At 72.4% G+C, this 113,128-nt stretch carries 96 protein-coding genes, 2 pseudogenes and 2 riboswitches (2 of these 100 only partly in view); of the genes and pseudogenes, 34 read left to right on the plus strand and 64 right to left on the minus strand.

All coding sequences use genetic code 11. From position 1 onward, the window contains the following. Positions 1-623 carry the 3' end of a S1 family peptidase gene (locus tag ACLVWQ_RS04120; protein ID WP_414106756.1) on the plus strand. 721 nt of this gene lie to the left of the window's left edge, so only the last 623 of its 1,344 coding nucleotides appear in the window; its start codon lies beyond the left edge, outside the window; the stop codon is at positions 621-623. Positions 624-816: 193 nt separating this feature from the next. Here ACLVWQ_RS04120 and ACLVWQ_RS04125 read toward each other — a convergent pair whose 3' ends face one another. Then, the gene (locus ACLVWQ_RS04125; protein WP_414106757.1) at positions 817-2,958 is read right to left on the minus strand and encodes a SpoIIE family protein phosphatase; all 2,142 of its coding nucleotides are present in this window, start codon (positions 2,956-2,958) and stop codon (positions 817-819) included. Here ACLVWQ_RS04125 and ACLVWQ_RS04130 point away from each other — a divergent pair. Further along, a pseudogene (locus ACLVWQ_RS04130) lies at positions 2,867-3,799 on the plus strand (LuxR C-terminal-related transcriptional regulator); the annotation flags it as partial. The gene ACLVWQ_RS04125 and the pseudogene ACLVWQ_RS04130 sit on opposite strands and share 92 nt — an antisense overlap. On the opposite strand, the gene ACLVWQ_RS04135 reads toward ACLVWQ_RS04130, so the two are convergent. The 4 genes from ACLVWQ_RS04135 to lanKC all read right to left on the minus strand — a co-directional run bounded on the left by ACLVWQ_RS04135 (position 3,725) and on the right by lanKC (position 10,400). Beyond that, a complete protein-coding gene (locus ACLVWQ_RS04135; protein WP_414106758.1) occupies positions 3,725-5,629 on the minus strand; it encodes an ATP-binding cassette domain-containing protein in 1,905 nt (634 codons plus the stop codon). The pseudogene ACLVWQ_RS04130 and the gene ACLVWQ_RS04135 overlap by 75 nt on opposite strands. Next, positions 5,626-7,371, minus strand: coding sequence for an ABC transporter ATP-binding protein (locus ACLVWQ_RS04140; protein ID WP_414107388.1), 1,746 nt, complete (start codon positions 7,369-7,371; stop codon positions 5,626-5,628). Before ACLVWQ_RS04140 ends, ACLVWQ_RS04135 begins: the two co-directional genes overlap by 4 nt. 159 nt (positions 7,372-7,530) lie before the next feature. After that, on the minus strand, positions 7,531-7,647 hold the full coding sequence (locus tag ACLVWQ_RS04145) for a SapB/AmfS family lanthipeptide (protein WP_414106759.1): 117 nt from the start codon (positions 7,645-7,647) through the stop codon (positions 7,531-7,533). Positions 7,648-7,742: 95 nt separating this feature from the next. Beyond that, positions 7,743-10,400 carry a class III lanthionine synthetase LanKC gene (lanKC, locus tag ACLVWQ_RS04150; protein ID WP_414106760.1) on the minus strand — a complete coding sequence of 886 codons (2,658 nt, stop codon included), beginning with the start codon at positions 10,398-10,400 and terminating at the stop codon, positions 7,743-7,745. Between the two features lie 282 nt (positions 10,401-10,682). Between lanKC and ACLVWQ_RS04155 the strand changes: the two genes are divergently transcribed. Further along, positions 10,683-13,151 (plus strand): SpoIIE family protein phosphatase, encoded by a 2,469-nt coding sequence (locus tag ACLVWQ_RS04155; RefSeq protein ID WP_414106761.1) that lies wholly within the window; start codon positions 10,683-10,685, stop codon positions 13,149-13,151. A gap of 5 nt (positions 13,152-13,156) precedes the next feature. Then, positions 13,157-13,660, plus strand: coding sequence for a metallophosphoesterase family protein (locus ACLVWQ_RS04160; protein WP_414106762.1), 504 nt, complete (start codon positions 13,157-13,159; stop codon positions 13,658-13,660). On the opposite strand, the gene ACLVWQ_RS04165 is transcribed toward ACLVWQ_RS04160, so the two are convergent. Next, positions 13,657-14,778, minus strand: a complete 1,122-nt coding sequence (locus ACLVWQ_RS04165; RefSeq protein ID WP_414106763.1) for an XdhC family protein — start codon at positions 14,776-14,778, stop codon at positions 13,657-13,659. The two genes, ACLVWQ_RS04160 and ACLVWQ_RS04165, sit on opposite strands and share 4 nt — an antisense overlap. Before the next feature lie 223 nt (positions 14,779-15,001). Here ACLVWQ_RS04165 and ACLVWQ_RS04170 point away from each other — a divergent pair, with 223 nt between their 5' ends. Together ACLVWQ_RS04170 and ACLVWQ_RS04175 are read left to right on the plus strand one after the other, a co-directional pair. Continuing rightward, the gene (locus ACLVWQ_RS04170) at positions 15,002-16,864 is read left to right on the plus strand and encodes an endoglycosylceramidase (RefSeq protein WP_414106764.1); all 1,863 of its coding nucleotides are present in this window, start codon (positions 15,002-15,004) and stop codon (positions 16,862-16,864) included. A gap of 163 nt (positions 16,865-17,027) precedes the next feature. Continuing rightward, complete coding sequence (locus ACLVWQ_RS04175) at positions 17,028-18,467, plus strand: M6 family metalloprotease domain-containing protein (RefSeq protein WP_414106765.1); 1,440 nt, start codon at positions 17,028-17,030, stop codon at positions 18,465-18,467. A gap of 33 nt (positions 18,468-18,500) precedes the next feature. On the opposite strand, the gene ACLVWQ_RS04180 is transcribed toward ACLVWQ_RS04175, so the two are convergent. Then, on the minus strand, positions 18,501-19,355 hold the full coding sequence (locus tag ACLVWQ_RS04180) for a bifunctional 5,10-methylenetetrahydrofolate dehydrogenase/5,10-methenyltetrahydrofolate cyclohydrolase (RefSeq protein ID WP_414106766.1): 855 nt from the start codon (positions 19,353-19,355) through the stop codon (positions 18,501-18,503). Between the two features lie 20 nt (positions 19,356-19,375). After that, positions 19,376-19,462: riboswitch (ZMP/ZTP riboswitch) on the minus strand. A gap of 95 nt (positions 19,463-19,557) precedes the next feature. Between ACLVWQ_RS04180 and ACLVWQ_RS04185 the strand changes: the two genes are divergently transcribed. Together ACLVWQ_RS04185 and ACLVWQ_RS04190 are read left to right on the plus strand one after the other, a co-directional pair. After that, entirely contained in the window at positions 19,558-19,857 is a 300-nt protein-coding gene (locus tag ACLVWQ_RS04185; protein ID WP_414106767.1) for a hypothetical protein, read from the plus strand. Between the two features lie 75 nt (positions 19,858-19,932). Then, a complete protein-coding gene (locus ACLVWQ_RS04190) occupies positions 19,933-20,157 on the plus strand; it encodes a hypothetical protein (RefSeq protein ID WP_414106768.1) in 225 nt (74 codons plus the stop codon). A 57-nt stretch (positions 20,158-20,214) separates the two neighbouring features. Here the strand turns inward: ACLVWQ_RS04190 and ACLVWQ_RS04195 are convergent. From ACLVWQ_RS04195 to ACLVWQ_RS04225, 7 genes and pseudogenes are all read right to left on the minus strand, one after another. Then, a pseudogene (locus ACLVWQ_RS04195) lies at positions 20,215-21,293 on the minus strand (polyprenyl synthetase family protein). Positions 21,294-21,298: 5 nt separating this feature from the next. Beyond that, a complete protein-coding gene (locus ACLVWQ_RS04200; RefSeq protein WP_414106769.1) occupies positions 21,299-22,546 on the minus strand; it encodes a tetratricopeptide repeat protein in 1,248 nt (415 codons plus the stop codon). A 237-nt stretch (positions 22,547-22,783) separates the two neighbouring features. Continuing rightward, positions 22,784-23,293 carry a mycothiol transferase gene (locus ACLVWQ_RS04205; RefSeq protein WP_414107389.1) on the minus strand — a complete coding sequence of 170 codons (510 nt, stop codon included), beginning with the start codon at positions 23,291-23,293 and terminating at the stop codon, positions 22,784-22,786. A 70-nt stretch (positions 23,294-23,363) separates the two neighbouring features. Then, positions 23,364-23,789, minus strand: a complete 426-nt coding sequence (locus ACLVWQ_RS04210; RefSeq protein WP_414106770.1) for a Zn-ribbon domain-containing OB-fold protein — start codon at positions 23,787-23,789, stop codon at positions 23,364-23,366. 120 nt (positions 23,790-23,909) lie between these two features. Continuing rightward, positions 23,910-24,638 (minus strand): TetR family transcriptional regulator, encoded by a 729-nt coding sequence (locus ACLVWQ_RS04215; RefSeq protein WP_414107390.1) that lies wholly within the window; start codon positions 24,636-24,638, stop codon positions 23,910-23,912. A gap of 153 nt (positions 24,639-24,791) precedes the next feature. Further along, a complete protein-coding gene (locus ACLVWQ_RS04220; RefSeq protein ID WP_414106771.1) occupies positions 24,792-25,175 on the minus strand; it encodes a hypothetical protein in 384 nt (127 codons plus the stop codon). A 221-nt stretch (positions 25,176-25,396) separates the two neighbouring features. Then, positions 25,397-26,320, minus strand: a complete 924-nt coding sequence (locus ACLVWQ_RS04225; RefSeq protein ID WP_414106772.1) for a MurR/RpiR family transcriptional regulator — start codon at positions 26,318-26,320, stop codon at positions 25,397-25,399. 170 nt (positions 26,321-26,490) lie between these two features. Between ACLVWQ_RS04225 and ACLVWQ_RS04230 the strand changes: the two genes are divergently transcribed. The 3 genes from ACLVWQ_RS04230 to ACLVWQ_RS04240 all read left to right on the plus strand — a co-directional run bounded on the left by ACLVWQ_RS04230 (position 26,491) and on the right by ACLVWQ_RS04240 (position 28,140). After that, positions 26,491-27,039, plus strand: a complete 549-nt coding sequence (locus ACLVWQ_RS04230) for a GNAT family N-acetyltransferase (RefSeq protein ID WP_414106773.1) — start codon at positions 26,491-26,493, stop codon at positions 27,037-27,039. 86 nt (positions 27,040-27,125) lie between these two features. Continuing rightward, entirely contained in the window at positions 27,126-27,848 is a 723-nt protein-coding gene (locus ACLVWQ_RS04235) for a ribonuclease H family protein (protein ID WP_414106774.1), read from the plus strand. Positions 27,849-27,948: 100 nt separating this feature from the next. Then, positions 27,949-28,140 carry an antitoxin gene (locus tag ACLVWQ_RS04240; RefSeq protein WP_414106775.1) on the plus strand — a complete coding sequence of 64 codons (192 nt, stop codon included), beginning with the start codon at positions 27,949-27,951 and terminating at the stop codon, positions 28,138-28,140. Between the two features lie 72 nt (positions 28,141-28,212). On the opposite strand, the gene ACLVWQ_RS04245 is transcribed toward ACLVWQ_RS04240, so the two are convergent. The 5 genes from ACLVWQ_RS04245 to ACLVWQ_RS04265 all read right to left on the minus strand — a co-directional run bounded on the left by ACLVWQ_RS04245 (position 28,213) and on the right by ACLVWQ_RS04265 (position 33,264). Beyond that, complete coding sequence (locus tag ACLVWQ_RS04245; protein WP_414106776.1) at positions 28,213-29,118, minus strand: hypothetical protein; 906 nt, start codon at positions 29,116-29,118, stop codon at positions 28,213-28,215. A 168-nt stretch (positions 29,119-29,286) separates the two neighbouring features. Further along, the gene (locus ACLVWQ_RS04250) at positions 29,287-29,943 is read right to left on the minus strand and encodes a DUF3105 domain-containing protein (RefSeq protein WP_414106777.1); all 657 of its coding nucleotides are present in this window, start codon (positions 29,941-29,943) and stop codon (positions 29,287-29,289) included. Positions 29,944-30,033: 90 nt separating this feature from the next. Continuing rightward, on the minus strand, positions 30,034-30,414 hold the full coding sequence (locus ACLVWQ_RS04255) for a hypothetical protein (RefSeq protein WP_414106778.1): 381 nt from the start codon (positions 30,412-30,414) through the stop codon (positions 30,034-30,036). Positions 30,415-30,538: 124 nt separating this feature from the next. Further along, positions 30,539-31,780 (minus strand): damage-control phosphatase ARMT1 family protein, encoded by a 1,242-nt coding sequence (locus ACLVWQ_RS04260; RefSeq protein WP_414106779.1) that lies wholly within the window; start codon positions 31,778-31,780, stop codon positions 30,539-30,541. A gap of 68 nt (positions 31,781-31,848) precedes the next feature. Beyond that, a complete protein-coding gene (locus ACLVWQ_RS04265) occupies positions 31,849-33,264 on the minus strand; it encodes a S1 family peptidase (protein WP_414106780.1) in 1,416 nt (471 codons plus the stop codon). A 296-nt stretch (positions 33,265-33,560) separates the two neighbouring features. Here ACLVWQ_RS04265 and ACLVWQ_RS04270 point away from each other — a divergent pair, with 296 nt between their 5' ends. Continuing rightward, positions 33,561-34,559 (plus strand): alpha/beta fold hydrolase, encoded by a 999-nt coding sequence (locus ACLVWQ_RS04270; protein WP_414106781.1) that lies wholly within the window; start codon positions 33,561-33,563, stop codon positions 34,557-34,559. A gap of 53 nt (positions 34,560-34,612) precedes the next feature. Here ACLVWQ_RS04270 and ACLVWQ_RS04275 read toward each other — a convergent pair whose 3' ends face one another. Continuing rightward, entirely contained in the window at positions 34,613-35,395 is a 783-nt protein-coding gene (locus ACLVWQ_RS04275; RefSeq protein ID WP_414106782.1) for a class F sortase, read from the minus strand. After that, on the minus strand, positions 35,385-35,978 hold the full coding sequence (locus ACLVWQ_RS04280) for a hypothetical protein (protein WP_414106783.1): 594 nt from the start codon (positions 35,976-35,978) through the stop codon (positions 35,385-35,387). The genes ACLVWQ_RS04275 and ACLVWQ_RS04280 overlap by 11 nt, the downstream gene beginning before the upstream one ends. A gap of 548 nt (positions 35,979-36,526) precedes the next feature. On the opposite strand from ACLVWQ_RS04280, the gene ACLVWQ_RS04285 reads away from it, so the two are divergent. Both ACLVWQ_RS04285 and ACLVWQ_RS04290 read left to right on the plus strand, forming a co-directional pair. Beyond that, the gene (locus ACLVWQ_RS04285) at positions 36,527-38,746 is read left to right on the plus strand and encodes a hypothetical protein (RefSeq protein WP_414106784.1); all 2,220 of its coding nucleotides are present in this window, start codon (positions 36,527-36,529) and stop codon (positions 38,744-38,746) included. A gap of 164 nt (positions 38,747-38,910) precedes the next feature. Further along, entirely contained in the window at positions 38,911-39,441 is a 531-nt protein-coding gene (locus ACLVWQ_RS04290; protein ID WP_414106785.1) for a hypothetical protein, read from the plus strand. A 22-nt stretch (positions 39,442-39,463) separates the two neighbouring features. On the opposite strand, the gene ACLVWQ_RS04295 is transcribed toward ACLVWQ_RS04290, so the two are convergent. The 10 genes from ACLVWQ_RS04295 to ACLVWQ_RS04340 all read right to left on the minus strand — a co-directional run bounded on the left by ACLVWQ_RS04295 (position 39,464) and on the right by ACLVWQ_RS04340 (position 50,865). Next, on the minus strand, positions 39,464-40,999 hold the full coding sequence (locus ACLVWQ_RS04295) for an ABC transporter ATP-binding protein (protein ID WP_414106786.1): 1,536 nt from the start codon (positions 40,997-40,999) through the stop codon (positions 39,464-39,466). Continuing rightward, positions 40,996-41,784 carry an ABC transporter permease gene (locus tag ACLVWQ_RS04300; RefSeq protein WP_414107391.1) on the minus strand — a complete coding sequence of 263 codons (789 nt, stop codon included), beginning with the start codon at positions 41,782-41,784 and terminating at the stop codon, positions 40,996-40,998. The genes ACLVWQ_RS04295 and ACLVWQ_RS04300 overlap by 4 nt, the downstream gene beginning before the upstream one ends. A 71-nt stretch (positions 41,785-41,855) precedes the next feature. Then, complete coding sequence (locus tag ACLVWQ_RS04305) at positions 41,856-42,809, minus strand: ABC transporter permease (RefSeq protein ID WP_414106787.1); 954 nt, start codon at positions 42,807-42,809, stop codon at positions 41,856-41,858. Further along, positions 42,806-44,392, minus strand: a complete 1,587-nt coding sequence (locus ACLVWQ_RS04310) for an ABC transporter substrate-binding protein (RefSeq protein WP_414106788.1) — start codon at positions 44,390-44,392, stop codon at positions 42,806-42,808. Before ACLVWQ_RS04310 ends, ACLVWQ_RS04305 begins: the two co-directional genes overlap by 4 nt. A gap of 86 nt (positions 44,393-44,478) precedes the next feature. Further along, the gene (locus ACLVWQ_RS04315) at positions 44,479-45,276 is read right to left on the minus strand and encodes a class I SAM-dependent DNA methyltransferase (RefSeq protein ID WP_414106789.1); all 798 of its coding nucleotides are present in this window, start codon (positions 45,274-45,276) and stop codon (positions 44,479-44,481) included. Next, a complete protein-coding gene (locus ACLVWQ_RS04320) occupies positions 45,273-46,511 on the minus strand; it encodes an MFS transporter (RefSeq protein ID WP_414106790.1) in 1,239 nt (412 codons plus the stop codon). The genes ACLVWQ_RS04315 and ACLVWQ_RS04320 overlap by 4 nt, the downstream gene beginning before the upstream one ends. Further along, positions 46,495-47,601, minus strand: coding sequence for an enolase C-terminal domain-like protein (locus ACLVWQ_RS04325; protein ID WP_414106791.1), 1,107 nt, complete (start codon positions 47,599-47,601; stop codon positions 46,495-46,497). Before ACLVWQ_RS04325 ends, ACLVWQ_RS04320 begins: the two co-directional genes overlap by 17 nt. After that, positions 47,598-48,698 carry a PLP-dependent cysteine synthase family protein gene (locus ACLVWQ_RS04330; protein WP_414106792.1) on the minus strand — a complete coding sequence of 367 codons (1,101 nt, stop codon included), beginning with the start codon at positions 48,696-48,698 and terminating at the stop codon, positions 47,598-47,600. The genes ACLVWQ_RS04325 and ACLVWQ_RS04330 overlap by 4 nt, the downstream gene beginning before the upstream one ends. Beyond that, positions 48,695-49,579, minus strand: a complete 885-nt coding sequence (locus ACLVWQ_RS04335) for a Rossmann-like domain-containing protein (protein ID WP_414106793.1) — start codon at positions 49,577-49,579, stop codon at positions 48,695-48,697. The genes ACLVWQ_RS04330 and ACLVWQ_RS04335 overlap by 4 nt, the downstream gene beginning before the upstream one ends. 29 nt (positions 49,580-49,608) lie before the next feature. Continuing rightward, positions 49,609-50,865 carry an ATP-grasp domain-containing protein gene (locus ACLVWQ_RS04340; RefSeq protein WP_414106794.1) on the minus strand — a complete coding sequence of 419 codons (1,257 nt, stop codon included), beginning with the start codon at positions 50,863-50,865 and terminating at the stop codon, positions 49,609-49,611. A 227-nt stretch (positions 50,866-51,092) separates the two neighbouring features. Between ACLVWQ_RS04340 and ACLVWQ_RS04345 the strand changes: the two genes are divergently transcribed. Then, positions 51,093-51,824 carry a peptidoglycan-binding domain-containing protein gene (locus tag ACLVWQ_RS04345; protein ID WP_414106795.1) on the plus strand — a complete coding sequence of 244 codons (732 nt, stop codon included), beginning with the start codon at positions 51,093-51,095 and terminating at the stop codon, positions 51,822-51,824. Between the two features lie 85 nt (positions 51,825-51,909). Here ACLVWQ_RS04345 and ACLVWQ_RS04350 read toward each other — a convergent pair whose 3' ends face one another. The 5 genes from ACLVWQ_RS04350 to ACLVWQ_RS04370 all read right to left on the minus strand — a co-directional run bounded on the left by ACLVWQ_RS04350 (position 51,910) and on the right by ACLVWQ_RS04370 (position 58,723). Further along, complete coding sequence (locus tag ACLVWQ_RS04350) at positions 51,910-55,194, minus strand: family 78 glycoside hydrolase catalytic domain (protein ID WP_414106796.1); 3,285 nt, start codon at positions 55,192-55,194, stop codon at positions 51,910-51,912. Between the two features lie 722 nt (positions 55,195-55,916). Next, positions 55,917-56,726: an SAM-dependent methyltransferase gene (locus ACLVWQ_RS04355; protein ID WP_414106797.1), complete on the minus strand. Its 810-nt coding sequence runs from the start codon at positions 56,724-56,726 to the stop codon at positions 55,917-55,919. A 45-nt stretch (positions 56,727-56,771) separates the two neighbouring features. Further along, the gene (locus ACLVWQ_RS04360) at positions 56,772-57,299 is read right to left on the minus strand and encodes a hypothetical protein (RefSeq protein ID WP_414106798.1); all 528 of its coding nucleotides are present in this window, start codon (positions 57,297-57,299) and stop codon (positions 56,772-56,774) included. Between the two features lie 308 nt (positions 57,300-57,607). Beyond that, the gene (locus tag ACLVWQ_RS04365; RefSeq protein WP_414106799.1) at positions 57,608-57,853 is read right to left on the minus strand and encodes a DUF397 domain-containing protein; all 246 of its coding nucleotides are present in this window, start codon (positions 57,851-57,853) and stop codon (positions 57,608-57,610) included. 3 nt (positions 57,854-57,856) lie between these two features. Beyond that, a complete protein-coding gene (locus tag ACLVWQ_RS04370) occupies positions 57,857-58,723 on the minus strand; it encodes a helix-turn-helix domain-containing protein (RefSeq protein ID WP_414106800.1) in 867 nt (288 codons plus the stop codon). A gap of 246 nt (positions 58,724-58,969) precedes the next feature. On the opposite strand from ACLVWQ_RS04370, the gene ACLVWQ_RS04375 reads away from it, so the two are divergent. Then, positions 58,970-60,382, plus strand: coding sequence for a hypothetical protein (locus tag ACLVWQ_RS04375; RefSeq protein ID WP_414106801.1), 1,413 nt, complete (start codon positions 58,970-58,972; stop codon positions 60,380-60,382). A 110-nt stretch (positions 60,383-60,492) separates the two neighbouring features. Here ACLVWQ_RS04375 and ACLVWQ_RS04380 read toward each other — a convergent pair whose 3' ends face one another. Beyond that, complete coding sequence (locus ACLVWQ_RS04380) at positions 60,493-61,326, minus strand: SDR family NAD(P)-dependent oxidoreductase (protein ID WP_414106802.1); 834 nt, start codon at positions 61,324-61,326, stop codon at positions 60,493-60,495. 144 nt (positions 61,327-61,470) lie between these two features. Between ACLVWQ_RS04380 and ACLVWQ_RS04385 the strand changes: the two genes are divergently transcribed. Then, complete coding sequence (locus ACLVWQ_RS04385; protein WP_414106803.1) at positions 61,471-62,139, plus strand: ATP-binding protein; 669 nt, start codon at positions 61,471-61,473, stop codon at positions 62,137-62,139. Continuing rightward, on the plus strand, positions 62,087-62,800 hold the full coding sequence (locus tag ACLVWQ_RS04390) for a DUF6624 domain-containing protein (protein WP_414106804.1): 714 nt from the start codon (positions 62,087-62,089) through the stop codon (positions 62,798-62,800). The genes ACLVWQ_RS04385 and ACLVWQ_RS04390 overlap by 53 nt, the downstream gene beginning before the upstream one ends. Before the next feature lie 37 nt (positions 62,801-62,837). Here ACLVWQ_RS04390 and ACLVWQ_RS04395 read toward each other — a convergent pair whose 3' ends face one another. The 4 genes from ACLVWQ_RS04395 to ACLVWQ_RS04410 all read right to left on the minus strand — a co-directional run bounded on the left by ACLVWQ_RS04395 (position 62,838) and on the right by ACLVWQ_RS04410 (position 66,850). Further along, positions 62,838-63,191, minus strand: coding sequence for a hypothetical protein (locus ACLVWQ_RS04395; RefSeq protein ID WP_414106805.1), 354 nt, complete (start codon positions 63,189-63,191; stop codon positions 62,838-62,840). Positions 63,192-63,324: 133 nt separating this feature from the next. Continuing rightward, entirely contained in the window at positions 63,325-63,711 is a 387-nt protein-coding gene (locus tag ACLVWQ_RS04400; protein WP_414106806.1) for a UBP-type zinc finger domain-containing protein, read from the minus strand. Then, entirely contained in the window at positions 63,708-65,174 is a 1,467-nt protein-coding gene (locus tag ACLVWQ_RS04405; protein ID WP_414106807.1) for an ATP-binding protein, read from the minus strand. The genes ACLVWQ_RS04400 and ACLVWQ_RS04405 overlap by 4 nt, the downstream gene beginning before the upstream one ends. Then, complete coding sequence (locus ACLVWQ_RS04410; RefSeq protein WP_414106808.1) at positions 65,171-66,850, minus strand: FAD-dependent oxidoreductase; 1,680 nt, start codon at positions 66,848-66,850, stop codon at positions 65,171-65,173. The genes ACLVWQ_RS04405 and ACLVWQ_RS04410 overlap by 4 nt, the downstream gene beginning before the upstream one ends. 199 nt (positions 66,851-67,049) lie before the next feature. Here ACLVWQ_RS04410 and ACLVWQ_RS04415 point away from each other — a divergent pair, with 199 nt between their 5' ends. Continuing rightward, the gene (locus ACLVWQ_RS04415) at positions 67,050-67,877 is read left to right on the plus strand and encodes a DUF1206 domain-containing protein (RefSeq protein ID WP_414106809.1); all 828 of its coding nucleotides are present in this window, start codon (positions 67,050-67,052) and stop codon (positions 67,875-67,877) included. 63 nt (positions 67,878-67,940) lie between these two features. Here the strand turns inward: ACLVWQ_RS04415 and ACLVWQ_RS04420 are convergent, their stop codons facing one another. From ACLVWQ_RS04420 to ACLVWQ_RS04445, 6 genes are all read right to left on the minus strand, one after another. Beyond that, positions 67,941-70,388: a GH92 family glycosyl hydrolase gene (locus tag ACLVWQ_RS04420; protein ID WP_414106810.1), complete on the minus strand. Its 2,448-nt coding sequence runs from the start codon at positions 70,386-70,388 to the stop codon at positions 67,941-67,943. Positions 70,389-71,071: 683 nt separating this feature from the next. Next, positions 71,072-72,238, minus strand: a complete 1,167-nt coding sequence (locus ACLVWQ_RS04425; protein WP_414106811.1) for a S1 family peptidase — start codon at positions 72,236-72,238, stop codon at positions 71,072-71,074. Between the two features lie 229 nt (positions 72,239-72,467). Further along, positions 72,468-72,908 carry a PPOX class F420-dependent oxidoreductase gene (locus ACLVWQ_RS04430; protein WP_414106812.1) on the minus strand — a complete coding sequence of 147 codons (441 nt, stop codon included), beginning with the start codon at positions 72,906-72,908 and terminating at the stop codon, positions 72,468-72,470. A gap of 127 nt (positions 72,909-73,035) precedes the next feature. Further along, on the minus strand, positions 73,036-74,337 hold the full coding sequence (locus ACLVWQ_RS04435) for an endo-1,4-beta-xylanase (RefSeq protein WP_414107392.1): 1,302 nt from the start codon (positions 74,335-74,337) through the stop codon (positions 73,036-73,038). Between the two features lie 428 nt (positions 74,338-74,765). Further along, complete coding sequence (locus ACLVWQ_RS04440; RefSeq protein ID WP_414106813.1) at positions 74,766-75,575, minus strand: SAM-dependent methyltransferase; 810 nt, start codon at positions 75,573-75,575, stop codon at positions 74,766-74,768. Between the two features lie 187 nt (positions 75,576-75,762). Beyond that, positions 75,763-76,161 (minus strand): DUF5997 family protein, encoded by a 399-nt coding sequence (locus ACLVWQ_RS04445; RefSeq protein WP_414106814.1) that lies wholly within the window; start codon positions 76,159-76,161, stop codon positions 75,763-75,765. Between the two features lie 37 nt (positions 76,162-76,198). Here ACLVWQ_RS04445 and ACLVWQ_RS04450 point away from each other — a divergent pair, with 37 nt between their 5' ends. Continuing rightward, positions 76,199-77,002 carry a LysR family transcriptional regulator substrate-binding protein gene (locus tag ACLVWQ_RS04450; RefSeq protein WP_414106815.1) on the plus strand — a complete coding sequence of 268 codons (804 nt, stop codon included), beginning with the start codon at positions 76,199-76,201 and terminating at the stop codon, positions 77,000-77,002. A 141-nt stretch (positions 77,003-77,143) separates the two neighbouring features. Then, on the plus strand, positions 77,144-77,806 hold the full coding sequence (locus ACLVWQ_RS04455; protein WP_414106816.1) for an NUDIX domain-containing protein: 663 nt from the start codon (positions 77,144-77,146) through the stop codon (positions 77,804-77,806). Between the two features lie 54 nt (positions 77,807-77,860). Here the strand turns inward: ACLVWQ_RS04455 and ACLVWQ_RS04460 are convergent, their stop codons facing one another. The 5 genes from ACLVWQ_RS04460 to ACLVWQ_RS04480 form a co-directional block, all read right to left on the minus strand. After that, the gene (locus tag ACLVWQ_RS04460; RefSeq protein ID WP_414106817.1) at positions 77,861-78,682 is read right to left on the minus strand and encodes a sulfite exporter TauE/SafE family protein; all 822 of its coding nucleotides are present in this window, start codon (positions 78,680-78,682) and stop codon (positions 77,861-77,863) included. Positions 78,683-78,827: 145 nt separating this feature from the next. Then, on the minus strand, positions 78,828-79,448 hold the full coding sequence (locus ACLVWQ_RS04465) for an L-threonylcarbamoyladenylate synthase (protein ID WP_414106818.1): 621 nt from the start codon (positions 79,446-79,448) through the stop codon (positions 78,828-78,830). A gap of 108 nt (positions 79,449-79,556) precedes the next feature. Next, complete coding sequence (sthA, locus tag ACLVWQ_RS04470) at positions 79,557-80,960, minus strand: Si-specific NAD(P)(+) transhydrogenase (protein WP_414106819.1); 1,404 nt, start codon at positions 80,958-80,960, stop codon at positions 79,557-79,559. Between the two features lie 736 nt (positions 80,961-81,696). Further along, the gene (locus ACLVWQ_RS04475; protein ID WP_414106820.1) at positions 81,697-82,371 is read right to left on the minus strand and encodes a formylglycine-generating enzyme family protein; all 675 of its coding nucleotides are present in this window, start codon (positions 82,369-82,371) and stop codon (positions 81,697-81,699) included. 73 nt (positions 82,372-82,444) lie between these two features. Beyond that, positions 82,445-83,602 (minus strand): Gfo/Idh/MocA family protein, encoded by a 1,158-nt coding sequence (locus ACLVWQ_RS04480; protein WP_414106821.1) that lies wholly within the window; start codon positions 83,600-83,602, stop codon positions 82,445-82,447. 187 nt (positions 83,603-83,789) lie between these two features. Between ACLVWQ_RS04480 and ACLVWQ_RS04485 the strand changes: the two genes are divergently transcribed. Together ACLVWQ_RS04485 and ACLVWQ_RS04490 are read left to right on the plus strand one after the other, a co-directional pair. Next, the gene (locus tag ACLVWQ_RS04485; protein ID WP_414106822.1) at positions 83,790-84,854 is read left to right on the plus strand and encodes a LacI family DNA-binding transcriptional regulator; all 1,065 of its coding nucleotides are present in this window, start codon (positions 83,790-83,792) and stop codon (positions 84,852-84,854) included. 93 nt (positions 84,855-84,947) lie between these two features. After that, complete coding sequence (locus tag ACLVWQ_RS04490; RefSeq protein WP_414106823.1) at positions 84,948-86,432, plus strand: FAD-binding protein; 1,485 nt, start codon at positions 84,948-84,950, stop codon at positions 86,430-86,432. A gap of 12 nt (positions 86,433-86,444) precedes the next feature. Here the strand turns inward: ACLVWQ_RS04490 and ACLVWQ_RS04495 are convergent, their stop codons facing one another. From ACLVWQ_RS04495 to ACLVWQ_RS04510, 4 genes are all read right to left on the minus strand, one after another. Further along, a complete protein-coding gene (locus tag ACLVWQ_RS04495; RefSeq protein WP_414106824.1) occupies positions 86,445-87,278 on the minus strand; it encodes a hypothetical protein in 834 nt (277 codons plus the stop codon). A gap of 85 nt (positions 87,279-87,363) precedes the next feature. Then, the gene (locus ACLVWQ_RS04500) at positions 87,364-87,777 is read right to left on the minus strand and encodes a hypothetical protein (RefSeq protein ID WP_414106825.1); all 414 of its coding nucleotides are present in this window, start codon (positions 87,775-87,777) and stop codon (positions 87,364-87,366) included. Continuing rightward, positions 87,774-89,627 (minus strand): hypothetical protein, encoded by a 1,854-nt coding sequence (locus ACLVWQ_RS04505; protein WP_414106826.1) that lies wholly within the window; start codon positions 89,625-89,627, stop codon positions 87,774-87,776. Before ACLVWQ_RS04505 ends, ACLVWQ_RS04500 begins: the two co-directional genes overlap by 4 nt. Before the next feature lie 138 nt (positions 89,628-89,765). Next, entirely contained in the window at positions 89,766-89,975 is a 210-nt protein-coding gene (locus ACLVWQ_RS04510) for a heavy-metal-associated domain-containing protein (RefSeq protein ID WP_414106827.1), read from the minus strand. Positions 89,976-90,204: 229 nt separating this feature from the next. On the opposite strand from ACLVWQ_RS04510, the gene ACLVWQ_RS04515 reads away from it, so the two are divergent. After that, the gene (locus ACLVWQ_RS04515) at positions 90,205-91,830 is read left to right on the plus strand and encodes an MFS transporter (RefSeq protein ID WP_414106828.1); all 1,626 of its coding nucleotides are present in this window, start codon (positions 90,205-90,207) and stop codon (positions 91,828-91,830) included. Between the two features lie 32 nt (positions 91,831-91,862). Here the strand turns inward: ACLVWQ_RS04515 and ACLVWQ_RS04520 are convergent, their stop codons facing one another. Further along, on the minus strand, positions 91,863-94,664 hold the full coding sequence (locus ACLVWQ_RS04520) for a SpoIIE family protein phosphatase (protein WP_414106829.1): 2,802 nt from the start codon (positions 94,662-94,664) through the stop codon (positions 91,863-91,865). A gap of 305 nt (positions 94,665-94,969) precedes the next feature. Between ACLVWQ_RS04520 and ACLVWQ_RS04525 the strand changes: the two genes are divergently transcribed. From ACLVWQ_RS04525 to ACLVWQ_RS04555, 7 genes are all read left to right on the plus strand, one after another. Then, entirely contained in the window at positions 94,970-95,218 is a 249-nt protein-coding gene (locus ACLVWQ_RS04525) for a DUF6296 family protein (protein ID WP_414106830.1), read from the plus strand. A 138-nt stretch (positions 95,219-95,356) separates the two neighbouring features. Continuing rightward, positions 95,357-96,559 (plus strand): cytochrome P450 family protein, encoded by a 1,203-nt coding sequence (locus ACLVWQ_RS04530; RefSeq protein WP_414106831.1) that lies wholly within the window; start codon positions 95,357-95,359, stop codon positions 96,557-96,559. 321 nt (positions 96,560-96,880) lie between these two features. Beyond that, positions 96,881-98,890 (plus strand): DUF1996 domain-containing protein, encoded by a 2,010-nt coding sequence (locus ACLVWQ_RS04535; protein ID WP_414106832.1) that lies wholly within the window; start codon positions 96,881-96,883, stop codon positions 98,888-98,890. A 650-nt stretch (positions 98,891-99,540) separates the two neighbouring features. Beyond that, positions 99,541-100,080 carry a toxin-antitoxin system, toxin component gene (locus ACLVWQ_RS04540; RefSeq protein WP_414106833.1) on the plus strand — a complete coding sequence of 180 codons (540 nt, stop codon included), beginning with the start codon at positions 99,541-99,543 and terminating at the stop codon, positions 100,078-100,080. 3 nt (positions 100,081-100,083) lie between these two features. Further along, positions 100,084-101,280 (plus strand): MAB_1171c family putative transporter, encoded by a 1,197-nt coding sequence (locus ACLVWQ_RS04545; protein ID WP_414106834.1) that lies wholly within the window; start codon positions 100,084-100,086, stop codon positions 101,278-101,280. 105 nt (positions 101,281-101,385) lie between these two features. Further along, complete coding sequence (locus ACLVWQ_RS04550) at positions 101,386-102,699, plus strand: hypothetical protein (RefSeq protein WP_414106835.1); 1,314 nt, start codon at positions 101,386-101,388, stop codon at positions 102,697-102,699. Between the two features lie 282 nt (positions 102,700-102,981). After that, on the plus strand, positions 102,982-104,451 hold the full coding sequence (locus ACLVWQ_RS04555; RefSeq protein ID WP_414106836.1) for an FAD-dependent oxidoreductase: 1,470 nt from the start codon (positions 102,982-102,984) through the stop codon (positions 104,449-104,451). A gap of 96 nt (positions 104,452-104,547) precedes the next feature. On the opposite strand, the gene ACLVWQ_RS04560 is transcribed toward ACLVWQ_RS04555, so the two are convergent. After that, the gene (locus tag ACLVWQ_RS04560) at positions 104,548-105,051 is read right to left on the minus strand and encodes a lamin tail domain-containing protein (RefSeq protein WP_414106837.1); all 504 of its coding nucleotides are present in this window, start codon (positions 105,049-105,051) and stop codon (positions 104,548-104,550) included. Between the two features lie 213 nt (positions 105,052-105,264). On the opposite strand from ACLVWQ_RS04560, the gene ACLVWQ_RS04565 reads away from it, so the two are divergent. Then, positions 105,265-105,894: a GNAT family N-acetyltransferase gene (locus tag ACLVWQ_RS04565; RefSeq protein WP_414106838.1), complete on the plus strand. Its 630-nt coding sequence runs from the start codon at positions 105,265-105,267 to the stop codon at positions 105,892-105,894. Between the two features lie 24 nt (positions 105,895-105,918). Here ACLVWQ_RS04565 and ACLVWQ_RS04570 read toward each other — a convergent pair whose 3' ends face one another. Genes ACLVWQ_RS04570 through ACLVWQ_RS04585 form a run of 4 tightly spaced genes read right to left on the minus strand, consistent with a single transcriptional unit; the run spans position 105,919 to position 108,733 of the window. Beyond that, positions 105,919-106,782 (minus strand): energy-coupling factor ABC transporter ATP-binding protein, encoded by an 864-nt coding sequence (locus tag ACLVWQ_RS04570; protein WP_414106839.1) that lies wholly within the window; start codon positions 106,780-106,782, stop codon positions 105,919-105,921. Continuing rightward, on the minus strand, positions 106,779-107,528 hold the full coding sequence (cbiQ, locus tag ACLVWQ_RS04575; protein ID WP_414106840.1) for a cobalt ECF transporter T component CbiQ: 750 nt from the start codon (positions 107,526-107,528) through the stop codon (positions 106,779-106,781). The genes ACLVWQ_RS04570 and cbiQ overlap by 4 nt, the downstream gene beginning before the upstream one ends. 6 nt (positions 107,529-107,534) lie before the next feature. Continuing rightward, positions 107,535-108,005 (minus strand): energy-coupling factor ABC transporter substrate-binding protein, encoded by a 471-nt coding sequence (locus ACLVWQ_RS04580; RefSeq protein ID WP_414106841.1) that lies wholly within the window; start codon positions 108,003-108,005, stop codon positions 107,535-107,537. Next, complete coding sequence (locus tag ACLVWQ_RS04585) at positions 108,002-108,733, minus strand: energy-coupling factor ABC transporter permease (protein ID WP_414106842.1); 732 nt, start codon at positions 108,731-108,733, stop codon at positions 108,002-108,004. Before ACLVWQ_RS04585 ends, ACLVWQ_RS04580 begins: the two co-directional genes overlap by 4 nt. Positions 108,734-108,762: 29 nt before the next feature. Next, a riboswitch (cobalamin riboswitch) is annotated at positions 108,763-108,945 on the minus strand. Positions 108,946-109,176: 231 nt separating this feature from the next. Here ACLVWQ_RS04585 and ACLVWQ_RS04590 point away from each other — a divergent pair. Beyond that, the gene (locus ACLVWQ_RS04590; RefSeq protein WP_414106843.1) at positions 109,177-110,853 is read left to right on the plus strand and encodes a cellulase family glycosylhydrolase; all 1,677 of its coding nucleotides are present in this window, start codon (positions 109,177-109,179) and stop codon (positions 110,851-110,853) included. Between the two features lie 52 nt (positions 110,854-110,905). Here ACLVWQ_RS04590 and ACLVWQ_RS04595 read toward each other — a convergent pair whose 3' ends face one another. Both ACLVWQ_RS04595 and ACLVWQ_RS04600 read right to left on the minus strand, forming a co-directional pair. Beyond that, entirely contained in the window at positions 110,906-111,658 is a 753-nt protein-coding gene (locus ACLVWQ_RS04595; protein ID WP_414106844.1) for a hypothetical protein, read from the minus strand. A gap of 245 nt (positions 111,659-111,903) precedes the next feature. After that, positions 111,904-112,380 carry a hypothetical protein gene (locus tag ACLVWQ_RS04600; protein ID WP_414106845.1) on the minus strand — a complete coding sequence of 159 codons (477 nt, stop codon included), beginning with the start codon at positions 112,378-112,380 and terminating at the stop codon, positions 111,904-111,906. Between the two features lie 223 nt (positions 112,381-112,603). On the opposite strand from ACLVWQ_RS04600, the gene ACLVWQ_RS04605 reads away from it, so the two are divergent. After that, a protein-coding gene (locus tag ACLVWQ_RS04605; protein ID WP_414106846.1) for a phospholipase D-like domain-containing protein crosses the window boundary here: on the plus strand, positions 112,604-113,128 show its beginning. It continues 705 nt past the right edge of the window; only the first 525 of its 1,230 coding nucleotides appear in the window; its start codon is at positions 112,604-112,606; its stop codon lies beyond the right edge, outside the window.

Below are 113,128 nucleotides of genomic sequence, written 5' to 3' on the forward strand. Positions count from 1 at the left end.
ACTTCGCCCTCGTCAAGTACGACGACCCGGCGACCGAGGCGCCCAGCACGGTGAACACCGGCGAGCAGGCCGTGGAGATCACGCAGGCCGCGGAGGCCGCGGTCGGCGAGACCGTGATCCGGATGGGCAGCACCACCGGTCTCAACGACGGTCAGGTCACCGGCCTCGACGCCACCGTGAACTACCCGGAGGGCACGGTCACGGGCCTCATCCAGACCGATGTGTGCGCCGAGCCCGGCGACAGCGGCGGCTCCCTGTTCACCGCGGACGGCAGCGCGATCGGCCTCACCTCGGGCGGCAGCGGTGACTGCACCGTCGGCGGCGAGACCTTCTTCCAGCCGGTGACCACCGCACTGACCGCGGTGGGCGCGACCCTCGGCGCGGGCGACGCCGCCGGAGCCGGCGGCGCCGGTGACGAGGCAGGCGCGGGCGACGAAGCGGGCGCGGACGACGAGGCCGGAGCAGGTCAGGAGGCCGGCGCCGGTGACGAGGCCGGCGCCGGTGGTGACGCGGTCGGCGGCGAAGAGGCCGGCGCCGAGGAGCAGACCGGTGGCGCGGCTGACCAGACCGGCGAGGCCGGCAATGGACACGGTGACGCCGCGGACGACGGCTCGTCCTGGTAACCGACCAGTGACCTGACCGTACGTCAGTGGCGGCGCCGTCCGGAAGCGGACCGGTTTTCTCCGGCGGGAGGACCGGGCCGCTCCGGCCGGAGAGCGGGTGGGGGGACCGGTTGGGGCCGGTTCCCACTCGCAGGGCCGAACCGCACGCGGTACCGGCCTCGTACACATCCATCCGTACCGAGTCCGGGGCCCGTCAGTCGGCCCGCGCGCGGAGCAGCAACAGGGCCACGTCGTCCACCCGCTGCTCCGCCGTTCCGCTGTGCCGTACGAGGCTGTCCGCCACCTCGTCCAACGGACGGTCGCCGATCTCCGCCAGGCGCTCCGCGACCCCCGCCAGCGCGTCCTCGATGTCGACGCCCGGGGATTCGACCAGCCCGTCGGTGTAGAGGACGAGCAGCGAGCCGGGCGGCAGCGCCACCTCGGTCGTGGGATAGTCGGCCGCCGCGTCGATGCCCAGCAGCGGCCCGCCTGCCAGGTCGAGCACCCGTACCCTGCCGTCCGGCGTTCTCAGCAGCGGCGGCGGATGGCCGGCGCGGGCCGTCACCACTCGTCCGCGCGCCGGGTCGAGACGCAGATAGACACAGCTCGCGAAGAGTTCACTGCCCAGGTCGATCAGCAGCCGGTTGGTGCTGCCCATGACATCTCCCGGCGACTGGCCGACGGTCGTGTAGGCGCGTACGGCGGTGCGCAGCTGGCCCATCAGCCCGGCCGCGGCGACGTTGTGGCCCTGCACGTCCCCGATCACCGCCGCGGTCCGCCCACCCGTCGGAATCAGGTCGTAGAAGTCCCCGCCGATGTCCATGCCCCGGGTGGCCGGCAGATAGCGGGCGGCGGCCTCGATCCCGGGCAGCGCGGGCAGCGAGGGAGGCAGCAGCGCCGCTTGCAGGCCCTGTGCCAGCCGGTGCTTCGCGTCGTAGAGGCGGGCCCGGTCGAGGGCCTGTGCGACGAGTCCGCTGAGGCTGGTCAGCACGGCACGCTCGTCGGCGGGGAAGGGATGCGGCGCGGCGTACGCGAGCACACAGGTGCCGACCGGCCGGCCGGACGCGATGAGCGGCAGGAACGCCCAGGCCTCCATGTCGTCGGCCGCCAGGTCCAGCTCCGGATAGAGGTCTCCCAGCTCCCGGCGGGACGCGAAGAAGGCCGGGACGCCGCTGAGCAGGGCGTGCGTGCCGGGTGTCCGCTCGGTCAGCGGTATCCCGTCGAACCGCTCCACGACCCGCGGATCCGGGTAGCCGTGGTGCCCCAGGACATGCATCCGGCCCGCCTCGGAACCGAGCATCACCAGCCCCCGGCTGCCGACGGCGGGCGCGATCTCGTCGGCGACCAGCTGCACCACGTCCCGCACGCCCACCGCCTCCGTGAGCGCCCCGGCCAGGCTCAGCACCTGGGAGATGGTGACGAGGCGGGTGTAGGTCTCCCCGTGCTGGAAGGCCGCGTGGCCCTCCCGGGCCACCGCCCGTGCCCGGGTGATGCGCAGACTCAGCCCGTCCGTGCCGGGGTGCAGCCGGAACGACAGCCAGTCCGCGGGCGGGCGCATCGCCACGAACGACGTCGCCCGCTGACTGACCAGCGCGGCGCGGTAGCGGTCCTCGTAGACCGGGTCGTCCAGCCAGGGCACCGACGCCCACAGCCGGTTGCCCAGCAGCGCGCTGACCGGCAGACCCAGCAGTTCGGCCGCCGCCGCGTTGGCGAACACGACGCTCCCCTGCAGATCGAGCGCGCACAGCCCGTACGGCAGGCGCGCCACCATCCGTGCGGCCTCCACCGGACCGAGCGCCCCCGCCACGCTCGCCATCGGCGCCGGGGCGAGCAGATCGGGTTCCGGCCGTACCTCGTGACCCTTCTCGTACGCGCGCTCCAGCCGCATCGCGAGCCGGTCGCAGGCCGCGGTGAGCCGGTCCCGCTCCCCGTCGGACAGCTCCGCGGGACGCGTGCTGGGCCAGGTCAGGAAGACCGCCCCGTACAGGGTGCAGTCGGTCGCCACCGGCATCGCGGCCAGGGCGAACGGGTACGGCAGGACCATCGCGATCCGCGGGTAGCGGAGCGCCATGTCCTCCTCGCCGCTCACCCACACGAGCCGCCGGTCACGCGCGGCCTGTGCCACCGGGATCGGCGCGGCCAGACCCACCCGTTCCCAGGGGGCCGCGAACGCCCTGGGCAGCCCGGCCATCACCGCCATCTCCAGCACCGGCTCACCGGGAGTCAGCAGATACACCGCGCCCGCGTGGGCGTGCACGTCGTCCATGAGCGCGGCCAGGGCCAGCGACAGCAGCGGCCGGCCGGCCGGCTCCGGCGCGGTCCGGGGAGGGTGCCCGGACGCCTGCCCGTCGGACACGCCGTCCACCTCCTCCCTCGGACACGTCGAAGGAGTCCAGAGGGTCTCCAGAGATCAAGGCTCTCTCGTGCGGGCGGTTCCCGCACGGCGGGGGAGCCCGCGTGTGCTGTGGCGGGCGCCCCGCGTGTGCGCCGGGCGCGCCCCGGTGGCCGGTTCTTCTCGCCCGGGAGAACGAATAGGTGGGGTCGCGCCGGTCAGTGGGCACGCGCAGGAAGCAGCGCGAGGGGTGGGGGCGCGGCACGACAGAACAGCGGGACGCGACGGCCACGCAGAACAGCCAGGCCCAATCCCATTGGGCGGAGGGGATACAGGAGGGGCGGATGTGATCCGGGTGCTGCTGGTGCACGACGTGTGTCTGGTGAGATCGGTGCTGGCGGACTGGCTCCGCCGGGAATCCGATCTGTCGGTGTTCGAGGCTCCGTGGGGCGGTGCGCCCAGGAGTGTTCGGTCGGTCCAGCCGGACATCTGCGCGGCCGATCTGGCACGGACCGACTCGTACGGAGTGCCTCCGCTGGCCGAGCTCCGCGGAGGCAACGGCAAGGCCCCCCGGCTGCTGGTGCTGGCGACGGCGCGCAAGCCCGGTCTCCTGCGGCGCGCGTTCGACGCCGGGGCGCGCGGGTTCGTGGACCAGGAGAGTCCGCCGCAGCGGCTCGTCTCCGCGATCCGGCGGGTGGCCGCGGGGGAGCGCTTCGTCGACGATTCGCTCGGCTTCGGCTTCCTGCAGGCCGCGCGGATGCCACTGACCCGCAGAGAGCTGAGTGTGCTCTCACTCGCCGCCGACGGTGCCTCCGTCGCGGAGATCGCCGGCAGCCTCCATCTGTCCCACGGGACGGTGCGCAACTACATGGCGGCCATCACGCGCAAGACCGGTGCCCGCAACCGCGTCGACGCCATCAGGATCTCGCAGGGCGAGGGGTGGCTGTAGGGCGAGGGCTGGTCGTGAGGGCCCGGACCACGCCCCGACCAGATCCCGGTACAGAGCGGAACGCTCCAGCAGTTCCGTGTGGCCGCCGTACAGGGTGCGACGGCCGTCCATGAGCAGCACCCGGTCGGCGCGCAGCGCCGAACTGACCCGGTGCGCCACCACCACGAGGGTGCCGTCCCGTCGGGCGAAGGCCCGCTCGGCGCGTGCCTCCGCCGCGGGGTCGAGGTGGCAGGCCGCCTCGTCGAGCAGGACCAGGGGCGCGTACGCGAGGTAGGCGCGGGTCAGGGCGATGAGCTGGCGCTCTCCTGCCGACAGGGTGGCCGGGGCGACCTCGGCGGACGGGCCGCCCAGCCGGTCGAGCAGCGCGGTGAGACCGATGTCCGCCGCCGCGGCCAGCAGTTCCGCCTCGGGCACGGCCGCTGACCGCAGATGGCCGAGGTTCTCGGCGAGCGTCCCGGTGTAGACGTACGCCTCCTGCGGGATCAGCACGTGACGCCGCTCCACGGGACGGCCGCCGGCCGGGTGCCGTACGTCCACGGAACCACCGGTCGGTTCCAGGAGCCCGGCGATGAGCGCGGTGAGCGTGGACTTGCCGATGCCGCTGGGGCCCACGACCGCCAGGTGGGTGCCGTGCGGGACCGACAGGTCGAGGTCCTCGATCACGGGCTCGCTGGCGGGACCGTAGGCGAAGGTGAGCCGGGAGAGGGTGACGGCCGCGGGCGGGGCGGAGCCGCCGGCCGAGGTGGCGGGCTGCGGAGCGGCCGGCGCGACGACGGGCCTCGCAGTGGCCGGAGGGGGCGGGTCGCCCGGTGAGAGGCGGCGCAGGACCACCGCCAGTCTTGAGCCGCTCGTGCCCAGGCCGTGGACGAGGTTCTGCAGGGCGGGGAGCAGCGACTGGCCGACGTACGAGAGGGCGCCCACCAGGGCTCCCGCGGTGACGCCGTGCGCCAGGAGCCAGGGCGCGGTGGCGAGCAGCAGCACGATCGGGAGCTGCCCGCCGATCGTCAGGGCCGCCACGCGCAGCACACCCCAGCGGGCCAGCGAGCGCGCGGCCCGCTGCTCGGCCCCGATCCGGGCCCCCACGTCCGCGGCGGTCTGCTCCTCGCCGCCGGCCGCCGTGACGTCCCGCAACCCCGGGCAGACCGCGCCGAGTCGGGTGGCGAGCGCCTCGTCGGCGACGAGGAACGCCTCCTGGCGGCGGGTCAGCGGCCGCAGGGTCAGCGTGAACAGGGCCACCGAGGCGGCGAGCGGAGGCAGCACCACGAGCAGCAGCAGCGGAGCCAGCGAGAACAGGCCCACCAGGGCGCCCACCGCGGTGAACACGAAGGAACGCGACACCATCACGATCCCGGCGAAGGTGTCACGGGCGATCTCCACCTGCTGGGTGAGCCGGGACAGCGAGCCGCGGTCCGCGTCCCGCACCCCCCGGACGACCACGTCCCGTACGAGCCGGTCCCGCAACGGCTCGACCAGCGCCGCCACCGCCGCGTAGACCCGTCCCGTGCCGAACGCCCCGGCGAGGACGGCGAGCGCGGCGGCCCCGAGCCAGCCGAGTCCCACCCCCGCCCGTCCGGCCAGGAACCCCGCGTCGAGGGCCCGCGCCAGCGCGTACCCGCTGAGGAAGGTCTGCCCGGACTCCAGGACGGACCAGCCGGCGAGCCGCGCGACCACCCGCCACCTGACGAGCAGGAAACGGAGCCCACGCCGGTGCATCGGGCGCGTCCGGTGCGTACGGTCGCCGCTCATCGGCCGCCCCGGCCCTCGACCGGGTCGTCGACGGGAGCGTCGGCCGAGGGCTCGTCGGCCCCGAACACCCGCCGGTACGCGGCCGACGCCCACAGCGCGTCGTGCCGTCCCACCGCCCGCACCCGCCCCCCGTCCAGCCAGGCCACGGCGTCCGCGCGCGCCGCCGTCGACGCCCGGTGCGCGACGATCAGCCGGCTGCGTCCGGGCATGTCCCCGAACAGCGCCTCGGCGACGTGGTGTTCGGTCACGGTGTCGAGGCTCGACAGCGCGTCGTCCAGGATCAGCAGCCGCCCGCCCCGTGCGAACGCCCGTGCCAGACCCAGCCGTTGGACCTCACCGCCGGACAGCGGGACATCGGCGCACGGGGTCGCGTAACCGTGCGGCAGCCGGCGGACGAACGCGTCGGCGCGGGCCGTGCGGGCGGCGGCCCTGATCCGGTCCGCGGGGGGCGCGGGACGGCCGAAGCCGATCGTGGCCCCGACACTGTCGCCGAGCAGGGCGGGTCGCTCGAAGGCGTAGCCGATCTCGCGACGCAGCGTGTGCCGGTCCAGTTCGCGCAGCGGCACTCCGTCGAGGAGCACGTCACCGCCGTCCGGGTCGGCCAGCCGTCCGGCGAGGGCGGCGAGCAGCGACTTGCCCGTGCCGGAGCGTCCGACGACGGCCAGGGTCGTCCCGCCGGGCACCACGAGGTCCACACCGTCCAGCACGGTCCGCCCGTCGCGCCGCACGGTGACGCCCCGCAGCTCCAGGCGGCCCTGACCGGGCGGGAGCGAGCGGCTCCCGTACGGCGGCACGGGCACGTCCAGCAGGTCACCGAGGCGGCGGGCCGAGGCGCGTGCCTCGACCAGTCCGCCGAGCCGGCCGACCAGGACACCGACGCCGGATGCCAGGACCGCGTACCGGGAGGCGGCGAGCAGCTCGCCGACGCTGAGCGCGTGCCGGGTGAGCAGCAGACCCGCCGTGGCCAGCACCGCGATCTGCAGCAGGGGCGCCACCGCGACGGCCTGCGCGGCGGCGCGCCCCTGGACCCGCCACATGCGGTGGCCCTCGCGGGAGAGCTCGGGGAGCGGCCGCAGGACGCGTGCCACCTCCTTGTCGGCGGTCCCGGCCGCCGCGACGGTCCGCGCCCCGTCGACGGCCTCCGTGAGGGAGCCGGCGATCCGGCCCTGCGCCTCCTGGTAACGCGCCACGCACCGCGAGGAGTCGCGCGCGAAACGCTTGAGCAGCAGCACGACGACGGGCGCTCCGCACAGGAAGACCAGCGCCGGCCGGTAGTCGATCAGCCAGAGCGCCACGATCGCCCCGAGCGGCGCGGCCAGGGCGGCGAGCACCCCGGCGAGGGTCGCGGGCGCGGCTCCCGCCTGGCCGGCGTTGCCGACCAGGCGCGCGACGAGTTCGCCCGCGCCGAAACGCCGGCCGGCCCGCGGGCCGGCGTCCAGCACGTGCCCGGTCAGCCGCTCGCGCAGCCAGGCGGTGGCCCGCGCGTTCGTGGTGGCGCCCAGCACCGTCTCGCAGGCGTCGAGCAGGGCGAGCACGACCACCAGGACCGTGCAGCAGAGCACCCAGCGCGTGGCCCGGGAGGGGTCGGAGGGGGAGCCGAGCAGGACGTCGAGGGTCCGGCCGAGCGCGGCCGGCAGCAGCAGGTTCGCCGCCGTCGCGGCCAGGGCCGTCAGCGCCAGGGCCACGCAGCGGGCACCGCTGTGGCGGGTCGCCGCGCGCAGCAGCGCGTCGCCTGTCGACACCGGCGGGCGGTGCGCGGGGCCGTCGGGTCGGTCGGGGCGGGGCGAGGTGGCGGGACCAGCGGGAACGGTCACCGTGCGGCCTCCCGGCACGAGGGCGGACCCCGGACGGCCCCGTCGCGCGAGAGGCGGGAGCCGTCCGGAGCCGTGGGGACGGTGCCGTCAGAGACAGAGCGTGATGCTGGCGGCGCTGACACACGAGAGAAGGCTCAGCGTGCTGGGGGTGCCGCCGCCGTCGGTGTCGTCGGATTCCATCGTCTGCAGGTCGAGAAGGGCCATGATTGTCTTCCTTTCGGGTGTTCCCTGCGCCCCGGTGTGGTCTGTGTGGGGACGGGGGGTGGGTGCACGGCTCCGCCGGGCGGCGGAGCCGGGTATCAGGGCCGCCGTGGTGGCGGCGGCAGGAACGGCAGCCCGGCGGTGACCTCGCTGTCGAGGGCGGCGCCGAGCGCGAGCAGGCACCCGGCCGTTCCGGTGCCCAGGTCCATGGACAGGCGCATCATCTGGTGGCCGGGGAAGGCCAGTTGGCCCTGGTAGGGCATCGCGAACCAGCCGAGTCCCGCGACCTGCTCGGCGATCCGGCCGGGCGCCGCGCCGGTGCGGCTCAGGTGCAGCACCATGCCGGCCCTGCCCTGGAACAGCCCGGGTTGCGCGTAGAAGCGCGAGGTGGCGGCGGTCAGGATCCCCGCGCGGGCCCCCTCGAAGTCGCCCTGCCCGGACTCGTCCTGCCCGGTCGTGCCTCGGCCGGACGTGCTCCGGTCGTCCCCGGCGTGTGCGAGGCGGAGGTAGTCGTCGAGCACCATGCCGATCCCGGCGCTGCCGTCACCGAGGTAGGGCAGCGTGCGCCAGCCCTCGTCCACCTCCAGGCTGCCGCCCGGGTGCACGACACAGCACGCCAGGTCCCGGCGCAGCGCCTCGGCGGCCGACGCGAGCAGCGCCGGATCACCGGTCGACTCGTACCGGCGCAGCAGGAACAGCGCGGGACCGCTCGCGCCGCGCAGGAGACCCGCGCGGCGCTTCCTCGGGTCGGCGGGCGGCTCGGTCAGGCGTTCCTGGAGGATCGCCGCCACCTCCGCCGCCCGCGCCGCCGGCTCCGGCTCGCCGGTGCTGCGTCCCAGCGCGTCGAGGACCAGGCCGAGTCCGGCGAGACCGCCCTGGAGGTCGGACGACAGCTTGTGCCACTTCTCGTGGAGGACGGTGTCGACGAGGTCGAGCGCCCGCTCCCGGTGCCCGAGCAGGCCGAGGACGTGGGCGACCCCGGCGAGCCCGTCGTACAGGCCGAGCGGGGTGCCGGGCGGCACCGGGTCCGTGTGGTCGAGCAGCCAGCGCTCGCCCTCCTCGTACCGGCCCGCACCGGTCCGGTACAGGGCGTACAGGACACCCGCCGCGCCGTGCGCGATCCCCAGCCCGCCGCCGTCGGAGAACTGCGCGATGTCGCCGGGGAAGAGCCGGTCGTCGCGCTCCGGGGTGGCCGAGGCGAGGATCGCCTTGACCATCGAGTCACGGCTGTACGGCCAGTCGCCGGGCTCGGCGAGAGCGGCGTACGGCGAGGCGGACCCGGCGGCGGGCCCGGTCCTGCCGGCGGGCGGGGCCGCCGGTGTCCGGGTGATCTCGGCGACCGCCTCCGCCAGGAACGCCCTCGGAACGCCGGGGAACTGCCCGAGGACGACCTCGGCCAGATGCGCCGCCTTGGCACGGTCGACCACGAACAGCGTGGTGACCGGCATGAACAGGGCCAGCCGCAGACACGCCAGCGCGTACCGGTCCACGTCGGCGCCCCTGCGGTCGGGCGGCGCGAAGAACCCGGGGTGGGCGACGACCTGACGACCGCCCTCCTCGATCGGCGCCGCCGCCTCGAAGTCGAGGAGCGAGACGGACCGTTCGTCGGGGGCGACCATGATGTTGAAGACATGCAGGTCGTTGAAGGCGATCCCGCGCCCGTGCACGGCCTCCACCGCCTCCTCGACCAGGCGGTGCATACGCAGCGCCCAGTCCGTGTAGCCGGCGACGGCCTCCGGGTCGGGGTCGGGGGAGAGCAGCGGATGCCGCTCGGCGAAGAAGGAGTTGAGGGGCCGGCCCTCCAGGAAGCTCATGACGAGGAAGCGGTGGTCGCCGAGGGTGAACCAGTCACGCACCTCGGGCACCACACCGAGACCGGACACCTGTTCGAGGGCGTACTTCTCGCGGGCCAGCCGGGTGACCGCGTCCGCCCCGTCGGCGGCGAGCCCCGCGTGCGGCCGCCCCTCCTTGAGGACGACCCGCTGTCCGTCCCGGGTGTCGACGCCCGCGTACACCCCGCCCCCGTTGGAGAAGTGCAGCGCCTTCTCGATGCGGTACGGCAGATCGCCGACCGTCGTGGTGTTGCGCGCCGCGAGCTGCGGTTCCAGGAACGCGGGCAGGGTCACCCACTCGGGCACCTGGAAGGAGGGCGCGCGCCGGTCCGGGACCAGCCGGCCCTCGCCGTCCGTCACCGCGGGCACCAGCGTGCCCCGGTCGTCCACGACGAAGGACCGCGCGAAGGCGCCGTGGCGCACGTACAGCGGCCCCTCGTTCCAGCGCAGATCCGTGAGGATGTACGGGCCCTCGAAGCCCTCGAGCAACGCGCCGAGCTCCTCCAGGACGACCTGGAGCTGCCGCTCGTCCGCCGGGTAGACGGTGACGAACTTGCCGCTCCCGTCGCGGGCCGCGTACTTCACGTTCCGCAGATGCAGCAGATGCGGTCCGGGGACGAACTTGAACGGGACGGCCCTCGGCACGCAGTAGTCCCACACGATCCGCGCGATCCGCTCCGCGTTGTCGCTCGTGGCCGACGCGTGGATCTTCCACCCCTGAGCCGGCCCGGACCGCGGCCTGCCCCGCGGGTCGAGAGGGGTCAGCGCCAGCCAGTCGCCGATCCGCGCGGCCCGCCATCCCGCGGGCACCGCCCGCCGGGCCGTCTCGTAGGAGGGTGCGGCGCCGCGCCCCGCGGCCGGCCGGTCGGGCGTCTCGTAGAAGTGCCGGTCCGCCAGTGCGTAGACCTCGTACCGCGTGTCCATCGAAACCCCCTCCGGCTCCCGCCAGAGGCTTCCACCTCGCTCAGGGCGCGGACAGTCACGTCTGTCACGAGGTCACCGTGAGAAATACACGGCTCTTCGAACCGCCGTGCCGTTGTTACACGCAGCGTGACCCCCCTGTCGGCGGTATCCCCGACGGCTCCCGGGAACTCCCCGTGACGCCGCCGGCGGGCGCGCGGTCACGGTCCCGGCGGTGTCCGGCCGCCGCCGCACCCGGCCCCGGAACGGTCACAGGGGCTGCGCCCGCGCCCCGGACGCGCTGTAATGACGGACGTGGTGAGTGAGGGAGACACGGGGCGCGGAACGAGAACGCCGCGCGCCGAACTTGCCCTCAGGACGCTCCACACGGACCTCGGCTCCCCGGAACGACTGCGGAGCGTGCTCGAACAGACACTTGTCTACGGCGGCGCGACCCTCGCCCTCGTGTACGCGCCGGGGGACCGTGGTGACCAGCTGTGTCTGATCGGGTCCGCGGGCGTGCCCCGGGCCCTGTACGGCGTACGCGACAGCTACTCCCTCTCGGGCGCCTCGCCCGTGGCCGACGCCCACCGGGCCGGACAGCCCCGGTGGCTCGGACCGGAGGAGCTCGCCGCGGTCCCCGGCGCCCGGCAGACCCCGGCGGGCGACTTCTGGCTGGCGGTCCTGCCGCTGCCGCCCGGCGCGCCCGGCGGCGGCTGCCTGGTGGCCGTGAGCGAGAACCGGGGCGGCTTCGACACCGAGGACCGCAAGTGCCTCGAACTGTTCGCCGAGGCGGTCTCCTTCCCGGTGCCGTCCGGGACCGGTGACGCCGAGGTGCTGACCAGCAGTTCGTTCAGCCTGGCCATGGACTCGGGGCGGGTCGAGGTCGACGACGAGATGCTGGAGCTGTTCGGACTGGACCCCGGCGACTTCGACGGCAAGATCGAGACCCTGCTGAGCATGACCGTGCCGGAGGACACGCCCACCCTGATGTCCGTGGTGGAGGCCGACCACATGTCCATCGGCGAGCGGGAGCTGGAGTTCCGCATCCTCCAGCCGTCCGGCGAGCAGAAGTGGCTCAGGCTGCGGGCCCGGCTGCAGCCCGCCGCCGACGGGCGCCCCTCCCGCCTGGTGGGCACCATCGGCGACGCCTCGAACCTGCGGTCCGGCGGCAACGAGGTCACCCGGGTCCAGCGGCTCGCCGCCGCCCTCGCCACCGCGGGCACCGTCCACGACGTCGGCCAGGCGGTCGTCACCGCCCTGCGCAGGCCACTGGCGGCCGACCGCATCGCGCTGGCCGAACTGGAGGGCGACCGTCTCGTCGTCACCGTCCTGGACCCGCCGGAACCGGAGGCCTGGCCCGAGGTGTGGCGGGCCGACTGGCGCTCGGAGTGGCCCGACGCGCCGGTGCGCTCCATGCCGACCCTGGAGGCGGCCCTGCGCGAGGGGCGCGCGGTGATCTGGCCCGCCGGAACCCCGCTGGAGCCCGCGCTCGCCGGGGTCGGTCCCGGCGGTCTCGCCGTCCTGCCGCTGCCGGCCGGCGGCCGGATGGCCGGCGCCTGCTTCATCGGCTGGGACACCCCGCACGACTTCGGGCCCGACGAGCGCGCCCTGCTCACCGCCTCGGCGGGCCTCGCGGGACAGGCGCTGATGCGCGCCCACGCCTTCGACGCCGAACACGAACTGGTCGGCATGCTCCAGCGCACCCTCCTGCCCCGCAGGCTGCCGCCGCTGCCCGGCGCCGAGGCCGTCGCCCGCTATCTGCCCACCACGGCGGGCCTGGAGGTCGGCGGCGACTGGTACGACGTGATCCCGCTGCCCGACAACCACGTCGCCCTCGTCATCGGCGACGTCCAGGGGCACAACGCCCAGGCCGCCACCCTGATGGGCCAGATGCGTACCGCACTGCGCGCGTACGCCGTCGAGGGCCACCCTCCCGACGTGGTCGTCTCGCACGCCAACCGGCTCCTCATGGGCATGGAGACCGACCTCTTCGCGACCTGCTGCTACGTCGACGTGGACATGGCCGAGGGCACGGCCTGGTGCGTACGGGCCGGGCATCTGCCGCCGGTCCTGCGTCACCCGGACGGCAGCACCGACATCGTCGTCACGGAGGGCGGTCCGCCCCTCGGCGTCATCACCCAGGCCGACTTCCCGATGAGCCCGCTGCCGCTCCAGCCCGGCACCGTGGTCGCCCTCACCACGGACGGCCTCGTCGAGTCCGCCGAACTCGCCCTGGAGGACGGCCTGGACCGGCTGGCCGGACAACTGGCCGCGGCCGACCCCGCACACCTGGGGCTCGTCGCGGACGCCCTGCTCGCGGACGCCAACCGCGGCGACGACGTCGCCCTGCTCCTCATGCGCTACGACGGCCTGGCCCTGAGACCGCTGCGCGAGAGCTGGACGGTGTGGCGCGTCCCCGAGGCGGTCCGCCACGCCCGCCGCTTCACCCGGCGCGCCCTGCGGGCCTGGGGCGTCACGGACGAGCCCGACGCCGTCCTCCTGATCGTCTCCGAACTCGTCACCAACGCCCTCGTGCACACCGAGGGGCAGGTCCGCCTCGACCTCACCCTCATCGACAGCAGGCTGCGGGTCGCCGTCGCCGACGCCTCACCGCGTTCGCCCATCAAGCCCACGAGCATCGGCTGGGAGGCCACCGGAGGCCGCGGCATCCTCCTCGTCGAGGCCCTCTCCGGCACCTGGGGAACGGTTCCGGTCAGCGGCGGCAAGCAGGTGTGGGCCGAGGTGCCCCTGACCGGACCCGTCGGAGGCTGACCCGCGTGCGCCTCCTGCTGATGTCCGACACCCACCTGCCCGAGCGCGCGAAGGAACTGCCCGCGCGGCTCCTCGCCGAACTCCCGCACGCCGACGTGGTCATCCACGCGGGGGACTGGGTCGACACCGAGACCCTCGACCTCCTCCAGGACCGCTCGCGCCGGCTCATCGGCGTGTACGGGAACAACGACGGCCCCGCGCTGCGGGCCCGCCTCCCCGAGGTCGCCCACGCCGACCTCGACGGCCTGCGGCTCGCGGTCGTCCACGAGACCGGCGCCGCGCGGGGCCGCGAACGGCGGTGCGCGGAACGCTTCCCCGACACCGACGTACTGGTCTTCGGCCACAGCCACATCCCCTGGGACACCACGGCCGCCACCGGCCTGCGCCTTCTCAACCCGGGCTCGCCCACCGACCGCAGACGCCGACCGCACCACACGTACATGACGGCCACGGTGACGGACGGCGCGCTCGACACCGTCCGGCTCCACCGCCTGCCCCCACGCGTCTAAGGAGCGCCGGGCGCCGCCTCGGCACGCGGGTGGATCTCCCCGTCCGTCGCCGTCAGCGGGGCGCAGCTGCCGCCCCAGCGCAGCGCGACGATCTCGGCGGCGACGGACACGGCCACCTCCTCCGGCGTACGGGCCCCGAGGTCCAGGCCGACCGGGGAGCGCAGCCGGGCCAGCGTGGCCTCGTCGAGCCCGCCGTCCCGCAGCCGCCTCAGCCGGTCGTCGTGCGTACGCCGGCTGCCCATCGCCCCGATGTACGCGGCCGGGCGGCGCAGCGCCTCCTCCAGGAGCGGCACGTCGAACTTGGGGTCGTGGGTGAGGACGCAGACCACGGTGCGGTCGTCGGTGTCCGTCTTCGCCAGGAAGCGGTGCGGCCACTCGGCGACGACCTCGACGCCGCCCGGGAAGCGTTTCGGGGTGGCGAAGACGGGCCGCGCGTCGCACACCGTGACCCGGTAGCCGAGGAAGGAGCCGATGCGGGCCACCGCCGCCGCGTAGTCGATCGCCCCGAAGACCAGCATGCGCGGCGGCGGGGCGAACGAGTGCAGGAAGACCGTCACCGCGTCCTCGCGCCGCTCGCCGCGCGGTCCGTAGTGCCGCCTGCCGGTCGAGCCCAGGGCCAGTTCGCCCCGCGCGTCGGCGGTCACGGCCACGTCCAGGCCCGTCGTGCCGAGCGTGCCGGACACCTCGTCCGCCCAGACGGCGAGGCTCGCGCCGCGCCGCGCCGGGCCGTCGGTCACCGTGGCCACCGTGACCGGGCGGCCCGCGGCCACCGACGCGGCGACCGCCCCGAAGGACGGATCGAGGGCGGCCGTCACCGGGCGTACGAGGAGGGTGATCTCCCCGCCGCAGGTCAGCCCGACCGCGAACGCGTCCTCGTCGCTGTACCCGAAGGTCTCCAGGCGGGCCTCGCCCGAGGCGACCACCTCCTGGGCCAGCTCGAAGACCGCGCCCTCCACGCAGCCGCCCGACACACTGCCCACGACCTCGTCACCAGGACCGACGGCCATGGCGGCGCCGGGATCCCGGGGCGTGCTCCGGCTGACGGCGACGACCGTGGCGAGACCGAAGGGGGAGCCGTCCGCGTACCACCTGTCGAGCGCCGGGAGGATCTCACGCATCGTCCGCTCCTCTCACCACCGCCACCGGACGTGATGCGCGTCACTCTATCCGGGGTGATGTCCGGACAGGGGTGACCGGCCGCGGTGGGGCGTCGCCGGGCGTCGATCCGTCGCCGCCGTCCCACAGCGGCCGCGCATCGATCAACAGCCGTGCGGCAAAGGTGACTTACTCTCAAGTCAGGATTCTTGACGGGGTCCTGGTGCGCACGGGATTGTTGTGGACATGTCGAAGTTGCGTGTGCATCTGCTCGGCGTCCTCGTGCTTCTGACCGGTCTCCTGTCGACCGCGGGAGCCCCGTCCGCCGCCGCCCTCCCCGACGAGCTGTGGTTCGACCAGGCCGCCGCCGCGACCCTCACGGTCCAGGGCGGCCGGTTCACCGACGGCCTCGGCCGCGAGGTCGTGCTGCGCGGGTACAACGTCTCGGGTGAGACGAAGCTCGGCGAGAACCACGGCCTGCCCTTCGCCTCGGTCGCCGACGCCAGGAAGTCGGCCACCGCGCTGCGCGCCCTGGGCGGCGGCAACTCGGTGCGCTTCCTGCTCTCCTGGGCGTACGCCGAACCGGTGCGCGGCCAGGTGGACACCGGGTACCTGGCCGCGGCCACCGAGCAGATGCGGGCCTTCCTGGACGCCGGGATCCGGATCTACCCCGACTTCCACCAGGACCTCTACTCGCGCCACCTCTTCGACTCCGACAGTTGGTACACGGGCGACGGCGCGCCTGAGTGGGCCGTCGACGCCGGTGACTACCCGGACGAGTACTGCGGCATCTGCCCCTTCTGGGGCCAGAACATCACCTCGAACGCGGCGGTGACCGAGGCGTCGTACGACTTCTGGCACAACGCGTACGGCCTCCAGGACGCCTTCCTCACCACGGCCCAGGCCACCATGGCGTACGTCCGGCAGCACCTGACGGACGCCCAGTTCGCGGGCGTCGTCGGCTTCGACCCCTACAACGAGCCGCACGCGGGCGTCTACGACTCGGGCCAGACGAGCCGGGCGTGGGAGAAGGACGTGCTCCAGCCGTTCTACGCGAAGTTCCGGGCGCGGATGGACGCCGCGGGCTGGCAGGCCAAGCCCGCCTTCGTGGAGCCGAACCTCTTCTGGAACGCCAACCTCGACTTCCAGAAGCAGGAAGGCGGCCTCCTCGACTCCGGCACACTCGGCCCGCGCTACGTCTTCAACACGCACTTCTACGACCAGAAGGCGATCTCGGGCATCTTCATGTGGGGCAAGGCCGAGGACGGGCAGTACGTCACCGACTTCGGCACCGTGCGCGACCGGGCCGCCGCCACCGGCACCGCGGCGGTCGTCAGCGAGTTCGGCCACCCCCTCTCCGGCACCGTCGCCGACAAGGCGCCCACCGTCCTCAAGGCCATGTACCAGGCCCTCGACTCCCGGGTGAAGGGCGGCAACTGGTGGACCGGGCCCACCCGGTCGGGCCCCGTCCTGTCCGGCTCGCAGTGGCAGTGGGACATCTACAACGGCCGTCACCACGAGCTGATGAACGACAACCCCGACAAGGTGCTCACCACCGGCGACGCCTGGAACGACGAAGACCTCTCCGCCGTCCGCCTCGACGACTCCGGCGCGGCCGTACTGCGCCAGGACGCCCGGCTCCTCGACCGGGTCTACCCGAGCGCGACGGCGGGCAGCACGGTCGCCTTCACCTACGAGGACCGGTCCAGGGACGGCTCCACCACCCTGACCTGGAACCCGGTCCCCAGTTCGCTGCCGCGCGTGGCCGAACTGGTCGGCTCGGGCCAGTACGCCCTCCAGGTGTGGCGCTCGGACGGCAGCGAGGAGCCCACCGAACTGCACCTGCCGGCGTCCTTCCCGACCGCCTCCACGACGGTGGTCTCGGACCTCGGTGTCACGGCGGCCCCGCCCGCCTACACCAGGACCACACCGATCGCCGCCGCGCGCGAACCGGGCGGCACGGGCAGCCGTCGTCTCCTGCTGACCGCCCCCGACTCGGGCACCCTGCACTACGCCCTGGTCACCAACGGCGCGACGGCCCCGTCCGCAGCACTGCTGAGCGCGGCGCGCGCCGAACTGACGAACTGGGCCGCCACGACGGTGGGTTGACGGACCCGTTCCGCTTCGACACCCCAACGGCCCTGCCACGGACGGACATTGACAGCTGAGGCACCCCCCGGCTATGAGAAGGCTTACGACCTTCGCATGGTCCGATTTTTCTGGATCCTCCGTGTCCGGCAAAGAGGGGTTCGTCCCCTGAAGGGGGTGCCTGATGCGCGTGACGCTCAGCCCCGTACGGCCCGCCCACCACTGTGCCGACGCCTGCCCCGTACCGCTGTCGCCGCAGGCCCTGGCACAGCTGTACGCCCGCTACCTCGAACTGGTCAAAGAGCGCCGCCTGCCCAAGAACATGACCTTCGAGGAGTACTACTCCGTCTGGCGCGCGGGCCGCAGGGGCGAGAACCTCGTCGGCCTCGACGACGGAGCGGTCGACCCGGGCCCCAGCACCGACAAGCAGCTGATCACCCGGCCCGAGACCCAGCTCCGGGGAACCGTACGGACGCTGGTGCTGCTCGTCGACTTCCCCGACCAGCCGCACGAGGCCGACCACGGCCCCGGCCACTACGACAGCATGCTCTTCGGCCTTGAGGAGTTCCTGAGCGGCAGCATGCGCTCCTTCTACCGTCAGGTCAGCGGCTTCGACAGCTCGCCCGGCACCGGGATCGACATCCAGGGCGCGGTGCACGGCTGGTTCCGTATGCCGCAGCCGATGTCCTTCTACGCCGACGGCAACTCGGGCATGAACTCCACCTTCCCGCGCAACGCCCAGGGACTGGCCCGCGACGCCGTACTGGCGGCCCGTGCGGCGGGGGTCGACTTCACCCCCTTCGACGCGCTCGACGAGGGAGCCGTCACCGCCCTGTTCGTCATCCACGCCGGACGCGGCGCCGAGCAGACGACCCAGCGCGGCGACCTGTGGAGCCTCAAGTGGACGATCCCCGGCGGCGTCGAGGTCGCGCCGGGCCTGTCGGTGCGCACCTTCCTGACCGTGCCCGAGGACTGCGCCGTCGGCGTCTGCGCCCACGAGTGGGGCCACCTCGCGGCACGCTGGGCCGACTACTACGACACCGGGCAGCAGCAGCTGACCCGGTCGGCCGGACTCGGCAACTACTGCCTCATGGCGGGCGGTTCATGGGGCAACGGCGGCCTGACCCCGGTGTTCCCGACCGCCATGCTGCGGATGTTCCACGGCTGGATCGAGCCCCGGGTGGTGAGCGAGACCACGGGGGACATCGGGCTGCGGCCCGCCGCGGAGGGCGGCGAGGCCCTGTTCGTACGGAACCCCGAGACGATGTCCGAACACCAGTACATCCTCGTCGAGTACCGGCGCCGCCGCGGGCAGGACGCCTTCCTGCCCGACGAGGGCATCGCCGTGTACGTCGTCGACGAGTCGATCGACAACGTCAACGACGAACAGAACCTCGCCATCGAACTCCTCCAGGCCGACGGCCGCGGCGACCTCTCACGGATGTTCGGCCGGGGCAACCGGGGCGACAGCGACGACCTCTACCCGTTCGGGGACAGGAACACGGTCGGCGAGAAGACCGACCCGGCGCTGAACCTGCCCGACGGCACCTGGACGGGGATCACCGTCGAGACCGTGGGCACCCCGGGTGCCGACGAGATGAGGGTGAACATCACGGTGACCTGACACCGACCCTGACACCCCGTCGGCCCGGGGGCTTCAGACCCCGGCCCCCGTCTGCAGCGCGGCCGCCTCGACGGTCTGCGCCAGCAGCGTGGCGATCGTCATCGGACCGACCCCGCCGGGTACCGGAGTGATCAGCGAGGCCTGCTCACGGGCGCCGTCGAAGTCGACGTCACCGACGTTGCCGGGGTTGTAACCGGCGTCGACGACGACCGCGCCCGGCTTGATGTCCTCGCCGCGGACCAGCCGCGGCCGGCCCACCGCGGCCACCACGATGTCCGCCTCCCGCACGGCCGACGCCAGGTCGGCGGTACGCGAGTGGCAGTACGTCACCGTGGCGTCGCGGCCGAGCAGCAGCATGCCCACCGGCTTGCCGAGGATCGCGCTGCGGCCCACCACCACGGCCCGCCTGCCGGCCGGGTCGACGTCGTACTCGTCCAGCAGGCGCATGATCCCGCCCGGGGTGCACGACGCGAAGCCGGGCAGTCCGAAGCTCGTCGCGGAGAAGGAGGCGAGGGTGACCCCGTCGACGTCCTTCTCCGGAGCGATCGCCTCGAAAGCCGCCCGCTCGTCGATGTGCGGCCCCGTCGGGTGCTGCAGCAGGATGCCGTGCACGGCGGGGTCGGCGGACAGCCCGGCGAGCGTGCCGACCAGTTCGGCCGTCGTGGTCGCGGCGGGCAGCGACACGTGCCGTGACGTGATCCCGGCCTTGCGGGAGCGGTTCTGCTTCATCCGTACGTAGGTGACGGAGGCGGGGTCCTCGCCGACCAGCACGGTGGCGAGACAGGGCGCCACGCCGGTGCGTCCGGTGAGCTCGGCCGCACGCTGCGCCGTCTCCTCGATGATCCGCCGGGCGGGACCGGTGCCGTCCATGAGACGGGCCTGGGACATGAGCCACTCCTGAGCGTCGTGGAAGATGCCCAGGCGCGCGGCGAAGACGGTGTCGTCGGGCCGCTCCCCGGTGGTACTCCACCTCAGCGCCAGTCACGGCCTGCTGCCAGCGTACGCGGTGCCTCGCCGGAATGCTGAGCCTCACGGGTGAGGGGGCGGCCCGAGCCGTGTCCGTGAGCCGCTTTCCACCGTTGCTGAAAGCATGATCTCAACACGACGTATTGTCGCCACCGTCGGCCTCGCCCTCAGCGTCACCGGTTTCGCCGTCTCCTCCGCGGGCGCCGCCACGGTCCCCGAGACGGGAAAGCTGGACCCGATCGCGGAACTCGACTCGATCGCCGTGAGCGACCTCCCCGCCGAGCACCGGGACAAGATCCCGAAGATCTCCGACGGGATCCAGAGCCTCAACGAGCTGAACGGCCTCTACCAGCTGGAGCAGCTGCACCAGGTGACCGACCTCGCCGCCCCGGTCACCGGACTGCTCCCCGCCGTCGAGTACTGAGCCGCCGCGTACCCCGCTCTGTTCCGGACGCCGCGTCCGGATGCGGGTGCGGGCGGTCCGGGTGAGGCTGAGGGCATGTCGGAACACCCGGTGGTACTCGTCCATCCGCCACGCGGCGACGGCGGCCGGCGCGTGGCGGTCCACGGCGAGGCGGTCGGCACCGCCATGAGCCTCCTGGACGTCGTCGAGTTCCTGCGCCGGGCCGGACTGGACTTCGACGAGAACGAGGTCGCGGTGTCGCCGCTCGTCGAGTGGCGCGGCGGAGGCTCCTCGTACTGGGGGCCGGAGCCACGGAGCTGACGCACGCGTGGGCCCCGGCCGCCACGCGCGCGACGACCTCGCCGGCCCGCACGTCGGTCACATCTCGCGGTGCACGAGGAAATCGAGCAGTGTCCGCAGGCCGTGGGTGGCACGGGACGCCGAGGGGAGGCCGTCGAGACAGGCGCCGACGGCGAGGACGTGGCGACGGGCCTCCGCCAGGGCGGCCGCGCGCCCGCCGGCGTCCTCGATCAGGACCGCGGCGCGCCGGGCCGCAGGCTCGTCGAGCGGCTCGGCGGAGCCGAGGAGGCGGGCCAGCGGCCGGGCCGCCGCCGGATCGGCGAGGGCGGCCAGGACCGGGAACGTCTTCTTGCCCCGGAGGAGGTCCGCGTGGACCGGCTTGCCCGTGACGGCGGGGTCGCCCCAGATGCCCAGCAGGTCGTCGACCACCTGGAAGGCCACGCCCAGATGGCGGCCCGCGCGGTCGAGCGTGGCGGCCGTCCCGCCGGGGGCACCGGCGAGCACAGCGCCCAGGGCGGTCGCGCAGCCGAGGAGCGCGCCGGTCTTGTGCTCGGCCATCGCCCGGTACTCGTCGGGCCGCACCGCCTCAGGGCCTGTCCAGGGGCGGGTCTCGAAGAGCAGGTCGTCGGCCTGGCCGCGGACGAGGTCGTTGAGCGCGCTGGACAGGTGACGTACGGCCGACGGGACGCCGGTGCCGGGTGCGGCGGCCAGGGTCTCCACCGCCAGCGCGAACAGGGCGTCGCCCGCGAGGACGGCGGGCCCAGTCCCGTACGCCTGCCAGACCGCGGGGCGTCCGCGCCGGGTCGGGTCACCGTCCATGATGTCGTCGTGGAGCAGCGAGAAGGTGTGCACCAGCTCCACCGCGACCGCGGCGGTCACTCCCGCGTCGTGGGGGCTCCGGCCGCCTCCGCGCCCAGCACGGCGAGCGCCTGGCGCAGTCCCTTGCCGCCCGTCGGCGCGACCGGGGGTGCGCCGCCCGGCTCGCACCATCCGAGGGAGTAGGCGGCCATCTCGCCCACCCAGGGATGCAGCCGCCCGACCGCCTCGGCCAGCGCGGGGCGCACCAGGGCCCGGCAGCGTTCCAGCAGACGCGACGCGTGCTCGGCGGGGACCGGTGCCGAGGCCGGCAGGGTGGAGGAGGGCAGGGCGGAGGACATCGTGGTCATCGCCGACCCCTCACGACGATCCGGCCGGCCGCGGGTACGGCGGCGCGCGCGACGACGACGGGGGACGGGTCACCGGTGAGCGGGGTGGCCGGTCCGCCGGACGGCGGAGCGGACGGCGGACCGGACGGGGCGTCCGAAAGCCGTGTGCTCGTGCTCGGCGTCGTCCCGGACCCGGCCGCCAGGGTCTTTGTCCCGGTGTCGGTGTCGGTGTCGGTCCCGGTCCCGACGCCGAGCTCGGTCTGCGCCAGGGCCACCATGCGATGCGCGTGCCGCAGGCCGATCCGTTCCAGCACGGTCGCCAGGTCGGCCAGTTCGGCCGCCGTCTCCTTCGGGTCGCGGCCGAGGCGGGCCAGGGACTTGGCCAGGCCCAGCCGGGCGAGGGCCTCCCCGCGCGGCTCGCTCATCGCGCGGAACTCCGCCAGCGCCTGCGCGTAGACGTCCCGGGCCTGCTCGTGACGCCCGGCGCGGTAGAGGACGTTTCCGCGCATCTTCTGGTTGTACGCCAGCGCGCTCGACAGGTTCATCTCACGGCACGCCACCTCGGCCTCGGCGAGGAGACCGAGCGCGCGGTCGGCGTCCCCGTCCCGCACGGACACGATGTCGGCCAGGCCGCGCAGCGCCCACGCGTGACCGCGCCGGTCGTCGGCCCGGCCGGCGATCTCGGCGGCCTCCTCGAACATGGCGTACGCCGTGTCGTACGACCCGGTGTTGCGGTGCATCTGCGCGATGCCTTCGAGCGCCCACACGGTGTGCCGCGCCTCGCCGCGGGTACGGGCCTCCGCGAGGAGCCGCTCGTGCAGTTCGCCGACCGCCGCGTAGTCGCCCTGGATCCGGCCGGTCTCCGCCATCCCGGCGAGCGAGTAGCCGCGTACGACGATGTCGCCGCTGAGTTCGCCGAGCTCGGCGGCGAGCCCGAGCAGGCGCCGGGCCAGGGGGAGCGCCCCGCGCTGGCGTGCCAGGGTGCCGCCGCTCCACAGGGCCCAGGCCATGGCGGACGTGTCCCCTTCCGCGCGGGCCGCCCGGTAACTCGCCTTCCACGCCAGGTCGGCGTCGGCCACCTGCCCGAGCCGCCGGTGCGCCTCCGCGACCGCGAGACCTGAGCGGGCGGCCTCTCCCCGTGCCCCGGAGCGTTCGGCCGCGCGCAACTGCTCGGTGCCCGCGGCCAGTACGTCGACCAGCGAGGAGTTCACGGACAGGGTGGTGAGCGCGCCTTGGTACTCGGGTGCGAATGCCTTGCCGTACATGGGTGCCTTTCGGTCCGCCGGGTGCGGTGGACGCGGCAGGGCTCTCTATACACAGCATGTATACATAGTGTGTATAGTGTCCCGGTTCTCCGCCTCGGATCGCTGTCCTGGGATTGACGGGTCACCGGCGCGCCGCCGCGCCACCTCGTTGCGGATCAAGACGGGGATGTCGGCGATGAGGTTGCCTCTGAGGCGCATGTCACAGTGCGCGGCACCGAGCGGCGTGCGGCGACGCGCTCAGCGGCCGGCGGACAGGCCCCGTGCGAAAGCGGCTTGGCCCACGTGCTGCAGGTCGTCGGAGACCACGCTGACCAGCCGCGCGCCCAGGGTGACGGGCGGGGACCAGTTCTCGTCGACGACGCGGTCCAGGTCGTCCGCGCGCAGGCCGCGCAGGGCTGCCAGCGTCTGCTCGTGGACCGCGTCGTAGTAGCCGACCAGCAGGTCTCCCGAGTCCACCCGGACCTCGGCTACCTGCTGCGGGGTGTGGCCGTAACCCGTGTCCGGGTGGGGGAGGGCCAGTGCGAAGCGGTCCGCCCAGCCGGCGGACAGCCAGACCTGCTTGAGGCCGAAGGCGTCGGCGACATGGTCGTCCTGGACGCGGGTGAGATGCCAGACGAGCCAGCTGATCGAGTTGGCGCGGTCGCCGGGGCGGGCGTTGAGGTCGTCCGGGGAGAGGCCGTCGACGACGGCGTGCACCTCCTCCTGGACGCGGCCGTAGGCATCTAGCAGGACGTCCTTGGCGTGCATGGCTTCCTCCGCGCTCTCCGTGGGCACCGCTCTGTACCTGCCAGTGTCCACCGCGGCGCCGCGGAGCGCCTCAACGCCAGCCGGGGTACGGCCCGGAGAACGGCTCCTCGCAGAGCTTGAACACGGGCTCGCGGCGCACCGGATCGGACGGGGTGGCGAGCTGCACCCGGTCGCCGGTGCGGATCGCGACGAGCGGCCCCGAGACCCGGCACCGGACGGTGAAGCCCTCCGCCAGCTCGACGAGCGACACGTTGCGCGCGGCCGGGGTGTTGCGCTGCACGACGGTCGTGTGGCGGATGACGCCGAGCCCCGCGCTGCGCTCCGTCCGCAGATCGCTGCCCGCGCAGACCGGGCAGAGCAGCCGGTGGAACATGGTGCTGCCGCACCAGCGGCAGCGTTGGTAGAGGAGACCCTCTTCGGCCGACCCCTCGGCCGTCGCCGTCGCCGTCTCCGGGTCGAGTACGCCCGTCGTGGTCCCGCTTCCTCGGTGGAACACGATGTCATCTCCCTGCGCCTGGCCGGAATCCGAAGGTGCGCGGAGTGCCGCGCACAGGCTCAGGCTATGGCACGCAGTGCCACATGTGAAGGTACTCGGTACCCCTTAATTCACCGGGAATCAGTCGGTACTGCGGCCGAGCGTGGTCTCGATCTCCTGGACGACCCGCCACAGCGGGGCGCCGCGCCGGGAGACGACCACGACCACGTCGTCGTCCCTGTCCGCGGCCGTTCCCACCGATCTCGCCGTTCCCGTCGTGTCCGCCCCCCGCGCCGGACCGCCGGACGTCCCGTCCTGCGGTCCGAACGCCTGCTGGACGTGGGTGAGGGCGTGGTCCACCTCGGCCCTGGCGTCGCTGCGGCCGTCCGACCGCAGCCAGGACCGCAGTCCGTTGTTGTGCGCCGCGACCACGGCCGCGGCGATGACGTCGGCCCGCAGCGTCCCGTCGGGCCGGCCCGCGAAACGGCCGCGCAGATACTCGGCCAGCGCCCGCTCGTACCGCCAGACGACCGAGAGTTCGTAGGCCCGCAGCCCCGGGACCTTCCGGGTCAGGCGGTAGCGCTGGACCGAGAACGCCGGGTTCTCGGCGTACATGCGCAGCACCAGGCGTGCGGCGTCGCAGACCCGCTCCACCGGTTCGTGCGCGGGGCCGCTGTCGCGCAGGAACGCGGTCATCTCGGCCAGGCAGCCCTCGTGGTCCGGGAAGACCACGTCCTCCTTGGACGGGAAGTACCGGAAGAAGGACCGGCGTCCGACGCCCGCGAGCGCCACGATGTCGTCGACGGTGGTCTGTTCGTACCCCCGCTCCACGAACAGCTGGAACGCCGCCGCCACGAGGGACTCCCGCATCGGCGGCTTCGGGTGCGTCACGTCGGCCGCCCGGCCGGGACGGAGTGCCTCGCTCATGGTGGGGAACCTAGCACCGGGAGAGGGACTGACGGCACTCAGTGTGCTCCGAACAGGGAACTGAGTGCCATGGTGCTGCCCCGGGTGGCCGGCGTCTCAGTGCGCCTGGCGTGCGGCGTGGCTCTCCACCAGTGCCTGGGTGATCACGCGCACGCCCCGGGCGATGTGGTTCAACTGCGTCAGCTCGGCCGCGTACAGCTTGATCGTGTGCTCGATGACCGACTCCGGCATCCCCATGGCGGGCAGTTCGGCCCGTGCGCTGTGCAACGCGGTGCGCACGACCCGGATCTCCTGCTGGAGCTGGATCTGCGCGTGGCGGGCGAGCAGGACGGGCTGCCGGATCAGCAGCGGGTAGCTGGCGTAGCGGGTCGGCACCAGCTCGCGCAGCCACTTGGCCGCCGATCGTTCCCAGTCGCGGTTGCCGGGCGTCTTGACCTGACAGGGCCAGTCCGTGCTGATGGGTGAGTACGTCAGGGACATGGGCATCGCTCCGAGGTGGCCGGCGGGCGGTTCTTTTTGTCGGTGGCACAGGACCCCACCGGATCCCGATCTTCAGCATGAAGTATTCATATATACCGCCCCGATTCGCAAGGGTATGAAAAAATTCACGGGTGACCGTGGCTGGATTTCACCTTGCGGGGGAGATGTGGCGGTGCTGTGTGTGGGGCGCGTCCGGAACGGCGTGTAGGCGGCCGGAGCGGTCAGTCCTTGAGGAAGAAGGCGTGCTCCTCGGCGACCTGTTCGTACTCCTCCAGGCGGGCCTGGGTGCGCTCCGGGTCGGCGTCGGTCATGGCCTGGAGCAGAGCGGAGGACAGGACGACGGGCGCGGCGTAGGAGTCGAACACGAGTCCGGATCCGGTGCCGGTGGCGAAGACGACGTCGGCCTCGTCGGCCAGCGGCCCCAGTCCGAGATCGGTCACCAGGGCGACGCGCAGACCGGCCCGCCGGGCGACCCGCATGGCCGTCAGTGTCTCGTGCGCGTGCCGGGGCATGGTGAAGGCCAGCACCCACGTACCGCCTGCCTCCCGCGACTGGAGCAGGGCGTCGTAGGCGACGCTGCCGCCCCGGGTCACCAGCCGGACGTCGGGGTGCACCCGCCGGGCGGCGTACGCGAAGTACTCGGCCAGCGACTCGGAGATCCGCAGCCCGAGGACGGTGAGCGGCGCCGACTGTGACAGGGCGCGGCCGGTCGCGATGACCTGCTCCGGGTCGGCGAAGTCGCGGCGCAGGTTCTCCAGGTTGTCGATCTCCGCGTCGACGGCGGCCTGGAGTTCGTTGGGCCGGGCCTCCTCGGCGGCGTCGGGCGTGCTGGCCAGCTTGCTGAGCGCGATCGACTGGAGGCGTTCCCGCAGGGCGGGGTATCCGCTGAAGCCGACCGCGGTCGCGAAGCGGGTCACCGAGGGCTGGCTCACGCCCACGCGGTCCGCGAGTTCCGTGATCGACAGGAAGGCCGCCTCGGTGATGTGCTCGATCAGGTACTGGGCGATGCGTCGCTGGCCGGGCGAGAGCCGGGGGCGGTCGAACAGGGCTCGCAGCCGGGTCGTGGGAGCGGCCTCCGCCTCCGGAACCGCTTTCCCCGCACTGATCGCGGAAGCCTGCGCACGGGCCTGCTGCGGAGATGGCACCGGTGCACCTTTTTCGTGTCCCACAGTGGTTCAACATAGCTCACCGGGAGGGCGGTCCGGCGGTCCGGCGGACGGTCGTCCGTGCTCAACGGGGTGCCCGGCGGTCACCGTACGGGCTGTGTTTCGATACCGGGATTCCGAGTGGGCCGACGAGCGGGACGAAGGACGCGATGACGAGCGGGATGACGAGCGGGAGCGCCGGTGGGCCGGGCGGGGTCGTGGTCCGGTGCCGGGAGGAGGCCGACCTCGACGCCTGCGCGCGGGTGCTCGGCGAGGTCCACGAGGGCGACGGCTACCCCGTGAACCGGCCCGACGAGCCGGTCGCGTGGCTGTCCCCTTCCTCCCTGCTGGCGGCGTGGGTCGCGGAACTCGACGGCCGGGTCGCCGGCCACGTCGTCCTGTCCCGCGGCGGACCGGGCGACCTGGCTCCCGGGCTGTGGCGTGCCCGGCAGGACGCGAGCGGCGCCGCCACCGCGGTGGTCAGCCGCCTGTTCGTCGCCCGCGCGGCGCGCGGCCACGGGCTCGGCGCGCTCCTGCTGACCCGGGCGGCCGAGGAGGCGGAGCGCCGGGAGCTGCACCCGGTACTGGACGTCGTGGCGACCGACAGAGCGGCGGCCGCCCTGTACGAACGTCAGGGCTGGCACCTCCTGGCCACCTCGGAACAGCGATGGGGCCCGGACCGGACGGTCACCGTCCACTCCTACGCGGCGCCCCGGTAGCGGCCGGCGGCGCGGCAGGTGCGCACGACCACGCACAGCCGCGCACCTCACCCGGCCCCCTTACCGGAGGACCCCCGAGCCCTGGCATGATCGTGCGCATGGCTGAACGCGTAATCGCCGCGTGTGACGGGGCGTCGAAAGGAAACCCAGGCCCCGCCGGCTGGGCCTGGGTCGTCGGGGACGGAACGGGGACTCCCACCGAGTGGGAGGCGGGGCCGCTGGGCACCGCGACCAACAACGTGGCCGAACTGACAGCCCTGGAGCGGCTGTTGACGGCCGTGGACGCCAACGTACCGCTGGAGATCCGGATGGACTCCCAGTACGCGATGAAGGCGGTCACCACCTGGCTTCCGGGCTGGAAGCGCAAGGGCTGGAAGACGGCGGCGGGCAAGCCGGTGGCCAACCAGGAACTCGTCGTACGCATCGACGAGTTGCTCAGCGGCCGCTCGGTGGAGTTCCGGTACGTGCCCGCGCACCAGGTCGACGGCGACCCCCTCAACGACTTCGCGGACCGGGCGGCGAGTCAGGCCGCGTTCGTCCAGAAGGCGGCGGGCAGCGGGCAGGGCTCTCCGGAACCGCCGAAGTCCCCGGCGGCCAAGAAGGCGGCACCCGCGAAGAAGCGCACACCGTCCGCGGGCTCCTCCTCGGCGGCGTCCTCCTCGTCCGCGCGGTCCTCGTCCTCCTCCTCACGCACGCTCAAGGCCAAGTTCCCCGGCCGGTGCCGGTGCGGCCGTTCGTACGCGGCGGGCGAGACCATCGCGAAGAACGCCGACGGCTGGGGCCACCCGGAGTGCCGTACGGAGGCCTAGCTCCTGTCGGCCCGGAAGCCTTCTGCCCCTCCCGGATGCGGAACCCGGCACCTGCGGTGACTCTTGATACGTAGGGGTGAACTGACCAGGAGGATGAATCATGTCCGTTTTGGACAAGATCAAGGGCATGCTGAAGGGCCACCCGGACCAGACGAACAAGGGTGTCGACAAACTCGGCGACTTCGTCGACGGCAGGACGAAGGGAAAGTACAGCCGTCACGTGGACACCGCCCAGGACAAGCTCAAGGACCAGTTCGGGTCGGGTCGGGACGACCGGCCGCCGCGGTCCTGAACACCGCGCTCGCAGCGGGCCGGTCCCCTCGTGGGACCGGCCCGCTGCTCTGCTGCCACCGAGGGGCGGGCGTCAGCGTCCGCGGGTGGCCGAGGGGTGGCAGACGACCGTGGGCCCGGCCAGCATGCCGCCGGTGTGGAGGCTCTGCCCCCGGGGCATCCAGTAGCCCAGCTTGGAGACGACGCTCGTGCAGGCCTCCGCGACCCTGGCCCGGACGACCACCGTGGCGGGCCGGCCCGGCTGCAGATCCGTGAGGGCGCAGTCCAGGGCGTACATGCTGCGGGTCGTCGACGGATGACGGCCGGTGAGCGGGTTGACGCAGCGGGCGTCTGACGTGGTCAGCTCCACCCCCGAGGTCTCCTCCCCGATCAGCCCGAAGCGGGCGCTCCCGTCCCCCGCGTCGCTGTCGCGCGAGACGGTGTACGTGAGCGTGGCCGACGCGTGCGGCCGCAGCGTGTGCCGGTCGACCTCGATGCGGTGGGTGGCGACCGGCTTCGGGTCGGTGAGGGTCAGTCTGGCGCGGACCGTACCCCGCAGGTCGACACCGGCGGGCGACGAGCGGACGTGCACCGTGCCGCTGACGTCGTACGTACCCGGTCCGGGGGTCTCCCTGCCGCCGGGCAGCGGGCCCGTGGCGACGGTCCTGCCGCCGCGCCGCAGGGTCCAGGTGCCCGAGCTGAGACAGGCGTACCGGACGGAGGAGCCCGTGCGCCGGCAGGTGGCCGGGGCGGACAGCGACGTGCCCGCGCCCCCGCCGTTCGCGCAGAGGCTGACGAGGGCCCGCTGGCCGCCCGGCCCCCGCAGGGTGCCCGCGGGGGAGCAGACGGTCGACGCGGTGGCAGCCGCCGGCGGCTCGGGCGCCCGGGGCGGGGGCGCCGTCCGTGCCGGCTGTCCCGCGGCGGTCCAGCCCGCGGCGGCCAGCACGGCCGCCGCGGTCAGCAGCAGGGTCGTCCTGCGGGGAGTGGGGCGTACCGGCACGGGTTCCTCCTCTGGCTCGCGCGCATGTGTGCGCATGCGTCGAGGAGAGGATGGGGGAACACCCCGGGGCCGGGCCGTTCCCACGCCGGACCGGCGGACCAGGGCCCGCATGCGTCGCCCGGACGGGTCAGGCCGTCGGGTCAGGCCGATCGGGCGACGCGTACCGTGTCAGCTCGCGTCGATGCCGTTCGTGCAGGCCGCGCCCGGCTCCGGTGTCTGCGCGCCCTGCACGTACTTCGTGAGGAACTGCTGGACCCGCGGGTCGGACGCCTCCTCCACGGTCAGCTGCTTGCCCCAGGCCGACAGCATGAGGGCGCCCGCCTGCTCCGGCACCGGACTCATCAGCGTGTACGGGGTCTTGGCGACCTTGTCGGCGAGCGTCTGCACGTCGGCGTCCGCCGCCTTGTCGTTGTACGTGATCCACACCGCGCCGTGCTCCAGCGAGTGCACGGCGTTCTCGTTCGGTATCGCCTTCGTGTAGACCGAGCCGTCACAGGTCATCCACGCCTGGTCGTGGTCGCCGCCGACCGGCGGATTCATCGGGTACGACACGGACTTCGTGACGTGGTTCTGGGTCAGCTTCTTCGCGTCCCAGGACTTCTCGCCGTCGACGGGCTTCTTCGCCGCCGCCTGCTGCTGCTCGTCCTTGTCGTTCGCGCGGTCGATGTAGTACGCGCCGAACCCGACGAGTCCGGCGACGATGACCGTGCTGACCGTGATGGTCAGGACGCGGTTTCTGCGTTCGCGGGCCTTCTCGGCGCGGCGCATCTCCTCGATACGGGCCTTGCGGGCCGTGGAAGCCGACTTCTTGCTGGATCTGCTCATGGGAGTGCGTTCCTTGTCCCCGCCGCGCCGGTCGTCGGGGCGGCGGTGGGTGGAGGGGGGGCGACCGGACGTCGTGGTGCGGACGCCGGTCTAGATCCGCTGCACCTGGAGGACGTGGAGGTCGGGGGCCACGCGCGTGGGGGGCGGCACGGGAACGCGGCGTGCGGTGGCCGGTCGGGCGACGGCCGGCAGGGGCGCCGCCACCGCGGGGAGGAGCTGAGTCCCCACCGGCAGCACGGCCCGCGCCTCCCGGGTGGGCAGGCCGCAGCACTGGTCGTGCTCGGCGGGAGCGCCCAGCCGCTCGTGGGCGACGGAGACGGTGACCACCGGGAGGGAGGGCGGAGCGGTCCCGCCGTGCGAGGGCAGGTATCCCAGACATGCCGCCAGCACCGCGAACAGCACGGCCAGCGCAGGACACAGCGCCGCGGCCCGCGTGACGCGGCGCGCTCGCTGCGGTGCCCGGCTGCTCATCACCGGTGATGGTATGCGGTGCCTGTGACAGCCCTTCCGGGACCCCGGGGAACGCGGCACGACCCGCACGCCTCGCCTTCCTGGTGCCGGCCTGGCGGGGCTCGGACCTGTCAGGCTCGGAGGGTCACGTTCGGACCTGTACGAGGGCGTGTGTCCCGCTCGTGCGCCAGGCCTCCGTGCCCGCGTCCAGCTCCGTCAGGACGCCGGGCGTCAGGCCGGTCACGACGTCGCACTTGAGCGTCCGCAGCGCCGCCACCGGACCGGGGAAGTACGCGGTGGCCTCGGCGAACGGCGTGGTGGCCGGCCAGTGCCTGTCTCCCACCAGACGACGGTAGTTGAGGTCGCCCTTCATGACGGTGAGGGTGGCGGACGCGAAGTCCTCCCGGAGGTCGGCCGGCATCCGGTCGTAGGAGTACGGGGCGCAGGAGAACGGGTGGGTACGCGGGATCAGGCGTCCCTCGACGACGGCCCGCCGCAGCCGTTCGCCGACCGCCGCCGCGTGGCCCGACGCACCGGTCAGCCGGTCGAGGCAGGCGAGCGTGTCGGCGGTGGTGGCGTCGGAGACGTAGTACGGATACGGCTTGAGGTGCAGGACGACACGGGCCGCCCGCCCGGTCGTCAGCAGATGGTCGGCGAGGACGAGGTCGGGGAGCAGTTCGGGGCCGGCGTTGTCGGCGACGAGGCAGACCTTTCCGGGCTCTCCCGCATCGAGGATCTTCCACAGCGTCGCCGATTCGTCGACGACGAGGCCCTGCACCCGCTCGCCCAACCCCGCCTCTCCTGCGGACAGCTGGAAACCGAGATCGGCGCGGTTGCCCCAGAGCGAGGAGAGCAGGAGCGTGCGGTCCCGCTCCGGCGGCGCGAGCGAGGGAAGTCGGTCGAGCGCCGACAGTTCGTCGTCCACCTCGGCACCCGCGAGCTCGGCGTGCTTGAAGGGGGCGAAGGGATCGATGCCCAGCCAGGGGCCCGGGGTGAAGTGGCGCAGGGCGGCCAGGAGTTTGCGGTAGAAGAAGCTCTCCGCCCAGAGGAACGGCACGTCCGCCCACCGCTGCCCGTAGTACGGCTCGTCCCGCCAGTGCCCGGCGTCCGGTTCGTCGTCGCCCAGCCGCTCGACGGTCCCCTCGGTGATCTCGTCGAGGAGGGCGTCCAGCGCGCGTTGGTGCGCGGGCGGGTACGGGGTGGCCCGCCGCACCCGCTCGACGAGGGCGGGGTGCCGCTCGTCCAGCACGCCGCGCGCGAAGGAGCCCGGGGTCCCGACGACGACAGGGGCAGGATCGGGGCCACGGGCCGGGGCGGGGGTGAGGTTCTCGGTGTCCGGATCGGTGTCGGCGGGGGCTCGGCCGGTGTGGGGACTGGGGCGCGTCATGCCCCCAGTAAACCGGCCGTGCCGTCCACGGGCCGGGTCGAGCCGTCGAGTCGTCGTCGGGTGCCGGCTCAGCCCCAGCTCTGTGAGTACTGGTTGCGGTAGCGCTTGCGGCCCCGTTCCGAACGGATCCGCAGGGCCACCAGCGCGAGCAGACTCCCCGCGATGACGAACAGCCCGGGGCCGAGGTTCCGGTACTCCCCGAGCCGGTCCAGCGCCGACGTCGTACTGCCGGTCCCGCCCTGGGGGCCCGTGTCCGCCGGGCCCATGGCTCCCGGCAGGACCGCGCCGCCGGGGGCGGTCGAAGAGGTGCCGGGCGGTGCCGCCGCAGCGCCCGCGCCGCTGCCCGAGCTGTTGGTGCTCCCGGCCGAGGGCGCGGCCTGACCGGCCTTTCCGGGGTCACCGGCGAGCTTCACGCCGAGCGAGTCCAGGGCCTTGGTCACCGGCTGGAAGAACGTCGTACCGCCTTCCTGGCAGTCCCCGCTGCCGCCCGAGGTGACGCCCAGGGCCAGTCCGTCGGCGAACATCGGGCCGCCGCTGTCACCCGGTTCGGCGCACACCGTGGTCTCGATGAGTCCGGTGACCGTGCCCTGCGGGTAGTTCACCGTGGCGTTCAGGCCCGTCACCTGACCGGACTGGAGGCCCGTTGTGCTGCCGCTGCGGAAGACCTTCTGGCCGACGGCCGGATCGGCCGCTCCGACGATCCGGATGCCCTGGCCGTTGCCGACGGACACGACGTCGGCGCCGCTGAGGACGGTTCCGGGGCTGTACCGCACGAGCGAGAAGTCACCGCCGGGGAACGAGTCGGAGACGGTCGAGCCGACCTGTTTGGTCCCCTGCTGGTCCGAGAACCACGTCGTGCCCACGGGGCCGCAGTGGCCGGCCGTGAGGATGAAGTCGTTTTGCCCGTTCGTCACGTTGAAGCCCGCGGAACAGCGTCCCGACCCCGCGAAGAGTGCGTCGGCGCCGTTCAGCCGCGGTGTGAACGTGCCCTCCGTGCGCTCCATGCGCACGGACTTGCCGATGCCCTCGGCGACCTCGGTCAGCCGTGCCCACTCGGCGGCGGAGACCGTGGTGTCGGCGCGCACCACCACCTGGTTCGTCGCGTAGTCCATCGCCCAGGAGGTGCCGGCCACCTTGGGCGCGTCCTTGAGTGTCGCGGTGGCGGTCCTGAGGTCCTTCATGGTGTAGCGGACGACCTTGGCGACGGCGCCGGCGTCGCGTACGTCGGCCGCCGCCTTCTCGTCGGTCACCGCGACGACCGGACGTCCCTCGGCGTCGATCCAGCTGCCCGCCGTGCGCGAGGTGCCCAGTTCGGCCACCAGCTCCTGTCCTGTCCGCGCGGCCTCGGTCTCGACGCCCGGAGTCCTCCGGTCGTCGGACGTCTCGCTCGCCATGGCCTGCGTGACCATCAGCCCTCCGCAGGCCAGCCCGCCGATGGCGGCGAACCGTGCGATTCGCTGAACATTGCGTCGTGCATGCCTCATCCATGGCTCCCGTGTGACTGTCCTGACACAGCGTCACTCCTGCGGGCGTCACCGCAGGGTGAACGCCCTCCTCCAGTACGTGTCGTCGCGCGGTCCGGTTCACCGGGGCGCCCGGCGGTTCGTGGTCGGCGCGAACCCGCCTGTCGCCCATGGCCCTCCGTGCGACGGGCTTTTGCCGAAACGGCAAGGTTCCTCGCTCCTCGCTGCGGTCGACCGCCATGATCGGTATCAGTGGATCTCGTCGTATCTCGTCAGATCTCGTCGGATCTCTTTGGATCCCGTATCAAGGAGCACATATGTCGCAGGACGCCAGCCCGTTCACACCGGCGGACGCCCGGCACCGACTGGTCGATGTGCCCGGTGGCCGTATCCATCTGGTCGAGCAGGGCACCGGCCCGCTGGTCCTGCTGGTCCACGGCTTCCCCGAGCTCTGGCACTCGTGGCGCCACCAGCTCCCCGCGCTCGCCGCGGCGGGCTACCGCGCGGTGGCCGTCGACGTACGCGGATACGGGCGCTCGTCGGTGCCCGAGGCCGTGGACGCGTACCGGATCGGGGCCCATGTCGAGGACAACGTGGCGGTCGTCCGGGCGCTCGGCGCGGAGAGCGCCGTGATCGTCGGCCACGACTGGGGCTCGACCATCGCCGCCGACTCCGCGCTGCTCAGGCCCGACGTCTTCACCGCCGTCGGCCTGCTCGGGGTGCCGTACGCGCCCAGGGGCGGCATGCGGCCGACCGACGCCTTCGCCATGATCGGTGGGGACGAGGAGTTCTACGTCAGCCACTTCCAGGAGCCCGGCCGCGCGGAGGCGGAGATCGAGCCGGACGTGAAGGGCTGGCTGGCCGGCTTCTACGCGACACTGGCCGCCGACACGATGCCGGCGTCGGCGGCGGGCTCGGTCTTCTTCGTACCGAAGGGCGGCAGGCTCTCCGACCGGTTCGTGACGGACCGCCCGACCTGGCTCACGGACGCGGAACTCGACTTCTGCGCCGCCGAGTTCGAGCGGACCGGTCTCACCGGCGCGCTCAACAGGTACCGCAACATGGACCAGGACTGGGAAGACCTCGCCGAGTGGGAGGGCGCCCCCATCACCCAGCCGTCGCTCTTCGTCGCCGGTGAACTGGACGCCTCCATCGCCTGGTTGGCCGACGCGATCAAGGCCTTCCCCAGCACGCTGCCCGGCCTGGTCTCCTCGCACCTGGTCGAGGGCTGCGGCCACTGGGTCCAGCAGGAACGCCCCGACGAGGTCAACCGGCTCCTGACCGACTGGCTGGAGTCCGTGAGCCGCAGCCGGTGAACTCCCTGCGGCTGGGCGGATCGGGCAGGGTGGTTTCGTGTGCCCGCGCAGACCTAACCCTCGCGCGCGGGCCCTCGGGTCTTCGTCAGATGCGCGAAGACGACGACGTTGCTCCGGTAGCCGGACGCGCGGTCGTACACCCCGCCGCAGGTGATCAGCCGCAGCTCCGGACGCTTGCTGGCGCCGTACACGTCCTGGCTGGGGAAGCGCGACTTCTCGTACAGGCGGACGGTGTCCACCGTGTAGACGACGGTGCGTCCGTCGGCGCGCCGGGACTCGATGGTCCTGCCGGGCTTGAGCGTGCTCAGGCCGGCGAAGACGGCGGGGCCGGTGCGGGTGTCCAGATGGCCGACGATCACGGCCGTGCCGGTCTCTCCGGGTGAGGGCCCGCCCTCGTACCAGCCGGCCAGCTTGGGCTTGTCGAGGGGCGGGGTGGTGAGCTGTTGCCGTCGGTCCAGGCCCAGTGCGATGACCGGGGCCTTCAGGCCGAGAGCGGGGATGCTCAGGCTCGTCGGCCTGGATCGGGGGAGCGGTCGGAGTGTCCGGGACGGCTGTGCGGATCCCGGTGGCCGAGGCGGCGGGATCGGCCGGCGGACGGCGGGTCGTTCGGGAGCGGGGCTGCGCCGGGGCTCCGGTGACACGGAGGCGGGCGGGCCCGGGGACGCCTTCGCGTCACCGGACCCCGCCGCCGGGGCGGCGACCGGCCCAGCGGGCCGATCGTCGTCCGAGGCCCACCAGATGCCGCCCATCACCAGCGAGAACGCCAGGACCAGCGTTCTCGTCAGGCGGTAGGCACGTGTGCGGTACCAGGGCCTGGGCGCGCGCCTACGCGGCACCGTCGGGCCGGCGACGCAGCATCCGGAAGTAGACGAAGCCGGACACGCCGACCAGGCCCACCGCTCCGGCGGCCGCGACCGCCGACACGGTCGGCGCGTCCGCCAGGCCGCCGCCGCCCGCCGGCACGCCTCCCTTCGGTGGGACGCCCTGCACGGCCGCCTTGCAGTCGACCGTGAACACCTTCTGCTTGCCCGCCCCGACCGCGCCCGCGATCTTCCACGTGAGCTTGTACTGGCCGTCCGGCAGCGCCAGTGTGTCGGTGTAGCCGGTGCCGATCGGGAGGGTCAGGGTGCCGTTGAGCGCGGCACTGGCCGAGGCCGCCGGCTGCGGCTCGATGACCCAGGTGATCCCCGGTACTCCGTCGAAGTTGAAGGCGGCCAGGTAGAACTTGCAGACCTTGGCCTCGTTGCGCTGGTCGGTGGGGGACGTGGTGACCGCGTGGATCTTGACGTCGCCGTTGTCGCCGGGGGCGGCGTAGGCGGCCGGTGCCCCGAGGAGGGCGGTGCCGGCGAGGGCGGCCGCGGTGAGGGCGGCGGCGCCGGTGCGGGCGCCGACGGAGCGGGTGAGCGATGAGGTGGGCATACGAGGTCCTCCGAGCGGAATGATTGTCGTACAAATCGGTGGTGCAACCGACTGTCTTTCACATTCGGAGGCCGGAAACGCGACGCATCGCTGATGGGACGTCAGAGATCCCCCGTCCGGACCAACCATTCGGTGCTCAGCCGCTCCTCGGTGGCAGCGCGGGGCGACGGCATCGTCCGGGTGGACCCGCATGAACACGTCCGAGGGCCCGCGGAGCAGCGCCTCGGCCGGTGGACCGCGCACCGGTACGCGCCCCAGACCCCGCCCCGGGCCCCGGGCGCCACGATGATCCGCGCGCCGGCTCGACCTCGTCCTCCGCGGCGTCGCACCGCAACGCCCCGTATCCGCGCGGTCGTTCACCGTCGACGAGGACACGGGCCCGCCGTGCGTCGTATTTCTGCGGGACAACGGAAAGGATCGTTGACGCGGCGGGAGCGCGGTGCCAACGTGCTCGAACCAGTCCTCCCGGCCGGTCGGGAACCCCGGGTGGCGCCGTACGGACGCCACCCGTCGCACGGCGCATCCAGGCGAACGGAGGACTTGTCGCCATGTCAACAGCCAGTGGAGACCCGACCACGGGGACCGCCGACTTCTCGGCCGCGCCCCTGGCCGACACAGCCGTCCCCGAGGAGTGGGAGGACCGCCCCCAGGACGCCTTCGGGAGTGCGGACGTCACCGAGGTGAGCGAGCCGGGGCAGCGCGCCGCCGGTGAGACGGCCGCGACGCACGCCGGGTCCGGCGCCGCCCTCGCGGCCCACCGCCCCACCCGGGGCCGCTACCGCGGCAGCGGCGGCGGCTACGAACTGGACCTGCGGGTCGACGTCGACAGCGTCCCGGGCGGCCCCAAGGTCCTGCGGAAGGTCAGCGGTGACTTCTTCAGCACGGGCGGCGGGACGAAGGCCTACTTCGGCTCGTTCGTGGTGGACGCGCCCACCGTCTCCTGGACCGCGGCCCAGGTCGTCATCAGGGGAATCGCCGCCTACACCTGGAAGACCACCCACACGCTCGTGCGGGTCACCGTCCCCCGCAGCAGGACCAACCAGCGGCCGGGCGCCGCGACCGTCGAGTTCCTCCGCCCGCCGGGGCAGCCGGGCGCCACCTACGTCTGCCCGTACGTCTCGCCGTACTTCCGTACCGTCGAGTGGGAACAGGACTCCGTGACCGGGGCCGTGCCCTTCCTCTCCTACGACACCGGATCGCTCCCGCAGCCCGCCAACAGCCCGGCCCGCGTCCTCACCGTGCCCCGGGCCTACGCCGAGGCGGGTATCGAACTGCTGGTCTCCGGCACCGCGAACGTCATCGCGAACAGCCCGAACGGCTGGACCAACACCGAACTGCACGCCGCCATGGAGAGCAACTTCAGCCTCTGGCGCAACGTCCCGCAGTGGAAGGTGTGGCTGCTCGTGGCCGGCAGCTACGAAGGCATGACGGGCGTGCGCGGCATCATGTTCGACGCCGCAGACGCCTTCCAGCGGCAGGGCTGCGCGGTCTTCTACGACCTGATCCAGGGCACCGACCCGGAAGCCCGGCGCGCCATGCTGCGCACCTACGTCCACGAACTCGGCCACTCCTTCAACCTGTTGCACTCCTGGCAGAAGAACCTGGCCACGCCCCCGGCCCCGCTCGGCGGCAACAACGGCCTCGCCGACCTGTCCTGGATGAACTACCCGCAGAACTACCAGCCGTTGAACGGGAACGGCGGAGCGGCCGCCTACTGGGGCGCCTTCCCCTTCCAGTTCACCGACAACGAGCAGATCCACCTGCGGCACGGCTTCTACCGGAACGTCATCATGGGCGCCGACGCGTTCGCCACCGGCGCCGCCGACATCGAACCGGAGCTCTTCGACGAACCCCTCACCGACGAGTCCGGCCTCCGCCTCGACCTGCGCGCCGGCAAGAGCGGCTTCTCGTTCGGCGAACCCGTGGTCGTGGAGCTGAAGCTGGAGACCACCGACCTGCGCGGCCGCTCCACCCACCACCACCTCCACCCCGACGACGAACTCGTCAGCGTCGCCATCAGGCAGCCCTCCGGACGCACCGTGCTCTACCGGCCGCTGCTGCGCCGCTGCGTCGACCAGGACCAGTCCGTGCGCCTGGACGCGAACCGGCCCGCGATCTACAGCAGCGCCTACATCGGCTACGGCCGCGACGGGCACTACTTCCAGCAGCCGGGCACCTACCAGCTGCGCGCGGCCTATCTGGCCTCCGACGGATCCCGGATCGTCTCACCGGTGCTGCGGCTCGACGTACGGCACCCCGTCAGCCAGGCAGACGTCCGGCTCGCCGAGCTGATGATGGGCGAGGAGCAGGGCAAGATCCTCGCCCTGCGCGGCTCCGACTCGCCGGCGCTGCGGTCCGGCAACGACGCGCTCCAGGAGGTCATCGAGCGGCACGGCACACACCCCTTCGCCGTGTACGCGCGCCTCGCCAAGGGGCTGAACTTCGAGCACGAGTTCAAGAGCCTGAGCCCGGACAAGACCGAGCTGACCGTGCGGCCCCCCGACCCCAAGTCCGGGATCGAGCAGCTCGCCCAGGTCGTGAAGGTCTCCCAGCAGGGCAAGGGCGTCGACAACCTGACGCTCAACCTGGCCTCACGGCGCCTCGCCCGCGCCTACGCCCGCCAGGGCGACCTCGAAGAGGCCAACACCACGCTCGACCGGCTGATCCGGCACTTCGACACACCGGCGTACAAGCCGTACGTCGTGGACGCCGTGCGCGACCAGGCCGACACCACGAAGGCGCAGCTCACCGCCGACTTCGGCGGCTGACCCGTGCTCAGGCGGCCCGCACCGGGACGGCATCCGGTTGCGCCCGGGAAGGCACTCACGGGGTACCCCTCTGCCCGTGAGCGCCTTCCCCGGCCGGCTGTGGCAGCATCGCGGGCAGACCCCGGACGACGGGTGACGGGGAGGCACAGGGAGGAAGCCGCCAGGTGATCGACCTCGTCCTGTACGGGCCGAGTGGCCCCCAGCCCCTCGGCCGCCCGGCCGCCGTGCGGGTGGAGATCCGCAACACCGGCGGGCACGGCCTGTGGATCGCGGGCGTGCTCGACGGCTCCGAGAACGGCCTGCGCTTCCCGCGCTATCTGCCGACCGTGACGCGTGTCCAGGGCACCGAAGGCGCCGAGGAGGGCGTCCTGGTGGCGTCACCCGCGCCGGCCGAGGACCCCCTCGTCGCGCCGCTGCGCCCCGCCGACCTGCGCGGTCTCGCGCCGGGCGAGTCGTGGGACCCGGTCTCGGGGCCGGGCTGCCTGCCGCTCACGACCTTCGCCCACTTCGCCCCGCGGCGGCCCGGCCGCTACCGCTACGCCCTCACGCTCGACACGGACGCCGCCCGGCCCGAGGAGTGGCTGGGCGGCTTCGGGGTGTCGGCCGGCCCCGGGCTGCGGGAACTGCTGGCACTGGTCGCGCGCGTCCCCCGTACGACGGTCGTGGCCGACCCGCTGGACGTGGACTTCCGCTGAGCGGGGAGCAGCTGAGCGGGGGTCACGAACGGGCCGTCAGGCGTGCCGAGGACTCCACCAGCGACACGGTGAAGGGGTGCGCGGGCGCCGTGAGGACGTCCAGGGCCGGCCCCTGCTCGACCACCTCCCCGGCGTCCAGCACCGCGATCCTGGCGGCGAGCCGGGCCGTGTCCAGGTCGTGGGTGATGAGGAGGAGGGAGAGGTCGTCGCGGTCGCGGAGCAGCCCGGCGAGCAGGTCGAGGAGGCCCCGCCGGGTGACCGTGTCGAGCCCGGAGGTGATCTCGTCGCACACCAGCACCCGCGGCCGGGCGAGCAGGGCCCTGGCGAGCGCGGCCCGCTGGAGCTCGCCCCCGGACAGCCGGGCCGCGGTACGGCCCGTCAACTCGCGGGACAGCCCCAGGCTGTCGAGCGTGTCCGACGCCTCGGCGTACGCGTCGGCCGTGGGCGTGCCGCGGAGCCGCACCGCGGTCCTGGCCACCTGGTCGAGGACCGGACGGTACTCGTCGAAGGAGGCACGCGCGTCCTGGAAGACGTACTGCACGGCCGCGAGCTGGGCCGGCCCCCGGTCACGCAGACTGCGCGGCAGCCGGACCCCGTCGAGCAGCACCTCGCCCTCGTAACGCCGGTGGAGTCCGGCCAGGCAGCGGGCCAGGGTCGTCTTCCCGCTGCCCGACCGGCCGAGCACGGCGAGGCATTCGCCGCCGTACACGGTGAGTTCCGGGACGCGCAGCACCTCGACGCCGGGCCGGTGGCGGGCCCGCAGGCCGTGGACGCGCAGCACGGCCGCCGGGCGGGCCCCACTCGCCGCGGCCTCGGTCAACGGTGGCTGATCCGCCAGGAGTTGACGCGTCCAAGGGTGCGACGGGGCCGGCCAGACCCGCTGTGTCGGGCCGGATTCCACGACCCGGCCGTCGCGCAGGACCAGTACCTCGTCGGCGAGCGCGCGCACCGTCTCCAGGTCGTGACTGAGCAGGACGACTCCGATGCCGCGCGCGGCGATCGCCGCCAGTTCGTCGACGACCCGGCGCTTGGTGAGCGCGTCCTGACCGGTGGTCGGCTCGTCCGCGACGACGACCCGCGCGCCGAGCAGCACCGCCTGGGCGAGCACGACACGCTGCTGCTGGCCGCCCGAGAGCTGATGCGGGAAGCGACGCAACAGCGTCTCACCGTCCGGCAGTTGCGCCGCGGCCAGTGCGCTCAGGACTCGCTCCCGGGCCGCCGGACGACGCGCACGGCGGGGCAGCTCGCGCACCTGACCGCGTGCGATGTCGTGCAGCAGCGCACCGACCCGCCGCGCGGGGTTGAGCACCGCCGCCGGATGCTGCGGGACGTAGCCGACCAGCGCCTCGGTCACCCGTACCGAACCGGAGACGCTCGCGCCCGGCGGGAACTCGCCCAGCAGCGCGCGGCCCGTGGTCGTCTTCCCGCTGCCGGAGGCCCCGACCAGCGCGGTCACCTTCCCGGGCAGCACCCGCAGACTCACCCCGTCCACGATGCGTCTGCCGCCGACCTCCACGGTCAGCCCCTCGATCTCCGCGACCGCGGTGGCCCCGCTCATGGGCGTGTCCCCTTCTTGTTCTTGTCCTTGCGGTCGAGTGCCGCGTCGAAGAGCAGATTGCAGCCCATCGTCAACGCCACGATCAGCAGCGCCGGGACGACCACGGCCCAGGGCTGCACGAACAGCCCCGTGCGGTTGCGGTCCACCATCACCGCCCAGTCGGCCGCGTCCGGCGCCACACCGATGCCCAGGAACGCGGCCGTGGCCACCAGATACAGCACGCCGGTCAGCCGTATCCCCGCGTCGGCGACGAGCGGCCGCAGGATCGACCGTCCGACATGGCCCACGGCGACACGCCACCACGACTCGCCCTGCATCCGCAGCGCCTCCACCGCCGGACGCGAGGCCACGTCCGCCGCGGCGGCCCGGACGATCCGCGCGGCGTCCGGGATGTTCACGAACGCCACCAGCAGCGTCAGCCCGGCGGCCCCGGGTGAGAACACCGAGGCCACCAGCAGGATCATCAACAAGGACGGCACGGCGAGCAGCACGTCCAGCGGCCGCATCAGCGCCTCCTCCAGCCAGGTCCGGTGCGTCAGCGCGCCGATCAACCCGAGGGGCAGCGCCACCAGATACGCGAGGGCGGTCGCCGCGAGCGCCACGACGACCACGGGCCGGCCGCCGAGCAGCACCTGGCGCCACACGTCACGGCCCACGAAATCCGTGCCGAGCCAGTGCCCGTCGCCGAGCGTGAACGAGGCGGCGCGCGGCCCGGGACCGCCCACGAGCAGCGGCCCGCACAGGGCGAGGACGAGCGGCACACACACCAGGACCGCCCCCGACACGAACCGCCCCGGCGACCGCCCGTCCCGGCCTGCTTTCCGGTCTCTCCTGCCCGCCGTCTGCCACCGTTCCCTCACGCGGCCACCTCCGCCCGCGGCGCGAACCGGTGGGCGACCAGATCGGCTCCCAGGTTCAGCACCACCGTGATCACCCCGAAGACCACCGCGAGCCCCTGGACCACGGGGACGTCCCGCTCGGCCACGGCGTTCATCAGTACGGTTCCCAGACCGGGGATCACGAACAGGGCCTCCACGACGATCACTCCGCACAACAACCAGTCGACGGTACGGGCGAGTTGCTGGGCGGCCGGCGCGACCGCGTTCGGCAGGGCGTGCGCGTACCGCACCCGGGCGCCCGGGATCCCGTACCGCCGGGCGTGCGCGGCGTACGGCGAGGCGAGCGCGTCGATCATCCCGGCGCGCACCAGCCGGGACAGCGAGCACACCGGCCGGGACAGCAGGACGAGCACCGGCAGGACGAGCGCGGCCGGATGCCCGAGCAGATCCGTGCCGTAGCCGACCGCCGTCGGTGGCAGCCAGTCGAGCCGCAGCGCGAACACCGTCACCAGCAGCACCCCGAACGCGAACTCCGGCACCGCGTACACCGCCAGCGTCACCGCGCTGACCAGCCGGTCCACGAGCCGCCCCGCGAACCGCGCGGCCAGCACCCCGAGCCCGACCCCGACCGGCACCAGCAGCGCGAAGGTGAGCGCGGCGAGCAGCAGCGTGGGCCCGAAGGCGCCGGAGATGTACGAGGAGACGGGCCGCCCGGAGGCCAGCGAGGTGCCGAAATCGGCGTGCAGCAGCCCGGCCGCCCAGTCCGCCAGCCGTTCGTACGCGGGCCGGTCCAGGTCCATCGCCTCGCGGATGGCGGCGATCCGCGCCGGGTCCGGCTGGTCCCCGGCGAGGGCCACCGCCGCGTCGCCCGGCAGCGCCTCGGTGAGCGCGAAGACCAGCAGCACCACGGCCACGGTCTGCGCACCGCCGAGCAGCAGCCGCCGGACGGCCCAGGAACCCAGTCCGTTCACGCCAGCCAGACCTTGTCGAACCGCGCCCAGTCGAGCGTGTTGGCGGGCGCCTCGCGGTCGACGCCCTTGACCTGCTTGGTCGTTCCGATGATCCAGTCGGCGAACCCCCACACCAGGAAGCCGCCCTCGGCGTACAGCCGGCGCTGCATCCGCCCGAACACGGCGGCGCGTTCCTTGTCGTCCTTCGTGGACTGCGCCTGCTGGTAGAGCGCGTCGAAGTCCTTGTGGTGCCACTTGGTGGCGTTGGTGGTGGAGTCGGTGAGGAGCCGCTGCGAGATGTGGGACTCGATGGGCATGGCTCCCGAGCGGTAGCAGCACAGGGTTCCGGAGTCGAGGATGTCCGCCCAGTACGAGTCCTTGCTGCCCATCTTGATCTCGACGGTGACACCGGCCTTCGCGGCCTGGTCGCGGAAGATGCTCGCCGCCTCGGTGAAGCCGGCCGCGACCGCCGACGTGTCCAGGGTGACCTTCAGCTTCTCGGCGCCCGCCTGCTTCAGCAGGGAGCGGGCCCGGTCGAGGTCCTGCTCGCGCTGCGGAAGCCCGTCGGAGTAGTACTCGTACCCCTTGCCGAAGAGGTCGTTGCCGACCACGCCCGCGCCGGACAGGGCCCCGTCGACGAGTTCCTGGCGGTCGGCGATGAGGAAGAACGCCTCCCGGACCCGCTTGTCGTCGAAGGGCGCCCGGTCGGTCTTCATGGCGAAGGCCTGCATGGCGCTGTTCCGCAGCCGCACGATCTCGATCTGCCCCTTGCCCTCATGGGCGCGCGCGGTCGTCGGGTTCAGCTCATGGGCGTACTCGACCTGCCCGCCGAGCAGCGCGTTCACCCGCGCGGACTCCTCGTTGGCGACGACGAACTCCACCTCGTCCAGGTGCGGGGCGCCGTCCCAGTGGTCGTCGTTGCGGCGGAAGACCGCGGAGCGGCCCGGCGCGAACGACACGAAGCGGAACGGCCCCGAGCCGACCGGCTTCTTGTCGAAGTCGGCGGCCGAGGACCCGGCAGGAACGATGTACGCGCCGAACGCGGCCAGCACGTTGGGGAATTCGGCCGTCGGCCGCTTGAGGACGAACTCCACCGTCCGCTCGTCGACGACCCGGCTCGCCTCCAGGTCGACGGGTTCGAGGGACGCCTTGGCACGGAACGCCTTCTCGGGGTCGGCGATACGGCGGAAGCTGAACAGGACGTCCTGGGCGGTGACGGGCCTCCCGTCGTGGAAGTCAGCCTTCCGCAGGGTGACCTTCCAGCGGTCGAGCCCCGCGTTCGGCTCCCAGCCGGAGGCCAGGCGCGGCTGGGCGGAGAGGTCGTCGCCGTAGTCGGCCAGCTTGTCGAAGAGCGCCTTGGCGCGCGCCACGTCGGCGAACAGGTTGGCCAGGTGCGGGTCGAGCGTCTCGCTCGCGCCGCCGCCCGCGAAGGCGGCCCGCAGCCGTCCGCCGCGCCTGGGCTTCCCGTCGCTCCCGCCGTTCCCGTCGCCGGAGCCGCCCGAGCCCGAGCCGTCCGAGCCGCCGCAGCCGACGAGAGCGAGGGCGCCGATACCGGAGGCCGCCGCGAGAAGGCCTCTGCGACGGAGGCCGGGATAGTCCTGCATGAGGTTGTCCTTGCTGTGTGAGGTACGAGGCTGGGTGAGGCGTGATGGAGGCGTGGGGTGTGCGGTGTGCGGTGTCCGGGGGAAGGTCAGCCGGCGAGGCGTGCCACCACGTGCAGCCGGTCGCCGTCGGCCGCCGTGCCGGGCACGTCACCCTCCTGCCAGGGGGGTTCGGTGCGTGGCCCCGGCCCGTCGTGCAGCGCGAGCACGGAGAAGCCGTGCCCGGCCAGGAAGTGGCGCAGTTCCTGCGGGAGGAGCAGCCGCCACGCCGAGCGCTGTTCGACGGGGGCCGAGCCGTCGTCGGCGCGCCAGACGCGGGTACGGCGCAGGAGTTGCGCGGCGCGGTCGACGCGCAGGGTGGTCGTCGAGCGGTACGAGGTCCCCTGCCAGGTGAAAGCGGTGACCTTCGGCGCGGTCAGGAGGTCGACGCGGCCCAGGAAGTAGGCGCCGTTGCGCATCTCGGCGACGAGGAGTCCGCCGGGAGCCAGGCTCCGGCGGCAGGAGGCGAAGAATCCGTCGAGGTCGTCGTTGGTGTGGCAGTACAGGAGCGAACTGTCCAGGCACACCACCGCGTCGAAGGAGCCAGGTCCGGGGCCGGGTCCGAAGGAGAAGTCCCGCAGATCGGCGCGCACATACCGTGGTCCGGGGTGCCGCTGACGGGCGTACGCCAGCATCGCCTCGGAGAGGTCGGCGCCGACGACCGACCGGCCCGCGCCGTGCAGATGCGCCGCGTCCCGCCCGGTGCCGCATCCCAGGTCCAGCACTTTGGGCCCGGCCCCGTACCGGCGCAGACAGTCCTCGGTCCACCGCCCGGCCAGCCGGTCGGGGTCGGGGAACCTGGCCTCGTACAGCTCCGGGTTGTCGGTCAGCAGATTGCCGCTCGTCATACCGTCGCCTCCACGAGAACGGGGCGTTCGGGCAGGGCCCCCTGGCGGCGCAGCCAGGCGACCCCGCCCGCCGACGCCAGCCCGAACACCAGACAGCAGGCCCAGGGCAGCCAGGCCGCGCCCTGCCGGTCCCCGGCGTCCATGGCCCAGCCCACGACCGTGTTGCCGACGGCCGCCGCGATACCCGACACCATGTAGAAGATCCCGAAGTACGTGCCGGTCAGCTCCGGCCGTCCGAAGCCCGGGATCAGCTCCATCACGAACGGCTGGGCGACCATGACGCCGACGTACAGGAACAGGACGCCCACGAGGACGGGTACGGCGTGCCACAGCTGCGGGGAGGCTCCCGACACCAGCATCGGCGGCAGGAAGGCCAGCCCCATCAGGGCGAGTCCGACCCCGATGACCCCGGCCCGCCTGCCGTACGTCTTCAGCGCCCGGGTGAGCCGCAGTTGCAGCGTGAGATTGGCGAGCGTCCCCACGAGGAACACGAGTCCGGCCGCGCCGTCCCAGCCCGTGGCCCGGCGGGCGCCGTCGGGCAGCAGCAGATACAGCTGGTTCTCCAGGGTGAACATGCCGACCATGGCCAGCGAGAACGCCAGGAACGCGCGGTTGCCGACCACCTCTCGCCAGTCCCCGAGCACACTGCCCGCACTCGGCGGGACCGCCCGCGCGGGCAGCACCATCGCCTGCGCCACGGTGAGCAGCGCGAAGATCGCGGCCGCGGTGAGCGCGGACGCCCGGAAGTCGACGAGCAGCAGGACGCTGCCGAGCAGCGGCCCGACGAGCGCCCCGGTGGTCGCGAAGACGTTGAACAGCGCGAACGCCTCGGCCTTGCGCTCACCCGCCTCCTGCGACAGATACGCCCGCACGGCCGGGTTGAACAGCGCCCCCGCCAGCCCGCTCAGCACGGACGCGGCCAGCAGCACGGCGAGCCCGTCGCCGAGCGCGAACAACGCGAAGCCGACGGTACGCACCGCGCAGCCGGCGATGATGACCCCGCGCGCGCCGAGCCGGTCCGCGGCCGAGCCACCGATGAGGAACAGCCCCTGCTGGCTGAGGTTGCGCACCCCGAGCACGACGCCGACGACGGCCGCCGACATGTCCAGGTCCTCGCCCAGATGCGTGGCCAGGTAGGGGATGAGCAGATAGAAGCCGGTGTTGACACCGAACTGGTTGACGAGGAGGAGCCGGATCGCGGGCGAGAAGCCGCGCATCTCATGCAGCGTCTTCACGGCCCGCCGCCTCTCCGGTACGCCGGGCCGGGTCCGCGTGCCTCTCCCGGACACCGAGTCCGGGCAGCTCACTGACGCGTACGACACCGTCGGTGCCGCCGATCCCGGTCCACGGGTCGTCGGCGAGCAGCAGATGCCCGTCGAGGTCGGCCCAGCGGGCCCGGTCGGCCAGGTGCACGGCGGGGGCGAGACCGAGCGTGCTGGCGGTGAGACAGCCGAGCATCAGCGCGGTGCCGCTGCCTTCGAGCAACTCCGCCATGCGCAGGGCGGCTCGGGGGCCACCGCACTTGGCGAGCTTGACGTTCACCCCGTGCACGCGGCCCGCGAGACGGCGTACGTCCTCGTGGCCGACGGCGTCCTCGTCGGCGATCAGGGGCAGCGGCGAACCCTCGGCGAGCCGCGCCAGGCCCTCCGGGTCACCGGGAGCGACAGGCTGCTCTATGGCTTCCACGCCCAACTCGGCGTACTGGGGGATGAGCCGGCGGGCCTGGTCGTGGGTCCAGGCGCCGTTGGGGTCGAGCAGGAGCCGGGCGGTGGGCGCGGCGGCGCGCATCGCGCGGACGCGGTCGAGGTCGTCCTCGGGGTCCGGGGTGCCCGCCTTGGCCTTGAGGAGGGTGAATCCGGCGCTCACGAGGGCGCGTGCCTGTGCGGCGGCGTGCGGGGCCGGGACGATGCCGATGGTGCGGGCGGTGGCGGCACTCGGAGCGGCGGCCGCGCCCGCGCCGGTACCGGTGTCGCCGTCGGCGCCGAGGAGCCGGTACACGGGGGCGCCGGCCCGCTTGCCGCAGAGGTCGAGCAGCGCGGCCTCCACGGCGGCGACCACCGCGGGCGGCCGCTCGCCCGACGGCCACGCGCGCAGGGCGCTCTCGGGGTCGGGGAAGCGGGCCAGGTCGTGGCCGGACTCGTACAACCGCCCTTGCAGCGTGGCGGTGTCGAGGCCGTAGTAGACGCTGGTGACGGCCTCGCCGTGGCCGTACAGGCCCTCGTGCTCGATCGTCAGCCAGACGGCGTCGCGGGCGGCCGTCGTCGAACGGGATATGCGCAGCGGCTCGGTGAGTACGAGCCGTACGGTGCGCAGGGTGGCCTTCACGGGCTCCCTTCCAGGGGGTCCAGGGGGTCCAGGGGGTGGAGAGGGTCGGTCACCGTGGTGCAGCGGACCCAGCCGGTGGCTTCGACGGCGCGTGCGTGCGGGATCTCGACGGGCCGGGTGGCGGCGGTAGCCGGATCGAGGCCGTGCGCGGCGGCGAAGTCGTCGTCGTAGACCGTGCCGAGATAGCGGTGCGGACCGTCGGGGAAGACCGTGGCGACCACGGCGCCGGGATGGACCCGGGCCGCCCACGCGGAGACCAGCGCGACCGCGCCCGTGCTCCAGCCGCCGCTGACGAAGCTGCCGCGGGCCAGCCGCCGGCAGGCGTCAGCGGCCTCGGCCGGGCCCACCCAGTGCACCTCGTCGAAGGCCTCGTAGGCCACGTTGCGCGGGTGGATGCTGCTGCCCAGGCCGCGCATCAGCCGGGGCCTGGCGGGCTGGCCGAAGATGGTGGAACCGGTGGCGTCCACCCCGATCAGCCGCAGCGCGGGCCAGTGCCTGCGCAGCGGCCCCGCGATCCCGGCGCTGTGGCCGCCCGTGCCGACACTGCACACCAGTACGTCCAGGTGATCGAGCTGAGTGGCCAGTTCGGCGGCGAGCGACGCGTATCCGGCGATGTTGTCGGGGTTGTTGTACTGATCGGGCCAGTACGCGTCCGGCAGCGTCCCGAGCAGCTCGCGCAGCCGGGCGAGCCGGGCGGCCTGCCAGCCGCCCACCCGGGCGGGACGGTCGACGAGTTCGAGGCGGGCGCCGTAGGTGCGCAGCAACTGCCGCATGGACGGTTCGAGTTCGGTGTCGCCGACGAGCACGATGGGGTGCCCCAGGGCCTGCCCGGCGAAGGCCAGACCGATGCCGAGCGTCCCGGAGGTGGACTCCACCACAGGTGCTCCCGGGCGGAGTTCACCCCGCTCCCGGGCGCCGAGCAGCATGGACACGGCGGCCCGTGCCTTCATCCCGCCGGCGGCGAGACCTTCCAGCTTGGCCCAGAACCCGGGCTGCGGACACGGCAGGTCGGTGGTCACCCTGGCCAGCGGGGTGCGGCCCAGCAGGGCGAGCAGATCGGGGTTGGCGGCGAGGGGACGCAGCGCTGCGGTGGTCACGACGCCACCTCCGTACAGCCGTAGCGGTGGACGACACCCGCACCGCCGTCCAGCCAGAAGAAGGGGTACGGCTCCGCGCACACCGCGCTCACTCCGGCGCCCAGGAACCACGGCAGGACGGCGCTGCCGGTCTGCGCGAACATCACCAACTGCTTGCCGCCGCGCAGGACGTGCTCCCGCAGGGGTTCGAAGGTGCCGTTGCCCAGGGTCATGCCGGAGGCCAGTACGGCGTCGCAGCGGTCGAGTTCGGCGAGGGCGTCGGTGGCGACCGGCTCGCCCCACTCCGTCGTACCGCCCTTGAGATCACACGGTATGTACGGGACGCCACGTGAACGCAGCGCCTCCAGGAGGGAGTTGACGACACCGACGACCAGGACGCGCTGCCCGGGACCGACGTCGAGGAGTTCGACGACGGCCCGCGCCCGTGCGCGGGACTTCTCCAGGGAACTCCCGGCGGGCAGGGGCCGGGGGAGTGCCCCGTTCTCCGGCGTGTGCGGGCGGACATGCATCAGGTAGGCGTCCAGCGCGGCCACGCGCACCGGGGGGAGGGGATGTTCCAGCAGCCGCGCGACCACCGCCCCGGCGCAGTCGTCCACCGAGCCGTCCGGCAGCGCGCCGGGTTCGACCGCGCACGAGCCGACCGCTCGGCCCAGACGCAGGCTGAGCACCTCGTTGCGGTAGCCGCCGCGGCGCCCGTCGTGCCGTACGGCCTGACGCGTGGTGAATGCCACGGCGATCCGCAGGTCCCGGGGGTCGGGTCCGAGCTCGCCGGCCAGCGCCCCGCGGACCAGAGCGTCGTACGAAGGGGGCCGCGGGAGCGAGTGCCCGGGTGCGGGGGAGGGCGTGGGCGTGGGCGAATGGGTACTGGCCGGTGTCGACATGACGGCCGACCCGGTGTCGGTCCCCGCCCTCACCGGGAGGACACCAGCGGCCGCAGCCCGGCCAGCAGCGCGTCGACCCGGGCCCGTGCCGCGAGGCCCTCGGCGTCGCCCGCCATCACATGCCCGAGGTACTCGTTGTTGCTGCCGGCCGCCTTCACCGCCCGGCCCGGCTCGGCCAGTTGGACCTCCAGCACACCGTGAGCGGCGCGCACCGGGCCGGCGCCCTCGATCGACTCCAGTGTTCCCGTGGTGTCCGGCACGAGGAAGCCCACGGCCGCGCTGCGCAGCCCGGTGGCCCGCCGTCGCAGGTCGGGGGTGCGGCCGAGCGCCACCTCCACGCAGGCCGCGGCCAGGTCGAGGCCGGTGACGTGCCGGATCAGCTCGGTGATGCGGTTTCCGGCCGGGCGCGGGTTGACCTCGACGACCCGGGGCCCGGCGGCGGTCAGCTTGATCTCGGTGTGGGCCACGACGGAGTCGAGTCCGAGCGCCTTGAGCGCCTGTACCGCGGTGTCCTGAGCGGCCTCCGCGTCGGCCGGGGCGAGCGCGGCGGGGAACATGTGCCCGGTCTCGATGAAGGCGGGTGCCCCGCCGATGCTCTTGTCGGTCACGCCCACCACCTGCGTCGTCCCGTCGAACGACACGGTCTCCACGCTGACTTCGGGCCCGTCGAGGAACTCCTCGAGGAGCAGGACGGGCGCGCGCAGCTGACCTCGGGCGTTCAGCGGGAAGTCCGCGATCGCCCGGCAGGCCTCGGCCAGCTCACGCTCGTCGTCCACCCGCCGTACGTACATGCCCGCGCAGAGGTCGACGGGCTTGACCACCAGCGGGAAGCCCAGCTCCCGGGCGGCCTTCTCGGCCGCCGCCCGGTCGGCGCAGACGGCGAAGCGGGGGCCGGGGACACCGGCCTCGCCGAGGACCCGACGGGTCGTGTCCTTGCGGCAGGCGCTCTCCACGGCCTCGGGCGCCGGTCCGGGAAGCCCGAGCCGGGCGGCGATCCGGGCCACGGTGGGCAGGTAGTAGTCGCACGACGTGAGCACTCCGTCGAAGCCGAGCGCCCCGTGCAGCCGCTCCACCTCCGGGAGCAGGGGGTCGAGGTCGTTCGTCTCGGCGGTCAGCACGTTGCGGGCCGCGAGCAGGGGATGGGCCGTGCCCTCCGGGGCGGAGCGCAGATAGTGGTGCAGGTCCCGGGTCAGGAAGGTGAACTCGTGCCCACCCTCCCGGATCGCCCGTGGCAGCAGTCTGCTCATCGACCCGACCCAGCTCTCGACCACCAACAGATGAGCCACAACTCCCCTTTCGCGCGCTCCGATTGAGCTTCAGGGCACGCCGAGGGCACCCCATGACGGGGCGCGGACGACGTGACCGAGCACACGGTATCGACAATCATTTTCATTGTCATCCGACGGGCCGGTCTTTTTGCCGCGACGGCAAGAACCGGCATACGGGCGGGCCGTTGAACGACCGGGCGCGGGTACGCGTATCCCTCCTCAGCAGCACCCGGAGGGAGAGCAGGTTGTCGACACCGTTCGACCCCGAACAGCCATCGCGACGGTCGGCGCTGGAGCCGACCAACGTCCTGCGCCGCCGCAGGCCAGGGTCCCTGGCGGACCTGGTGCGGCAGGTGCAGGAGAGAGAGCGTGACCCGGACGAGGGCTACGAGGTCGTCGCCGTACCGGCGTACGCGGACACCACGCTGCCGAAGGCGGCGGAGGACGACACCCAGGAACTGCCCCCCGTCGTCGAGGGCGACGCGGGGCCGAGACCGGAGCCGGAGCCGGTGCCGCGACGGGATCGCACGGCCGCTCGCGGGCCGGCCCACGGCAGCAGCACGGTGTTCCGCCGTACAGCGCTCGCCGTCGCCGCGGTGGCCGCCGCGCTGGCGGGATTCAGCGCGGCCCTGCTGCTCACCCTGGACAGGGACTCGGCCGACGCCGCGCAGGCGCCGCACCCTGCCGCGCCGTCCGCGCCTCCCGCCTCGGCCGCGGCCCCCGGTCCGGCGGGCGCCGACCCGGACGGCCCCGGCACCCTGCGGGAGGGCGACAGGGGACCGGAGGTGAGCGACCTGCAGGAACGGCTGCTGCGCATCCCCGACGTGTACGAGGAGGGCACGCCCAGCGGTGTGTACGACGCCACGCTGACGGCCGCGGTGGCCCGTTTCCAGCTCTGGTACGGCATCCGGGGGGACGAGACGGGCGTGTACGGCAACGACACGCGCACCGACCTCGAATCCCGCACGACGTCCTGACGCACGGCCTCCGACCCCTGCCAGGGGCCGGAGGCGCCCGAGCGGCGCATCACGTCGTCATGCGCCGCCCAGGGTGCCGGTCCGGTCAGTTCGCGGGCCGCGCCACGAACTCCCAGCCCCCGTGCGCCACTTCGTACACGGCGAAGCCGGGCTCCACCCGCAGGAACCTCGCCCCGTCCGGCGCGCGTACGGCCGAGCGGCCGGCCGCCGGTACGTGCACCTCGGCCGTCGAGCCCACCGGCACCCGCACCGAGAGCCGTACCGAACCGTCCACCACCGACCACGCGGCCGAGGCCTCACCGCGGACCGTACGGATCGCCGTACGGGCCCAGTCGACCCCCGTGCGGCCGTCGGGGCGCACCGTGAAGGTCCGGTAGCCCGCGTCGCCCGGACGCAGTCCGGCCACGTTCTCGTACAGCCACTGCACGACCGTGCCCTGGAAATAGTGGTCACGGGACCGTGAGTCGACCGGCCACATCTCCCACATGGTGTCGGCGCCGTTCTCGAACCAGTAGCCCCAACTCGGGTAAGTGCGCTGCGTGGCGATCGCGTGGGCCACCTCGGGATGCCCCTGCGCGGACAGCTGCCGCAGCAGGACGCTGGTGCCCAGTGCCCCGGTGTTCAGATGGTTGCCGCGCTCCTCGATGTCGGCGAGGAGCGAGTCGACGACACCGGCCCGCGCGCCCGGCGGGACCAGGCCGAAGGCCAGCGGTACGCAGTTGTTCGTCTGCCGGTACCCGGGGTCCTTTGCCGTGCGGTAGTGGCCGTCCGGGCCCAGGAAGGCCGCGTTGAACGCCTCCTTGAGCCCGCCCGCGGCCGCGCGGTAGCGATCGGCGACCGCGGTGTCGTGGAGCAGGTCCGCCAGCTCCGCAGTGCCGGTGAGCGCCCGGTGCAGATACGCCGTCGCGGTCAGCCGGGTGTCCTCGGGCGGGTTGCCGCCGTACCCCGGCGGCAGATAGTCGCCGAGCGCGGTCACGGCGAGCCCGTCCTTAAGCCGGGAGATCTCCCAGTCCAGATAGCGGGTGAGCGGCGTCCAGTGGTCGCGGGCCAGCCGCTCGTCCCCGTACACGCGGTACATCTCCCGCAGCAGGAACGGGTACACCGTCGTCCACTCGGGCGACGGGCCGAGGTCGCCGTACCCCCAGCCGCCGCTCGGGACGATCACCGGCAGCTGCCCGTCCGGGTTCTGACTGTCCTTCAGGTCGCCGAGCCACTTGGAGAGGAACCGGTGCACGCCGAGTGCGTACGCCATGACGGGCGCGCCCAGCTGGGCGTCACCGGTCCAGCCGTTCTTCTCGTACATCGGGGTGTCCGTCGGGATGCCGTGCAGGTTGTTGAGGAGGGTGCGCCGCATCGCCCGCTCCAGCTGCTGGTAGAACGGCTCGGAGCAGGCGAAGGACCCCGTCGCCTCCACCGGCGTGTGCACGACACGGCCCAGCACCTGCGCCGGCTCGGGCTTCGAGGGGAACCCGCTGACCTGCACGTAACGGAAGCCCTTGTACGAGAACTTGGGCTCCCACGTCTCGTCGGCGCCGCCGCCCGCGCACACGTATTCGTCGGTCTGGAACCGGCCGGGTACGTGCCCTGTCTCGGCGTGCACGCTTCCGTCGGACTTGAGCTTCTCCCCGTGGACCAGGCGCACGGTGGTGCCCGCCGGGGCGTTCACGGTCAGCCGGGTCCAGCCGGCCGTCGTCCGGCCCATGTCGACCACGTACACGCCCTCGCTCAACTCCTCGACGGCGACCGGGCGTACGGTCTCGACGACCTGGATCGGGTCGTGCGGCTGTGCGCGCAGTGTGCCCTTCGGGGCGTCCCTGCGCTCTGTCTCCTGCCAGCCGCTGTCGTCGAACCCGGGGCGGGTCCAGGCGCCTGGCGCCCTGCGGGCGTCGTACGTCTCGCCCGCGTAGAGGGAGTTGGACCGGGTGGGGCCCTCGGTGATCCGCCAGCTGCCGTCCGTGGCGACCGTGGTGCGTGAGCCGTCGGGGTGGTCGATCTCCAACTGGCCCAGCAGCCGCGGCTCGTCGTGCCACGGGGGCCGGTGCCAGTTCCAGACGTTCGGTGTCGTCATGCCGAAGAAGCCGCGGCCCAGGGTCACCCCGATGGCGTTGGCGCCCCGGCGCAGGTGGCCGGTGACGTCGTGCACCGCGTACAGCACGGTCTCGTCGTAGTCGGTGAAGCCGGGGTCGAGGACCTGGCGGCCGACGCGTTCACCGTTGATCTCCGCCTCGTAGTAGGCGAGTCCGCTGATGTAGAGGCGGGCGCGCGCCACGGGCTTCGCGACGGTGAACTCGCGGCGCAGCAGCGGGGCCGGCTGCTCGGTCGCCGCGATCGACACGCCGTCGCCCCAGGGGCCCTGCCCGTACGGGGCGAGCACGGCCACCCCGGGCCACGAGGAGTCGTCGAACTCCGGCTGCTGCCAGCCCTGTCGCTCCTCGTCGGAGCTTCGCCACCCCTCGCCCGTGACCAGTTCGACCGTGCTCCCGTCGCCCCCGTCGCTCTCCACGAGGAGCCGTACGAGGAGACCGCCGGGGTTCACCGACGCGTTGCCGCGGTTCGTCGCGAGGGCGGCGACCACGAGGCGTTCGGAGCCCGCCGCCTTCACCTCCTCGGTGACGTCGAGGAGATGGCCCTGCCGCCAGGCGTCGGTCTGCTCGGCCTGCCGCAGCACCTGCCTGCCGTCGAGATACAGGGTGAAGTCGTCGTCGGCCGTCGCCAGCAGGGTCGCTCTGCGGATCTCCGCACCCGCGGGCGGTGTCAGCGCGCCACGGAACCAACGGGGCCCGGCGGGCGCGTCCTCGGCCGTCGAACCGGGCGACCAGATCCAGGACGCGCCCTCGAACGTCGGCGGCTCGGGCGCGGGGGCCGCACCGATCCAGAACCCCTGCCAGGAGTCGTCGGACAACGTTGTCTCCCACCAGCGCGGCGTACTCCACGCCGACGGACGGCCCTCGCCGTCCCAGACCCTGACCTGCCAGTGGTAGCGGGTGCGCGGCCGCAGGGCGGGGCCCTCGTAGGCGATCGCGACACTGCGGTCCGACGCGACCCGGCCGGAGTCCCAGACCGCGCGCTGTCCCTCGCGCAGTCCCTTCTCGCTCAGCGCGACTCTCACGTGATAGGCGCTCTGCCGGGCTCCGTGCCCGTCGGCCGCCAACTCCCAGGTGAGGCGGGGCTGTTCCACCTCCGTGCCGAGCAACGTCTCGGCGTACTCGACGGTCGTGCGCTCGATGCGCAGCCTGCCCGGTTGTGTCGCGCCGTCTTCCGCGTGGGCCGGTGCGGCGGTCGCGGTGGTGCCGGAGGCGAGGGCGGCGGAGGCGCCCGCTCCGGCGACCGAGGTCCGGAGGAAGGCGCGGCGGTTCCAACCCTTGGTCATGTGGGGTCCCTTGGTTGCGTACGTGCGCGGATGCGGGTGACGAAGCGAGGGGCAAGAAGTGGGTGGAGGGGAGGCTGATGGGAGGCTGAGGGAGAGACGCGTGACGGCTTGAAACGTTTCACTCGTCGTTTCGAACGATCCTATGGGTGTGGCTGTGGGGCTTCAAGAGGCGTGCGGGTACCGGCCGTGGCGGCGACGCGGCGGAGTGCTGAGCCCTGCCGGGATCGTGCGCGGTGGGGCGGGCGTCGGCGGATGGAACCCGGTGCGGGCGGTGCCGGAGCGGTACTCGGGGGGTACCGGGAAGTGACGGGGAGCGGGCTGGACCGGTGGGGCGTGCGGCTGACGCGGGTCTTCATGGTGGTGGCCGTCGGCTCCAGGCGTTCGGCAGGTTCTCGACCCACCGAGGGCCGCGTGCCCGCGTGCCCACGCGGACGCGCAGGCGACCGGCTGAGCGGAACGTCCAGCCGACGGGAGAACCATGGTCGCTCCGGGCGGCGTCCGCGACGGCAGGCGGGGATCCGTGCGGCCGTCGACCCCAGGACGGCTTGAGGACCTGGCCCGACGTCCCGGCCCGACGCTCCGCCCGACGCCCGACGCCCGACGCCCGGCCCCGTCGTCGACGGCGGCCGACAGAGCCGTCCGGGTCGGGATCCGGGGCCTGATCCAAGGCTGGGTCTGGATCTGGTCTGGGCTGGGCTGAGTCTGGGGCTCGGGCCGAGGGCTCAGGGCTTGCGGGCGATGCCTCCGTAGACGTCCGTCGGCTGCGGGTCGGTGCCCGGCTCGGGGCGCCACAACGGGCAGGAGACGATGCCGGGCTCCAGCAGTTCGAGGCCCTCGTAGTACGCGGCGACCTGCCGGGGGCTGCGCAGCACGTACGGGACGGCGCCCGTGTCGTCGTACCCCTCCTGGGCGCGCTTCAGTTCGGCGTCCGTGTCGGTGCTGTCGTAGTGCACGAAGTAGCTGCCCGACGGCAGGGCGGCCTGGAGGCGGCGCACGATCGACTTGGCCTCGTCGTAGTCCTGGATGTGGCCCAGGATGCCCATGAGCATCAGCGCGACGGGCTTGTCGAAGTCCAGTATCTTCTTCGCGGCCTCGATGATCTTCTCGGGCTCGTGCAGGTCCGTGTCGATGTAGTCGGTGACACCCTCGGGTGTGCTGGTCAGCAGGGCCTGGGCGTGCCGCAGCACCAGCGGGTCGTTGTCCACGTACACGATCCGGGACTCCGGGGCCACGCGCTGGGCGACCTGATGGGTGTTGTCGTACGTGGGAAGGCCGGTGCCGATGTCGAGGAACTGGCGGATGCCCAGCTCACCGGCGACGAACGTCACGGTCCGGATCAGGTAGCCCCGGGAGGCGCGGGCCATCGTCTCGATGTTCGGCGCGATCTGGCGGTACGCGTCGCCCGCCACCCGGTCGACCTCGTAGTTGTCCTTCCCGCCCATCCAGTAGTTCCAGATGCGGGCCGAGTGCGGCACCGTGGTATCGATCTTGGACGAAGGGTCCTGGCCGGGAGTGGCCTGGCCGTCTGCCATGGGAGTCTCCTGCCGTACGTGCCGCCGTTTGTGACCAACCTACCGTCAACATCCCTTTGCCTCGCCCCAGTTGGGAGTGGGTCGATCGGGTGCGCGAATGGGGGGACGGCCCGGGGTGTGCGCCGCGCCCGCCGCGTCGAGAGTGACGACGGGGACGTGCTGGGCGAGTGTGCGCAGCGCCCGGTCGTAGGCGGCGTCGGCCTCGGCGCCCTCGGTGCCCGCGGTGTCCGGCTCGCGCCCCGAGTCCGTCAGATGGAGCAGGGCGCCCTCGCGTTCGGCCACGGCCTCGGCGAAGTCGAGCGCCTGGATCCAGGTCACCCGGGACCGCCCGCGGCGCAGCGGACCGTAGACGAGTTCGTGGACGACGCCGCCGTCGAGGGCCAGCCGGCCGGGAGCGGCGAGGTGCTCGCGGTACGGCCGGGTGGGATCCACGTGGTGCAGGTGCTCCAGCGAGCGCCGGATCGCGAATCCGCCGCGCGCCAGTTCGGCGAGGAGCGAGCCCCTGCCGATGTCGTCGGGGCCCTCGACGACGAGTGTCCGGCACCGGGCGACGGCTTCGTGGAGTGTGTGCATACCACTCCCTCCGGGACGGCCGACTCTCTCCCAGTGTGCCCGGGTGACCCGCACGGCGGGAGAGCGCGTGCGGGGTCTCCGGTTGTGCGGCCGTAGTGATGGACGGTCGGTCGCCGGTCGTGGTGACGGACGGGCGGCGGCGTCCTGGCGCGGGTCACGGTGGCTCGGCGCGGGTACTTGGCGCGAGTGCTCGACGCCGCGAACCCCCTGACGCCGCACGGTCCCCTCCGGCCCCTCCGACAGCATGCCGGTACGAGCCGGCGCCGGCGAGGATCGGGCGTCGGTGGCGATCAGGGCGTCGGTGAGGGTCAGGCGACGAGGAAGTCGGCCTCGCCGGACTTCGCACCCCTCAGGAACGAGATCATCTCGTCCCGGGTGTAGACCAGCGCGGGCCCGTCCGGGTCCTTGGACTGGCGGAAGGCGACGCTCCCGTCGGGCAGCCGCTTGACCTCGACGCAGCTTCCGCCGTTCGTGCCGCTCCAGGGCTTGTGCCAGCCCTCGGTTCCCAGATCGGTGGCGGGCATACCGCTGTAGACGGCGTCCATGGACGTCATGGCTCACAACTCCTTACGCAGTTCAGCCAGGATGCTCCTGGTCCGAGCGACCGGTTCCGCCTGTACGGACATCCGGTCCAGCACTTCGAGGTACGTCACGACGTCGGTGGGCTGGTCGACGTAGACCGAGCCGACGAGGCTCTCGGTGTAGACGACGTCGGGAAGTTCGGAGAAGCCGAAGCGGAAGTAGTGGAACGGGCCGAACGCACCGGGGTGCGCGCCCACCGAGAAGCGCAGTATCTGGATCCGGACCTTCGGCATGTCCAGGACCCTGCTCAGTCGGTCGATCTGGGCCCGCATCACATCGGGGCCGCCGACCGGGCGGCGCAGCACGGTCTCGTCCAGGATGGCCCAGACGGCCGGTGCCTCGGGTTTGGCGAGCAGCTCCTGACGCTTGAGGCGCAGGTCGACCCGCCGGGCGACGTCCTCCTTCGTCGCGTTGGGGAAGCCGACGTGCATCAGCGCGGCGGCGTAGTCGTGCGTCTGCAACAGGCCCGGGACGTAGTGGGGTTCGTAGACGCGGATGACGCTGGCTTCGCTCTCCAGGCTCACGTACGCGCTGAACCACTCCGGCAGCACGTCGCGGTACGAGTACCACCAGCCGGGCTGGTTGGCCTCCCTGGCCATCGAGAGGAAGTCGTCCACCTCGGCCGCGGGGACGCCGTAGGTGTGCAGCAACTCCCGCACGTACGGGATACGGAGACCGACCTCGGCCTTCTCTATCCGCCGGACCGTCAACGGCGTGACCTCGATGGCCCGCGCGGCGTCCTCGAAGGAGATCCCGGCCTGCTCCCGCAGCTGCCGGAGCCGCTTTCCGAGGACCATCCGCAGGACGGTCGGCGCGCTGCCGCCTGAGCGGTTGTCGCTCACGTCCTACCTCCCGGAACGGCCGTCACAGCGTGCAGTGTGCCACGCCGTCGCCGACACAGACAGGGTCGTGTTGATCGTTCTGAAATTATCAGAACGCTTGTTGCGGGTTGAGTGTGTACGCAATCATAGACAGCGAGTGACCTGCCGCACAGTCCGGCGGTCGCACCGCGCAACCACGCGTGGCCACACCGGACTCGGCGCCCCGGCGGGTCCGGCGAGTCCGCAGCACCATGAGGCGAGACCTGGATGGCCACCGTGACCGAAGGACGACCGAGGAACCCGGGCCGGGGGCCCGCCGGGGCCAACAAGGCACTGGCCGCGGCCATCGGGGACGCGGGCTGCTCCTACGCCTCACTCGCCCTGCGGGTCAACGAACTGGGGCGCAGACAGGGCACGGAGTCCAACTACGACAAGGCGTCGGTCACCCGCTGGCTGAACGGACAACAACCACGGGTGAACACACCGGAGTTGATCGCCGCCGTACTCTCCGAGCGACTCGGCCGGCCCGTGTCGCCCACGGACCTGGGTTTCCTGCCCGACCAGCAGCGGCCGGTGGTCGGCAGGGCACTCGTCTACCGCGACGACCTGGCGGACACCTTGCACACTCTGAGCGAACTGGGTTCCACGGACATCTCGCGCCGCAGCCTCCTGGGCACGGTCCCCTTCGTCGCGAGCGCGCTGCTGCACCCCCAACGGGAGTGGCTGCTCTGGCTGGTGGAGAGCCCGGAGGCCGCCCGGCTCGATCCGGTGAACGGCGACGGCCCCGTCGAACAGGTCCACGCGATGATCGGCATGTTCGACCAGATGGACAACCGCTTCGGCGGTGGCGGAGTGCGCACCAGCATCGTGCACTACCTGTGCACCGAGGTCGTCCCCATGCTGCAGCGCCGCGGCACGCCCCCGCACCAGCAGCGCCTGCTGTACGCAGCCGCGGCCCGCCTCGCCGCGATGGCGGGCTGGAGTTCGTACGACGCGGGGGAGTACGGACTCGCGCAGCGCTATATGACCCAGGCGCTGCGCCTGTGCGGCGAGGGCCGGGACCGGGTGCTGGGCGGGCAGATCCTGGCCGGCCTCTCCCATCTGGCCACCAGTCTCGGCCGCCCGGACGAGGGCGTGGCGCTGGCCAGGGCGGGCATCGCCACCGCGAGGGACTCGGGCAGCCCGCTCGGCCTGATGCGCCTGTACGCGATGGCGGCGCGCGGACACGCGGCGCAGCACCGCGCCGCTGAGACGGCACAGGCCCTTCGCCTGGCGGAGCGGCAGTGGGACGCGAGCCGGGGCGCGGCGCAGGAGTCCGTCTGGGTCCGCTTCCTCGACCACCACTACCTGCAGGCCGAATCCGCCCTGTGCTTCCGGGACCTCGGCCTTGCGGCGCAGGCCGAGCGCATGGCGCAGGAGTCCGTCGTCGCCAACGCGGACCGGCGCAGGCGCCAGGCCATCAGCCGTTCCGTACTGGCGACCGCGCATCTGCAGCAGAACCGGCTCGACGAGGCCATCGACACCGCGACCGCGGCGCTGAACACCCTGGCGACCGTGCACAGCGAGCGTTCCGTGCAGGCGTTGCGCGACTTCCGGGAGAGGCTGGCGCCCAGCCGCCACGAGCCGCTGGTCCAGGAGTTCGAGTACAGGTCCCGGCCGGTGCTGGGGGCGGCGGCATGACACACGCCCCGGGCGCGGCCGGCTCGCGCGACAGCCCGGCGGCCGTCGGCTCACGCGTCGCCGGCTCACGCAGCGTCGGCTCACGCGTCGACTGCGGGCCGGACGCCGGCTCAGTAGCCGTCGGGCGAGGGCGCGTTCTGGGCCCGGTCCACGGGCAGGTTGGCCCCGGAGATCCCGCTCGACCAGTCGGACAGCAGGAACGCCACCACCCGGGCCACCTCGTGGGGTGCGACAGGGCCCCCGCCCGGCAGCTCCGCCTGCGCGAAGGCGGCGAAGGCCTCGGGATCCTCCGTGCGCATCCGGTCCCAGCGGCGGCCCGGGATGAGCATCGACCCCGGCGAGACGGCGTTCACCCGGATCCCGTCGGGCCCGAGTTCGCGGGCCAGCGAGGCGGCCAGATGGATCTGGGCGGACTTCGCGCTTCCGTACTGGGCGTTGGGGCCTGGCTTCCAGCCGGAGATCGACGAGATGACCACGACCGAACCGCCGCCGGCGGTCCGCAGATACGGGATCGCGGCCCGCACCAGCCGCGCGGTGTGCCCGACGTTCAGCTCCCAGGTCGCCATCCAGTCCTCGACGTCCGCGTGTTCGAGGCTCCGCCCGCGCGAGCCGCCGGCCGAGGCCACCACCCCGTCGAGACCGCCGAAGCGGCGGGCCGAGGCGGCGACGAAGTCCTCCAGTCGCTCGGGTTCGGTGACGTCCAGGGCCTGGGTGAACAACGATCCGGCCCCCCGGTCACCCAGCGATCCCCGCAGCGCGTCGAGGTCCGCCACGGTGCGCGCGCACGTCGCCACCCGGGCGCCCTCGGCCGCCAGCAGCCGCACGATCTGCTCGCCGAGTCCGCGCGTCCCGCCGGTGACCAGCACCCGCTTGCCGCTCACCCCGGACCAGCCGTGCACCCCCTGTTCGCGGTCGACGGTCCGGCCCTCACCCACGTCGCTCACGCGATCGAACATACCTGCCACACCACTACGCGGCTGCAACCGGACAACCCCTTCACTCCCTGGTCGTTCCACCTGTCCGGAGGGTTGGCTGCACGGGCAGCCGCCAAGACCTCCCTCACCCGTGCTGCACACGAAGGAGACACGATGACGGCATTCCGTGCGCATCGCCACCGGCCGTCACCCTCACCGCGGCACGGCGCGGACGACGACGCGCCCGGTACGGCCTCGCGGTCGCTCCCCGCCACCGAGAGCTCCTTCCGGTCCCTTCGCACCGTGGTGGAGGCCCAGCCGGCCCGCGCCTCCGGCGTGCGCCGCACGGTGGTCGAGCATCTCTCACACTTCCGGTTACCCGCCGAACTGCTGGACAACGCCGCCCTGGCCACGGACGAACTGTTCGCCAACGCCGTCACACACGGCAGCCCGGACCCCGGCGACACGGTCACGGTCAGCGTCCAGGGCACCGACCACGAGGTACGCGTCACGGTCGCCGACCGCTCGACCGAACTCCCGCGCCATCGCACGGCGGGCACGGCGGAGGAGTCCGGACGCGGACTCTCCATCGTGGCCGCGCTGACCGACGACTGGGGCGTCGCGCCGCCCGAGCCCGGCGAGACGGGGAAGCGGGTCGGGTGTGGTTCTCGTTGGACATTCGGGAGGTGCTGTGACCGGTTCCGGCAGTTCGGCCCACCTCGCGCGCGCCGCGGCGCGCGACGGACGAGCGGACCGCCCCTCGGACGGTGCGCAGAGGACCCGCGACGGAGTGGGGGAGACGCACGGGGGATACGCGTGCGACGCGGCCGACATGACCGGTGAGGGCCGCACGGGGCTCGCGCACGACGGGGTACGGGAGATGCAGGACACACGGGAGACACACGGGGTGAAGGAGTCGCACGCGCCACAGGAGACGCGCGAGGTGCGGGAGCGGTGCGGGGTACGGGAGCCGTACGCGGTGCGGGAGGGCCACCCGGCCGTGCTCCCGGCGCTCGCGTCCGCCCTCGCCCGGGAACTGGTCCGCCGGGTGGAGGAGGACCACCGGGTCACCAGGGAGGCGCGCCGCGGCCCCACCCGGGCCGCGCGACACCGTCTCGCGCAGTGCCGCGCGAACAACACCGAGGCACTCAGGACGATCGTCAGGCGGCACGCCTGGCCGACCGCCGATCTGGTCGGGGCGCACGCCTCGACGGCGGCCCTGATGATCCTGCTGCACGCCACGGATCTCGACTTCCAGCTCGCCTGCCGCGACCTGATCGCCCAGGCGGTGGCGGACGGGCACTGCCCCGCGCCGCATCACGCGTTCATCGCCGACCACTGCGCCGTGGAACTGGGCCAGCCGCAGTTCTACGGGACCAGGGTGGACCCCGCGACCTTTCATCCGTACCCGGTCCGTCAGCCGGGCACGGTCGACGAGCGCCGTTGCGATGTCGGACTCGCCCCCCTCGACGAGCAGATGCGGACACTGCGGCTCAGCGGGTGACACCGTTGCTCCCGACGGGTGAGGCGCCAGGGCCCGCCTACGGTTCGAGACGCAGCTCGCGCTCCTGCTCCTGGTCGCCCGCGGCCACCCCCTCCTCGTGCACGGTGAACACCGCGGAGAGTGCCTCGTCGGCCCGGCGCACCGCCTCCGGGCTGCCCTGCAGGGTGACGGCCACGGACGCGGAGAGCTTGTTCGCGCCGGAGGGCGGGGCGGCTCCACCGGCCGGGGCGCCGTTGTCGAAGGACGCCGTGTAGACCGTGGCGTCCGTGTCTCCTGGCAGGGCGTCCGCCGATCCGAAGACGGGTTCGAGCGTGTGGACGACGGCCCGCGCGTCGGCGGCCGTGCCACCGGTGAGGGTGAGCGTCAGAGCGAGATGCGTGCCGGACGTCATGAACAGCCACCTTTGCTGGTACGGATGCGCGCCCCGCTCGGGTAACCGGTTGCCCAGGTCACAAACGGTGGCTCGGCCCCGCGTGGGCCTGACTCCATGACACCGCCATCCACCGGCTCCCGCAGCCGCGGCGTCAGCGGAGCGTCTGTGCCCAGTCCGCCGGCACCCGTCCCGCGGGTCCGGGAGCGGGCTGGTCCGCGGGGTGGCTGAGCGGCGGGGCGAGGTCGGGGCCCGACTCGTACAGCTCGGACGTCTCGAAGTTCCAGAACCAGGCCTCGCCCGGCTCGAAGCTGCGCATGAAGGGGTGGCCCGTGCTCCGGTGGTGGGCCGTGGCGTGCTTGCCGGGGGAGTCGTCGCAGCAGCCGATGTGACCGCACCGGGCGCAGCGCCGCAGATGGAACCACCAGCCCCGCGCGGCCTCGCACTCGACGCACCCCGTGCCGCTCGGCGGGGCGCTCGGGTCGATGCCGTCCTGTCCGGCCGGCCGGTCCGATCCGGCCGATCCGTCCGAAGGGGTCATGACGTCTCCTCAGGGGTGTCTGTGTCCGTGTCGGTGTCGGTCTCCGCGGCGGTGAGCGGCAGGAAGACCTGGAAACGGGTGTCGCCCGGTGCGGAGCGCACCTGGAGATGCCCGTGGTGCTTGTTCACGACGATGCGCCAGGAGATGTCGAGGCCCAGTCCGGTGCCCTCGCCCACGGGCTTCGTGGTGAAGAACGGGTCGAAGATCCGGCCGCGGATCTCCTCGGGCACCCCGGGCCCCGTGTCACGGAACTCGACGAGCAGCTGCTCCCGTTCGAGCGCGGTGCGCACGGTCAGCACCCCCTCGCCGCCCATCGCCGAGACGGCGTTGTCGATGAGGTTCGTCCACACCTGGTTCAACTCGCCCGGGTAGGCGGGGATCCTGGGCAGCGAGCGGTCGTACTCCTTGACGGTCCTGATGCCGGCGCCGATCTTCCCGGCGAGCATCATCAGGGTGCTGTCGAGCAGTTCGTGCACGTCGGCGACCTGGTACGGGGCCCGGTCGAGCTGCGAGTACTGCTTGGCGGCGTTCACGAGGTTCGAGACCCGGGTCGTGGAGTCCTCGATCTCGTTCATCAACAGCTCGGTCTCCACCGTGTAGTTGAGCCACCTGACCGCGCCTTCGAGCGTCCCCTCGTCCACGGTCGCCGCGACCTGGTCGAGCCAGTCGGTGTCCAGCCCCGCCTGCACGAACGTCGGCGCGAGCTCCCAGCCGCCCGCGATGCCGTGGTCGTCGAACCAGTCGCCCAGCGCGTCCTCCCGGTCGGAGGCCTCCAGCGGGCTCAGCGGCGTGGCCTTGGCGACCTGCTCCGCGGTGCGCTCCTGGATCTCGACGAGCGTGCCCAGGGCGTCCCGCGCGAACGGGCCGGTCGCGATCATGCCGAGCTTGTGCCGCATCCCGGCCACCCGCTCCCGCAGCGCGGAGGTGGCCCGGACCGCCGCCGCGGCCGGGTTGTTGAGCTCGTGGGTGAGTCCGGCGGACAGCGAGCCGAGGGCCAGCAGCCGCTCACGCTGCCCGACGGTCCGCTGGGTGTTCTGGCTGCCGAAGAACAGCCCCTCCAGCAGGTGAACGGCCATCGGGAACCAGTCCCGCAGGACCGCGGAGAACGTCTCGGCGGGCAGGACGAAGAACCGCGAGGGCTCGGTGACCCGCATGGAACCCTTGTAGCGCGCCTGGTCCGGGGCGGCCAGATAGGCCTGCATGGCTCCCGCGTACACCCCGCGCTGGGACGTACGGCTGATCTCCACGTCGTCGCCGCCGACCCGGCGCGACATCACGAGCGTGCCCTCCAGGAGGACGAAGAAGCACGTGGCGGGCTCGCCCTCCTCGTACACGTAACCGGGTTCGAACAGCTCCACCCGGCCCTCGGCGCACAGCCGCCCCAGCTGTTCGGCGTCCAGCTCCTCGAACAGGAACAGGGTGCTCAGCTCCGTGATGTCGCACGGCATCGGCCGCCCGCTCACGACTGCTCCAGATACCGGTGGACGAGCATCACGGCCATGGCTCCCTCTCCTACGGCGGAGGCGACACGTTTGGCGGACTCGGCGCGGGCGTCACCCGCCACGAACACCCCGGGCACATTGGTCTCCAGGTGGTACGGCGGCCGGTCCAGCTCCCAGTCGGGCGGCGGCTGCCCGCCGACGGCCAGGTCGGGCCCCGCGACGATGAACCCGCGCTCGTCCCTGCGGACCGTGCCGTCCAGCCAGTCGGTCAGCGGGGCCGCGCCGATGAACACGAACATCCACTGCGCGTCGACCAGTTCGCTGTGGCCGCTCGCCAGGTCGCGCAACGTGAGCTGTTCCAGCCGGCCGGAGCCGTGCACCGCGTCGACGACCGTTCCCGTGCGCACCGAGATGTTCGGCGCGTCGGTGATCTGCTCGATCAGGTAGTGGGACATCGACGCGGCCAGGGAGGCGCCGCGCACCAGCAGCGTGACCGACTTCGCGCCCCTGGCCAGGTACATCGCGGCCTGCCCCGCGGAGTTCGCCCCGCCGACGATGTACACGTCCTGCCCCTGGCACGAGGGGGCCTCGGTGAGAGCCGACCCGTAGAAGACCCCGCACCCGGTCAGGTCCTCGGCGCCCGGCGACTCCAGCTGCCGGTACGACACGCCCGTCGCGAGGATCACGCAGTGTGCGGCGATCGCCGAACCGTCCGAGAACCGCACGGTCCGCGAGGCGCCGGTGACCTCCAGACCGGTCACCTCTCGTGCGGTCAGGATCTCGGCGCCGAACTTCGCCGCCTGCCGCCGCGCCCGGTCGGTGAGCTGCCCGCCGGACACGCCGTCCGGGAAGCCGAGATAGTTCTCGATGCGGGAGCTCTGGCCGGCCTGCCCACCGGTCGCGGAGCGCTCCACCAGCACGGTCCGCAGCCCCTCCGAGGCGCCGTACACCGCCGCGCCGAGTCCGGCCGGACCGCCGCCGATGACGACCAGGTCGTAGAAGTCGGCGGTCGGTGTCGTGGCGAGACCCACCTGGGCGGCCAGCTCCGGATCGTCGGGCTCGACCAGCACCGCCCCGTCGGCGGTGACCACGAGCGGCAGCCGCTCGGCGCCCTGCCCGGCGCAGGCCAGCAGCCGCTTGCCCTCCGGCTCGTCCGAGGAGTACCAGCGGTACGGCACCTGGTTGCGGGCCAGGAACTCCCGTACGTCCGAGGACCGCGCGGACCAGCGGTGCCCGACGACCTTCGTGATCGGGACGGCGCGGTGGTCGGAGGTCCGCCAGGCGGCCAGCAGGTCGTCCAGGACCGGATAGAGCTTCTCCTCGGGCGGGTCCCAGGGCTTGAGGAGGTAGTGGTCGAGGTCCACGACGTTGATCGCGTCGATCGCCGCGTTCGTGTCCGCGTACGCCGTGAGCAGCACCCGCCGGGCGGTCGGATACACGTCCAGGGCCTGCTCCAGGAACTCGATCCCGTTCATCTGCGGCATGCGGTAGTCCGCCAGGATCACCGCGACGAGATCACCGCGCAGCTTCAGTTCGCGCAGCGCGTCGAGGGCGCTCTCGCCGGACTCCGCGCGCACGATCCGGTACGCCTCGCCGTAGCGCCGCCGCAGGTCACGGGCCACGGCACGCGAGACTCCCGGGTCGTCGTCCACGGTCAGGATGACGGTCCGTGTTGCGTCAGTGGTGCCCTGTGCCATGCGTCTCCCACCCCGAGCGGTCGGTGTCCGCGCACGGCCCGGGGCGGCCTCGCGCGACACCGCTGCAGTTGCCCGACCATCGTATGTTCGATCGCCGCCGTTCGCTCCGGCGCTCCGGAACCGCACCGCCCGGCGCGGGTGTGTCGTACGCCCTGGTGTCGTACGGCCGGGCCGGGGCACCTGGGGACGGGAGGCAATGATGAACGGAAGTACGTTGACGCGAGGCAGCCGGGCGGGGAAACGAAAGGCTGCCCCGGCGATCGACAGCGCGGCTCGGGCCGGTTTCACCGCACGCGGTGTCATCTACGTGCTGGTGGGCCTGCTGGCGCTGCAGATCGCCTTCGGCGGCAGCGGGAAGCAGGCGGACCAGGGAGGCGCGCTCCAGGAGGTCGCGGGGAAACCCTTCGGCGCGGTGATCCTCTGGGCACTGGGCGTCGGACTGGTCGGCATGGCGCTCTGGAGGCTCTCCGAAGCGGTCTTCGGCGCGGCCGGCCCCGACGGCGGGAAGGTGACGAAGCGGCTGATGTCGGCGGCACGCGCCGTGTTCTACGGCTTCGTCGCCTACTCCGTGCTCTCCTTCGCCGCCGGTACCGGTGGGAGCGGTTCGAGCGACGGGAAGTCCCGGGACGCGACGGCCAAGGCCATGGACCTGCCCGCCGGGCGGTGGCTGGTGGGCGTGGCGGGCGTGGTGATCCTGTGCGCCGGTGTGTGGATGGTGGTGCAGGCCGCGCGCCGGAAGTTCCACAAGCACATGAAGACCGGTGAGATGACGCGCCGCACGCGCCGGACGGTCGATGTGACGGGTGTCGCCGGCGGGGTGGCCCGCGGCCTGGTGTTCGCCGTCGCCGGAGGCTTCGCCGTCCGGGCGGCCGTGGACTACGAACCCGACAAGGCCAAGGGCATGGACGACACCCTGCGGTCGTTCACCGAGACCCCGGTGGGCCCGTGGCTGCTGGTGCTCGTCGCGGTCGGCCTGATGCTGTTCGGGGTGTTCTCGTTCGCGATGGCCCGGTGGCGCAAGGTCTGAGGGGCGCGCTCGCACGGGCGGTGTCCCGGATCCGACCGGATCCGGGACACCGCCCGTGTCGTGTCAGCGAGGCAGTCCGGCGGGCGCGGTCGCCCACCGGGTGTTCGGCTCGGCTGCGAGGCCGAACCTGAGGGTGCCGCCGTTGCGCAGGAGGCCGCCGTCCGTCCATGACCGGTCGTACGCGCGGCCGTCGAGGCGGACCGCGTCGACGTACGGATGCGTGGCGTCCGCGAGCGGCGCGTCGATGACGATGTCGGCGTGGCCGGGCCGGTCGATCACCGCGTGCGGGAACAGCGGGGCGCCGAGCAGCAGGTTGGCGGTGCCCGGCGTCTGCGGGTAGATGCCGAGGGCCGAGAAGACGTACCAGGCGGACATGGTCCCGAGGTCGTCGTTGCCGGGCAGCCCCGAGGGGCCCGTGCCGTAGACGGTGTCGAGGATCTGCCGCACGGTCGCCTGTGTCTTCCAGGGCCGGCCCAGCGCGTTGTACAGCCAGGGGGCGTGGATGCCGGGCTCGTTGGTCGGGTCGTAGCGCAGCGCGTCGCCGCCCTTCACCGACCAGGAACCGTCGGCCTTGTGGAAGAACCCGTCGAGCCGGGCCGCGGCGGTCTCCCGTCCGCCCATCGCCTCGGCGAGACCCTGGACGTCCTGCGGCACCATCCAGGTGTACGTGGCACTCGTGCCCTGGGCGAATCCGCGGTCGCTGCCGGGGCTGAACGGCGTGACCCACGAACCGTCCAGGTTGCGGGCCTGGATGTAGCCCTCGGTGCCCGCTCCGTCGGTGGCCTGCGGGTTGTAGACGTTGCGCCACCAGCTGCCGCGCTCCGCGAAGGCGGCGGCCTGCTCGTCGAGGCCGAGCAGCTTCGCCCAGCGGCCGAGCGCGTCGTCGGCGACCGCGTCCTCCAGGGTCTCGGCCGCGCCGCCCCAGCAGTGGCAGACGTCCTGCGCGGCGTACCCGGAGGCCATGTACTGGGCCAGGTTGGGCCGCTGGCCGGTGCACTGGCCGGGGCAGCCGGCGTCGGAGAGCCCGTCGGGGTGCGGCACGGTGGCCTGGCGGGCCAGTGAGTCGAAGGCGCCGCGGTAGTCGAAGTTGCGTACCCCCATGGCGTAGAAGGTGGCGAGCGTGGCCGCCGTGGGGTCGCCGGTCATCACGTGCGTCGCGCCGTTGATGTGCACCCAGCGGTCCCAGACCCCGCCGTTCTGCTGCGCGAAGTTGTAGAGCGACTGGGCGAAGTCCCCGGCGATCCGTGGCTTGAGCAGGGCGAGCAGTTGTATCTGTGCCCGGTACTGGTCCCAGCCGGAGAAGTTGCTGTACTGCGCCCCCTGCCCGCGTGCGAGGCGGTGCGCCTTGCCGTCCATGCCCGGGTAGCGGCCGTCGGTGTCGCTGACCAGGTTGGGCTGCATGAGGGAGTGGTAGAGCGCGGTGTAGAAGGAGGTGAGCTGGGCGGTGCTGCCGCCGCCGGTCCGTACGGAGCGCAGCTCCTTGTCCCAGGCCCGGCTGCCGGCCGCGGCCACGTCGTCGACGCTCGCCCGCGGCCTGATCTCCTCGCGGAGGTTCGCCTCGGCTCCCGCCTGGCTCACGTACGAGATGCCGAGCCGCATGTGGACATCGTTGTCGGAGCCGGTGTCGAAGCCGACCCAGCCGCCGGACCCGCGGCCCGCGCGGTCCGCGCCCGTCGCGTAGCCCTCGCCGCCGCCGCCCGTGGTGGCGCCGGGGGAGAGGGTGCCGTCGTGCCACGTACCCGTGGTCGAGAAGGCACGGTCGAACGACGCGCTGAAGTAGAGCCGGTAGTAGCTCTTGCGGTTGTTGGTGCCGCCGTTGGCACGCCGGCCGCAGAACGCGCCGGTCAGCACCGAGCCGGTCACCTTGCGGTGCGCGCGGTCGATCTCGACCTGGGCGTCCTCGCTGCCGTTCAGCGAGTTGGACACCCGGAAGAGCAGGTTGGCGGGCTTGTCGGCGGGGAACGTGAAGTCGGCGACGCCGGCCCGCCGGGACACCGCGAGATCGGCGCGGGCACCGGAGTCGAGCCCCACGGAGTAGCGGCCGGGCACGGCCCGCTCGTCGTCGTGCGAGAAGTTCGCCGCGTACACGGAGTCCGTGGTGTCGGCCGAGGGCGACGAGGTGACGTCCCCGACGAACGGCATGATCGGTACGTCGCCCGCGGCGCCCGGGTTGCAGCCCGCGCCGTTGACATGGGTGAGGCTCAGCCCGCGCAGCCGGGTCGCGCCGTACTCGTAGCCGTTGGCCGCGCCGGTGCTGGTCTGGTCGCCCCGCGTACTGGTCGGCGACCAGCCGATCATGCCGTACGGGAGGGTGGCACCGGGGTAGGTGTTGCCTCCGTTGGCCGAGCCGATGAGCGGGTCGACGTACGCGGTGGGGCGGTCCGGGGCGCCGGCGGCGTCGGCCGCGGAGGAGACCGGGCCGGACAGTGCGGCGGCGAGTGCGGTGGTCAGCGTGAGAGCGGCGGCTCTCCTGCCGAACTTCCGCGCCACGGCGGTGGATCTGAGGACCATGTGCCAGGGAACCTTCCGTGAGGACGGACAGCGGGACCGGCCGCCTGACGACGGATCGGCCCCGCGGAGTGCCGCCGACGAGCGTAGAACGCCGGAACGCGCAGCGAACCCAAGAAAGCGCCAACCTCAATGAACGGCCGATGAACCCACAACGCACGAGCCCCCGCAAGGGGCGCGGGGAACGGCGCGCTCAGCCCCCAGCGAGGTGCACACGGCATCGAGCCGAGCCCGTAGGGGGCGCGGGGAACGGCGCGCTGAGCGCCAGGCGAGGTGCACATGGCATCGAGCCGAGCCTGTAGGGGGCGCGGGGAACTGCGCGCTCAGCCCCCAGCGACGTGCACACGGCATCGAGCCGAGCCCGTAGGGGGCGCGGGGAACGGCGCGCTGAGCGCCAGGCGAGGTGCACATGGCATCGGCCCGAGCCTGTAGGGGGCGCGGGGAACGGCGCGCTGAGCGCCAGGCGAGGTGCACATGGCATCGGCCCGAGCCTGTAAGGGGCGCGGGGAACTGCGCGCCCAGCCCCCGGCGACCCGCACCCGGCAACGACGACAACGCCCCGCACGGGGACCGCTGAGGTCCACTCGGACTCGGACGGCCACGGCCACAGCCACGGCCACGCCGGTCCAGGAAGGGCCCCGCCACCCCACGGCGACGGAGCCCGTCCAACGGAGAACGTGCCGATGTCAGGCCGTGTGCAGCGTCAGCCCGAACCGGTTGAGGATCTCGTTGATCGGCTGGTACCAGGTCTCGCCCCCGGTGGAGCAGTTGCCCCAGCCGCCCGACGTGACACCCTGCGCCTGGTCACCGCTGATGAAGGAGCCACCCGAGTCGCCCGGCTCCGCGCAGACACTGGTCTTGGTCATCTGGTGCACGGCACCCTGGCTGTAGTTGACGGTCTCGTTCTTGGCCAGCACCGCACCGCAGTGCCAGTGCGTGGTAGAGCCCGACCGGCAGATGGAGGCACCGACCGGAGCCTCGTTGGAGCCGCGCACGAGCTGGTCGGAGACCGTGCCCCAGCCCAGCACGACGGGCACCGTCCACCAGCCGCTGCCCACGTTGACCCAGGCGTAGTCGTTGTCGGGGAACGAGGAACCCTGGATGTTGCCCACATAGGTGCGGTCCCAGCCGCTGACGCTCTGCCCCGCTCCACCACAGTGCCCGGCGGTGACGAAGCCGCCCTGCACCGAGAAGCCGATGGAACAGCGGACGTTGCCGGTGTAGAAGGGGTCACCGCCGACCGTCCCGGCCGCGAAGGTCTCGGGCGCCGAACTGGTCTCCTTCACGGTCACGGGACCTGTCGCCCGAGCCCGCGCGAGGAAAGCGCGGACATCGTTGTCAGCACGCTGTGCGGCGACGACGCCCACGACCACCGAGCTCGACTCGGCGTCGACGTACCAGTTGCTGACTCCCTCGGGCGCGGCCAGCTTGTCGATGCGTGTCTTGGCGGCGTCGAGCTGCCGCGCGCTGTACTTGACGCCGCGGACGCTCGCGCCGGTCTCACGCACGGAGTCGAGAGTGGCGGACGAGGCGCCGGTCTTGACGGCGACGGTCAGCTTCCCGCTCTCGGCGTCGAACCAGGAACCTCCGTACGCGGCTCCCGCCGCGCGCCGGGCCTTCGGTTCGGTGGCGGTGGCCGTCTTCTCGGCGGCGAGCCGCGCCTCGGCCCCGGCCTGCGTCAGGCCGAGGTCCCGGCGCATGGCGTCGATGAGGGCGCCGGAGGCGGGTGCTTCGGAGGTGGGGGTGGCTTCGGGGGCGACGGCGGCCGAGGCGGGCCCGGCGACGACGGTCGCCCAGGTGCCTATCAGGAGGAGGGAGGCCAGGCCGGTGCTCAGGGTCGTGGTGCGTCTCAAGGCGATAGCCCTTCGTTGTTCCCGCAAGGTGGGGGCGGAACAGCTGAACTGATGAGAGCGCTCTCATTGAATCGGGGCAGAGCTTAGCGGCCAACCACCGTCAGGTACATACCAAGAGCATGAGGAGACACGGACCGCCCGCCCACCGGATCGGCGGACGGGCGGAATGCCGGAATCGGCAGCGGTTCCACGGCGGTTCGGCAGTGGTTCCGCGCGGTTCTGTGGCGGGTCAGCGTGCGAGAGGAATGCCGTACGCGCGCTCCACCCGGAGCCGCAGGACGAGCCGGCCGTCGTGGACCATGGCGGCCCGGTAGTCGTTCCAGTCGGGATGCTCGCCCCGCACGTCCCGGTAGAGCCTGATCAGTTCCTCCACGGTCGCGTCGCCGGGGTCCTGCGCCACGGGCGAGAGATCGGCGGTGCCTTCGGCGACGGTGTAGGCCCAACGGTCCGCGCTGGTCACGTGGTACGAGGCCCGTGGGTCCCGGCGCAGGTTGCGCGTCTTGGCGCGGCCGTCGGTGAGCGAGACGCGCACGATCCGTTCGTCGGGGTAGTAGGCGTGGTTGACGTTCGAGAGCTGCGGGCGGCCGTTGCGCCTGAGCGTCGTCAGCACCCCGCCGTCGTACTCGGAGAGGAGGTGGAGCAGTGCGTCCTGGCCGGCGTCATCCGTCATGAGCTGAACAACGCCGGTGACGGCACCGGGCATTCCGCCCGTCCGGGTGAGTCCGTGGGTTCCTCCGAGTACCCGGACCACCTGGACCACCTGGAGTTGTGGAGCACCCGAGCGGGGCGGCCGGGGCTCAGGAAGCGGTGCAGGAACCGATCGCCGGAGCCGATGAGTTGCCGTTCTTCATGACGGTGAACCCGAAACTCGTCGACGCGCCCGCGGAGAGGTTCCCGTTGCCGTTGGGCTTCATGGTCATGACGTTGCCGCTGGAGTCCCAGGTGGGCGTGCCGTTCCAGGTCGCGCTGATCTTCTGCGGGGAGGTCACCGTGACGGTCACCGTCCAGCCCGTGATGGCGGTACCGCCCGCGGTCACCGTCACCTGGCCGTTGAAGCGGTCGCTCCACTCGTTGGTCCTGCTGTACGACACGGTGCAGGCGCCGTCGCCGCCCCCGCCACCGGAGCCGCTGCCGCCGAGCGCGGTGAGGACGGAGGTGTAGGCGGCCTTCTTGGTGTAGTTGCCGTCGAACAGCAGGGGCGTGCCGCTCGCACGCCAGGAGTACTTGTCCGTGACGCCCCAGACCGTGATGCCGGTGCAGCGGGAGACGCCGAGGCAGGCGTTCACCACGTTGCTGTAGCTGGTGGCCTGTGCCGTGCCGGAGCCCTCGATGTCCAGCTCGGTGATCTGCACGTCGACACCCAGGTCGGCGAAGCGCTGAAGGTTCGCCCGGTAGTCGCCGGGCACGGGCGAGGCGCTGTTGAAGTGGGACTGGAAGCCCACGCAGTCGATCGGCACGCCGCGCGCCTTGAAGTCCTGTACCAGGTTGTAGACGGCGTTGCTCTTCGCGTTGACACCGTCGGTGTTGTAGTCGTTGTAACAGAGCTTCGCGGCCGGATCCGCCGCGCGCGCGGTGCGGAACGCCTCCTCGATGAAGCCGTTGCCGAGCTTGTCCTGGAACGGCGAGCTGCGCCGGGCGCCGCTGCCACCGTCCTGGAAGGCCTCGTTGACGACGTCCCAGGAGTGGATCTTTCCCTTGTAGTGGGACATGACCTGGGTGATGTGGTTGTTCATCGCCGTTCTGAGGTCGGTGGCGCCGAGTCCGCCGACCCAGCCGGGCAGTTGGGAGTGCCAGACGAGGGTGTGCCCGCGGACCTTCATGCTCCTGCTCTGGGCGTGGCTGACGATCTGGTCGGCGGATCCGTACGAGAAGGAGTTGCGGCTGGGCTCGACCGCGTCCCACTTCATCTCGTTCTCGGGGGTGACGGAGTTGAACTCCGTGTCGAGCGTCGAGGCGTACGCGCCCTCGCTCAGGTGGTTGGCCGCGACCGCGGAGCCGAAGTAGCGGCCCTTCTCCGCCGCCGCGGCGCCGAGGGTGCTCGCCGCCGTGGCCGTGCCCGCGAGAGCGGTGACGCCTGCCGTGGCGAGCAGGCTCGCCATGCCGAACACCAGGGCTCTTCGGACGCGGGAGCGGCGGGACGGGCGAGGCGGGCGGGGCTGCGGTGCGATCCCGTGGTCCGCGAAGGTGCGGATGGCCATGTCGACCCCTTTCGTCGGGTTCTGCGAATGTCTTCGCGTTCGATCGATTCGAAAGTTTCGAGCAGGTTTCCGACTGGCTGCGCAGACCTTACGGTCGGCGCATGGGAGCGTCAACGGGCTGTGCCGCAATGGATTTTGGATGGCTCAAGATGGTCGGCGCGCCTCATGTGTCTCACCCGTGCCCTTGCCGGGTGCTTGCTTCTTCTCTACGTTCCGCAGAACAATCGTCAAATACAGCGAATGTTTCGAAGATGCCCGCGCGTCGTCTCGGCGAAGGGCACACGAGGGTGTCGGGGCAGGGCGACCGGGGTCTGGTCCAGCGGAACGCTCTACGGCTTGCGGCCCACTCCGGCGTACGCGTCCACCGTCGAGCTGGGGGAGTCCGGACGCCACCGGGTGACCTGGGTGACGCCGGGTTCGACCAGATCCAGCCCCTCGAAGAAGCTCGCGATCTCCTCGACGCCGCGCACGTGGTACGGCACCGCCCCGCTCGCGTTGTACGCCTCCGAGGCGGCGATCATGCCCGCGCTGGTGGCCGTGCTGTCGCTGATCACCAGGTAACTCCCGGACGGCAGACCGGACATGAGCCGTGCGACCAGCTCGCGGGCCTTGTCGAGGTCGGCGACATGGCCGAGCGTGTTGAGGATCATCAGGGCCACGGGCTGCGACAGGTCCAGCGTGCGCGCGGCCTCGTCGAGGATGGCCGCGGGCTCGTACAGGTCGGCGTCGATGTACGCCGTCCGGCCCTCGCGCGTGCTGGTGAGCAGGGCGCGCGCGTGGGCGAGTACCAGCGGGTCGTTGTCGACGTACACGATCCGCGCGTCGGGGGCCACGCTCTGCGCGACGTCGTGGGTGTTGTCGGCGGTGGGCAGTCCGGTGCCGACGTCGAGGAACTGCCGGATGCCCTGCTCGCCGGCGAGGTGGCGGACCGCGCGGCCGAGGAACTGACGGCTCGTGCGTGCCACGTCGACCAGACCGGGGAAGATCTCCTTGATGTGGTCGCCGATCTCCCGGTCCACCTCGTAGTGGTCCTTGCCGCCCACGAAGTAGTTCCAGAACCGCGCCGAGTGCGGCTTCTCCGTGTCGATCCGGTCCCGTATCCCGGCAGCGGCGGCGAGCTGGGGGTCCTGGTCCGTCACGGGAGAGCCTCCTGGGGGTCGGGTGCCGGTGCTCACCCGTCAACCTAGTGGAACGCTCCGGCCGATCACCCGTGCGCGAGCGGGTGGGCGAAGCGCACCGGACGGTTTTGGCCATCTCCCGGTGGGGCCCCGAGCCGGCTGTCCGGGCGCGGGCCCGGTGCCGGGCCGAGCCCGGTCGCGACGCCGGCTACCGCTGGGCCTTCTTGTCCTTGACGCGTGCCGCTTCCTTGCGGACCTCGGCCTGGGTGGCGCGCTCCTTCCGGAGCCAGTCCGGAGAGTCCTTCTTCAGCGCCTCGATCTCGTCCGTGGTGAGGGCGTCGGTCACACCGCCGCGAGCGAGCCCCGCGATGGAGACGCCGAGCTTCGCCGCGACCACCGGCCGGGGGTGCGGGCCGCTGCGCCGCAGCTCCTGCAGCCACTCGGGCGGATCGCTCTGGAGCGTGGTGAGCTCGGAGCGCGAGACGACACCTTCCTGGAACTCGGCGGGTGTGGCCTCTAGGTACACACCCAGTTTCTTGGCCGCGGTCGCGGGCTTCATCGTCTGGGTGTTCTGGTGCGACGTCATGCCGTCAAGGGTATCGAGCATGTGAACCGGCGCCGACCACGGCGGGTAACCTGGCCAGGTGACAGGCTCGGAAGATTCCCCTTCGTTCCGGCTCGCGTATGTCCCGGGAGTGACGCCCAGCAAATGGGTGCGGATCTGGAACGAGCGGCGGCCCGGCGTCCCCCTGACTCTCCTCGCGGTGCCCGCCGACGAGGTCTTCGCGGTACTGCGGGGCCCTGACGCCGACGCGGGCCTCGTCCGGCTGCCGGTCGACGGTACGGATCTCAGCGCGATCCCCCTCTATGCCGAGACGACCGTGGTCGTCGTCCCCAAGGACCATGTCGTGGCCGCGGTGGACGAGGTCACCGCCGAGGACCTGGCGGACGACATCGTGCTGCATCCCCTCGACGACACCCTCGGCTGGGAGAGCCCCCCGGGCCGCCCCGCGATCGAGCGCCCCGCCACGACCGCCGACGCGGTCGACCTGGTGGCGGCCGGAGTGGGCCTCGTCGTCCTTCCGCAGTCGATCGCCCGTCTCCACCACCGCAAGGACCTCACGTACCGGCCGGTCACGGACGCCCCGGAGTCGCGGGTCGCCCTGTCGTGGCCGCAGGAGCGGACCACCGACCTGGTGGAGGACTTCATCGGGATCGTCCGGGGCCGCACCGTCAACAGCACACGGGGCCGCGCACAGCCCTCCGACGACCCGAAGGCCGCACGCGGCGACAAGTCCGCACGCGGCGCGAAGGCGGGAGGCCCCGACAAGGGCGCCGCCCGCCGCAAGCCCGCCGCGGGCAAGGGCACCGGCAGGAACCCCCGGACGGGCTCCGGCGCCGCCAAGGGAGCCAAGCCCAAGCGGGGCAAGCCCCGCCGGCACTCGTAACCCGGGGAAACGGGCGCCACGGACGGGACGGGGATGGTAGAAGCAGGACATGACCACTTGTTCCACCCGTACGTGCGCCCGTCCCGCCGCCGTCATCCCCCTTCTCACCGCCGCCCGCACCCTCTCCCCGGAGGGCGCCCGATGACCGCGGGCATCGACACCCCCGACCGCAGGGGCCGTACCGGACTCGACCGGGTCGGCCTGGACCTGACGGGAAACCCCCGGGTCAAGGTGCGGGACGTGACACTGCTGTCCTGCCACTGGTACGTGGAGCGCACCACGACGTTCGACCTCCAGCTCGCCGACGGCACCTGGTCCACCCAGGAGCGCGAGACGCACGACCGCGGCAACGGCGCCACGATCCTGTTGTACGACACCGCACGCGAAACCGTGCTGCTGACCCGGCAGTTCCGTTATCCGGTGTACGTCAACGGACACCCCGACGGCATGCTCGTCGAGACACCGGGCGGCCTGCTGGACGAGGACGACGAACACCCCGAGGTCGCCGTACGGCGCGAGGTCGTCGAGGAGACCGGGCACACGGTCGGTGAGGTCGAGCGGGTCTTCGACGTCTATATGAGCCCGGGTTCGGTCACCGAGCGGGTGACCTTCTACGCCGCGTCCTACGGACCGGGCACCCGTACCCACGAGGGCGGCGGTCTGGACGAGGAGGGCGAGGACATCGAACTGGTCGAACTGCCCTTCCGGCAGGCCCTGGCCATGATCCGTACCGGCGAGATCGCCGACGCGAAGACCATCATGCTGCTGCAGTGGGCGGCGCTGGACGGGCCGTTCAGCAAGTGAGCCGGTGAGCTGGTGAGCCGTGGCCGGTGATTCCGTGAGTCCGGCCACCGCCCGTCAGCGGAGCAGCAGTTGGACGAGGGCGACGGTGCCGACCGTGACGATGAGGCAGCGCAGGACCAGGGGGCTGAAGCGGCGGCCGACGGAGGCCCCGATCTGCCCGCCGAGCGCGGAACCCACGGCGATCAGGGCGACGGCCGCCCAGTCGAAGTCCGCGACGAAGAGGAAGAAGGTCGCGGCGACGGTGTTGACGACGGCGACCAGGACGTTCTTGACGGCGGTGAGGCGCTGCATCGTCTCGTCCAGGAGCACCCCCATCAGCGACATGTAGATGATCCCCTGCGCGGCGGCGAAGTAGCCGCCGTAGACGCTGGCGAGGGTCAGGCCGATGAACAGCAGCGGGCCGCCGTCCCCACCGGCGGCCGTCTGCGTCGGGGCGGACGCGGACGTGGACGCGGGAGCGGGCACGGGAGCGGCGACGGCGGCCGACGCGCGGCGACGGCGCAGCCGCCTGGTGATCAGCGGCTGGAACGCGACCAGTACGAGGGCGAGGCCCACCACGACCGGCACGATCTTCTCGAACGCCGACGCGGGCAGGGCCAGCAGGAGCACGGCACCCGTGAACCCGCCGATCAGGGCGCCGACGCTCAGCCTGAGGATGCGCCGCCGCTGACCGCGCAGTTCCTTCCGGTAGCCGAAGGCTCCGCTGACGGCGCCGGGGATCAGACCGAGCGCGTTGGAGACCGTCGCGGTGACGGGGGACAGACCGGTGGCGAGCAGCACGGGAAAGGTGATCAGGGTTCCGGAGCCGACGACCGTGTTGACGGCTCCCGCGCCCACGCCTGCCGCGAACACGCCGATCGCCTCGACAGGTGTCACGCGGCGCCTCGGAGGGTGCGGGGCGGACGGCCCAGGGCGGTGAGGGCGGTAGAGGCGGTGTCCATGGCGACGACGCCGGACGGTGGACGCTTCGGCACCCGCCGAAGCCCGCCGTCCGTCGTCCCCCGGGCCGCCGAGCGGCGGATCACTCGAACCGGGACGTGTCGCCCGCGCCCTTGCGTACGATCTCGGCCTCGCCGCTGGAGAAGTCGATGACCGTCGTCGGCTCGGTACCGCAGTCCCCGGAGTCGATCACCGCGTCGACCGAGTGGTCGAGCCGCTCCTTGATCTCCCAGCCCTGGGTCAGCGGCTCCTCCTCGTCGGGCAGCAGGAGCGTGCTCGACAGGAGCGGCTCGCCGAGTTCGGTGAGCAGGGCCTGGGCGACCGTGTGGTCGGGGATGCGGACCCCGACCGTCTTCTTCTTCGGGTGGAGCAGCTTGCGCGGGACCTCCCTGGTCGCGGGAAGGATGAAGGTGTAACTGCCGGGCGTGGACGCCTTGATGGCACGGAACACGTCGTTGTCGACCTGTACGAACTGGCCGAGCTGCGCGAAGTTCTGGCACACGAGCGTGAAGTGGTGACGGTCGTCGAGCCGGCGGATGGAGCGGATCCGGTCGATGCCGTCACGACTGCCCAACTGGCACCCCAGCGCGAAGCAGGAGTCCGTGGGATACACGACGAGCGCACCCGCGCGAATGGAGTCGGCGACCTGGGTGATGGTCCGCTGCTGAGGATTGTCGGGATGAACATCGAAGTACTTTGCCACCCGCCGAGCTTAAGCCCCTCGTCCCGGCCCCGCGCAGCGCCCCGCGCCCCCGCGGGCGGAAGCAGGGGCGCGGGGCTGTGACATGTGCCGCTTCGCAGGGGTGCGCGGTCAGTCCCTGAGCCGGTCGATCTGGCGGATCTTGTTGGTGGCGTCCAGCGCGGCCACCTTGTAGGACTCGGCGAGCGTCGGGTAGTTGAAGACGGCGTCGACCAGGTAGTCGACCGTGCCGCCGCAGCCCATCACCGACTGCCCGATGTGGATCAGCTCGGTGGCGCCCGTGCCGAAGCAGTGCACACCGAGCAGTTTCCGGTCGTCGGGGGAGACGAGCAGCTTGAGCATGCCGTGCGAGTCACCGATGATCTGACCCCGGGCCAGTTCGCGGTAGCGGGAGATGCCGACCTCGAACGGCACGCGGTCCTCGGTGAGCTGGTCCTCGGTCTTCCCGATGAAACTGATCTCCGGGATGGTGTAGATGCCGATCGGCTGGAGGTCGTGCATCCGGTTCACCGGTTCGCCGCACGCGTGGTACGCGGCGGTGCGGCCCTGTTCCATCGAGGTCGCCGCCAGTGCCGGGAAGCCGATGACGTCGCCCACCGCGTAGATGTGGGGTACCTCGGTGCGGTAGTGCTCGTCCACCTTGATCCGGCCGCGCTTGTCGGCGGACAGGCCGGCCTTGTCGAGGTCGAGGTCGTCGGTGAGGCCCTGGCGGCCGGCGGAGTACATCACGGCGTCCGCCGGGATCTTCTTGCCGCTCTCCAGGACGGTGAGGGTGCCCCGGGCGTGGCGCTCGACCGCGGCGACCGTCTCGCCGAAGCGGAAGGTGACGGCGAGTTCCCTGAGGTGGTACTTGAGCGACTCGATCACCTCGACGTCGCAGAAGTCGAGCATCCCGGGGCGCTGTTCGACCACGGTGATCTTGCTGCCGAGGGCGGCGAACATGGAGGCGTACTCCATGCCGATCACGCCGGCCCCGACGATGACCATGGAGCGGGGCACCCGCTCCAGGTTGAGAACGTTGTCGGAGTCCAGGATCGTCTGCTCGTCGAACTGGACGGTGGCGGGCCTGGCCGGCCTGGTCCCGGTCGCGATGACGATGGTGTCCGAGGTCAGCAGCTTCTCGTTGCCGGTCACTTCGCGCAGGGCGACGGTGTGGTCGTCCACGAAGCGGCCGGTGCCGGCGAACAGGGAGACGTGGTTGCGGGAGAGCTGATTGCGGATGACGTCGACCTCGCGGCTGACCACGTGCTGGGTGCGCGCGGTCAGGTCGCCGATGGTGATGTCCTCCTTCAGCCGGTAGCTCTGGCCGTACAGGTCACGTTGGGTGAGACCGGTGAGATAGAGGACCGCCTCGCGCAAGGTCTTGGAGGGGATGGTCCCGGTGTGGATGGAGACCCCTCCGACCATGTCGGGGCGGTCGACGACGGCGACCCGGCGGCCGAGCTTGGCCGCGGCGATGGCGGCCTTCTGGCCACCCGGGCCGGATCCGATGACAAGCAAGTCGTAGTCGCGCACTTCCGAAGTCTGTCAGCCCCCGCCCCCGCCCGAAAGAGTGAACACCGACCGGCCCGCAGCCCAGGGGCACGAGGAACTGCACACCAAGCCCCCACAGCACACGACGACCGCACACCCCGCGGTCCCACGGGCCGGCGGTTGAGGGGCGCGGGGAACTGCGCGCCAAGCCCCCACCGACCCGCAGCACACGACGACCGCACACCCACGCAGCCCACCGGCGAGCGTCACCGCACACGCGCCCCGCGGTCCCACAGGCCGGCAGTTGAGGGGCGCGAGGAACTGCGCGCCAAGCCCCCACCGACCCGCAGCACACGACGACCGCACACCCACACAGCCCACCGGCGAGCGTCACCGCATATGCGTCCTGCGGTCCCACGGGCCGGCGGTTGAGGGGCGCGGGGAACTGCGCGCCAAGCCTCCACCGGCTCGCAGCACACGACGACCGCACACCCACGCAGCCCACCGGCGAGCGTCACCGCATATGCGTCCTGCGGTCCCACGGGCCGGCGGTTGAGGGGCGCGGGGAACTGCGCGCCAAGCCCCCACCGACCCGCAGCACACGACGACCGCACACCCACGCAGCCCACCGGCGAGCGTCACCGCACACGCGCCCCGCGGTCCCACAGGCCGGCGGTTGAGGGGCGCGGGGAACTGCGCGCCAAGCCCCCACCGGCCTGCAGCACACCCACAACCGCACACCCCACAACCCCACACCCGCACAGCCCAGCGGCAAGCGTCACCGTGTCACGGACCGCGCCACCCGAAACCCCACATCGTCCACCTGATAACCAGGGTGGCTGCGCCGCCGCGCGGAGGCCCGGCAGCTCCAGTGCTCGTCGAACCAGCCGCCGCCCCGCAGCACCCGGTAGGAGCCGTAGACCTCGGCGTCGTAGACGTCCCAGCACCAGTCCCAGACGTTCCCCAGCATGTCGTGCAGACCCCACGGGTTGGGCTGCTTGCCGCCCACGTCATGGACGCGCTCCTGCGAGTTGTCGCGGTACCAGGCGATCTCGTCCAGCGGCCCGTACCGCGGTCCGGGCGTACCCGCCCGGCAGCCGTGCTCCCACTCCGCCTCGGTGGGCAGCCGGTAGCCGTCGGCGGCCGTGTCCCAGTCGATGCCCTCGCCGTCGGCGTGGAAGGAGTAGGCGACAGCCAACCCCTCACGCCGCGACAGGGCGTTGCAGAACCGGACCGCGTCCCACCACGAAATGCCCTCGACGGGCAGCTGGTCCCCGTCGGCGGCGCTGGGCCGCTCACCCGTCACCCGCGCGTACAGCGCCTGCGTGACGGGGAAGGCCCCGAGCCGGTAGGGCGCCAGCTCGACCGACCAGCTGCGCCGCGTCCGCCGGTCCGACAGCGTGACCTGCCCCGGCGGGACGGCGATCATCCCGTTCACCCCGTGTGTGTTCATGAGCAGGCAATCCTACTGACCATCTCGTAGGTGTACCGCGCGTGGTGGCACGTACCGCGCGGTTATGCCAGGATCATTCGCCCGGTTCGATCCAGGTGCCCTGCTCGGCGGAGCGGGCCATGGCGTCCAGCGCCGCCGCACTGCGGACGGCGTCCTCCAGGGTGGCCCCGTACGGGGTCCCCTCGGCGATGGAGCGCAGGAAGTTGTACGCCTCGACGACCTTCAGATCGTCGTACCCCATGCTGTTGGCCGCGCCCGGCTGGAAGGCGGCGTACTCCCCGTGTCCCGGGCCGACGTACACGGTGCTGACCGGCTGGTCCTGGAACGACGTGCCGCGGCTGACGCCCAGTTCACCCATACGACGGAAGTCCCAGGAGACGGCGCCCTTGGTGCCGTGGATCTCGAAGCCGTAGTTGTTCTGCTCACCGACCGAGATCCGGCAGGCCTCCAGGACACCGCGGGCGCCCGAGGCGAAGCGCAGCAGACAGGACACGTAGTCCTCGTTCTCCACCGGCCCCAACTCGCCTCCCGCGGAACGGGCGTGGCCGGCGGTCGCGCCCGTGGGCCGCGCCCGCTCGGGTACGAAGACGGCCGTGTCGGCGGTCAGCGACGCGATCTCGCCCAGCAGGAAGCGGGCCAGGTCCACACCGTGCGAGGCGAGGTCGCCCAGCACCCCGCTGCCGCCGCGCTCACGCTCGTACCGCCAGGTCAGCGCGCCCTCGGGATGCGCGGCGTAGTCGCTGAAGAGACGGATGCGGACATGGGTGACCGTACCGATCTCCCCGGCGGCGATCAGCTCGCGCGCGGCCGCGACGGCAGGCGCGTTGCGGTAGTTGAAGCCGACGGTGCCCTGGACGCCCGCTTCGGCGACGGCGCCCGCGACGGCCCGCGCGTCGTCGGCGGTGAGGCCGACCGGCTTCTCGATCCAGAGGTGCTTGCCCGCCTCGGCCACGGCGACGCCGATCTCCCGGTGCAGGAAGTTCGGGGCGGCGACGCTCACGGCCTGGACCCGGGGATCGGCGACGACCGCACGCCAGTCCCGGGCCGCCGTGGCGAACCCGTACCGCGCGGCGGCCTCCTCGGCCCGGCCGGGCACCTCGTCGGCGACGGCGATCAGTTCGGGCCGCAGGGAGAGCTGGGGGAAGTGGTGCGGCACGCGTGCGTACGCCTGGGTGTGCACCCGCCCCATCCAGCCGAACCCCACGACGGCGACGCCGAGCGTACTTCCCATGACTGCCCTCTTCGGATCGGATTCAGATCTGCTGCGGACCTGTTGTGGACTTGTCTGGACCTGCTTCTGGACCTGCTCTGGACCCATTTTGGATCGGTCCATCATCGTTTCGGATCACACTGAAGTCCATAACAACAGGTGTCAACCCCTTTGACTTTCCGCCGAGCCGTGTGGAACGGTCCATTTCATGAGAGCGCCGACCATCCGCGACGTCGCCGAACGGGCCGGCGTGTCGAAATCCCTGGTCTCGCTCGTGCTGCGCGGCTCCGACCGGGTGCGCCCCGAGAAGCGCCAGGCCGTCCTGGCCGCCGTCGAGGAGCTCGGCTACCGGCCCAACGCCGCGGCGCGCAGCCTCAGCGAGCGGCGCGCCCACCCCCAGGCCCTCGACCACGCCAGGTCAGGGGGCACGCCCATGGTCGGGGTGCTCCTGAACGACATGCGCAACCCCTGGTTCGTGGAGCTGCTGGACGGCCTCAACTCCCTGCTGGACGCGCACGGCCTGCACATGCTGCTGGCCGACGGACATCTGAACCGGCGGCTCGGCGAGGACCTCACCCGGATGTTCACGGACCTGCGGGTCGACGGCCTCGTCGCGGTCGGCACCCTGCCCGGTCCGCAGATGCTGCGCACGGCCGCCGGGCGGCTGCCGACCGTCGTCGCCGGTGCCCGCGAACCGGTACTGCCCCGCGCGGACATCGTCGCCAACGACGACGAGTACGGCGCCCGCCTCGCCACCGAACACCTCGTCGCACTCGGCCACCGGCACCTCGCCCACATCGCCGGGCCGGGGAAGGTCGGCGAGCTGCGCCGCCGCGGCTTCGAGACGGTCCTGCGCGAGCACGGCCTGACCGGTACGGCCGTCGTGGAGCAGGGCGACCTCACCGAGGAGGGCGGCTACCGGGCCACGGTCCGGCTGCTCAGCGCCGACCGGCGCCCCACCGCCGTGTTCGCCTTCAACGACATCGCCTGCGTCGGCGCGCTGTCCGCCGCCGAGGAACTCGGCCTCCGAGTCCCCCGGGACCTCTCCCTCGTCGGCTACGACAACACCTACCTCGCCCGGCTGCGCCACCTCTGGCTCACCACCGTGGACAGCGCGGGCCACGACGTCGGCCGCCGCGCAGCCCAGTGCCTGCTCGACCGCATCGCCGACCCGACCCGTCCCGGCCAGGTCGTCCTCAGCGCGCCCGCCCTGGAAGTGCGGGGCACGACGGCGGCGCCCCCGGAGCCGGACATCCACCGTCGGCGCACCTGACCGCGGCGTCATGTCGTCCGGGCCCCGGACAGCCCTAGAGTGGGCGGCTGTCGCACGGTTGGTTCATCGGATCCTTCCCCTCTGGAGGAGCGCATGTCCCGCACACCGCCCCGGCGTACCGCGCTGCGTGGCCTGGCGGCCGTCGGGACCGCCGTGGTCGGCTTCGACCCCCTCACCCGGAGCTGGGCGTCGACCCCGGCAGACCGTCCGCCGCACGACCGCCCACCCCTGGACGTCCCCCCGCTGGACGGGAGCCTGCACACCGACGAGGCCTCGCTGAGCGCCGTAGCCGACGACTTCGGGCACGTGGTGCACCGCCGTCCGGCCGCGGTCCTGCGGCCAGGTTCCGTGCGGGACGTCGTGACGATGGTGCGGTTCTGCGCCCGGCACGGCATCCGGGTCGCGCCCCGCGGACAGGGCCACGGCACCGACGGCCAGGCACAGACCGAGGCCGGACTGGTCGTCGAGACCGCATCGCTCGCCGCCGTCGAGCCCCTCGGACCCGACAGCACGCATGTCCGTGTCGGGGCCGGAGCCAGGTGGAGCGAGGTCGCCGAGGCCACGCTCGCCCACGGCCTGACGCCGCCCGTCTTCACCGACTACCTCGAACTCTCCGTCGGCGGAACGCTGTCCGTCGGCGGTCTCGGCGGCCAGACCCACCGCTTCGGCGCCCAGGTCGACAACGTCCTGGAGCTGGAGGTCGTCACCGGCGCCGGAGAGCTGACCAGTTGCTCCCCGGCCCACCATCGCGACCTGTTCCTCGCCGTGCTCGCCGGGCTCGGCCAGTGCGCCGTGATCGTCGGCGCCACCGTCCGCCTGGTCCGGGCCCCCGAGACCGTACGGCGCTACGTCCTGCCGTACGACGATCTGCGGACCTTCCTCGACGACCAGCGCCTCCTCGTCGAGCAGCGCCGCTTCGCCTATGTCGAGGGGCAGATCAGCGAGGACCCCTCCGGAGCCTTCCGCGGATACGCCATCGAGGCCGTCGCCTACGGACCCCCGGCAGGCGGCACCCCCGACGACACGGCCCTCCTGCGCGGCCTGCGACACGACCCGTCCGGTGCGGAGATCACCGACCTCGCGTACGACGACTTCCTCGACCGGCTCGCTCCCGGTGTGGCCGCGCTCAAGGAGGCCGGGCTGTGGGCGTACGCGCACCCCTGGCTCAACCTGCTCCTGCCGGGCCGTGCCGCGGCCGATGTCGCCGGCCGGATCCTGGCCGGGCTCACCCCGGCGGACCTGGGGCCGGGCGGTGTGGTGCTGATGTACCCGCTGGTGCGCGAGCGGATGCGGACCCCGCTGCTCCGGATGCCCGACGACCCCGTGCCGTACCTGCTGGCCGTCCTGCGGACGACACCGCCCGACGACCGGGCGACGGTCGAGCGGCTGCTGGCCGCCAACCGGTCCGCCTACGACCTGGTCCGCGCGGCCGGCGGCACCCGGTACCCGGTCGGCTCCGTCCTGTTCGACGAGGCCGACTGGCGGCGGCACTTCGGCCCTGCCTGGTCCCGGCTGGCCGCCGCGAAGGAGACGTACGACCCGCACGGGATCCTCGTACCGGGGCAGGGCGTCTTCTGACGGCCCGGTCCGTCAGCCGGCCGGCGGGTCGCACAGCCGGCCCGGCGGACAGAACCAGAGCCGGGCCGTGTCCACGAGTTCCCGCTCGTCGTCCGGTCCGTCGGCGTCCGAGCCGTACGCGATCAGCGCGTACCGTTCGCCGTCGACGGCCTTGAAACGCTGGTCGATCACATGACGGGTGCCGCTGCCCTGTTCGCCGGTGATCTCGTCGGCACGGTACTCGTGCTCGGCCGCCTCTCCCTCGTCACCGGGGATCTCCGCGAGGGAGAGGGACTCGTACCCGTCGAGCTTCTCCGCCTCCGTCTGCGCGGCCTGCAGCGACGCGTACGGGGAGGTCTCCATCACCTGGAACACCTGGAGCCGCCGCGTGCCGTCCGGGCTGCGGAACTCGACCACGTCGATGCCGTACTGCGACGACCGGCTCTCGCGCTCCCAGTCCGTCGGCACCGCCAGCCGGAACCCCTCCGCGTCCTCCTGGGACGTGTAGCCCTCGGGCAGGGGAGCGGCGGACGATCCGAGGGGGGTCCCGTCGGTACTCCCGTCGGAGGGGGAGGCCTGGTCCTGCGGAACGCCGTCCATGACCCCGCCGGACGTCGCACCCGATGTCGTCCCCGATGTCGTCTCCGTGGTGTCCGAGCGGGTGGCGGCGGGGTCCCGGTAGGGCTCCGGCTCGTCCTTCCAGGCCAGCGCCCAGACCCCGAAGGCGAGGCCGGCGACCGCGACGGTGAGCGCCGCCCGCTGCCGAACGGCCTTCTGCCGTCGTACGTCGAGGTATTCGTCGGTCTGGAAGAGGAGTTCGCGCCGGGAGCCGGCCCAGTCCTGTCGCTCGGTGTCGAACACCCTCATGGCCGCGGCCCTCCGTGTCGCCGTTCGTGCCGTCGTCGCGCGCCCGGCATGGACCGGTCGCCGCCGTCCCCCGCCGTCGTGCCGGTCATCCGAGGAGCTGGGCGATGCCCTGGACGACGGCGGTGGCCGAGGCGACGGCCCCCGCGGCCGCGGCCTGTGATCCCAGCCAGCCCCGTACGCCGACCAGCAGCCGGGTGAGGCGCTCCGGCGGAGCCGCTCCGGCGCGGACGATCTCCGCCTCCGCGTCGGCCAGTTCGCCGTCGAGGGTCGTGTCCTCGGCGCTGGGGTTCCGGGTCGGCAGGGCCTCGCGCAGGGCGCGGATCGCCTGGAGCAGCTCTTCGATCCGCGGGTCCTGGCCGGCCGCCGTGTGGTTGACGGACGTGGCGTGCCCGTGGTCACCGGTGGCGATCGAACCGCCGCTCATGGAGCCGATGTGCACGCTGCCGGCCCCGCCGTCCTGCGCGGGATTGCCGGGGGTGGGCTGTCCTGTGTCGTTCATGCGGTGGTTCCTCGGGTTCCGTGCGCCGGTGCGGGGGCGGTGGTGTGGGCGGTCGCGGTGCCGTTGCTGCCCGTGGCGACGGCGCCGCCGGACATGTCCTGGATGAAGACGCTGCCGCCGCTGAGCTGGTAGACGTGCTGCTCGAACTGGTCGGTCTGGTAGCCGTGGGACTGGAGGGCCTGGCGGACGCCGTTCACGATGCGCTCCTGGACCGTCTTGATGTACCGGGCGACGTCCATCTCCTGGTACGGCGACAGCGGGGCCGTGCTCGCCAGCTGACGCAGTGAGACGCGGGGCACGTCGGGGGTGGCCTCGCGATCGGACCAGGCGACGACGATCTCCCTGACGATCGTCCTGAGCGCGCCGACAGCGGTCTCCACGCCGGTCGCGGGTCCATGGCCCAGGGCGCGCAGGGCACCGCGCACCCAGGTCTCGGGCAGCCGGTCCACGAGGGCGTCCACCTCCCTGAAGTCCTGGCGGACCGGGCCGAGCACGTACGGGACGACCTCCAGCACGAGCATGCCGCCCTGGGTGTGCACCCGGACCAGGACGGTCACCACGACCTGCTCGTGCCAGGCACCGACGCGCACCCGCAGGAAGACGCGTCGCCCCTCGCCGCCCTCCTCGACGGCCTGGGCCAGATGGGCGGCGACCTGCGCGGGGTCGTAGACGGACAGGCCGTCACGGTCGCGCCGTTCGTCCGCCTGCAGGGCGTGCACGTCGGGGCTGCCGCCCAGGTGCAGTTCCTCGTCGCGGCCGACGCCGCCCGGCAGATAGACGAAGCGGTCGATCTCCAGCTCGCGCAGCCGGTCCTTCCCGGTGAGCGCGGCGGACTCGCGCAGCCGCACCAACTGCGGCTCGATCAGGGCGAGCGCGGCCTCTGCGGTGAGCGGACCGTGCTTCTGGCGCGGCACGGGGGAGCCGTTGGGGGAGGGGGTGGAGGAGGCGGCGTCCGGGGCGTCGGGCCCGGCCGGCGCGGTGGAGCGCTTGCGCAGTTCCATCGCGAAGGACCAGGGCCGTCGCGGCGTGCCCATCCCGACGAACGGACTGTCCGGCTCGTAGAGGGTCAACGCGGCCGTCTGCTCACGCTGGACGACGCTCACCAGGCTTTCGTACGACGACCTCGCAGGCAGGTCCGGCTGAGTGGCCGCCGGGAACGTCCAGCGCGACAGCCAGCGGCACAGGGCCCGGCGCCCCGCTGCCTGGTGCCACCAGGCGATCAACGCGATGAGCAGCGGAAACAGCAGTGGATAGGGCGTCTGTACGTCGCCCCTCAGCACCCCGGCGACGTACCAGTACCAGTAGAAGAGCGCGAACAGCACCGCCGCCACGGTCACGGTGCGCCCGAGGCCCCCGGCCATCTTGGCGATCGGCTCGGGCAGGCCCGGCAGGCGGCTCTCGGCGCTCCGCGCGCTCAGGAAGCGGGCGCCCCACAGGCCGGCGGCGACGAACGCGTAGAACTGCGACCACGGCAGGGGCAGCCCGGCGGTCAGCCGGTCGTCTCCCAGGTAGAACGCGGTGAACACGTCACCGAGGCCGACATCGACGCCGTCGCCCCACCGGTCGGCGACGCTGTCCCAGAACATCACCACGTCGGACAGCAGGAACCCGAGCCAGGCGGCCAGCATCAGCGCGGCCGTACGGGACTCCTGCCGGGTGGCCCGCACGGCGTGCGCCAGCACGGGCAGGATGTCGACCCCCAGCGGCGGGGCCACGGGACGCTCCCGGTGGACCACCAGTTCGTCGATGACCCGCCGGCGGAAGACGGCGTCCTGGTAGGTGCCGGCGCACAGCAGCCGGGTCGCCTCCGTGCGGCTGTACGGATGTTCCGGGAGGCTCACTCCGGCCACGTCGCTCCTCTGTCCCTGCTGCGCGGTCCTGGTGCGCAGGAGACGGAAGCTAGTGGACACGGAACGCGGCTCGCCCGGCCGAACCGTATGCGCCCTTCGTTAGGGTGAAAGGCTGCTCTTCCGCTGGACAGGCCGGTGTCAGAGCACGGCGGCGACCTCGAAACCGGCCGCCGTGATGGCGGCACAGACCTTCGACCCGTCGAACGCCTCACCCGTCACGGTCACCGCCCCGGTGCCGACGTCGACGTGCACGTGGTGCACGCCGAGGACGTCGCCGACCTCGGACTCGAGCTTGTCGGCACAGCGGCCGCAGGTCATGCCCATGACGTGGTAGCGCTGTTCGGTCATTGATTCCTCGTCTCTTCCCGGCATGCGCACACATGCAGTGGGAGCGGCTCCGGGAAGACATACGCGCCCACCGGCAGGGCTGTTCAGCAAGATCCCCGGGTGCTTCGGGCACCCCACGCACCGGGCCCGATGATCGACTGGTGGGGTCGGGAGCGCGGGGCTAACGTCGGTAGAGCGGTCGTCCGGAGCCGGACGCCGCCAGGACACCCAGCGGAGCACAGGCAATCCGATGACGGGCTCTCACATGAACGCCTCCGACACTGCCAAGTCCCCGGAGCGGGGCCACGGCAGCGGGATCGCGCTCCTCGTCATCGCCTCGTGCCAGCTGATGGTGGTCCTCGACATCACCATCGTGAACATCGCCCTCCCGCACATCCAGAAGTCGCTCGGCTTCTCGACCGAGAACCTGTCGTGGGTGGTCAACGCCTACACGCTGACCTTCGGCGGTCTGCTCCTGCTCGGCGGCCGGCTGGGCGACATCCTCGGCCGCCGCAGGGTCTTCGTCTTCGGCGTACTCCTCTTCGTGCTGGCCTCGCTGCTCGGCGGGCTCTCCCAGGAGTCCTGGCAGCTGCTCGCGGCGCGTGCGCTGCAGGGCGTCGGCGGCGCCATCGCCTCCCCGACGGCCCTGTCACTGATCACCACGACCTTCCGTGAAGGACCCGAGCGGAACCGGGCGTTCGGTGTGTTCGCCGCGGTCTCGGCCGGCGGCAGCGCGATCGGCCTGCTCGCGGGCGGCCTGCTCGTGGAGTGGCTCGACTGGCGCTGGGTGCTGTACGTCAATATCCCCATCGGCCTGCTGATCGCGCTCGCGGCACCCCGCTTCATCCGGGAGTCCGAGCGCATGCCGGGCCACTTCGACGTCCTCGGCGCGTTCACGTCCACCGCGGGCATGGTGCTGCTCGTCTACGGGTTCATCCGCGCCTCGGAGGACGGCTGGAGCGACGGCCCGACCTTGGGGGCCTTCGTGGCGGCGGTCGTGTTCCTCGTGGCGTTCATCCTCGTCGAGCGCCGCTCGAAGCAGCCCATCACACCGCTGTGGATGTTCCGCGACCGCAACCGCGCCGGCGTCTACGCGATGATGCTGAGCCTGGCCGCGGCGATGTTCGGCATGTTCTTCTTCCTGACGCTCTTCGTGCAGAACGTCCTCGGCTTCAGCCCCCTGCGGGCCGGCCTCGCCTTCCTGCCGGTCAGCGCCATCATCGCGGTGGGCGCCGGCCTCGCCTCGCAGCTGCTGCCGAAGTGGGGCCCCAAGCCGTTCATGACGGTGGGCGCGATCCTGTCGGCCGTCGGACTCGGCTGGCTGACCCTGACCGAGGTCGACAGCACGTACGCGGGCAGCATCCTCGGACCCATGCTGGTCTTCGGCTTCGGCATGGGACTGAACTTCGTGTCCCTGACGCTGATGGCGGTGTCGGGCGTCGCCCCGCAGGACTCGGGAGCGGCCTCCGGGATCCTCAACGCGACCCAGCAGGTCGGCGGTTCGCTCGGCCTGTCCGTCCTGGTCACCGTCTTCGGCACGGCCAGTCGTGACGAGGCCACCGGCCAGGTGCGCCGGTTCATGGCGGAGGCGACCGACGCACAGCGTCTGCAGTTCCGCAGGACCGGCGCGCTCCCGAAGCCGTGGAGCGACCAGGTGCTGACGTCCGGCATCTCGCACGCCTTCGTGGTCGCCGCCGTCTTCGCCGTCTTCGCGGCCCTGGTCGCCCTGCTCGTCATCCAGGTACGCCCCGGCGACCTGGAGCGGCTCCAGGGCAACGGCGCCGCGCCGGCCGTACCCGCCGGGGACAGGACGGCTCCGGACCTGTCGAAGCCTCCCCCTCGGGAGGGTCCGGGCGGCCCACCCGGCCACGGCTGAGCCGTCCGGCACCCGCTCGGCCCCCGTTCGGCTCAGGGGAGCGGCTGTTCCGTCCAGATGACCTTGCCCGCGGGCGTGTAGCGGGTGCCCCAGCGGTCGGTGAGCTGCGCGACGAGGAACAGGCCGCGGCCGCCCTCGTCCGTCGTCGCCGCGTACCGCAGATGCGGCGACGTGTTGCTGCCGTCGAAGACCTCACAGATCAGCGTGCGGTCGAGGAGCATACGGACCTTGATCGGGCCGGTGCCGTACCGGATCGCGTTGGTGACCAGCTCGCTGAGGATCAGCTCCGTCGTGAACGCCATGTCGTCCAGGTCCCACTCCGTCAGCTGCCGGGTGACCGAGGCCCGTACCTCGCCGACGGCCGACGGGTCGGACGGCACCTGCCACTCGGCGATGCGGTCGGCGTCCAGCGCGCGGGTGCCCGCGACGATCAGGGCGATGTCGTCGCTCGGCCGGGGCGGGAGCAGCGCGTCCAGGACGGCCTGGCAGGTGTCCCTGGGGGACCGGTCGGCCCCGGTCAGGGCGGTGCGCAGGAGTTCGAGACCGACGTCGATGTCCCGGCCCCGGTCCTCGATGAGCCCGTCCGTGTAGAGGACCAGCCTGCTGCCCTCCGCCAGTTCCAGCTCGGCCGTCTCGAAGGGGAGGCCGCCGACCCCGAGCGGCACCCCGACGGGCACCTCGGGGAAGGTGACGCTGCCGTCCGGGTGGACCACCGCGGGCGGCGGGTGGCCGGCCCGTGCCACGGTGCACCTGCGGGAGGCCGGGTCGTAGACGGCGTACAGACAGGTGGCACCGGTGATCGCGGCGCTGCCGTCGTCCGTCGCCTCGTCCTGGTCGATACGGGCGACCAGTTCGTCGAGGAGCCCCAGCAGCTCGTCGGGCGGCAGGTCCAGCGCGGAGAAGTTGTGGACCGCGGTCCGCAGCCGGCCCATCGTGGCCGCCGCGTGCAGCCCGTGGCCCACGACGTCGCCCACGACCAGGGCGACCCGGGCGCCGGACAGCGGCAGTACGTCGAACCAGTCGCCGCCCACCCCGGCCTGGGCGGGAAGATAGCGGTAGGCGATGTCCAGGGCGCTCTGCTCGGGCAGGTTGCGGGGCAGCAGACTGCGCTGAAGGGTCTCCGCCATAGTGTGCTCGCGCGTGTAGCGGCGCGCGTTGTCGATGGAGACCGCGGCCCGTGCGACCAGTTCCTCGGCGAGGGCCAGCTCCTCCGAGTCGAACGGCTCGGCCTTCTCCGAGCGCCAGAAGTTCGCCACGCCCATCATCAGGTGGCCCGCCCGCAGGGGGACCGTGATCAGCGAGTGGATTCCGTACTCCAGGATCCGCGCGGTGTGCTCGGGGTCCTGGGCGCGCCAGCCGTCGGCGTCCTGGAGGCGCGGTGCGACCACGGCCTCGCCGGTGCCGAGGCTGTGCGCCTGCGGCGTGGAGGCGACGAACCCGATCCGCTCGCCCGTCGGATACAGCGGCGCGTCCTTGCGGATCCCGTCGAACGCGGTACGGACGAGCGCGGTGCCCGAGTCCGGCTCCTCCCCGCTCAGCACGGCCTCGGCCAGATCCACCGAGACGAAGTCCGCGAAGCGCGGGACGGCCACCTCCGCCAGCTCCTCGGCGGTACGGGTGACGTCCAGGGTCGTACCGATGCCCACCCCGGCGTCGTACAGGAGCTTGAGGTGCTCGCGGGCCACCTCGGCCCGGCCGGACAGCGCGCGCAGCTCGGTCGAGTCGCGCAGGGTGGCGACACTGCCCGCGGGCCCGCCCTTGAGGTCCGTGGGCCGTTGGTTGATCGCCAGCAGCCGGTCCCCGACCAGGCGCACCTCGTCGTTGACGACCTGTCCCGAGGCCAGCAGCCCGGCGGTGTCCGCGTCGAGGCCGAGTTCGAGGGCATGGTGGCCCTCGGCGTCCTGGGGAAGGTCCAGCAGCCGGTGGGCCTCGTCGTTGGCGAGCAGCAGCCGACCCTCGCCGTCGACGATGAGCACGCCCTCGCGGACGGCGTGCAGCACCGCGTCGTGGTGCTCGTACATCCGGGTCATCTCGAACGGTCCCAGGCCGTGGGTCTGCCGGAGCAGCCGCCTGCTCACCAGTCCGGTGCCCAGCAGGGCCAGGACCATCGCGCCGACCGCGGCGGCCAGCAGGAGCGGCAGCTGACGGTTGCCGACACCGCCCACCTTCGCGGTGGTGATGCCCGCCGACACCAGGCCCACGACCGAGCCGTCGTCCGCCTTGACGGGCACCACGGCCTGCACCAGCGGTCCGAGGGTCCCGGTGATGTCCTCGGTGACGGACTCACCGGCCAGCGCGGGGGCGATGGTCCCGACGAACTTCTTGCCGATGCGGTCCGGCTTGGGGTGGGTGTAGCGGATGCCGTCGGTGTTCATCACGACGATGAAGTCGACCTTGGACTGCGCACGGGCGGCCTCGGCGCGCGGCTGGAGCACCGCCGTGGGATCGGGGCTCCGCAGCGCCTCCCGGGTGCCCGGAGCGTTGGCGAACGTCTCGGCGACGGCCAGGGAGCGGTTGCGTGCCTCCTCCGAGCTGTCGTGGCGCACCTGGAGGACGAGCGCGCCGACCGCGGCCACCACGAGCAGCAGTACGATCGCCACCTGCAGGACGAAGACCTGGCCCGCGAGGCTGCGTCCGCCGAGCGCCGACCGGGCTCCCGCGGAACCGCGCCAGGAGCCGCCCTTGCGGGCGCCTCGTCGGCCGGGAGGCAGGTGCGGCGGCTCCTGCGTCCGCCGCCCGTCCGCTCGACGGGGGCGGTCACGTCCGCGGCGTGCGCGCAGGGCGGCGAGGCGGGAGGTCGACCGGGCCCAGGATCGACCCAAAAGTCGGACCATGTGCTCATGTCTACACTGCCGGGGGTCAGGAGGCGAGGGGCACCCCTGGTGTGGCGGGCACGCGTCGGACCCGTCTGGTTCAGGCCGATGGCAAAAACCGGTCGTAAGCGGGTCGGAGCGGGCCCCGGGCGGGGCCGGAGGCGGGAGACCCGGCACGGAAGGCCCGAGGAGGACCCCCGGAGGGGCGCGCCCGAACGGTCGGTCAGGAGCGGGGCCGCTCTGCCGCCGGCGCGATCCGGTCGCATCATGAAAGGGAAGTGGTCGCGTTCGCCCGATCCCGCGCCGGAGCGCGCACGGAGGCCGTCATGCACACCCCGCACCGCTACCGGCTGACCTTCACCCACGGGCGGCCGGACCCCGGCACCGACGCCGACGTCGTCACGGACGAGGTGGTCGTCGAGCGGACCACCTCCCTGGGGCCGGGAGGCAACCCCGTGTACTGCGATCCCACCGGGATCCTCCGCGCCGAGATCAGCCGGGCGGGGGAGGTGCGGATGCTGGCCACCGGAGGCCACCAGACACTCGGGCCGCCCTCCGCCGAGCCACTGCCCTGAACGCGCCCCGGCCGGTGCCTCGGACCGGGGCACCGGTGACACACGTACGAGGGTGAGGCGTACGTGTCCGAACAACCCGTTGGCCCGATGGTGGCGGCCGGGTTAGCGTGCCGTTCGGCGAGTGATCTGGGGGACGTCATGAGGGCAGTGCCTGTTGTCGATCTGCGGGAGCTCGGCGGGGACTTCACCCGCGACCCCTACCCCGTCTACGCCGGGCTCCGGGCGGCGGGCCCCGTGCACCAGGTGCTCGATCCCGAGGGCAAGCAGGTGTGGCTCGTCGTCGGCCATGAGGCGTCCCGCAGCGCCTTCACCGATCCGCGGCTGAGCCGGGACTGGCGCAGGGCCGGGACCATGGGGCGGATCGTCGAACCCGCGGAGGACGAGCCGGTCGCCCACATGCTGATGGCCGACCCGCCGGACCACACCCGGCTGCGGCGTCTGGTGGCCAAGGAGTTCACACCGCGCCGGGTCGAGGCCCTGGCCCCGCGCGTCCAGCAGATCGCGGACGAGTTGCTGGACACGATGCTGGCGGCCCGCAAGCGGCGCGCCGACCTGATCGCCTCCTTCGCGTTCCCGCTGCCGATGACCGTCATCTGCGAGCTGCTGGGCGTGCCCGTGGGCGACCGGGACACCTTCCACCGCTGGTCCAACGAGATGGTGGCCCATACGAGTGCGGAGGCGTTGGCGCGCGCCTACGCGGAGATGCCGGTCTACCTCGCCGAGCTGGTCGAGGCCAAGCGGGCGCGGCCTGCCGAGGATCTGCTGAGCGCGATGATCCACACCGGGGGCGAGGACGGTGACCGGTTCTCCCCGCCCGAACTCATCGGCATCTGTGTCCTGTTGCTCATCGCCGGCCACGAGACGACGGTCAACCTGATCAGCAACGGCATGCGGGCCCTGCTCACACACCCCGACCAACTCGCGGACCTGCGCGCCGACATGGGTCTCCTGGACGGAGCGGTCGAGGAGATGCTGCGCTACGACGGCCCGGTGGAGACCTGCACGCAGCGGCTCGCCCTGACGGACGTGGAGATGGGCGGGGTGACCGTCCCGGCGGGCTCCACCGTGCTGATCGCCATGGCCGACGCCGACCGTGACGTCGAGCGCTTCCAACAGCCCGACCGTTTCGACATCCGGCGCGACGCCCGCGGCCACATCGCCTTCGGCCACGGCCTGCACTACTGCCTGGGAGCCCCGCTGGCCCGGCTGGAGGGCCGCATCGCGGTCCGTACGCTCCTGGAACGCTGCCCGGACCTCGCGCTGGACATGGACGAGACCGGGCTGTCGTGGATCCCCGGGCTGCTGATCCGGGGCGTACGGGAGCTGCCGGTGCGCTGGTGACGCGTCCGCGTGCGCGGGTCCGGTCGTCGTGAACCGGTGGAAACGGCGCCAGTCGGGTACCGCAGAGTGCGTCGGACCGTCACGTCCCCGACCAGACGGCGGGAAAACGTGATTGCCCGGACACGGGCCTCGCAAACGTGTGGTTCGTGAGAGGTTTCTATGAATCCGAGACACGTTTGAACACTCGGAGCTTCATCTCCGTATGAGGCGGGGGATTGCCATGCCGGTCGGCAACAGAAGCGTAGGAGTAGATCCTTGGCACGCAACACGCGCAGACGCCCAACAGGCGCACGACGCGCGACCATAGGGGCGGTCGCGCTGATGCTGGGAGGAGGTGGGCTGGTAGCGGCGAACGTCTATGCCACGGCTTCCGAGAGCACCTCGGGTGGGACCAACCAGGTCCTGGCCTCCGGCGCCGCCACGATCGACTGCCCGGATGTCGGCAGCGAACTGGCGGCGGTTCCGGACGAGGCCAGGACACAGGTCGACAAGGAGCTCGCCCTCCTGGACAAGCAGATCGCCGAGGCGTATCAGCGACTGCAGAGTTCCGCGGAGGCGATCAAGCAGGACGCGGCCTTCGCCGACAACTCGATCATGAACCCGCTCAAGGACAAGCGAGCGGCGACGATCGAGCGGATCGTGGCCGCCGTCGACGCGGCGGGCGACCGCCCCGAGGGTCTTGACGCCTTCGCGCCCTGCATCCTTCGGGCCTCCGGCAACCAGGACCAGCCGGAGAACGGGCAGGACGGCGAGGAGGACGGCGACGGCCAGGGCGACGCGGGCAACGGCGACGCGGGCGACCAGGACGGCCAGGACCAGGGCGCCGGCCAGGGCGACCAGCAGGGCGGCAACGGCGGCCAGACCGGGAACGGCCCCGTGGCCGCGGACTTCGTGGACATCAAGAGCGTCCAGCCGAACGTGTCGAAGCCGAGCGCCCAGGGCGGCGCCTCCAAGGGGACCTTCACGACCAGCTGCGGTGTGAACGCCGAGGGGCTGTTCAACTCCGACAACGTGATCGCGGCTCCCGGTGTCAGCAACGGCGCCCACCACTTCCACGACTACGTCGGCAACCAGTCCAACGACGCCTTCGTGAGCGACGAGGACCTGGCCGCCGCCGAGACGAGCTGTGCGAACGAGGGCGACAAGTCCTCGTACTACTGGCCCGTGGTGCGGCTGCAGAACGGCACCGACGAGAAGGACGCGGCCTCTCCCGGCGGCGGCATCGAGGGCAACGCCGGTGAGATCGTCACGCCCGAGCAGGTCACGCTGACGTTCGTGGGCAACCCGCGCGGCGAGGTCACGGCCATGCCGAAGCTGCTGCGCATCATCACCGGCGACGCCAAGTCGTTCGTCAACGGTCCGGCCAACGCCAACGCGTCGTGGAGCTGCACCGGCTTCGAGGACCGGCAGCTGAAGGACAAGTACCCCCTCTGCCCCCAGGGCAGTGACGTGGTGCGCACCTTCAAGTTCCAGAGCTGCTGGGACGGCCGGAACATCGACAGCGCCAACCACCGCACCCACATGGCCTTCGTCGACGCCGACGGCGCCTGCCCGGCCGAGTTCCGTGCCATCCCGCAGCTGGTCCAGCGCATCGTGTACGACATCGACGCGCCCAGCGTGGCCGACGGCGGCAAGACGAAGCCCCTGTTCGCGGTCGACTCCTTCCCCGAGCAGCTCCACAAGCCGGTCACCGACCACGGTGACTTCATCAACGTCTTCGACGAGGCGCTGATGGGCGAGATGGTGGACTGCATCAACGAGGGCCGCAAGTGCGACTCCACGGACGACGGGGCCGGTGACGGCGACAACGGCGGCGGCAACGGCGGTGGCGGCAACGGAGGCGGCGAGGAGCCGACCGACCCGCCGGCGCCCTCCCCGGACCCGACGGACGGCGACGACCAGCCCGGGACCGAGCAGCCCGGCGGCGACGACCAGGCAGGGGACGACGGCCAGACCGACGCCCCGGCGGACAACGGCGACGAGGACAAGCCGGAGCCCACGGTCAGCAGCACCCAGCAGACCGGGGCGGCCGACGGCGCGGACAAGGGCAAGGGCGACCAGGCCGACGAGGGCAAGGGCAAGACGGAGCCCAAGGCGGCCACCTCTCCCTCGGCGGTCCGGAGCGACGCGGCCGGTGCGGCCGGCGGTTCGGACACGGCCGACGCCGTGCCCGGTCCCGAACCCTCGGACGCGGGCGGGGTGACCGAGACGCAGACGGTCACCGGTGGACTCGCGGAGACCGGTACGAGCCTGTGGCCGGCCGCGGCCGGCGGCCTGCTGGTGATCGCCGGCTTCGTACTCCTGCGGCGGATCGCCGCCAGGTCGAAGTAGCGGCACCCACCCTGTCGAGGGCGGTCGGACCTGCACCGTCAGGTCCGACCGCCCTCAGTGCGTGAATCAGCCATCGGCTCCGCGCGCGTACCGCGAATGGCCGAAGAATTACGCCGGCCGACGAGTGGCCGGATCGAGACCTTCCTGAAGTGTGAGGAAGTGTCGACTTCACCGGGCCGAGGCCCGGACAGCCCGCGCGACGCGGCGAAGCGGCCGCGGCACAACCCCCGCACGCAGGCACGATGCCGTCCACGGCGGCCGGGCGTACCCGGTGTCCCGCCGGGCGCGGCACGCGCCGTACGGCCCGCCGTCCGGCGGCGCGCCGGGGCGAGCGCAACGGATGAGCCAGCGGCAGACCTGTGCATATCGGGTTTGTTCCGTATTTCGGAACGCCGCTTTCCGGGCGCCTCTCCACGTCCGGTGTGGCCGACACGGCTCGCGTTTGACATATTTGCCTACCGAGTTGGGCGCGCTGGATCCCGTGCCGTGGCCGGTACCGAGGGCGCTGCCCCTGGACCCGGCCCACGCACGAACACCCGACGCCTTCGACCGGGTGTACGGCAGGCAGGGTGGGATTCGGCGGACGCCGTGTGACGGTGCCCGTGCTGAGGTTCACGGGGAGAGCGGTGCGCACAGGCAGAGCCAGAGAGATGCGGAATCTGATCGGTCAGCTGGTCGACGGGCTGACACTGCCCGTGCCCACGGACCCCGACGTCCTGTTCGCCGCGCTGATCACGACCGTGAGCGAGCTGAGGGGCCGGGAGGTCAGGCTCGTGAAGGAGGAGTTCCCGCACCGGACCGCCAGCGGACTCTGGCTGGACCTGCCCGCCTACGATCTCATCGTGGTGGACAAGCGGGCCACGCCCCTGCACCAGTTGGCGATCTTCTTCCACGAGGTCTGGCACATGCTCAAGGGAGACTGCGGCAACCACGTCGTGGGCAAGGCGGTGGCGGCCCGGATGCTCTCGACCGGCGCCGAACTGCCCGAACTCCAGGAGCCGGTACGCAAGGTGGCGGCCCGTACCGAGTTCGACCGGCGGGAGGAGGCGGACGCCGAGCGGTTCGGCCTGCTGGCGGTCACCCGCTTCCGTGTCTGGCTGGAGGGCGAACCGGACGGCACGGCCGTGGACCGGGGCCGGATCGCCGGCCGCATCGGTGTGTCACTGGGACAGCGCCGGCCACAGGTCTGAGCCGTGGACTCCTCCGACTACTACATACCGGCCGTCGCCACGCTGGTCGGCCTCACCGTCAAGCTGCCGGGCCTGGTGAAGGACTGGCGCGACCCGCTCGTACGGTCCGTCTGTCTCGTGATCGCCCTCGGCGGCGCCGGCTTCCTCTTCGCGGCCCCTCCCACGATCGCCGCCGTCAACGAGGCGACCGGCGTCGCCAACTTCTCCAGCCTGCTGGTGTACGGCATCATCAGCGCCTTCAGCGCGTCCTGTCTGCTGCTCATCGTCCACTGGCGCGGGGGCCCGCCCGAGCACGTACGGCGTGTCTCGCGACGCTGGCAGGCCGGGTACGCCCTGGTCGTCGTCGCGCTGGCGGTCCTCTTCGCGCTCGGTGACGCCCCGGTGGACCGGCACACCGACTTCGACACCTACTACGCCACGACCCCGTTCATCCGCGAGATGATCGTGCTGTACCTGGTCGCGCACATGACCGCCGCACTCGTCACGACGGTGCTGTGCGGGCGCTGGGCGCTCCAGGTCAGCGGGTGGCTGCGGGCCGGCCTGTGGATCCTCGTCGTGGGCTGGCTGCTGAACCTCGCCTTCAGCGGCCTCAAACTGGCCGCGGTGGCCGCGCGCTGGGCCGGCCAGGACTGGGGAGTGCTCAGCACGACCCTGGCGCCCCTCCTGTCCGCGCTGTCCGCGCCCTGCGCCACCGTCGGATTCCTGGCGCCCCTGGTGGGGCCCTGGGTGGTCTGGAACTGGCGGGCGGCGAGGACCTGCCGGAAGCTCGGCCCGTTGCGGCGCCGGCTCGGCAGCGCCTCGCCCCGGACGCCGCTCGCCGGGTCCATCCCGTGGTACTCGTCACCACAGGTCCGCCTCACCCAGCGCGAGGCGGGTGTCCAGGACGGACTGAGTCTCGTGGCACCGTGGTTCGACGACACGGTCCGCAGCCGCGCGCGGAGCGCGGCGAGCGCCGCGGGTCACACCGACGACGAGGCCGCCCGGATCGGGCACGCGGCGATGGTCGCCGACGCCGTCCGGGCCGTCCGCCGCGGCCTGCCCGTCGGCTCCCGTGTCCCGCCCGACCACTCCGAGATCAGCGCGGTGCGCGGCGCCCCGGTGGACGTGTCGGTCGCGCTGCGTACGTCCCCCTTCGTCGCGGCGGCCCTCCGGAGCGCTGCCGCCTCCCCAGCCGAGGACGGCGAGAAGTCCCCCACATGAACCACCTCCGCACCATCGTTCAGCCCCGCAGGATCACTGACCGGGTACCCCGCTCCCTCCCTCTCCCTGTACCGGCCGCCACGGCCACGGAAGGCCGGTGACGCCGTGGACGTCGTCTTCTACATCCCCGGTGTGATCCTCCTCGCCACCGTCGGCTTCAACCTGCCGGCCATGAGGGGGTCCTGGCGCGACCCGCTGATGGCCGCGAGCATCTCGGTCCTGCTGATCGGCGCCGTCGTGTGCATCCTGTCCGCGCCACCCACCATCGGCGTCGTCAACGCGCTCACCGGCGTCGCGAACTTCTCGGCGCCGCTGGTCTATTCGGGGATGTCCGCGCTCAGCGCCTGCTACCTCGTCCTGATGATCGCCTGGCGAGGCGGCAGCCCCGAGCGGGTGGCCCGCGGGTGCCGGCTGGTGGTGTGCGCCTACGGACTGGTCGTCGTCGGGATCGTCACCCTCTTCGCACTGGCCGACGCGCCCGCGCAGCGGACCCGGGACCTGGACACGTACTACGCCGGGACGCCGTACATGCGGGAGATGATCCTGCTGTACCTGGTGGCCCACACCGCGGCCACCGTCGCCCTCGCGGGCATGTGCCTGGCCTGGCTGCGGAAGGTACGGGACCTCACCCGCCGAGGCCTGACCCTGGTCGTCGTCGGGGTGCTGTTCGACCTGGCGTACCAGATAGCCAAGTACCTTGCCATCGGCGCCCGGTGGAGCGGGCGCAACTGGGACTTCCTCTCCACGAGTGTCTCGCCGCCCCTCGTGGCGGTGGCGGGCGTCGCCGTCGCCGCCGGGTTCGTGCTGCCGCGCGTCGGACCCTCCACCGCGGACAACTTCCGCGCCTGGCGCCGGTACCGCCTCCTGCGGCCCCTCTGGCTGGAGATGCGCGACCTGCGGGCACCGGTGGCCGACACCCACTGGTGGGATCTCCCGGTGGTGCGCCTGGTGGAACAGGAGATCACCATCCTGGACGGCGTCCTGGTGTGCTCGCCCTACCTGGACAACGAGGTCGGCAGAGCGGCCCGTTCGGCGGTGCGCGCGCAGGCGGCCAGGTCCGATGTCCACGTACCCGTCGCGGTCCCCTCTCCGGTGTCCGCGTCCTCCGCTCCGTCCTCCTCTCCGTCTTCGTCGGCTCCTGCCTCCGCCTCCGCCTCTGCCTTCGCCGTGCGGGCGCAGGTGCCGGGCGAGGGGGCGGCACTCGACCACGCGGAGATCGTCGCCGAGGCGGCCATGCTCGCCGCCGCCAGGGCACGGGTCGCCGCGGGCGCCGACGCGGAGGTCCCGTCGGACGTGGGCCGGCTGCGGTCCGTCGAGCAGCCCCACCTGATGGTGCAGCTCGCCCGCGCCCTGTCCTGCTCGCCGATCGTCGCCGAGGCGCGGCAGCGGGCGGCCCGGCAGAACGAGCGGCACGGCTGAGGCGATGAGGGTGGCGGTGACACCTGTCCGCTGTCGCCGCGCCGAACGGGATGGCAGAGTCTCGGGTCTGACGCTCATTCAACAATGGTGCCGACAAGCACAGTTGATAGACGGGGGCCGTAGCGGTCTCCCGAAGTGATCATGGTTCGATCAAGGGGTGGCCGGACCGACGAAGCTCCGGGCTCCCACGCTCCGGACAGCGATCATCCGTCTCCCGCGCGACCCGCGTGCCACAGCCATGCACCGACGGCGGTCGACGTCGACAGAGAGGGTCAACAACCCATGTCCGACACGAACCCTGACGCACGTCCTGACGCGCACCCCACCGCGCACCTGACCTCGTACCCTCACGCGAATCCTGAGAAGGAGGCCGCCTCCGGGCGCAGCGCGATCGTCATCGGAGGGGGCATGACGGGCATGCTCGCCGCCTCGGTACTCGCGGACCACGCGGACGTCACGATCGTCGAGCGGGACCGCCTGCCCGAAGAACCCGGGCCCCGCAAGGGCCTTCCGCAGGCCCGGCACGCGCACGTCCTGTGGTCCGGCGGCGTCAAGGCCCTCGACGAACTGCTGCCGGGCATCGTCGACCAGCTCGTCGACCGGGGCGCCCGGAGGACCCCCGTCATGGCGAACCTGGTGTCCAAGGCTCCGTCGGGCCAGTGGTTCCGGCGCTTCACGCACTCCGGTCACATCAGTCTCCTGTGCAGCCGTGACCTGCTCGACGCGGTGATCCGCGACAGGGTGCTGAAGAACCGTCGCATCACCCTGCGCCAGGAGACCGAACTGCTGTCCCTGGAAGGGGACGCCCGCCGCGTGTCCGGAGTCCGTATACGATCCGCGGGCACCGAGAGCACTCTTCCGGCCGACCTGGTGATCGACGCGAGCGGACGGGGCAGCCGCGCCCCCGTCTGGCTGCGGGACCTCGGGCTGCCGCCGGTGGCGGAGCGCACGGTGGACGCCGGCTTCGGTTACGCCAGCCGGATCTATCGCGCTCCCGGCGCGACCGCGGGCGGCTTCCCGATCGTCAACGTCCAGGCCGACCCCCGCCGGCACCCCGGCAGGGGCGGCATCATCACCCCCATCGAGGGCGGCCGGTGGCTGGTCACACTGGCCGGGACCAGGGGAGGCAGGCCGAGCGCCGACAACGAGGCGTTCGTACCGTTCGCCCTCAGCCTGCCGCACCCCGTCATCGGCGATCTCCTCGCCGGCGCGGAACCCGAGACGGACGTCGTCACCACCCGCAGTACGGCCAACAGGCGCCGCTACTACGAGAAGGCCGGCCGCTGGCCCGACGGGTTCACCGTCCTCGGCGAGGCCGTCGCCGGCTACAACCCCGTCTACGGCCACGGGCTGAGCGCCGCGGCGCAGAGCGTCGTCGCGCTGCGCCGCATCCTGGAAGGACAGGACCTCCGCGTGCCCGGCACGGCCCGGCGCGTCCAGAAGAACGCGGCGCGGCCGGTCGGGAACGCCTGGATCCTGGCCGTGGGCCAGGACGTGTTCTATCCGGGCGCGAGCGACGAGCCCCCCACGCGGCTCGAAAGGACACTCGCCGCCTTCGTGGACCGGGCTGTCGACGCCGGTTCGCGCAACCCGCGCGCCCTGCGCATCCTGCTGGACGTGATCAGCATGGAGAGGCCGCCTGCCCGGCTCTTCATGCCCGACATGCTCGCCCTGGTCTGCTTCGGCCGCAAGAAGCCCCACCTCGCGGGGCCGCCGCTGACGGACCGTGAACGCCGGGCCGCGACGGCCTGAACGGCCGCCGGGGTGCGTCGTCCGGCGGGACGACCCGCCGGACGACGCACCCCGGCCGGCCCGGTCGTGGAACCAGGCCCGGCACCGGGCGCGGGATCAGTTGTGGAAGCGGATGTAGCCGTTGCCGTCGGAGTCCGAGCCGCGCTTCGTGTAGGCGTGCACGTCGGAACGGGTGCCGGCCGGCTTGTAGAGATAAATGGTGTCGCCGCTGTTGTTCCACATGAAGTTGCAGTTGTCGCGGTAGACGACGTTCCGGCTGTCGGAGTCGGTGCCGTTGCCGCCGCGCAGCTTCACGTAGTCGCCGGGCTGGAGGTAGTGGTTCGCGGTGAAGCGGAAACGATTCCCGGCGGCGTCCTTCACCAGGTAGTTCTTGAGGTTGATGGTCGCCGAGGCCGAGTAGTTCTTGATCGTCAGGTACTCCTTGTCCGTGTTGCCGGAGGCGCAGCTGTTGGAGTCCCTGCCGGGTGCGTCGTACTGCACGCCGCGGATCTTCAGCGCCGAGTGGTACTCGGCCGCCTGGGCCGGCGCGGCGACGACGACGGCCAGCGCGCCGGCGGTGACGGTGGCGAAGGCCGCGGCTATGACCGGATGCTTGCGCATGAGAATTCCCCCTCTGTATTCCTGCAAGCCCCCCTCTGGATCCTTGCAGGACACCGAATCCTAGCCATGGTGTGAAGGCACCGTGTCGGGGAGGTGAATTTTGCCTCCACATTCATGGGAACGTGCTATTGAGCGGCACGAGTTCGACAGCCTTCTCCTCGGTCGTGTCCACCGGCTTGTGGGAGCGCTCCCGGGCGCGTCAGGATGCTCGTCATGTCTCCGCAGCCGAGGATCCGTCCCTACGAACCCGCCGACCGTGCCGCGGTCGCGGACGTCTGTGTGCGGACCGCGGACGAAGGAGGGGACTCGCGTGAGCTCTATCCGGACGAGGAGCTGATGCCGTCCCTCTTCGCCGCGCCCTACTGTCACCTGGAGCCGGAGCTGGCGTTCGTCCTGGACGACGGAGCGGGCAGGGCGGTCGGATACGTCGTCGGCACCGCGGACACACGGCGGTTCGTCACGAACTTCCGCGAGGGCTGGATCCCGCTGGTCGCCGGACGCTACCCCGAGCCCGTCGGGGAACCCCGCACGCCCAGCGAGGAGATGGTCCGTCTGCTGCACACGCCCGAGCGGATGGTCCTGCCCGAACTGGCCGACTATCCGGCCCATCTGCACATCGACCTCCTGCCGGGGTGGCAACGGCGTGGCTTCGGGCGGGAATTGATGCGAGCCCTGCTGACCGCCCTCGACGACCGCGGTGTCCCCGCGGTCCATCTGGGCATGGTCACCGCCAACACCGCCGCGCGGGCGTTCTACGACCGCCTGGGTTTCCACGAGATCCCCGTGCCGGCCCCCGGACCCCTCACGTACCTGGGCAGGCCGACCGCACCGGGCACGCTGTAGGACCGCCCCGCACCCTGCACTCCGTCAGCCGTCAGCCGGTACCGGGGGTGCGGGGTGCCGTGAGGTCAGGGCGGCCAGTTCGTCCGCGGTCTGTGGACCGGCGCCGGGATCCGTCAACAGGCCCTGCGTACGCAGGAGTTCGGCCACCGCGATGCCCCAGGGCAGCCGCAGCCCCGCCTGCTCCAGCAGCTCCGTGCGGGCCAGGGTCACGGCCGCCGGTCCGGTGACCGCCCCGGACGGGGTGAGCAGCGCCGCGTCGTCCGCCCAGCGCAGCGCGAGATCCACGTCGTGCGTCGCCATCACCACCGTGGTGCCGCTCTCGCGCAGCCCGCCGAGGGTCGACAACAGCCGCTCCTGGCCGTCCGGATCGAGCCCCGCGGTCGGTTCGTCGAGGATCAGGACACGTGGCCGCATCGCCACCGCGCCCGCGATCGCGGTCCTCTTGCGCTGGCCGTAGGAGAGCAGGTGGGTGGGCCGGTCGGCCAGCGCCGTGATGTCCAGCGCGGCGAGCGCCTCGGCCACCCGGGCCCGTACCTCGGTGTCGGGCAGGCCGAGGTTCAGCGGCCCGAACGACACGTCCTGGCCGACGGACGCGGCGAACAGCTGGTCGTCCGGGTCCTGGACCACCAGCTGGACGGTCGTACGCAGCAGGGTCAGGCCCTTGCGGTCGTACCGGACCGGCCGGCCCTCGACGGTCAACTGCCCGGCGCGCGGCCGCAGTCCGCCGCTGAGCAGCCGCATCAGCGTGGTCTTGCCGCTGCCGTTGCGGCCGAGCAGGGCGAGCGCGCGCCCGGCCCGCACCTCGAAGTCGAGGCCGCTGAGCACGGTCGGACCGTCCTCGTACGCGTAGGACGCGCCCCGCAGGGCGACCAGCACGGGCTCGCTCATCGCAGCGGCCTTTCCAGTACGAAGGTGAGGGCGGCCAGGGCCCCGAGCAGCGCGACGCTGGCGAGGGCGAAACGCGCGGAGACGCGGGCCGGCGGCACCAGGACGCGCAGGGTGCCGTCATAACCGCGCCCGGCGAGCCCGGCCTGAAGGCGGGTCGCCCGGTCGAAGGCCCGGACGAAGGCGGTGGCACCGAGCCCGGCCAGCGAACGCCAGGTGGCGGCACGAGTGGTGTGTCCCAGCCGGGCGGCCTGCGCCTCCCTGATCCGCCGTACGGAGTCGAGGAGCAGGAAGCTCATCCGGTACGTGACCAGGGCGACGTCGACGACCGGCGCGGGCACCCCGGCGTTCACCAGCCGTGGCAGCAGGTCGGACAGGGGAGTGGTGAACGCGAACAGGAGCACCCCGAGGGAGGCGGCGGAGGTGCGCAACAGCAGTTCTCCGGCTCGCGCCGGCCCGCCCTCGGCCAGGGTGACGAACCCGTCGGGACCGCCGACCTGGAGGAGCAGGGGGAGCGCCCCGGTCACGCAGAAACCGAGCGGCACCCGATAGGCGCGCCAGAGCCGGCGGCCGGGCACGGCGGCCGGACCCAGCAGCACGACCAGGGCCGTCACCAGGACCAGGGCGGCGCCCGGCCAGGGTGGGAGCGAGATGGCCAGCACGGTCAGACCGAGACCGAGCACGGCCTTGTCCACGGGGTGGCGGCGGCGCCAGCGACTGCTGTGCGCCGCCGCGTCGATCGGCAGCACGAGAACTCAGATCCGTCCGGCCGCGGACTCACCGGCTCCGGTGCCGGTACTCGTACCGGTTCCAGTACCGGCACTGGAGCCGGCGCCGGAGCCGGGTGCGCTCCCCGGGACTGCCTGAGCCGTGGAGACACCAGAGGTCCCGGACGCGGCGGCCTGGCCGTCCCGCTGTGCCAGTGCCCGGAGTTCACCCTGGCGCCGCCCCCGGCGCAGACCGAAGTAGTAGGCGAGGACGCCCGCGCCGAGAGCTGCCTGGAGGGCGAACAGCGCGGACTCGATCTCACCGGACGGCGGTTCGTACAGGGGCGAGAACCACGGCTCGTAGTCCGGCTCGATCTCGGTGATCGCCGTCTCCGCCTCCGCGTCGGAACCCGTGAACGGCTCCTCCTTGTGGTCGCCCAGGCCGAAGGCGAGTGGCAGCACGGCGAGCGCGGCCACGACGAACAGGAGCAGGGCGTTGATCTTCGCGTTACGGCTCATCGGGTCACCGCCTCGGACGCCTCGGACGCCTCGGTCGTGTCGGCCGTCCCGGTCCCGGACTGCTTCCTCGCGAGGAACACACCGAGCCGGGTCAGCTCGCCCTTGCTCGACTGCACCAGCAGCCGCATGACCAGCACGGTCAGCAGCCCCTCGCTCACCGCGAGCGGGATCTGGGTGACGGCGAAGATCGAGCCGAACTTGCCGAGCGCCCCCAGGAACCCGCTGCTCGGGTCGGGGAACGCGAGGGCCAGCTGCACACTGGTGACGCAGTAGGTCGACAGGTCGGCGACGAACGCCCCGAAGAACACCGCGACCATCAGCGGTACGTCGAACCGCCGCAGCAGCCGGTAGATCCCGTAGCCCGCCCATGGCCCGACGATCGCCATCGAGAAGACGTTGGCGCCCAGCGTGGTCAGCCCGCCGTGCGCGAGCAGCAGCGCCTGGAAGAGCAGCGTGATGGTGCCGAGAACCGCCATGATCGGTGGCCGGAACAGGATGGCGCCCAGTCCCGTACCGGTGGGGTGCGAGCAACTGCCGGTCACGGACGGCAGCTTCAGCGCGGAGAGAACGAAGGTGAAGGCCCCGGACGCCCCGATGAGCAGTGTGCTCTCGGGATGCTCCTTGACCTCACGGGTGAGCGACCGGACTCCGTGGACGACGAACGGCGCCGACGCGACGCCCCAGGCGACCGCGTGCGCCGGAGGAAGAAAACCCTCGGCAATGTGCATGGCTCAGCAGACCCTCTCCAGCACCTCGTGGATGGTTGACGCGCCTTGGCCGGTCTCCTGGCTTACGGGTAAGACCACCCGTGCTCCGCCTTCCCGGGTCCGAGGACCCAGTGGCTGCCCGTGAGGGCTGGAGCCGGACTTCCCGATCACAGTGGCGAGGGCCGCACCGGCATCACACCGATTTCCCGAGCACCAAGGCGTGGTGACAGTAGTGCGCGTGACGGGGTGGTGACAAGGCGTCCTCACCGGCGCGTCCATGGTCAGAGGGTGTGGACCGGGCCCTCGACGAGGCCGGAACGCCGTCCCCAGGGGCCCCTCGCGGCCCTTCGGTACGTGCCGAAGCATGCGCCAAGTCTTGACGTGCTCTTGACGAGATGACTCTATGGGAGCGCTCCCACTATTCCGAAACCCACGTTTCTTGGCGCTCACTTTCTGGAGTCGCAGTGAGAAGAGCAAGAAGCACGACACGAAAGAGCCATGTCGGCGCCCTGCTGGCCCAACTGGCCGCGTTGCTGGGGCTCGTCGTCCTCGGCGCCCTGATTCCGACTGCCGCGCAGGCCCAGTCGCCGTCGCCCGGCGTCCTCGCGACCGGCCTCCATGTCGACGACGGCCGGCTGCTGGAAGGCAACGGCAACGATTTCGTCATGCGCGGCGTCAACCACGCCCACACCTGGTACCCGGGCGAGACGCAGTCGCTGGCCGACATCAAGGCGCTCGGCGCCAACACCGTCCGCGTCGTTCTCTCCAACGGCCACCGCTGGACCCGGAACAGCGCCGCGGACGTGGCCGCCGTCGTCGCCCAGTGCAAGGCCAACCGGCTCATCTGCGTACTGGAGGTGCACGACACCACCGGGTACGGCGAGGAGGCGGCGGCCGCCACGCTCGACCAGGCGGCCGACTACTGGATCGGCCTGAAGAGCGTGCTCACCGGCGAAGAGAACTACGTCGTCATCAACATCGGCAACGAGCCCTGGGGCAACACCGACCCCGCGGGCTGGACCGATCCCACGATCGCCGCCGTCAAGAAGCTGCGCGCCGCCGGCTTCGAGCACACCATCATGGTGGACGCGCCCAACTGGGGTCAGGACTGGCAAGGAGTCATGCGGGCCAACGCCCGGTCCGTCTACGACGCCGACACCACCGGCAACCTGATCTTCTCGATCCACATGTACAGCGTCTTCGACACCGCGCAGGAGATCACCGACTACCTGAACGCCTTCGTCGATGCCGGACTCCCGCTGCTGATAGGCGAGTTCGGCGGTCCGGCCGACCAGTACGGCGACCCGGACGAGGACACCATGATGGCCGCGGCGCAGCAGCTCCGGCTCGGCTATCTCGCGTGGTCCTGGAGCGGCAACACCGACCCCGTCCTCGACCTCACGATCGGCTTCGACCCGAACCAGCTGAGTTCCTGGGGTCAGCGCATCTTCAACGGAGCCGACGGCATCGCGCAGACCTCCGAGGAGGCCACGGTCTTCGGCGGCGGAGACCCGGGTGACACCCAGGCCCCGACCGCTCCCGGCACCCCCAGGGCCGCCGCCGTGGCGGCCACGTCGGTGACCCTCACCTGGACCGCCGCGACCGACGACGTCGGCGTCGTCGCCTATGACATCGTCCGGGTCAGCGGTGGCTCCGAGGCCACGGTCGCCGCGTCCACCACCAACTCCGCCACCGTCACCGGGCTCAGCGCGAACACGGCGTACACCTTCGCCGTCTACGCACGTGACGCGGCCGGGAACCGCTCGCCCCGCTCGGCCACGGTGAACGTCACCACCGACGACGGGGGCAGTGTCCCCGGCACGAGCTGTTCCGTCGGTTACCGCGTCGTCGGCGAGTGGCCGGGCGGCTTCCAGGGTGAGATCACCATCCGCAACACGGGCACCGCCGCCGTCAGCGGCTGGAAACTGGTCTTCGCCTTCGCCGACGGCCAGACCGTCTCCGCCATGTGGGGTGGGACGCCGACCCAGAGCGGCGCCACGGTGAGCGTCGCCCCTGCCTCGTACACCTCCACCATCCCCGCGAGCGGCTCGGTCACCGTCGGGTTCACCGGCAACAAGGGCGCTGCCAACACGGCCCCGGCCGCGTTCGCCCTCGACGACACCGCCTGCGCCACCGCCTGACGCGGCAGCCGTCGGCCGGCGGGGACCTCGTGCCCCGTCGGCTGAGGGGCAGTCAGGAGGCGGTGTCCGGAGCCTTTTCCGTGGCCGTGCCCGCGTCGGTGCCGGCCGGAGCGGACGTGGACGCCGTGTAGAAGACGGACGAACCCTGCTTGGTGCGCTGGACCTGGCCCCTGGCGACGAGTCCCTCCACCGTGGTGCGTACGACCTTGGGCTTGATCTCGCGCTCGGGGTGGGCCTCGGTCAGCGCCGTGGAGAGCTCGGCGGACGAGCGCGGCTCGGACTGCCGGCCGAGGTGCTCACGGATGAGCTCGACGAGAGTGGGGCCACCGTCGGCCGGCTTGGCCGCCTGGGACTTGGCGGGGGCGGGCTTGACCGCGGCGGACTTCACCGTGCTCCTGGCGGCGGTCTTCGGGGCAGCCGACTTGGCGCTGGCCTTGTCGGCCGGCTTGGCGGCCGCGGGCTTGGTGGCGGTGGCCCTGGCCGCGGTGGGCTTGGCCACCGGCTTCGTGGCGGTGGCCTTCTTGCGCTTGCCTGCCGTGGCGGTGGCCTGCCGCGGCACCGAAGGCGCCGGAGCGGAGCCCTTCTTGGCGCTCGGGGCCACCGGTGCGGGGCCTTCGCCGCCCAACGCCCGCCGCAGTTCGGCCAACAGGGACTGATCGTGCCGCAGGGCGCGCAACTGCTCCTCCAGCGCGGCCACTTCGGCGCTGATACGTTCCTGCTCCGTGGTGTTGCGATCGAGATCCGCGGACACCTGGGCGGCGTACTGGGACTTGAGCTCCGTGGCGGCCGATTCGACTTCGGACATGGTGGTCACCTTTCCTCGTCATCGTGTTGGTGCTGGGGCCGGATGCTACTCGCATCATCAGGCCATGATCCCGAAGTTGTCGGGTTCGTCCCGGCCGTCATATGACTCGGAAAGCGCCGCTGTGGACTGCAAAGGTGCAGGCGGGGGCGTACACGGAAGACACCTGACCAGCCGCGCGAAGCGGTGTCTCGAATTCAACCTTCAAGGTGACTGTACGAATGCCCTGACCGGTTTTGCCGTCCTCGTCAGCGGCGGGTGTCCTGTGGTGTCTCTCCAGTGATTCCGGGTGAGCTGTCGGGCTTGCCCAGGGACCATCCGGAGACATCCGTGAGCCGCCCCCGCCACAGGGGCATGACGACGGGGTCACCCGGTCCGACGACACTGGTGGCGTCACGCAGGTGGATCCACTGCGGCAGTCGCTGCGGGGCCTGACGCCCCTGCTTGTCGCTGACCACCTCGTCCACCTGCTCGGGAAAGCGTTCCAGCAGTTGTGCGCCGGCCCCGTCGACGCCGCGCAGGCTGCGCGCCCAGTCGGTCGTCCACGCCTTGTGGGAGATCAGGTCGCCGTAGAGGAGACCACCCCCGATGACGAAGGTGACCGGCAGTGCGGCGTGCGGGTCCTGGCCGACCAGCCGTACCAGCATCTGCAGCTGGAGATCCGGCACGGGTTCGGTCACGATCGGCGCGGCCGACTCGCGGAGCGGGTCCTGCTCGTCACTCATGGCTCTGCTCGTCCTTTCGACGCCCTGGGCAGGTCGATCCCCCGCGCGGGGTGCGGGCTGTCACCCCGCGCACGGTGTCAGGCGGTGAGGTGTCCGACTGTCGCGTTCGTCTCTCTCGACCTCGAATGCCCGGGAAGCCGGAGTACAGTCTCCTCGCCGCGCCCGTGCCGGACCGGGCAGCGCGCTTCCCCCCTGACTCCTCCGAGTGCCGGCCAGGTGACCCATGACCAGTACACAGGACCAGCCGGAGCGCGAGACGACGCCCGAAGCCTCCGAGCCCCGGGCGTCGCCGGTGTTCCAGGAACGTGCGGAGCGGATAAGGCGCCGGCTGGAGAGACTCATCGGCATCGCCGCGACCGAGGGCAACGCCCTCACCGTGCTGCGCAACGGCGACGAGATCTTCGCCGGGATGCTGGCGGGCATCAGGTCCGCCGAGCACACCGTGGACATGATGACCTTCGTCTACTGGAAGGGTGACATCGCCCGCGAGTTCGCCCGGGCGCTCGCCGAGCGGGCCGCCGCAGGTGTGCGGGTGCGGCTGCTGCTCGACGGCTTCGGCAGCAGGCTCATCGAGAAGGACCTGCTGGCGGCCATGGAGCAGGCCGGGGTGCAGGTCGCGTGGTTCCGTAAACCGCTCGCCCTCTCGCCGTTCAAGCAGAACCACCGTTGTCACCGCAAGGTTCTCGTCGTCGACGAGCAGACGGCGTTCACCGGCGGGGTCGGTATCGCGCAGGAGTGGTGCGGCGAC

The organism is Streptomyces sp. CWNU-52B (assembly GCF_047444975.1).
Classification (GTDB): domain Bacteria; phylum Actinomycetota; class Actinomycetes; order Streptomycetales; family Streptomycetaceae; genus Streptomyces.

What these genes read in the sequence shown, in the direction of transcription:
- ACLVWQ_RS04435 (WP_414107392.1), bottom strand. Translation starts at nt 74,337, where the DNA reads ATGGCGAGCCTGCTCGCCACGGCAGGCGTCACCGCTCTCGCGGGCACG.
- ACLVWQ_RS04535 (WP_414106832.1), top strand. Translation starts at nt 96,881, where the DNA reads ATGCTGGGAGGAGGTGGGCTGGTAGCGGCGAACGTCTATGCCACGGCT.
- ACLVWQ_RS04455 (WP_414106816.1), top strand. Translation starts at nt 77,144, where the DNA reads ATGACCGCGGGCATCGACACCCCCGACCGCAGGGGCCGTACCGGACTC.
- ACLVWQ_RS04145 (WP_414106759.1), bottom strand. Translation starts at nt 7,647, where the DNA reads ATGGCCCTTCTCGACCTGCAGACGATGGAATCCGACGACACCGACGGC.
- ACLVWQ_RS04280 (WP_414106783.1), bottom strand. Translation starts at nt 35,978, where the DNA reads ATGCCCACCTCATCGCTCACCCGCTCCGTCGGCGCCCGCACCGGCGCC.
- ACLVWQ_RS04410 (WP_414106808.1), bottom strand. Translation starts at nt 66,850, where the DNA reads ATGGCACAGGGCACCACTGACGCAACACGGACCGTCATCCTGACCGTG.
- ACLVWQ_RS04170 (WP_414106764.1), top strand. Translation starts at nt 15,002, where the DNA reads ATGTCGAAGTTGCGTGTGCATCTGCTCGGCGTCCTCGTGCTTCTGACC.
- ACLVWQ_RS04520 (WP_414106829.1), bottom strand. Translation starts at nt 94,664, where the DNA reads ATGGTCCGACTTTTGGGTCGATCCTGGGCCCGGTCGACCTCCCGCCTC.
- ACLVWQ_RS04205 (WP_414107389.1), bottom strand. Translation starts at nt 23,293, where the DNA reads ATGCACGCCAAGGACGTCCTGCTAGATGCCTACGGCCGCGTCCAGGAG.
- ACLVWQ_RS04185 (WP_414106767.1), top strand. Translation starts at nt 19,558, where the DNA reads ATGATCTCAACACGACGTATTGTCGCCACCGTCGGCCTCGCCCTCAGC.
- ACLVWQ_RS04230 (WP_414106773.1), top strand. Translation starts at nt 26,491, where the DNA reads ATGACGAGCGGGATGACGAGCGGGAGCGCCGGTGGGCCGGGCGGGGTC.
- ACLVWQ_RS04430 (WP_414106812.1), bottom strand. Translation starts at nt 72,908, where the DNA reads ATGACGGATGACGCCGGCCAGGACGCACTGCTCCACCTCCTCTCCGAG.
- ACLVWQ_RS04190 (WP_414106768.1), top strand. Translation starts at nt 19,933, where the DNA reads ATGTCGGAACACCCGGTGGTACTCGTCCATCCGCCACGCGGCGACGGC.
- ACLVWQ_RS04255 (WP_414106778.1), bottom strand. Translation starts at nt 30,414, where the DNA reads ATGAGCAGCCGGGCACCGCAGCGAGCGCGCCGCGTCACGCGGGCCGCG.
- ACLVWQ_RS04155 (WP_414106761.1), top strand. Translation starts at nt 10,683, where the DNA reads ATGACGGACGTGGTGAGTGAGGGAGACACGGGGCGCGGAACGAGAACG.
- ACLVWQ_RS04220 (WP_414106771.1), bottom strand. Translation starts at nt 25,175, where the DNA reads ATGTCCCTGACGTACTCACCCATCAGCACGGACTGGCCCTGTCAGGTC.
- ACLVWQ_RS04510 (WP_414106827.1), bottom strand. Translation starts at nt 89,975, where the DNA reads ATGACCGAACAGCGCTACCACGTCATGGGCATGACCTGCGGCCGCTGT.
- ACLVWQ_RS04595 (WP_414106844.1), bottom strand. Translation starts at nt 111,658, where the DNA reads ATGTCCGAAGTCGAATCGGCCGCCACGGAGCTCAAGTCCCAGTACGCC.
- ACLVWQ_RS04400 (WP_414106806.1), bottom strand. Translation starts at nt 63,711, where the DNA reads ATGACCCCTTCGGACGGATCGGCCGGATCGGACCGGCCGGCCGGACAG.
- ACLVWQ_RS04360 (WP_414106798.1), bottom strand. Translation starts at nt 57,299, where the DNA reads ATGCACACACTCCACGAAGCCGTCGCCCGGTGCCGGACACTCGTCGTC.
- ACLVWQ_RS04560 (WP_414106837.1), bottom strand. Translation starts at nt 105,051, where the DNA reads ATGCGCAAGCATCCGGTCATAGCCGCGGCCTTCGCCACCGTCACCGCC.
- ACLVWQ_RS04315 (WP_414106789.1), bottom strand. Translation starts at nt 45,276, where the DNA reads ATGACGAGCGGCAATCTGCTGACCGACAACCCGGAGCTGTACGAGGCC.
- ACLVWQ_RS04350 (WP_414106796.1), bottom strand. Translation starts at nt 55,194, where the DNA reads ATGACCAAGGGTTGGAACCGCCGCGCCTTCCTCCGGACCTCGGTCGCC.
- ACLVWQ_RS04570 (WP_414106839.1), bottom strand. Translation starts at nt 106,782, where the DNA reads ATGAGCGAGCCCGTGCTGGTCGCCCTGCGGGGCGCGTCCTACGCGTAC.
- ACLVWQ_RS04265 (WP_414106780.1), bottom strand. Translation starts at nt 33,264, where the DNA reads ATGAGGCATGCACGACGCAATGTTCAGCGAATCGCACGGTTCGCCGCC.
- ACLVWQ_RS04285 (WP_414106784.1), top strand. Translation starts at nt 36,527, where the DNA reads ATGTCAACAGCCAGTGGAGACCCGACCACGGGGACCGCCGACTTCTCG.
- ACLVWQ_RS04600 (WP_414106845.1), bottom strand. Translation starts at nt 112,380, where the DNA reads ATGAGTGACGAGCAGGACCCGCTCCGCGAGTCGGCCGCGCCGATCGTG.
- ACLVWQ_RS04585 (WP_414106842.1), bottom strand. Translation starts at nt 108,733, where the DNA reads ATGCACATTGCCGAGGGTTTTCTTCCTCCGGCGCACGCGGTCGCCTGG.
- ACLVWQ_RS04495 (WP_414106824.1), bottom strand. Translation starts at nt 87,278, where the DNA reads ATGAGGGTGTTCGACACCGAGCGACAGGACTGGGCCGGCTCCCGGCGC.
- ACLVWQ_RS04580 (WP_414106841.1), bottom strand. Translation starts at nt 108,005, where the DNA reads ATGAGCCGTAACGCGAAGATCAACGCCCTGCTCCTGTTCGTCGTGGCC.
- ACLVWQ_RS04525 (WP_414106830.1), top strand. Translation starts at nt 94,970, where the DNA reads ATGCACACCCCGCACCGCTACCGGCTGACCTTCACCCACGGGCGGCCG.
- ACLVWQ_RS04200 (WP_414106769.1), bottom strand. Translation starts at nt 22,546, where the DNA reads ATGTACGGCAAGGCATTCGCACCCGAGTACCAAGGCGCGCTCACCACC.
- lanKC (WP_414106760.1), bottom strand. Translation starts at nt 10,400, where the DNA reads ATGGACACGCGGTACGAGGTCTACGCACTGGCGGACCGGCACTTCTAC.
- ACLVWQ_RS04480 (WP_414106821.1), bottom strand. Translation starts at nt 83,602, where the DNA reads ATGGGAAGTACGCTCGGCGTCGCCGTCGTGGGGTTCGGCTGGATGGGG.
- ACLVWQ_RS04295 (WP_414106786.1), bottom strand. Translation starts at nt 40,999, where the DNA reads ATGAGCGGGGCCACCGCGGTCGCGGAGATCGAGGGGCTGACCGTGGAG.
- ACLVWQ_RS04375 (WP_414106801.1), top strand. Translation starts at nt 58,970, where the DNA reads ATGGCCACCGTGACCGAAGGACGACCGAGGAACCCGGGCCGGGGGCCC.
- ACLVWQ_RS04365 (WP_414106799.1), bottom strand. Translation starts at nt 57,853, where the DNA reads ATGACGTCCATGGACGCCGTCTACAGCGGTATGCCCGCCACCGATCTG.
- ACLVWQ_RS04310 (WP_414106788.1), bottom strand. Translation starts at nt 44,392, where the DNA reads ATGCAGGACTATCCCGGCCTCCGTCGCAGAGGCCTTCTCGCGGCGGCC.
- ACLVWQ_RS04530 (WP_414106831.1), top strand. Translation starts at nt 95,357, where the DNA reads ATGAGGGCAGTGCCTGTTGTCGATCTGCGGGAGCTCGGCGGGGACTTC.
- ACLVWQ_RS04475 (WP_414106820.1), bottom strand. Translation starts at nt 82,371, where the DNA reads ATGAACACACACGGGGTGAACGGGATGATCGCCGTCCCGCCGGGGCAG.
- ACLVWQ_RS04335 (WP_414106793.1), bottom strand. Translation starts at nt 49,579, where the DNA reads ATGTCGACACCGGCCAGTACCCATTCGCCCACGCCCACGCCCTCCCCC.
- ACLVWQ_RS04490 (WP_414106823.1), top strand. Translation starts at nt 84,948, where the DNA reads ATGTCCCGCACACCGCCCCGGCGTACCGCGCTGCGTGGCCTGGCGGCC.
- ACLVWQ_RS04165 (WP_414106763.1), bottom strand. Translation starts at nt 14,778, where the DNA reads ATGCGTGAGATCCTCCCGGCGCTCGACAGGTGGTACGCGGACGGCTCC.
- ACLVWQ_RS04565 (WP_414106838.1), top strand. Translation starts at nt 105,265, where the DNA reads ATGTCTCCGCAGCCGAGGATCCGTCCCTACGAACCCGCCGACCGTGCC.
- ACLVWQ_RS04485 (WP_414106822.1), top strand. Translation starts at nt 83,790, where the DNA reads ATGAGAGCGCCGACCATCCGCGACGTCGCCGAACGGGCCGGCGTGTCG.
- ACLVWQ_RS04250 (WP_414106777.1), bottom strand. Translation starts at nt 29,943, where the DNA reads ATGAGCAGATCCAGCAAGAAGTCGGCTTCCACGGCCCGCAAGGCCCGT.
- ACLVWQ_RS04235 (WP_414106774.1), top strand. Translation starts at nt 27,126, where the DNA reads ATGATCGTGCGCATGGCTGAACGCGTAATCGCCGCGTGTGACGGGGCG.
- ACLVWQ_RS04500 (WP_414106825.1), bottom strand. Translation starts at nt 87,777, where the DNA reads ATGAACGACACAGGACAGCCCACCCCCGGCAATCCCGCGCAGGACGGC.
- ACLVWQ_RS04260 (WP_414106779.1), bottom strand. Translation starts at nt 31,780, where the DNA reads ATGACGCGCCCCAGTCCCCACACCGGCCGAGCCCCCGCCGACACCGAT.
- ACLVWQ_RS04555 (WP_414106836.1), top strand. Translation starts at nt 102,982, where the DNA reads ATGTCCGACACGAACCCTGACGCACGTCCTGACGCGCACCCCACCGCG.
- ACLVWQ_RS04415 (WP_414106809.1), top strand. Translation starts at nt 67,050, where the DNA reads ATGAACGGAAGTACGTTGACGCGAGGCAGCCGGGCGGGGAAACGAAAG.
- ACLVWQ_RS04215 (WP_414107390.1), bottom strand. Translation starts at nt 24,638, where the DNA reads ATGCGGGAGTCCCTCGTGGCGGCGGCGTTCCAGCTGTTCGTGGAGCGG.
- ACLVWQ_RS04420 (WP_414106810.1), bottom strand. Translation starts at nt 70,388, where the DNA reads ATGGTCCTCAGATCCACCGCCGTGGCGCGGAAGTTCGGCAGGAGAGCC.
- ACLVWQ_RS04180 (WP_414106766.1), bottom strand. Translation starts at nt 19,355, where the DNA reads ATGTCCCAGGCCCGTCTCATGGACGGCACCGGTCCCGCCCGGCGGATC.
- ACLVWQ_RS04445 (WP_414106814.1), bottom strand. Translation starts at nt 76,161, where the DNA reads ATGCTCGATACCCTTGACGGCATGACGTCGCACCAGAACACCCAGACG.
- ACLVWQ_RS04135 (WP_414106758.1), bottom strand. Translation starts at nt 5,629, where the DNA reads ATGAGCGGCGACCGTACGCACCGGACGCGCCCGATGCACCGGCGTGGG.
- ACLVWQ_RS04175 (WP_414106765.1), top strand. Translation starts at nt 17,028, where the DNA reads ATGCGCGTGACGCTCAGCCCCGTACGGCCCGCCCACCACTGTGCCGAC.
- ACLVWQ_RS04385 (WP_414106803.1), top strand. Translation starts at nt 61,471, where the DNA reads ATGACGGCATTCCGTGCGCATCGCCACCGGCCGTCACCCTCACCGCGG.
- ACLVWQ_RS04395 (WP_414106805.1), bottom strand. Translation starts at nt 63,191, where the DNA reads ATGACGTCCGGCACGCATCTCGCTCTGACGCTCACCCTCACCGGTGGC.
- ACLVWQ_RS04540 (WP_414106833.1), top strand. Translation starts at nt 99,541, where the DNA reads ATGCGGAATCTGATCGGTCAGCTGGTCGACGGGCTGACACTGCCCGTG.
- ACLVWQ_RS04240 (WP_414106775.1), top strand. Translation starts at nt 27,949, where the DNA reads ATGTCCGTTTTGGACAAGATCAAGGGCATGCTGAAGGGCCACCCGGAC.
- ACLVWQ_RS04270 (WP_414106781.1), top strand. Translation starts at nt 33,561, where the DNA reads ATGTCGCAGGACGCCAGCCCGTTCACACCGGCGGACGCCCGGCACCGA.
- ACLVWQ_RS04515 (WP_414106828.1), top strand. Translation starts at nt 90,205, where the DNA reads ATGACGGGCTCTCACATGAACGCCTCCGACACTGCCAAGTCCCCGGAG.
- ACLVWQ_RS04355 (WP_414106797.1), bottom strand. Translation starts at nt 56,726, where the DNA reads ATGGCAGACGGCCAGGCCACTCCCGGCCAGGACCCTTCGTCCAAGATC.